The 111094-nt window shown below is 74.0% G+C and carries 115 protein-coding genes, 2 tRNA genes, 1 other RNA gene, 1 pseudogene and 2 riboswitches (2 of these 121 cut by a window edge); of the genes and pseudogenes, 48 read left to right on the top strand and 71 right to left on the bottom strand.

Translation table 11 applies throughout. The annotated features are described in order from the left end of the window. From QWY28_RS06635 to QWY28_RS24400, 3 genes and pseudogenes are all read left to right on the top strand, one after another. A protein-coding gene (locus QWY28_RS06635) for an MFS transporter (RefSeq protein WP_300951532.1) crosses the window boundary here: on the top strand, positions 1-504 show its end. It extends 765 nt beyond the left edge of the window; the window shows 504 of its 1269 coding nt (coding positions 766-1269); its start codon lies beyond the left edge, outside the window; it ends in the stop codon at positions 502-504. A gap of 42 nt (positions 505-546) precedes the next feature. Next, complete coding sequence (locus tag QWY28_RS06630) at positions 547-1161, top strand: cytochrome b/b6 domain-containing protein (RefSeq protein WP_300951531.1); 615 nt, start codon at positions 547-549, stop codon at positions 1159-1161. Positions 1162-1256: 95 nt separating this feature from the next. Continuing rightward, positions 1257-2336: pseudogene (locus tag QWY28_RS24400) on the top strand (alpha/beta hydrolase family protein); the annotation flags it as partial. Between the two features lie 16 nt (positions 2337-2352). Here the strand turns inward: QWY28_RS24400 and QWY28_RS06620 are convergent. From QWY28_RS06620 to QWY28_RS06600, 5 genes are all read right to left on the bottom strand, one after another. Then, on the bottom strand, positions 2353-3450 hold the full coding sequence (locus tag QWY28_RS06620; RefSeq protein WP_300951530.1) for a cobalamin biosynthesis protein: 1098 nt from the start codon (positions 3448-3450) through the stop codon (positions 2353-2355). A gap of 122 nt (positions 3451-3572) precedes the next feature. Next, positions 3573-6014, bottom strand: a complete 2442-nt coding sequence (cobBC, locus tag QWY28_RS06615; RefSeq protein ID WP_300951529.1) for a bifunctional hydrogenobyrinic acid a,c-diamide synthase/histidinol phosphate aminotransferase CobBC — start codon at positions 6012-6014, stop codon at positions 3573-3575. Beyond that, the gene (cobO, locus tag QWY28_RS06610) at positions 6008-6622 is read right to left on the bottom strand and encodes a cob(I)yrinic acid a,c-diamide adenosyltransferase (protein ID WP_300951528.1); all 615 of its coding nucleotides are present in this window, start codon (positions 6620-6622) and stop codon (positions 6008-6010) included. Before cobO ends, cobBC begins: the two co-directional genes overlap by 7 nt. Further along, a complete protein-coding gene (cobA, locus tag QWY28_RS06605) occupies positions 6622-7392 on the bottom strand; it encodes a uroporphyrinogen-III C-methyltransferase (RefSeq protein WP_300951527.1) in 771 nt (256 codons plus the stop codon). The genes cobO and cobA overlap by 1 nt, the downstream gene beginning before the upstream one ends. After that, positions 7392-9431, bottom strand: coding sequence for a VWA domain-containing protein (locus tag QWY28_RS06600; RefSeq protein ID WP_300952281.1), 2040 nt, complete (start codon positions 9429-9431; stop codon positions 7392-7394). Before QWY28_RS06600 ends, cobA begins: the two co-directional genes overlap by 1 nt. Before the next feature lie 277 nt (positions 9432-9708). Then, a riboswitch (cobalamin riboswitch) is annotated at positions 9709-9856 on the bottom strand. Positions 9857-9901: 45 nt separating this feature from the next. On the opposite strand from QWY28_RS06600, the gene cbiE reads away from it, so the two are divergent. From cbiE to QWY28_RS06580, 4 genes are all read left to right on the top strand, one after another. Then, positions 9902-11149, top strand: coding sequence for a precorrin-6y C5,15-methyltransferase (decarboxylating) subunit CbiE (cbiE, locus tag QWY28_RS06595; protein ID WP_300951526.1), 1248 nt, complete (start codon positions 9902-9904; stop codon positions 11147-11149). A gap of 168 nt (positions 11150-11317) precedes the next feature. Beyond that, positions 11318-12109, top strand: coding sequence for a TIGR04255 family protein (locus tag QWY28_RS06590; protein ID WP_300951525.1), 792 nt, complete (start codon positions 11318-11320; stop codon positions 12107-12109). Further along, a complete protein-coding gene (locus QWY28_RS06585) occupies positions 12106-12825 on the top strand; it encodes a hypothetical protein (RefSeq protein ID WP_300951524.1) in 720 nt (239 codons plus the stop codon). Before QWY28_RS06590 ends, QWY28_RS06585 begins: the two co-directional genes overlap by 4 nt. Further along, a complete protein-coding gene (locus QWY28_RS06580; RefSeq protein ID WP_300951523.1) occupies positions 12806-13486 on the top strand; it encodes a Fic family protein in 681 nt (226 codons plus the stop codon). The genes QWY28_RS06585 and QWY28_RS06580 overlap by 20 nt, the downstream gene beginning before the upstream one ends. 313 nt (positions 13487-13799) lie before the next feature. Here the strand turns inward: QWY28_RS06580 and QWY28_RS06575 are convergent, their stop codons facing one another. Further along, positions 13800-14420, bottom strand: coding sequence for a hypothetical protein (locus tag QWY28_RS06575; RefSeq protein ID WP_300951522.1), 621 nt, complete (start codon positions 14418-14420; stop codon positions 13800-13802). Here QWY28_RS06575 and QWY28_RS06570 point away from each other — a divergent pair. After that, entirely contained in the window at positions 14392-15396 is a 1005-nt protein-coding gene (locus QWY28_RS06570; protein WP_300951521.1) for a hypothetical protein, read from the top strand. The genes QWY28_RS06575 and QWY28_RS06570 overlap by 29 nt on opposite strands. A 173-nt stretch (positions 15397-15569) precedes the next feature. Here the strand turns inward: QWY28_RS06570 and QWY28_RS06565 are convergent, their stop codons facing one another. The 6 genes from QWY28_RS06565 to QWY28_RS06540 form a co-directional block, all read right to left on the bottom strand. Then, positions 15570-15764, bottom strand: a complete 195-nt coding sequence (locus tag QWY28_RS06565) for a hypothetical protein (RefSeq protein WP_300951520.1) — start codon at positions 15762-15764, stop codon at positions 15570-15572. A 142-nt stretch (positions 15765-15906) separates the two neighbouring features. Then, positions 15907-16551, bottom strand: coding sequence for a 5,6-dimethylbenzimidazole synthase (gene bluB, locus QWY28_RS06560; protein WP_300951519.1), 645 nt, complete (start codon positions 16549-16551; stop codon positions 15907-15909). A 3-nt stretch (positions 16552-16554) separates the two neighbouring features. Beyond that, on the bottom strand, positions 16555-17316 hold the full coding sequence (locus tag QWY28_RS06555) for a cobalt-precorrin-4/precorrin-4 C(11)-methyltransferase (RefSeq protein ID WP_300951518.1): 762 nt from the start codon (positions 17314-17316) through the stop codon (positions 16555-16557). Further along, the gene (locus QWY28_RS06550; protein ID WP_300951517.1) at positions 17313-18827 is read right to left on the bottom strand and encodes a precorrin-2 C(20)-methyltransferase; all 1515 of its coding nucleotides are present in this window, start codon (positions 18825-18827) and stop codon (positions 17313-17315) included. Before QWY28_RS06550 ends, QWY28_RS06555 begins: the two co-directional genes overlap by 4 nt. Then, complete coding sequence (locus tag QWY28_RS06545; protein WP_300951516.1) at positions 18824-19489, bottom strand: precorrin-8X methylmutase; 666 nt, start codon at positions 19487-19489, stop codon at positions 18824-18826. The genes QWY28_RS06550 and QWY28_RS06545 overlap by 4 nt, the downstream gene beginning before the upstream one ends. After that, a complete protein-coding gene (locus QWY28_RS06540; protein ID WP_300951515.1) occupies positions 19486-20364 on the bottom strand; it encodes a ferredoxin-like domain-containing protein in 879 nt (292 codons plus the stop codon). The genes QWY28_RS06545 and QWY28_RS06540 overlap by 4 nt, the downstream gene beginning before the upstream one ends. A 60-nt stretch (positions 20365-20424) precedes the next feature. Further along, positions 20425-20618: riboswitch (cobalamin riboswitch) on the bottom strand. Between the two features lie 190 nt (positions 20619-20808). Between QWY28_RS06540 and QWY28_RS06535 the strand changes: the two genes are divergently transcribed. The 4 genes from QWY28_RS06535 to QWY28_RS06520 are packed head-to-tail and all read left to right on the top strand — an operon-like array spanning position 20809 to position 24805. Continuing rightward, positions 20809-22287, top strand: a complete 1479-nt coding sequence (locus tag QWY28_RS06535) for a mannitol dehydrogenase family protein (RefSeq protein WP_300951514.1) — start codon at positions 20809-20811, stop codon at positions 22285-22287. Further along, positions 22271-23071, top strand: a complete 801-nt coding sequence (locus QWY28_RS06530) for an HAD family hydrolase (RefSeq protein ID WP_300951513.1) — start codon at positions 22271-22273, stop codon at positions 23069-23071. Before QWY28_RS06535 ends, QWY28_RS06530 begins: the two co-directional genes overlap by 17 nt. Beyond that, positions 23068-24129, top strand: coding sequence for a CDP-glycerol glycerophosphotransferase family protein (locus QWY28_RS06525; RefSeq protein ID WP_300951512.1), 1062 nt, complete (start codon positions 23068-23070; stop codon positions 24127-24129). The genes QWY28_RS06530 and QWY28_RS06525 overlap by 4 nt, the downstream gene beginning before the upstream one ends. A gap of 46 nt (positions 24130-24175) precedes the next feature. Beyond that, a complete protein-coding gene (locus QWY28_RS06520; protein ID WP_300951511.1) occupies positions 24176-24805 on the top strand; it encodes a helix-turn-helix transcriptional regulator in 630 nt (209 codons plus the stop codon). A gap of 21 nt (positions 24806-24826) precedes the next feature. On the opposite strand, the gene QWY28_RS06515 is transcribed toward QWY28_RS06520, so the two are convergent. From QWY28_RS06515 to QWY28_RS06505, 3 genes are read right to left on the bottom strand one after another with little or no spacing between them, the layout of a single operon-like run. Next, positions 24827-25342, bottom strand: coding sequence for a GNAT family N-acetyltransferase (locus QWY28_RS06515; protein WP_300951510.1), 516 nt, complete (start codon positions 25340-25342; stop codon positions 24827-24829). Further along, a complete protein-coding gene (locus QWY28_RS06510; RefSeq protein ID WP_300951509.1) occupies positions 25339-27411 on the bottom strand; it encodes a penicillin acylase family protein in 2073 nt (690 codons plus the stop codon). The genes QWY28_RS06515 and QWY28_RS06510 overlap by 4 nt, the downstream gene beginning before the upstream one ends. 28 nt (positions 27412-27439) lie before the next feature. Further along, entirely contained in the window at positions 27440-29476 is a 2037-nt protein-coding gene (locus QWY28_RS06505; RefSeq protein WP_300951508.1) for an ATP-binding protein, read from the bottom strand. Positions 29477-29612: 136 nt separating this feature from the next. On the opposite strand from QWY28_RS06505, the gene QWY28_RS06500 reads away from it, so the two are divergent. From QWY28_RS06500 to QWY28_RS06485, 4 genes are all read left to right on the top strand, one after another. Beyond that, positions 29613-31199 (top strand): phytoene desaturase family protein, encoded by a 1587-nt coding sequence (locus QWY28_RS06500; protein ID WP_300951507.1) that lies wholly within the window; start codon positions 29613-29615, stop codon positions 31197-31199. Positions 31200-31270: 71 nt separating this feature from the next. Continuing rightward, a tRNA-Lys gene (locus QWY28_RS06495) sits at positions 31271-31343 on the top strand. Positions 31344-31424: 81 nt separating this feature from the next. Beyond that, a complete protein-coding gene (locus QWY28_RS06490) occupies positions 31425-32357 on the top strand; it encodes an alpha/beta hydrolase (RefSeq protein ID WP_300951506.1) in 933 nt (310 codons plus the stop codon). Between the two features lie 42 nt (positions 32358-32399). Next, entirely contained in the window at positions 32400-32564 is a 165-nt protein-coding gene (locus QWY28_RS06485; RefSeq protein ID WP_300951505.1) for a hypothetical protein, read from the top strand. Between the two features lie 26 nt (positions 32565-32590). Here QWY28_RS06485 and QWY28_RS06480 read toward each other — a convergent pair whose 3' ends face one another. Next, complete coding sequence (locus tag QWY28_RS06480) at positions 32591-33934, bottom strand: serine/threonine-protein kinase (protein ID WP_300951504.1); 1344 nt, start codon at positions 33932-33934, stop codon at positions 32591-32593. A 204-nt stretch (positions 33935-34138) separates the two neighbouring features. Here QWY28_RS06480 and QWY28_RS06475 point away from each other — a divergent pair, with 204 nt between their 5' ends. Then, positions 34139-35089, top strand: a complete 951-nt coding sequence (locus QWY28_RS06475; RefSeq protein ID WP_300951503.1) for a TIGR03557 family F420-dependent LLM class oxidoreductase — start codon at positions 34139-34141, stop codon at positions 35087-35089. Positions 35090-35234: 145 nt separating this feature from the next. Here QWY28_RS06475 and QWY28_RS06470 read toward each other — a convergent pair whose 3' ends face one another. From QWY28_RS06470 to QWY28_RS06450, 5 genes are read right to left on the bottom strand one after another with little or no spacing between them, the layout of a single operon-like run. Further along, positions 35235-35852, bottom strand: coding sequence for a flavodoxin family protein (locus tag QWY28_RS06470; protein ID WP_300951502.1), 618 nt, complete (start codon positions 35850-35852; stop codon positions 35235-35237). Between the two features lie 26 nt (positions 35853-35878). After that, positions 35879-36775 (bottom strand): glycosyltransferase family 2 protein, encoded by an 897-nt coding sequence (locus tag QWY28_RS06465; protein WP_300951501.1) that lies wholly within the window; start codon positions 36773-36775, stop codon positions 35879-35881. Further along, positions 36772-37782: a glycosyltransferase gene (locus QWY28_RS06460; protein WP_300951500.1), complete on the bottom strand. Its 1011-nt coding sequence runs from the start codon at positions 37780-37782 to the stop codon at positions 36772-36774. The genes QWY28_RS06465 and QWY28_RS06460 overlap by 4 nt, the downstream gene beginning before the upstream one ends. Then, a complete protein-coding gene (locus tag QWY28_RS06455) occupies positions 37779-38846 on the bottom strand; it encodes a glycosyltransferase family 4 protein (RefSeq protein ID WP_300951499.1) in 1068 nt (355 codons plus the stop codon). Before QWY28_RS06455 ends, QWY28_RS06460 begins: the two co-directional genes overlap by 4 nt. Next, positions 38831-40051 (bottom strand): glycosyltransferase family protein, encoded by a 1221-nt coding sequence (locus QWY28_RS06450; RefSeq protein WP_300951498.1) that lies wholly within the window; start codon positions 40049-40051, stop codon positions 38831-38833. The genes QWY28_RS06455 and QWY28_RS06450 overlap by 16 nt, the downstream gene beginning before the upstream one ends. 166 nt (positions 40052-40217) lie before the next feature. Between QWY28_RS06450 and QWY28_RS06445 the strand changes: the two genes are divergently transcribed. After that, positions 40218-41396, top strand: coding sequence for a zinc-dependent alcohol dehydrogenase (locus QWY28_RS06445; RefSeq protein ID WP_300951497.1), 1179 nt, complete (start codon positions 40218-40220; stop codon positions 41394-41396). Continuing rightward, a complete protein-coding gene (locus QWY28_RS06440; RefSeq protein ID WP_300951496.1) occupies positions 41393-41833 on the top strand; it encodes an SRPBCC family protein in 441 nt (146 codons plus the stop codon). Before QWY28_RS06445 ends, QWY28_RS06440 begins: the two co-directional genes overlap by 4 nt. A gap of 48 nt (positions 41834-41881) precedes the next feature. Here the strand turns inward: QWY28_RS06440 and QWY28_RS06435 are convergent, their stop codons facing one another. Further along, positions 41882-42550 carry a response regulator transcription factor gene (locus tag QWY28_RS06435; RefSeq protein ID WP_300951495.1) on the bottom strand — a complete coding sequence of 223 codons (669 nt, stop codon included), beginning with the start codon at positions 42548-42550 and terminating at the stop codon, positions 41882-41884. A 113-nt stretch (positions 42551-42663) separates the two neighbouring features. On the opposite strand from QWY28_RS06435, the gene QWY28_RS06430 reads away from it, so the two are divergent. Together QWY28_RS06430 and QWY28_RS06425 are read left to right on the top strand one after the other, a co-directional pair. After that, positions 42664-42855: a hypothetical protein gene (locus tag QWY28_RS06430; protein ID WP_300951494.1), complete on the top strand. Its 192-nt coding sequence runs from the start codon at positions 42664-42666 to the stop codon at positions 42853-42855. Then, positions 42852-43493, top strand: coding sequence for a methyltransferase (locus QWY28_RS06425; protein WP_300951493.1), 642 nt, complete (start codon positions 42852-42854; stop codon positions 43491-43493). The genes QWY28_RS06430 and QWY28_RS06425 overlap by 4 nt, the downstream gene beginning before the upstream one ends. A 91-nt stretch (positions 43494-43584) precedes the next feature. Here QWY28_RS06425 and QWY28_RS06420 read toward each other — a convergent pair whose 3' ends face one another. From QWY28_RS06420 to QWY28_RS06410, 3 genes are read right to left on the bottom strand one after another with little or no spacing between them, the layout of a single operon-like run. After that, positions 43585-43854 (bottom strand): CDGSH iron-sulfur domain-containing protein, encoded by a 270-nt coding sequence (locus tag QWY28_RS06420; RefSeq protein ID WP_300951492.1) that lies wholly within the window; start codon positions 43852-43854, stop codon positions 43585-43587. Further along, entirely contained in the window at positions 43851-44816 is a 966-nt protein-coding gene (locus QWY28_RS06415; protein WP_300951491.1) for an iron-containing redox enzyme family protein, read from the bottom strand. The genes QWY28_RS06420 and QWY28_RS06415 overlap by 4 nt, the downstream gene beginning before the upstream one ends. After that, positions 44816-44965, bottom strand: coding sequence for a hypothetical protein (locus tag QWY28_RS06410; protein WP_300951490.1), 150 nt, complete (start codon positions 44963-44965; stop codon positions 44816-44818). The genes QWY28_RS06415 and QWY28_RS06410 overlap by 1 nt, the downstream gene beginning before the upstream one ends. A 157-nt stretch (positions 44966-45122) precedes the next feature. On the opposite strand from QWY28_RS06410, the gene QWY28_RS06405 reads away from it, so the two are divergent. After that, on the top strand, positions 45123-45467 hold the full coding sequence (locus tag QWY28_RS06405) for an STAS domain-containing protein (RefSeq protein WP_300951489.1): 345 nt from the start codon (positions 45123-45125) through the stop codon (positions 45465-45467). A 230-nt stretch (positions 45468-45697) separates the two neighbouring features. Here the strand turns inward: QWY28_RS06405 and QWY28_RS06400 are convergent, their stop codons facing one another. Continuing rightward, a complete protein-coding gene (locus tag QWY28_RS06400; RefSeq protein ID WP_300951488.1) occupies positions 45698-46195 on the bottom strand; it encodes a pyridoxamine 5'-phosphate oxidase family protein in 498 nt (165 codons plus the stop codon). Positions 46196-46366: 171 nt separating this feature from the next. On the opposite strand from QWY28_RS06400, the gene QWY28_RS06395 reads away from it, so the two are divergent. From QWY28_RS06395 to QWY28_RS06365, 7 genes are all read left to right on the top strand, one after another. After that, complete coding sequence (locus QWY28_RS06395; RefSeq protein ID WP_300951487.1) at positions 46367-47080, top strand: HAD family hydrolase; 714 nt, start codon at positions 46367-46369, stop codon at positions 47078-47080. 64 nt (positions 47081-47144) lie between these two features. Next, on the top strand, positions 47145-49394 hold the full coding sequence (locus QWY28_RS06390) for a SpoIIE family protein phosphatase (RefSeq protein ID WP_300951486.1): 2250 nt from the start codon (positions 47145-47147) through the stop codon (positions 49392-49394). Positions 49395-49446: 52 nt separating this feature from the next. After that, positions 49447-49755, top strand: a complete 309-nt coding sequence (locus QWY28_RS06385; protein WP_300951485.1) for an STAS domain-containing protein — start codon at positions 49447-49449, stop codon at positions 49753-49755. Next, positions 49752-50144: an ATP-binding protein gene (locus QWY28_RS06380; protein ID WP_300951484.1), complete on the top strand. Its 393-nt coding sequence runs from the start codon at positions 49752-49754 to the stop codon at positions 50142-50144. The genes QWY28_RS06385 and QWY28_RS06380 overlap by 4 nt, the downstream gene beginning before the upstream one ends. A 154-nt stretch (positions 50145-50298) precedes the next feature. Further along, positions 50299-51657: a hypothetical protein gene (locus tag QWY28_RS06375; RefSeq protein ID WP_300951483.1), complete on the top strand. Its 1359-nt coding sequence runs from the start codon at positions 50299-50301 to the stop codon at positions 51655-51657. 196 nt (positions 51658-51853) lie between these two features. Beyond that, on the top strand, positions 51854-53092 hold the full coding sequence (locus QWY28_RS06370) for a hypothetical protein (RefSeq protein ID WP_300951482.1): 1239 nt from the start codon (positions 51854-51856) through the stop codon (positions 53090-53092). Positions 53093-53107: 15 nt separating this feature from the next. Beyond that, positions 53108-53746 carry a class F sortase gene (locus tag QWY28_RS06365; protein ID WP_300951481.1) on the top strand — a complete coding sequence of 213 codons (639 nt, stop codon included), beginning with the start codon at positions 53108-53110 and terminating at the stop codon, positions 53744-53746. Between the two features lie 36 nt (positions 53747-53782). On the opposite strand, the gene QWY28_RS06360 is transcribed toward QWY28_RS06365, so the two are convergent. From QWY28_RS06360 to QWY28_RS06325, 8 genes are all read right to left on the bottom strand, one after another. Continuing rightward, the gene (locus QWY28_RS06360) at positions 53783-54913 is read right to left on the bottom strand and encodes an SGNH/GDSL hydrolase family protein (RefSeq protein WP_300951480.1); all 1131 of its coding nucleotides are present in this window, start codon (positions 54911-54913) and stop codon (positions 53783-53785) included. Between the two features lie 207 nt (positions 54914-55120). Then, positions 55121-57550, bottom strand: a complete 2430-nt coding sequence (locus QWY28_RS06355) for a penicillin acylase family protein (RefSeq protein WP_300951479.1) — start codon at positions 57548-57550, stop codon at positions 55121-55123. A gap of 60 nt (positions 57551-57610) precedes the next feature. Continuing rightward, on the bottom strand, positions 57611-57910 hold the full coding sequence (locus tag QWY28_RS06350; protein ID WP_300952280.1) for a GroES family chaperonin: 300 nt from the start codon (positions 57908-57910) through the stop codon (positions 57611-57613). Between the two features lie 32 nt (positions 57911-57942). Then, positions 57943-58194, bottom strand: a complete 252-nt coding sequence (locus tag QWY28_RS06345; protein WP_300951478.1) for a DUF3618 domain-containing protein — start codon at positions 58192-58194, stop codon at positions 57943-57945. Further along, a complete protein-coding gene (locus QWY28_RS06340) occupies positions 58191-59045 on the bottom strand; it encodes an energy-coupling factor ABC transporter ATP-binding protein (RefSeq protein WP_300951477.1) in 855 nt (284 codons plus the stop codon). The genes QWY28_RS06345 and QWY28_RS06340 overlap by 4 nt, the downstream gene beginning before the upstream one ends. After that, the gene (cbiQ, locus tag QWY28_RS06335) at positions 59042-59722 is read right to left on the bottom strand and encodes a cobalt ECF transporter T component CbiQ (protein WP_300951476.1); all 681 of its coding nucleotides are present in this window, start codon (positions 59720-59722) and stop codon (positions 59042-59044) included. The genes QWY28_RS06340 and cbiQ overlap by 4 nt, the downstream gene beginning before the upstream one ends. After that, on the bottom strand, positions 59723-60094 hold the full coding sequence (locus tag QWY28_RS06330; RefSeq protein ID WP_300951474.1) for a PDGLE domain-containing protein: 372 nt from the start codon (positions 60092-60094) through the stop codon (positions 59723-59725). Further along, positions 60091-60777: an energy-coupling factor ABC transporter permease gene (locus QWY28_RS06325; protein WP_300951473.1), complete on the bottom strand. Its 687-nt coding sequence runs from the start codon at positions 60775-60777 to the stop codon at positions 60091-60093. The genes QWY28_RS06330 and QWY28_RS06325 overlap by 4 nt, the downstream gene beginning before the upstream one ends. 105 nt (positions 60778-60882) lie before the next feature. Between QWY28_RS06325 and bcp the strand changes: the two genes are divergently transcribed. From bcp to QWY28_RS06305, 4 genes are all read left to right on the top strand, one after another. After that, entirely contained in the window at positions 60883-61359 is a 477-nt protein-coding gene (bcp, locus tag QWY28_RS06320) for a thioredoxin-dependent thiol peroxidase (RefSeq protein ID WP_300951472.1), read from the top strand. 36 nt (positions 61360-61395) lie between these two features. Continuing rightward, positions 61396-61469: transfer RNA gene (locus QWY28_RS06315), tRNA-Leu, on the top strand. A 20-nt stretch (positions 61470-61489) separates the two neighbouring features. Further along, positions 61490-62287, top strand: coding sequence for an SDR family NAD(P)-dependent oxidoreductase (locus QWY28_RS06310; RefSeq protein ID WP_300951471.1), 798 nt, complete (start codon positions 61490-61492; stop codon positions 62285-62287). A 64-nt stretch (positions 62288-62351) separates the two neighbouring features. After that, the gene (locus tag QWY28_RS06305; protein ID WP_300951469.1) at positions 62352-63227 is read left to right on the top strand and encodes a bile acid:sodium symporter family protein; all 876 of its coding nucleotides are present in this window, start codon (positions 62352-62354) and stop codon (positions 63225-63227) included. A 71-nt stretch (positions 63228-63298) separates the two neighbouring features. Here QWY28_RS06305 and rdgB read toward each other — a convergent pair whose 3' ends face one another. Genes rdgB through QWY28_RS06285 form a run of 4 tightly spaced genes read right to left on the bottom strand, consistent with a single transcriptional unit; the run spans position 63299 to position 66427 of the window. Beyond that, positions 63299-63907, bottom strand: a complete 609-nt coding sequence (gene rdgB, locus QWY28_RS06300) for an RdgB/HAM1 family non-canonical purine NTP pyrophosphatase (protein WP_300951468.1) — start codon at positions 63905-63907, stop codon at positions 63299-63301. Continuing rightward, the gene (gene rph, locus QWY28_RS06295; protein WP_300951467.1) at positions 63904-64629 is read right to left on the bottom strand and encodes a ribonuclease PH; all 726 of its coding nucleotides are present in this window, start codon (positions 64627-64629) and stop codon (positions 63904-63906) included. Before rph ends, rdgB begins: the two co-directional genes overlap by 4 nt. Before the next feature lie 53 nt (positions 64630-64682). After that, positions 64683-65495 carry an ABC transporter permease gene (locus tag QWY28_RS06290; protein WP_300951466.1) on the bottom strand — a complete coding sequence of 271 codons (813 nt, stop codon included), beginning with the start codon at positions 65493-65495 and terminating at the stop codon, positions 64683-64685. After that, positions 65492-66427 carry an ABC transporter ATP-binding protein gene (locus tag QWY28_RS06285; protein ID WP_300951465.1) on the bottom strand — a complete coding sequence of 312 codons (936 nt, stop codon included), beginning with the start codon at positions 66425-66427 and terminating at the stop codon, positions 65492-65494. The genes QWY28_RS06290 and QWY28_RS06285 overlap by 4 nt, the downstream gene beginning before the upstream one ends. Positions 66428-66557: 130 nt before the next feature. On the opposite strand from QWY28_RS06285, the gene QWY28_RS06280 reads away from it, so the two are divergent. Both QWY28_RS06280 and QWY28_RS06275 read left to right on the top strand, forming a co-directional pair. Then, the gene (locus QWY28_RS06280; RefSeq protein WP_300951464.1) at positions 66558-67724 is read left to right on the top strand and encodes a sensor histidine kinase; all 1167 of its coding nucleotides are present in this window, start codon (positions 66558-66560) and stop codon (positions 67722-67724) included. Continuing rightward, positions 67721-68410, top strand: coding sequence for a response regulator (locus QWY28_RS06275; protein WP_300951463.1), 690 nt, complete (start codon positions 67721-67723; stop codon positions 68408-68410). The genes QWY28_RS06280 and QWY28_RS06275 overlap by 4 nt, the downstream gene beginning before the upstream one ends. Before the next feature lie 24 nt (positions 68411-68434). On the opposite strand, the gene QWY28_RS06270 is transcribed toward QWY28_RS06275, so the two are convergent. After that, a complete protein-coding gene (locus tag QWY28_RS06270) occupies positions 68435-69208 on the bottom strand; it encodes an MBL fold metallo-hydrolase (RefSeq protein ID WP_300951461.1) in 774 nt (257 codons plus the stop codon). Between the two features lie 187 nt (positions 69209-69395). On the opposite strand from QWY28_RS06270, the gene QWY28_RS06265 reads away from it, so the two are divergent. After that, positions 69396-70421 carry an alkaline phosphatase family protein gene (locus QWY28_RS06265; RefSeq protein WP_300951460.1) on the top strand — a complete coding sequence of 342 codons (1026 nt, stop codon included), beginning with the start codon at positions 69396-69398 and terminating at the stop codon, positions 70419-70421. Between the two features lie 57 nt (positions 70422-70478). On the opposite strand, the gene QWY28_RS06260 is transcribed toward QWY28_RS06265, so the two are convergent. From QWY28_RS06260 to QWY28_RS06240, 5 genes are read right to left on the bottom strand one after another with little or no spacing between them, the layout of a single operon-like run. Further along, complete coding sequence (locus QWY28_RS06260) at positions 70479-71585, bottom strand: DUF3152 domain-containing protein (protein WP_300951459.1); 1107 nt, start codon at positions 71583-71585, stop codon at positions 70479-70481. Beyond that, entirely contained in the window at positions 71576-72523 is a 948-nt protein-coding gene (locus QWY28_RS06255) for a PLP-dependent cysteine synthase family protein (RefSeq protein ID WP_300951458.1), read from the bottom strand. Before QWY28_RS06255 ends, QWY28_RS06260 begins: the two co-directional genes overlap by 10 nt. A gap of 37 nt (positions 72524-72560) precedes the next feature. Continuing rightward, complete coding sequence (locus QWY28_RS06250; RefSeq protein ID WP_300951457.1) at positions 72561-73124, bottom strand: NYN domain-containing protein; 564 nt, start codon at positions 73122-73124, stop codon at positions 72561-72563. A 56-nt stretch (positions 73125-73180) separates the two neighbouring features. Then, on the bottom strand, positions 73181-73456 hold the full coding sequence (locus QWY28_RS06245) for a MoaD/ThiS family protein (RefSeq protein ID WP_300951456.1): 276 nt from the start codon (positions 73454-73456) through the stop codon (positions 73181-73183). A gap of 35 nt (positions 73457-73491) precedes the next feature. Next, a complete protein-coding gene (locus QWY28_RS06240; RefSeq protein WP_300951455.1) occupies positions 73492-73926 on the bottom strand; it encodes a M67 family metallopeptidase in 435 nt (144 codons plus the stop codon). A 93-nt stretch (positions 73927-74019) separates the two neighbouring features. Here QWY28_RS06240 and gdhA point away from each other — a divergent pair, with 93 nt between their 5' ends. Next, positions 74020-75357 carry an NADP-specific glutamate dehydrogenase gene (gdhA, locus tag QWY28_RS06235; protein WP_300952279.1) on the top strand — a complete coding sequence of 446 codons (1338 nt, stop codon included), beginning with the start codon at positions 74020-74022 and terminating at the stop codon, positions 75355-75357. 107 nt (positions 75358-75464) lie between these two features. Here the strand turns inward: gdhA and QWY28_RS06230 are convergent, their stop codons facing one another. The 4 genes from QWY28_RS06230 to clpS are packed head-to-tail and all read right to left on the bottom strand — an operon-like array spanning position 75465 to position 77170. Then, positions 75465-75932, bottom strand: a complete 468-nt coding sequence (locus QWY28_RS06230; RefSeq protein WP_300951454.1) for an NUDIX hydrolase — start codon at positions 75930-75932, stop codon at positions 75465-75467. 47 nt (positions 75933-75979) lie between these two features. Then, positions 75980-76255, bottom strand: a complete 276-nt coding sequence (locus tag QWY28_RS06225) for a hypothetical protein (protein ID WP_300951453.1) — start codon at positions 76253-76255, stop codon at positions 75980-75982. A gap of 20 nt (positions 76256-76275) precedes the next feature. Further along, complete coding sequence (locus tag QWY28_RS06220) at positions 76276-76866, bottom strand: DUF2017 domain-containing protein (RefSeq protein WP_300951452.1); 591 nt, start codon at positions 76864-76866, stop codon at positions 76276-76278. A 7-nt stretch (positions 76867-76873) separates the two neighbouring features. Next, positions 76874-77170, bottom strand: a complete 297-nt coding sequence (clpS, locus tag QWY28_RS06215; RefSeq protein ID WP_439117232.1) for an ATP-dependent Clp protease adapter ClpS — start codon at positions 77168-77170, stop codon at positions 76874-76876. Positions 77171-77176: 6 nt separating this feature from the next. On the opposite strand from clpS, the gene QWY28_RS06210 reads away from it, so the two are divergent. The 5 genes from QWY28_RS06210 (at position 77177) to QWY28_RS06190 (ending at position 81825) form a co-directional block, all read left to right on the top strand. Beyond that, positions 77177-78508, top strand: a complete 1332-nt coding sequence (locus QWY28_RS06210; RefSeq protein ID WP_300951451.1) for a nicotinate phosphoribosyltransferase — start codon at positions 77177-77179, stop codon at positions 78506-78508. Between the two features lie 35 nt (positions 78509-78543). Beyond that, positions 78544-79101: an isochorismatase family protein gene (locus QWY28_RS06205; protein ID WP_300951450.1), complete on the top strand. Its 558-nt coding sequence runs from the start codon at positions 78544-78546 to the stop codon at positions 79099-79101. Beyond that, complete coding sequence (locus QWY28_RS06200; protein ID WP_300951449.1) at positions 79094-79876, top strand: enoyl-CoA hydratase-related protein; 783 nt, start codon at positions 79094-79096, stop codon at positions 79874-79876. Before QWY28_RS06205 ends, QWY28_RS06200 begins: the two co-directional genes overlap by 8 nt. A gap of 177 nt (positions 79877-80053) precedes the next feature. Continuing rightward, on the top strand, positions 80054-80554 hold the full coding sequence (locus QWY28_RS06195) for an ArsR/SmtB family transcription factor (protein ID WP_300951448.1): 501 nt from the start codon (positions 80054-80056) through the stop codon (positions 80552-80554). Beyond that, positions 80551-81825, top strand: coding sequence for an MFS transporter (locus QWY28_RS06190; protein ID WP_300951447.1), 1275 nt, complete (start codon positions 80551-80553; stop codon positions 81823-81825). Before QWY28_RS06195 ends, QWY28_RS06190 begins: the two co-directional genes overlap by 4 nt. Here the strand turns inward: QWY28_RS06190 and QWY28_RS06185 are convergent. Together QWY28_RS06185 and QWY28_RS06180 are read right to left on the bottom strand one after the other, a co-directional pair. Further along, complete coding sequence (locus tag QWY28_RS06185) at positions 81818-83668, bottom strand: bifunctional metallophosphatase/5'-nucleotidase (protein WP_300951446.1); 1851 nt, start codon at positions 83666-83668, stop codon at positions 81818-81820. The two genes, QWY28_RS06190 and QWY28_RS06185, sit on opposite strands and share 8 nt — an antisense overlap. 109 nt (positions 83669-83777) lie before the next feature. Beyond that, a complete protein-coding gene (locus QWY28_RS06180; protein WP_300951445.1) occupies positions 83778-84305 on the bottom strand; it encodes a DUF1697 domain-containing protein in 528 nt (175 codons plus the stop codon). Positions 84306-84373: 68 nt separating this feature from the next. Between QWY28_RS06180 and QWY28_RS06175 the strand changes: the two genes are divergently transcribed. Together QWY28_RS06175 and QWY28_RS06170 are read left to right on the top strand one after the other, a co-directional pair. After that, positions 84374-84850, top strand: coding sequence for a MarR family winged helix-turn-helix transcriptional regulator (locus QWY28_RS06175; RefSeq protein ID WP_300951444.1), 477 nt, complete (start codon positions 84374-84376; stop codon positions 84848-84850). Further along, entirely contained in the window at positions 84847-86079 is a 1233-nt protein-coding gene (locus QWY28_RS06170) for an MFS transporter (protein ID WP_300951443.1), read from the top strand. The genes QWY28_RS06175 and QWY28_RS06170 overlap by 4 nt, the downstream gene beginning before the upstream one ends. A gap of 82 nt (positions 86080-86161) precedes the next feature. Here QWY28_RS06170 and QWY28_RS06165 read toward each other — a convergent pair whose 3' ends face one another. The 3 genes from QWY28_RS06165 to hppD all read right to left on the bottom strand — a co-directional run bounded on the left by QWY28_RS06165 (position 86162) and on the right by hppD (position 90928). Further along, a complete protein-coding gene (locus QWY28_RS06165) occupies positions 86162-88630 on the bottom strand; it encodes a beta strand repeat-containing protein (RefSeq protein ID WP_300951442.1) in 2469 nt (822 codons plus the stop codon). A gap of 75 nt (positions 88631-88705) precedes the next feature. After that, entirely contained in the window at positions 88706-89578 is an 873-nt protein-coding gene (locus QWY28_RS06160; protein ID WP_300951441.1) for a hypothetical protein, read from the bottom strand. 123 nt (positions 89579-89701) lie between these two features. Beyond that, positions 89702-90928: a 4-hydroxyphenylpyruvate dioxygenase gene (gene hppD, locus QWY28_RS06155; protein WP_300951440.1), complete on the bottom strand. Its 1227-nt coding sequence runs from the start codon at positions 90926-90928 to the stop codon at positions 89702-89704. A gap of 83 nt (positions 90929-91011) precedes the next feature. On the opposite strand from hppD, the gene QWY28_RS06150 reads away from it, so the two are divergent. Then, the gene (locus QWY28_RS06150; RefSeq protein WP_300951439.1) at positions 91012-91521 is read left to right on the top strand and encodes an Lrp/AsnC family transcriptional regulator; all 510 of its coding nucleotides are present in this window, start codon (positions 91012-91014) and stop codon (positions 91519-91521) included. A gap of 84 nt (positions 91522-91605) precedes the next feature. Here the strand turns inward: QWY28_RS06150 and QWY28_RS06145 are convergent, their stop codons facing one another. The 5 genes from QWY28_RS06145 to QWY28_RS06125 all read right to left on the bottom strand — a co-directional run bounded on the left by QWY28_RS06145 (position 91606) and on the right by QWY28_RS06125 (position 95964). Beyond that, positions 91606-92253, bottom strand: a complete 648-nt coding sequence (locus QWY28_RS06145) for an IclR family transcriptional regulator (protein ID WP_300951438.1) — start codon at positions 92251-92253, stop codon at positions 91606-91608. A gap of 280 nt (positions 92254-92533) precedes the next feature. Next, positions 92534-94222: a DEAD/DEAH box helicase gene (locus tag QWY28_RS06140; RefSeq protein WP_439117244.1), complete on the bottom strand. Its 1689-nt coding sequence runs from the start codon at positions 94220-94222 to the stop codon at positions 92534-92536. A 146-nt stretch (positions 94223-94368) separates the two neighbouring features. Continuing rightward, positions 94369-94638: a DUF3039 domain-containing protein gene (locus tag QWY28_RS06135; RefSeq protein ID WP_300951437.1), complete on the bottom strand. Its 270-nt coding sequence runs from the start codon at positions 94636-94638 to the stop codon at positions 94369-94371. 56 nt (positions 94639-94694) lie between these two features. Beyond that, a complete protein-coding gene (locus tag QWY28_RS06130; RefSeq protein ID WP_336622406.1) occupies positions 94695-95252 on the bottom strand; it encodes a YqgE/AlgH family protein in 558 nt (185 codons plus the stop codon). Positions 95253-95397: 145 nt separating this feature from the next. Then, positions 95398-95964 carry a hypothetical protein gene (locus tag QWY28_RS06125; protein ID WP_300951435.1) on the bottom strand — a complete coding sequence of 189 codons (567 nt, stop codon included), beginning with the start codon at positions 95962-95964 and terminating at the stop codon, positions 95398-95400. 131 nt (positions 95965-96095) lie between these two features. Between QWY28_RS06125 and QWY28_RS06120 the strand changes: the two genes are divergently transcribed. Continuing rightward, complete coding sequence (locus QWY28_RS06120; RefSeq protein WP_300951434.1) at positions 96096-96824, top strand: TetR/AcrR family transcriptional regulator; 729 nt, start codon at positions 96096-96098, stop codon at positions 96822-96824. Positions 96825-96872: 48 nt separating this feature from the next. Here the strand turns inward: QWY28_RS06120 and QWY28_RS06115 are convergent, their stop codons facing one another. From QWY28_RS06115 to QWY28_RS06095, 5 genes are all read right to left on the bottom strand, one after another. Continuing rightward, entirely contained in the window at positions 96873-97886 is a 1014-nt protein-coding gene (locus QWY28_RS06115) for a DUF3048 domain-containing protein (RefSeq protein WP_300951433.1), read from the bottom strand. A gap of 151 nt (positions 97887-98037) precedes the next feature. Next, on the bottom strand, positions 98038-98805 hold the full coding sequence (locus QWY28_RS06110; RefSeq protein ID WP_300951432.1) for an SDR family NAD(P)-dependent oxidoreductase: 768 nt from the start codon (positions 98803-98805) through the stop codon (positions 98038-98040). An 85-nt stretch (positions 98806-98890) separates the two neighbouring features. Continuing rightward, positions 98891-99325, bottom strand: coding sequence for an HIT family protein (locus tag QWY28_RS06105; protein WP_300951431.1), 435 nt, complete (start codon positions 99323-99325; stop codon positions 98891-98893). Then, on the bottom strand, positions 99325-100764 hold the full coding sequence (locus QWY28_RS06100) for a M15 family metallopeptidase (protein ID WP_300951430.1): 1440 nt from the start codon (positions 100762-100764) through the stop codon (positions 99325-99327). Before QWY28_RS06100 ends, QWY28_RS06105 begins: the two co-directional genes overlap by 1 nt. 30 nt (positions 100765-100794) lie before the next feature. Then, the gene (locus tag QWY28_RS06095; protein ID WP_300951429.1) at positions 100795-101922 is read right to left on the bottom strand and encodes a glycerophosphodiester phosphodiesterase; all 1128 of its coding nucleotides are present in this window, start codon (positions 101920-101922) and stop codon (positions 100795-100797) included. A 118-nt stretch (positions 101923-102040) separates the two neighbouring features. Between QWY28_RS06095 and QWY28_RS06090 the strand changes: the two genes are divergently transcribed. Both QWY28_RS06090 and QWY28_RS06085 read left to right on the top strand, forming a co-directional pair. Beyond that, positions 102041-103504, top strand: a complete 1464-nt coding sequence (locus QWY28_RS06090; protein ID WP_300951428.1) for a DUF1800 domain-containing protein — start codon at positions 102041-102043, stop codon at positions 103502-103504. Positions 103505-103512: 8 nt separating this feature from the next. Continuing rightward, positions 103513-104772 (top strand): DUF1501 domain-containing protein, encoded by a 1260-nt coding sequence (locus QWY28_RS06085; RefSeq protein WP_300951427.1) that lies wholly within the window; start codon positions 103513-103515, stop codon positions 104770-104772. A gap of 18 nt (positions 104773-104790) precedes the next feature. Here the strand turns inward: QWY28_RS06085 and QWY28_RS06080 are convergent, their stop codons facing one another. The 8 genes from QWY28_RS06080 to QWY28_RS06045 all read right to left on the bottom strand — a co-directional run. Further along, a complete protein-coding gene (locus QWY28_RS06080; RefSeq protein WP_300951426.1) occupies positions 104791-105516 on the bottom strand; it encodes a response regulator transcription factor in 726 nt (241 codons plus the stop codon). A 23-nt stretch (positions 105517-105539) separates the two neighbouring features. Continuing rightward, positions 105540-106310: a phosphate ABC transporter ATP-binding protein PstB gene (gene pstB, locus QWY28_RS06075; RefSeq protein WP_300952276.1), complete on the bottom strand. Its 771-nt coding sequence runs from the start codon at positions 106308-106310 to the stop codon at positions 105540-105542. Between the two features lie 131 nt (positions 106311-106441). Continuing rightward, the gene (pstA, locus tag QWY28_RS06070) at positions 106442-107353 is read right to left on the bottom strand and encodes a phosphate ABC transporter permease PstA (protein ID WP_300951425.1); all 912 of its coding nucleotides are present in this window, start codon (positions 107351-107353) and stop codon (positions 106442-106444) included. Further along, on the bottom strand, positions 107353-108282 hold the full coding sequence (gene pstC, locus QWY28_RS06065; RefSeq protein ID WP_300951424.1) for a phosphate ABC transporter permease subunit PstC: 930 nt from the start codon (positions 108280-108282) through the stop codon (positions 107353-107355). The genes pstA and pstC overlap by 1 nt, the downstream gene beginning before the upstream one ends. Positions 108283-108304: 22 nt before the next feature. Next, complete coding sequence (locus tag QWY28_RS06060) at positions 108305-109276, bottom strand: PstS family phosphate ABC transporter substrate-binding protein (RefSeq protein WP_300951423.1); 972 nt, start codon at positions 109274-109276, stop codon at positions 108305-108307. Positions 109277-109829: 553 nt separating this feature from the next. Further along, positions 109830-110200: a transfer-messenger RNA gene (ssrA, locus tag QWY28_RS06055) on the bottom strand. A 114-nt stretch (positions 110201-110314) separates the two neighbouring features. Continuing rightward, the gene (locus tag QWY28_RS06050; protein WP_300951422.1) at positions 110315-110827 is read right to left on the bottom strand and encodes a hypothetical protein; all 513 of its coding nucleotides are present in this window, start codon (positions 110825-110827) and stop codon (positions 110315-110317) included. Continuing rightward, positions 110824-111094, bottom strand: the 3' portion of a protein-coding gene (locus QWY28_RS06045; protein WP_336622405.1) for an amidohydrolase family protein. The gene runs 662 nt beyond the window's last position; 271 of the gene's 933 nt are visible here — the last part of the coding sequence; its start codon lies off the right edge, out of view; the stop codon is at positions 110824-110826. Before QWY28_RS06045 ends, QWY28_RS06050 begins: the two co-directional genes overlap by 4 nt.

The following is a 111094-nucleotide window of genomic DNA, read 5'->3' as shown; positions in this document are numbered from 1 at the left end:
GTCGCGATCATGACGATGACGCCGGTCCACATGCGCCACCACGACCACGGGCTCGGCGACGTCGGCATGGTGATCGGCCTGCACATCGCCGCGATGTACCTCCCCTCCCCGCTCACCGGCCTGCTCGTCGACCGCCTGGGCCGCGCGACGATGGCCGCGGCCTCGGGCGCGGTGCTGCTCGCGGCCGGCGTCACCGCCGCGCTCGCCCCGGGCGGCTCCCTGCCGCTGACCGTCCTCGCGCTCGTGCTCCTCGGCCTGGGCTGGAACATCGGCCTCATCTCCGGCACCGCCCTCGTCGTCGACGCCACGACCCCGGCCGAGCGCCCGCGCGTGCAGGGCAGCATCGACGTGCTGGTCGCGCTCGCCGGCGCGGCCGGCGGCGTGCTGTCGGGGCTGGTCGTGGACGCGGCCGGGTTCGCCTCGCTCTCCCTCGGCGGCGGGCTGCTCGCGCTCGCGCTGGTGCCGGTCCTCGCCTGGGCGCGGCCGCGGCCGGCCGCCGCCTGACCGCCGCCTCGTCCCCCACCGGGCGAGCACTACGGTGCCGCCATGCCCGCGCTGCGCAACGGTCCCCACGGCTACGGCGTCGTCACCCGGGTCCTGCACTGGGTCACCGTGGTGCTGCTGGCCGTGCAGGTGGTCGTCGGCTACACGATGGGCTCCGCCGCGGACCGGGCGGCCGACCGCGCCGAGCAGCGGCTCGACGCGTTCGAGGAGGCCGGCGAGGAGCGCGCGGAGCGGGCGGGCGAGGCCGCCGAGGAGCGGTTCGAGCGCGAGGTCGAGCGCCGCGAGGAGGCGATCGACGCCGCCGAGGACGGGCCGTCCCCGCTGCACGTCGGGCTCGGGCTGGGGCTGCTCGGACTGGGCCTCGGGCGGCTGGCGTGGCGGCGTACGACACCCCTGCCGCCGTGGTCGGACCGCCTCTCGCCGCGGGACCGCCGGCTGCAGGGGCTGCTGGAGAAGGCGCTGCTGGCCCTGCTGATCGTCGTGCCCGCGACCGGCCTGCTGCTGCTCGTCGCCGACGACGCGGTGGCGGTCCACGTCGCCGCGCACGTCGCGTTGTACGTCGTCGTGCTGGCCCACGTCGCGCTGGTGCTCCGCCGGGGCACGCTGCCGCGGATGGTCGGCGGGCGCGACCGGCCGCGGAGCGGCGAGTCCCGCTGAGTGGTCACGGCCGGACCGACCCCGGGTGACCGGCTCCTACGGTGCGCCGACCAGGCCGGCCCGCGTCGTGGCCGGCACGGACCCGAGGAGCTCCGATGCGTCGTTCGTCCACTCCCGCGGCCAGGCTGGCCGCCCTCCTGCTGGGGGTCGCTCCCCTCGCCGTCACCGGCCCGCTGGCCGGCCCTCCCGCCGCCGGCAGCCCGGCGGCGTCCGCCGTGGAGCCGGGTACCCCCGACCTCGAGCGCGGTGACCTGCTGACCCACCGGCCGCTGCGGACCGTGGCCGCGCTGCCCAGCGCCCGCTCGACCGAGCTGGTGACCTACGTGTCCAAGGGCGTCGACGGGCGCCGGATCGTGGTCTCCGGGACCGTCGCGCTGCCGACGACCACGCCGCCGAAGGGCGGGTGGCCGGTGGTCTCGTGGGCGCACGGCACCACGGGCACCGCCGACGTCTGCGCGCCGTCGGCGGACACCGCCGACGGCCCGGCGCACTCCTACGTCGGTCGGATGAACCAGACGCTCGACCGCTGGATCGCGGCCGGGTTCGTCGTCGTGCAGACCGACTACGAGGGGCTCGGCACCCCGGGCGACCACCCGTACATGCACGGCCCGAGCGCCCGCCGCACCGTCGAGGACGTCGTGCGCGCCGCCCGCGCCCTGGACCGCCGCGTCGGCCGCGACTACGTCGTGGCCGGGCACAGCCAGGGCGGGCAGGCCGCGCTCTTCGCCGCGGGGCCGACCAACGCCCGCACGGACATCCGCCTGCGCGGTGTCGTCTCGATCGCGCCCGGCGGCGTGGGGCTGAGCCAGACCGCGCCGTACGTCCAGTCCAACCAGCCCGGCGCCGACGCGGCGGTCCGGTTCCTGCCGCCGCTGCTGCTCGGTGCGGAGGCCGGCGACGAGGACATCGACGCCTCGGCGTGGCTGACCGAGACCGGGAACCGGTTGCTGTCCGTCGGTCGCTCGGCGTGCGTCGAGCAGGTCCAGGCGGCCGCCGAGGGCGTGCGGGCGGTCGACATCTTCCGCACCGACGTCGACATCTCCGCGCTCGGCCGCTACCTGCGTCGCCACGAGCTCCCCGGACCGCGCCTGAGCGTGCCCGCGATGGTGGCCCAGGGCACGGCGGACGCCGCCGTCGGCAAGCCGGGGATCGACCACCTGGTCGCCGGCCTGTGCGAGCAGGGCGCGGACGTCACCTACGCGGTCTACGAGGGCGCGGACCACCGCGGTGTCGTCGAGGCGTCGTACGACGACGCCGTGGCGTTCGCGCGGACGGTCCTGGCCGGCCGGGCGCCGACGACCACCTGCGGCTGAGCCCGGCCGCGGCCAGCACGGCCACCCACCCCGCCCGGCGGGCCAGCGCGGTCGCGCGCGGCACGTCGGCGGAGTGGACCGGCCGGCCCTCGCCCATCGTCGGCCGCGCCTCCACCCGGTCGCCGTAGCGGTTCGTGCCGCCGAGGGTGACCCCGAGCGACCCCGCGAACGACGCCTCGACCACCCCGGCGTTCGGGCTCGGGTGGGCCCGCGCGTCGCGGCGCCACGCCTCCCACGCGTCCCGTGCCCCGGCCGGCGCCGCGACCAGCACGCACAGCGCACCGAGGCGCGACCCCGGCAGCCCGAGCACGTCGTCGAGGCGGGCCGACGCCCACCCGAACCGCTCGTAGCGCTCGTTGCGGTGGCCGACCATCGCGTCGAGGGTGTTGGCGGCGCGGTGCGCGAGGAGGGCAGGTACGCCGCCGACGGCTCCCCACACGAGTGGGGCCGTGACCGCGTCGGAGGTGTTCTCGGCGACCGACTCCACGACCGCCCGCGCCACCTCGCCGGCGTCGAGGCCGGTCGGGTCACGACCGACCAGGTGGGTCAGCCGCTCGCGGGCCGCGGGCAGGTCGCCCGCGTCGAGCAGTGCGTGCACGGCCAGCGCCTCCCGCTCGAGCGTCCGCCCGCCCAGCACCGTCCACGTGGCCAGCGCGGTCGCGCCTGCGTGCAGCAGCGGCCGGCCGCGGGTGGCCCGCTCCACGGCGACACCGAGCCCCGCGGTCCCGCCGACCAGCAGGGCGGTGTAGACCACGCCGGGCGCCCGCGCGTCGGCGTGCAGCACGCGCTCGGAGCTGCTCGCCAGCCGCCCGAACCCGGCCACCGGGTGCCACCGGCGCGGGTCGCCCAGCACCCGGTCGACCGCGAAGCCGAGCAGCAGCCCCGCCGCCCGGGACCGGCGGAGGTCCGGGCGCCCGCGCGGGTCCGGGCGCCTGCGCGGGTCCGGGCGCCCGCTCGGGTCCGGGCGCGTCGACAATCGTTCAATTGCGCGGTTGTGACCGCTTCTCAGGGCGAAAATGCGTCGCAATCGTTCAATTGAACGATCGTGTGCGCCCCCGAGCCGCCCAGGAGCCCGACCCGACCCGCCCGCCGCCGACCTCACGACGGCACGAGCGCACACGCGTCGAGCGCACCGAGCAGCAGCGCGGTGGTCTCGGGCGGGCGCACGGCGATCCGGACCCACGAGCCGTCGAGGCCGGGGAACGTGTCCGCCCGCCGCACCGCGACCCCCTGCCCGCGCAACGCCTCCCGCGCCCCCGCCCCGAGCCGGGCGAGCACGAACGACGCCTGCGACTCGACGACCTCGACGCCCCGTTCGGCCAGCCCCGCGACCAGCACCGACCGCCAGGCAGCGATCCGGGCCGCGCGCCGGCCGGCCTCGGCGACGGCCACCGGCCCGGTGCAGGCGAGGGCCGCGTGGACGGCCGGGGTGGAGACCGACCAGGGCACCTGGCGCGCGGCCAGGCCGGCGATGCTGCGCTCGCTGCCGACGACGTACCCGACCCGGATCCCGGGCAGCGACCAGTGCTTGGTGAGGCTGCGGACGACGAGCAGCCCGCGCCGCCGGTCGCGCGCGAGCGACTCGCGCTCGCCCTCGACGGTGTCGATGAACGCCTCGTCGACGAGCACCACCCGCTTGGGGCGCCGCAGCCGCAGGATCTCCGCCGCGGGGTGCAGCACGCCTGTCGGGTTGGTGGGGTTGCCGAGGACGACGAGGTCGGCGTCCTCGGGGACCGCGGCGGGGTCGAGCCGGTAGCCGTCCTCGGCCCGGCACGGCACGACGGTCACCCGGTGCCCGGCCCGCTCGAGCGCGGCGTGCGGCTCGGTGAACTGCGGGTGCACGACGACGACGTGGCGCCACTGCTTCCACCGGGCGACCAGCTCGAAGGCCTCCGCGGCGCCGGCGGTCACCAGCACCTCGTCGGGCCGCCGGCGGTGCAGCTCGGCGATCGCCGCGCGGGCCGGCGTCGGGTCCGGGTAGTTCGTCGACGCCCGCACCCCCTCGGCCAGCGCCCGCTCCAGCCAGGCCGGCCGCGGCTCGGGGTGGACGTTGACGGCGAGGTCGAGCAGGCCGGGCCCGACCTCGCGGTCGCCGTGGTGGAGCAGCGGCTCCAGCAGCGGGTCGGGCGGGAGGTCCACGACGGACGCCACCGGTGCCGGCGGCTCGACGGCCGGCGGCGCGGGCACCGGCACCGCGGCGGCGGCCGCCTCGGCGAACCGCTGGGCGAGGTGCGGGTGGCCGGCCCAGTGCACGTGCAGGTACGACGCGTGCAGGGTCGGCGACGCGACGCCGATGAGCTCGCGGTCGACCTCCCAGGCCGGCGTCCACCCGCGGGCGGCGCGGGTCAGCGCGGTGCGGTGGAACTCGTGCCCACCCACCTCCTCCCCCGCCCGGGTCAGCAGGCTGTCGCCGACCGCGCGGGCGACCGGGTAGCGCAGCACCAGCCGCTCCGACATCGCCGCCGACGTCCCGATCACCCCCGCCATCGGCACGTCGTCGAGCGAGTCGAGCAGGTAGAGCATCCCGGCGCACTCCGCGACCGTCGGCAGTCCCGCAGCGACCGCCTCGCGCACCTGCGCGAGCAGCGCGGTGTTGCGGGCCAGCTCCCCGACGTGCACCTCGGGGAAGCCGCCGCCCAGCAGCAGCGCCTGCGTGCCGTCCGGCAGCGCGGGGTCGGTCAGCGGGTCGAACCGCACCACCCGGCACCCGGCGGCCGCGAGCAGCTCCTCGGTCTCGGCGTAGGCGAAGGTGAACGCCCGACCGCCCGCCACGGCCACCACCGGCCCACCCGGCACCGGGGTCACCTCGCGCGCCGGGTCCCACGGGGTCGCGTCGAGGTCGGGCGCGGACCGCGCGACGTCGAGCACCGCATCGAGGTCGACGTGCCGGGCGACGTGCTCCCCGAGCCGGGTGACCAGCGCGGCGGCCTCGTCGCGCTCGCCGGCCGGCACCAGGCCGAGGTGCCGCGACGGGGTCGCCAGCGACTCCTCCCGCGGCACGACCCCGAGCACGGGCAGGCGCAGCGAGCGGCGTACCTCCTCGACGTTGCGCGCCGACCCCGCCCGGTTGAGGACGACGCCGACCACCTCCACGGCCGGGTCGTACGCCGCCATGCCGGCCACCAGCGCACCGGTCGATCGCGACATCCGCGCGATGTCGACCACGAGCACGACCGGCGTGCGGGTGATCGCGGCGACGTGCGCCGTGGACGCGAACCCGTCGGTGCCGAGCCGACCGTCGTGGAGGCCCATCACGCCCTCGACGACCGCGACGTCGGCGCCCCGCGCGCCGTGCAGCAGCAGCGGGGCGATCCGCTCGACGCCGACCTGGTGGGGGTCGAGGTTGCGGCCGGGCCGGCCGGTGGCGACGGCGTGGTAGCCGGGGTCGATGTAGTCCGGGCCGACCTTGTGGCCGGACACCTCGAGCCCCCGCGCCCGCAGCGCGGCCATCAGCCCGGTGGCGATCGTGGTCTTGCCCTGGCCGGTCGACGGGGCGGCCACCACGAGGCGGGGCAGGTGGCCGGCGGGCCGGGTCACCACTCGATCCCCCGTTGGCCCTTCTGGCCGGCGTCCATCGGGTGCTTGACCTTGGTCATCTCGGTGACCAGGTCGGCGACCTCGAGCAGCTCGGGCGCGGCCCGTCGGCCGGTGACGACGACGTGCTGGCGGCCCGGCCGGTCGCGCAGGGTGGTGACGACGTCGTCGAGGTCGACCCAGCCCCAGGCGATCGGGTAGGTGAACTCGTCGAGGACGTAGAGGTCGTGCGCCTCCGCGGCCAGCCGCCGCTTGATCTCGGCCCACCCCTCGGCGGCGGCGCGGGCGTGGTCCTCGGCGTCGCCCTGCTTCTTGCTCCACGACCAGCCGGCGCCCATCTTGTGCCACTCGACGGGGCCGCCCTCGCCGGTCTCCCGGTGCAGCTCGCCGAGGCGCTCGAGGACGGTCTGCTCGCCGATGCGCCACTTGGCGGACTTCACGAACTGGAACACCCCGACCCGCCAGCCCTGGTTCCACCCGCGGATCGCGAGGCCGAAGGCGGCGGTGGACTTCCCCTTGCCGTCGCCGGTGTGGACCATCAGCAGCGGCCGGTTGCGGCGCTGGCGGGTGGTGAGCCCGTCGTCGGGCACGGTCAGCGGCTGTCCCTGGGGCATCAGCGGGTCTCCTCGAGCTGGGGCTGGTGGGTGGTCGCGAAGGCGGCGACCTCGCCGATGACGGTGACGGCGGGCGGGCCGATGCCGACCGCGGCGTCGGCGACGGTGGCGAGCGTCGCGGCGCGCACCTCCTGGTCGGGGTGGCCGCCGCGGGCGACGACCGCCGCCGGCGTACCTCCCGGCAGGCCGGAGGCGAGCAGCTCGCCGGCGATCGCGGCGAGGTTGGCGACGCCCATGAGCACGACGAGGGTGGTGCCGGATCGAGCGAGCGCTCCGTAGTCGAGCGTGCAGGTCGGGTGCCCCGGCGGCACGTGCCCGGAGATCACGCTGAACCCGTGCACCACGCCGCGGTGGGTGACCGGGATGCCGGCCAGCGCCGGGACGGCGACGGCCGAGCTGACCCCGGGCACGACGCGGGTGCCGACGCCGGCCTCGGAGCAGGCGAGCACCTCCTCCATGCCGCGGCCGAAGACGAACCCGTCGCCGCCCTTGAGCCGTACGACGCGTCGCCCGGCCCGCGCGTGGGTCACCAGCAGCTCGTTGATCCGCTCCTGCGGGGTGGTCCGCCCGCGCGGCAGCTTGGCCACGTCGAGCACCTCGGCGTCCGGGCGGGCCCAGGCCAGCGCCTCCTGCGGCGCGAGGTGGTCGACGAGCAGCACGTCGGCCTGCTCGACCGCGGCGCGGCCGGCGACGGTCATCAGCCCGGCGTCGCCGGGACCGCCTGCGACCAGGGTGACGGTTCCCGGCAACAGGGGGGCGAGCGTGCCCATCAGGCGACGCGGCCCGTGGACCGGCTCGTGGACCGGTTGCTGGCCCGGTTGCTGACGAGGTCGACGAGGCCGTCGGCGCTCACCTCGGCCATCGGCACGTGCTCCGCGCGCAGGTGGCCGGCCAGCACCTGCGCCAGCCCCATCCGCATCGGCCCCTGCTCGCAGTCGACGACCACGCTGGGCACGTGCTGCGCGGCGAGGTGGCCGGCGACCAGGCGCGACCGCTCCACGGCGTCCGCGCCGGAGGTGGCGCGGCCGTCGGTGACGAGCACGAGCAGCGGCCGCAGGTGCGGGTCGCGGAGGTGCTCGCGGCGCAGCACGCGGTCGGCCTCCAGCAGGCCCTCGGCGAGCGGGGTCCGGCCGCCGGCGGGCAGGTCGTCGAGCAGCGCGGCGGCGATCTCCACCGAGCCGGTCGGCGGCAGCAGCAGCTCGGCCCCGCGGCCGCGGAACCCGACCATCGCGACCTTGTCGCGGCGGCGGTAGGCGTCGGTCAGCAGCGACAGCACGGCCGTCTTCACCTGCTCCATCCGCCGCCGGGCCGCCATCGAGCCGGAGGCGTCGACGCAGAAGAGCAGGAGGTTCGCCTCGCGTCCCTCGCGGACCGCCGTGCGCAGGTCGGCGGGCGCTAACCGCACCCGGCCGCCCGCCGCCCCGGCGCCCTCGCGGGCCGACCGCTCGGCCGCCGCGCGCAGGGTCTCGACGAGGTGCAGCGACCCGCGGCCGGTGCTCGCCCCGACCCGGCGGCCGCTGGTGGCCCGGGCCCGGCTGCGCCGGCCGGGGGTGCCCGCGCCGACGCCGTCGACGGTGAGCAGGCGAGGGCGGTACGCCGCACCCGCGCGCGCCGTCGTCGGCTCGCCGGCGCCGCTGGGCGCGGGCGCCGGCTGGTCCTCGGTCTCGGGCTCGGCGTCCGCCTCGGCGGGCTCCGTCTGCTGGGGCTGCTCGGGCTGCTGCTCGGTCGGCTGCTCGCCCTCGGGCTCCCCGCCCTGGCCGTCCTCGGGGTCCTCGCCGCCCTCCGGGGGCGGCGGGGGCGGGTCGGGCTGGGGGTCCGGCTCGGGCTCCGGCGGGTCGGGCAGCTCCTCGTCGCCGAGCACCCGGTCGAGCAGGTCCTCGTCGAGGCCGGGCGCGTCGAACGGGTTGCGCCGCCGCCGGTGCGGCAGCGCCAGCAGCGCGGCGGCGCGGATGTCGGCGAGGGTGACCCGGTCGCGGCCGGCCCAGGCGGCGTGCGCCACGGCGGTCCGCGTGGTGACGATGTCGGCGCGCAGGCCGTCGACCTCGAACGCCGCGCACACCTCGGCGACCTTGAGCAGCGCGGCGTCGGTGACCACGACGGAGCCGACCCGCGAGCGGGCGTCGGCGATGCGGCCGGTCAGGTCGGCCTGCCGGGCGGCGTACTCCTCCGCGAAGGCCTCGGGGTCGGCGTCGAAGGCGAGCCGGCGACGCACCACCTCCGCGCGCAGCGCCGGCTCCCGCGGCGCCGCCACCTCGACGGTGAGGCCGAACCGGTCGAGCAGCTGGGGCCGGAGCTCGCCCTCCTCGGGGTTCATGGTGCCGATCAGCACGAAGCGCGCCGCGTGGTGCAGCGAGATGCCGTCGCGCTCGATGCTGACCGTGCCGGTGGCGGCGGCGTCGAGGAGCAGGTCGACGAGGTGGTCGTGGAGCAGGTTGACCTCGTCGACGTAGAGCACGCCGCGGTGCGCCCGGGCCAGCAGCCCCGGCTCGAGCTCGACCGCGCCGGAGGTCAGCGCCTTCTCCAGCTGGATCGAGCCGAGCAGGCGGTCCTCGGTGGCGCCGACCGGCAGCTCGACGAGCCGCACCGGCCGGGTCCGCCTCGGGTGGCCGGCCGCGAACGGGCCGTCCGGCGAGACCGCGCCGGCGTCCGCCGGGTCCACGGAGAACCGGTCGCCCTCGTGCACCTCGACCGCCGGCATCACGTCCGCGAGCCCGCGCACGGTCGTCGACTTCGCCGTGCCCTTCTCGCCCCGGACGAGCACCCCGCCGATCCCCGGGCTGATCGCCGTGAGCACCAGCGCCAGACCCATCGGGTCGAGGTCCACCGGCCGGGCATCCCGCCGGTCGAGCAGCGAGCCCTCGAGACCACCCCGCTGGTCGAGCAGCGAGCCCTGGCGAGCGTCGTCGAGACCATCCCGCTGGTCGAGCAGCGAGCCCTGGCGAGCGTCGTCGAGACCACCCCGCTGGTCGAGCAGCGAGCCCTGGCGAGCGTCGTCGAGACCCGGTGACGTACCCGCCACCTCGTAGCAGCCGACGACGGCAGAAAAGGGGTACTTCGTAGGCACGTGAGGCTCCCGCTCGCTTGGCCATGGTTGGCGACGCGAGGCCGGTCTTCGGACTTGCCGGGTCACTCCTCACGGAGTGCTCGGTTCACCGCAGCGGGCCTGTGCCGGACTCTCACCGGCTTCCCAGATTCTCCCCGTTGTCCGTCCCCACCGCGTGGCGATGGTTGGGCCGCAGGGGCACCTCACGTTGTGCGAGGACGATAGCGTCCGGCCCCGTGCCCGACCCGACTCCCCCGCCCGGCGTGGACAGCGAACCGGTGATCACCGTCGTCGGCGTCGGCGCGGACGGGCGCCTGGACGAGTACGCCGCCGGCCTGGTCCGCGACGCCGACGTCCTGCTCGGCGGCCGGCGCCACCTGACCGACCGGCCCGACGTACCGGGCCAGCAGCGGCTCCCCTGGCCCTCGCCCCTCGCCGACGGCCTGCCCGCCCTGCTCGACGACCTCCGCGGCCGGCGTGTCGTCGCCCTGGCCTCGGGCGACCCGATGGTGTCGGGCATCGGTACGACGCTCGTCCGCCTGCTCGGCGCTCCTGCTGTTCGTGTGCTTCCCGCGGTCTCTTCGGTCGCGCTCGCCCGCGCCCGGATGGGCTGGTCGGCCGAGGAGTCGGTCGTCGTCACCCTCGTCGGACGCCACGAGGCGCGCCTGCTCCGCGAGCTCGCCCCCGGCCGCCGGATCCTCCTGCTTACCTCCGGCCCGGATACCCCCGCCGTCGTGGGCGAGCTGCTCACGGAGGCCGGCCACCCCGACGCCACCGTCACCCTCCTCGCCGACCTCGGCGCGCCGACCGAGTCCCGCGACGTCCGCACCGCGTCCGCGTGGGCTGCCGTCCCCGCGACCGACGTCCCCGCCCTCCACGTGCTGGCGGTCGAGCTGCCCAGCACCCCCGGCCCGTGGCCCACGACCTCCTGGGCCGCCGGCGTGCCCGACGACGCGTTCGAGCACGACGGCCAGCTGACCAAGCGCGACCTCCGCGCCTCCGCCCTCGCCCGCCTCCAGCCGGCCCCGGGCCAGCACCTGTGGGACGTCGGCGCCGGCGCCGGCTCGGTCGGCATCGAGTGGATGCGCGCCCACCCCACCTGCCGTACGACGGCGGTCGAGTCCCACCCCGACCGCGCTGCCCGCATCGCCCGCAACGCCGCCCGCCTCGGCGTCCCCGACCTCGTCGTCGTCGAGGGCCGCGCCCCCGACGCCCTCGCGGAACTCCCCGCCCCGGACGCCATCTTCATCGGCGGCGGCGCCACCCGCCCCGGCGTCCTCGACGCCTGCCTCGCCGCCCTGGCCCCCGGCGGTCGCCTCGTCGTCCACGGCGTCACGCTCGAGACCGAGTCACTCCTCGCTGACGCCTACCGCACGTACGGCGGCGAGCTGACCCGCCTCTCGGTCGAGACCACCGCCCCCGTCGGCACCTTCACCGGGTGGACGCCCGCCCGCACTGTCACCCAGTGGTTGTGCCTGCGCTGACCGCGGCCAATCCGCCCACTATGACGCGCGTGTCGCGCACGCGATGCCCCGCGTAGCCCGGCCCCCGATCGAGCGTCCAGGACGGGATGTCCAGCAAGTTATGTCCTGTTGCACGAAACACTTCGCTTCGAGCCTTCAGTATGCCTACAGTATCTCCGTGGAGTCTGCATGCTGAACCTGCCCCCGGCCGACCACACCCCGCTTCGCCATCCGCCTCTGCCGCTCGTTGTGGCGCAAGCGCGGTTCGCCACGCAAGCAGGCAGTGAGCTCTCCAGCGAGGTAACTGCGCGCTTCCTGGCTTCGCTGGTGGAGGCCGGGTACGACTTCAGCCAGGTGACACCGGTTCAGACCAACGAGATCGTGTTCGGGCCCGGCGTTCCGCCGTCGGCGACGGTAAGCGCTAGCGGGTTTCAGTTCAGCCCTGAGGACAGGTCGTGGATGGTCACGCTAATGGCGGACTCGGTGTCGTTGGAGACGCCCTCGTTCCTAAGCTTCGATGCGCAGTTCGGCCCGCTCCTGAAGGCGGTCCTTTCCGCGGCCACTGTGGCGGTCTCGCCTATTTCGGTGACCCGAGTTGGTCTGCGATTCGTGAACCTGCTTCGAAGCCCGGACGGGTTGAACGAATGGGGCAGGTGGCTCCGGCCGACATTGGTCGCCCCGCACGTTGACGAGCTGCTTCGCTCAGGAGTGCTGAATCACAACCAGCAGCTCATCTTGGATGTCGCTCCACAGGTGCGTAGCGCCGTGCGTACAGGCCCTGCGACGCTCGAGAATCAGGACGCGTTCCTGCTCGACATCGACACGTTTGCCGAGCTCGCGACGTTGTGGACTAGCGACGCTGTGAGCGGGTGGTTCGAACAGCTCAATGAGAGCGGCGTGGCGCTGTTCCAGGCGCTCGTCTCTGCTGAGATGCTGGCGCATCTGAAGTACGGCGATGATGGAGAGGCAGGCGCGCAATGACCGAAGTTCTTGATCGCCCGACCACCGTCACCGGGCATGACGTCTGGCGCGACGACATCCAGGCGAAGTTCCCGACCGAGACGCCTGTCGTCCGGCCGGTAGGCAAAACCGAGTCCTTCGATCGCCTGCTGCACTCGGTGTTCACGCGCACCTCTGGCCGGGTTGTGGTCGTCACGAGCAACGACGGGGTTGTCATCCATGGCTCCGATGCCGCCGACCTCGTTCAGGCGATGTTCGGGCCGAACCAGGCCGAGAAAACGCATCCTGCGACAGCAGCTACTGAGGCATTGGCCGAGTGGCTGCAGACATCGCTGGATTCGGTCGTCGCGCTGGTCGGCATCTCTCCCTCTACGCGGGCACACTGGCGCAAAAACCCTGACGCGCCGATTCGGCCGTCAAAGTCTGGGCGGCTCTTGCGTCTACATAGTGCGGTCGGCCTCCTGGTCGGAGAACTTGGCCTCGAGCGCGCTCGCGCCAAGCTTATCGCCGACAACTGGCTTTCGACTCCGCTCGATGACCAGCGCCTGTCCGCGCTCGAGGCCACTGTGCGTGATGCGCTTCTGCCCGACGGCCTGCAACCGCCCGCCTACCTGCTCGGAGGTGGTTTGAACCCTAACGAGGTCCTTGCGCGCATGGCAGGGAGTGGCCTCGACGAGGCGCACCAGCGCCTGCTCGATACTCCCGAGCAGATGGACGATGCCGCCGAAGGCTCGTAGGGGCGGCGCTGGCGGACGGCGGCCCCGCAAGCCGTTCCCTTGGGACCCGCACCTGCCGGCGAATAAGAAGAACATCCAGACGAATTACGACCAACTGTTAGTGCAGGTGGTGAACTCGGGCTGCGCTGGCTTGAGGCCCACCGAGGTCAGCGTTCGTGATTGGCACGTCGCCTCGGTCCGAGGTGTATGGCTCGCCGAGAAAGAGATTGCCGGCGGGTTTCGCGGCGAAGGGCCTGCTGGAAGCGAGCTCTCCACCTACCTCAACGGCGTGAATGGCATTCCGGGCGCACCCCCAGCCATGGTGAGCGGCCGCGTGACTACGTTCTTCGCCGAACTCAACGTGCGACTCGACGGCCTTGATGCGCGACTCACGGCTGGGGAGACCGTCCCATCGCTCTACCCGGACATCGTGCGCACCGCGGCTTGGGCGCACGGGGAGTGGGTTCGCATCCACCCGTTCGCCGACCACAACGGTTCCACGGCCCGGTTGATGGCCATCACCATCGGGCTCCTGTACGGCGTCCACTTCAAGCTGCCGGGGAAGCCGCGCAGCGCGATGCCGAACCCGGGCCTGGTTCTCGACTACGACCAGGCTGCGGGCGACCAAATGTTGGGAAACGACCAGAACATGGTGGTCGTGCTGCACAAACTCGCCCAGTAGCCGAAAAGCCGAACATGGGTGCAGCGCACCGCCCGTCCAGATCAGACCATGCGTGTGGAAAGGACTTCTCCACTACGGGTTCTGCTGCGGACGGACCACTTGGCGGGCGCATCACTCCGCCGGTGCCGGCGTCACGCACCCCTCGCCGGGCCCCTATACACAACTAGACAACGCCCCTTCTTTGTAGATCGGTCACCGAGAGCTCGAGCCTGACCATGGTTAACCGGGTCCGGACTGCCGTGCGACTACAGCAGCAACCACGTCAACATGACCTCGCGGGAGACTGAGGTGGTGGCGCCAGCGGCCCGGCGAATCATGGCTTCTCTTCGGGGTCCAAGGTGCGTTCCTCGGCCTGCCGGAGAGCGTCGACCAAGGCGTCCGCAGTTTCCCCTGGGGGCCACAGTCCGACTGCGCGACGACCTCGTTCGAGCAGCCATAGGTCCTGCACGAACACGTCTCCGCTCAGCATGCGGAGCGGCTCCCACGCCAGGTACTGCGCGTGCCCAAGCGCGGTGATGGCGTCGATGACGTCGTCCTCAGACAGGTTGAGCGTGGCCGCGACGCTTGAGGCGTCGATGTCGGCTCGAGCGTCATATCGACGGGCAACCTCGACGAGAACCGGATAGTCCCGCCTCGTCCATCGGAAAGCGGAGCGGTCACGGTGCCGACCGTACGACCGCTGTTCACAGCGTTGGCCGCGAACTGGTGCACCGGACGTGTATTCCGCGCCAGTTAAATCCCCGGCTGGCGACGAGCACACTTTTCGCCCCCGTCGCGGGAACGATCCGCTCGAGTCCCGGCCACGGGGTTCGCCGACGTCGGGTTCTTCCGCCTCGTCGTTCAGCGCTCCGATCGACGCATACGAAACCAAGCGCTGATGGGGCAATTGAGGCACGATCGGTGTCATGGAGATCATGATCGGCGTCATCTTCATCGCGTTCCTCGTTTGGGTAGTAGCTCGCCACCGACGAGGTTCAGGCACCCCTCAGAACCCTTCGCGTTCGTTGGGCCAGCAATCTCAGCTCAGGGTGGACATCGACAGTTCCCTCCGGCGTGACTTCGGCCGGTCGCCTACTTCACCCGAACTGCGTCGAGTGAGCGGGCGGACGGCAGACCACGTTCCGCATCCGCCGGTGGGCGCCGGCGAAGCGGCGTGGTCCCCGCGTACTCAACAGCTGGAGGTGGCTGGTGAGTGGTATCGAGCTGATGAACTCCGCGCTCTATTCACCCGGCACTCGAAGGTGTCGGACTCCGGCGCTGAGCTCCGACTGCCGGCCACACTGGTTCCGGATGCAGCCAATCCGCATGATCCCAAGGCCGTGGCGGTCTTCGTCGATGGTCTGCACGTGGGGTACATGGAGCGTGCCGACGCTCAGAAGTACCACGACGCCATAGGGGCTCTCCCTGGCGGCGAACTGGTGGCGACGTCGCGTCAGTGGTTGCGTGCATCAGCCACCGACACCTGGGCGCGCGTGACGCTGTCCCTCCCGCTGCCTGAGCACCTGAAGTGCCCGAACCCTCTCGGCGCTGATTGCATCAGCATCCCGCCCGGGTCGACTGTCCAGGTCACCAGGGAAGTGGATCACATGGCGCACTTGGCTGGCTTGCTCGATCAGTACGGCAGCGACACGGTGGTCGCCGCGTCCCTTCGGGCCATGACTGAACAGCGACCCCGCTCTACCATCGACGTTGTGGCCGTCGATATCGACGGTCGGCAGGTCGGCGTCCTGTCGCCGACCCAGACCGCCAACTTTCTGCCGCTGGTCCGACGGGCCGAGGCCGAAGGAAGGCGGATCTCCTGCCGAGCCTCCTTGCGAGGGAACACGTTGAAAGCAGACGTCGCTCTTCATGCTTGTAAGGCGCACGAGCTCGACGAGTCGGAACTCCAGAGCCTGTTCGCGACGCACTAGAACTGGACCGCCGGCGTCCAGGACGTCACGGGTGCGCCCATTCCGCCGCCTATGCGTGCCGCCCAAACGCGCTAGCTGAACGAGCGCCGTCGCTCCCTTGCGATAGACGGGTGGTTCGCTGTGCGACGTTGCGGCCGGACCTTCACCAGCGGACCGATCCGACGGCCTCCTGGCTAGCCGCGGAACTCGTGCCGCAGCGCCACGAAGACCCCGAGGACGCCGCCGGCGGAGGCGCCGTAGAACAGGCCGTCGGCGAGGCCCTCGGCCAGGGTGCGGTCGCTGACCGCGGCGACGAGCAGGCCGACGAGCACGCCCGCGGCGACGCAGGTGCCGATGGCGACGAGGACGGCGGTGAAGAGCGAGCGCATGCCGGCCCTCTTCCCCGCAGCGGAGCGACTCACGCGCGAGGCCGGGAATGGAAGAACCGCCGGGGTCTCGGGTCCCCGGCGGTTCGATGACAAACCTAGCCCGGATCGGGCCGAGAAGGCTCAAGAACCCCGCAACATCTCCTCAAGATCCGCTGAGGGTGGCAGAGGGCGCCGAGCCGTAGGCCTCGTCGTGCACGACGAGCGGGCGGCGGGAGCGCCAGCCGAACCGCTCCAGGTCCGGTACCTCGGGCAGCTCGGCGACCTCGCCGACGCACAGCCACGCCACCGGGCGGACGTGCGCGGGGAAGCCGACGAGGTCGGCGAGGACCTTCTCGCGGTAGAAGCTGACCCAGCCGACGCCGAGGCCCTCGGCGGTGGCGGCGAGCCAGAGGTTCTGGATCGCCAGGCACACCGAGTACAGCCCGGTGTCGGCGATGGCGTGGCGGCCGAGGACGTGCTGGCCGGCGGTGGTCGGGTCGTGGCCGACGACCAGCCCGAGGCCGGACTCGACGATCCCCTCGACCTTGATCCGGGAGAACGTCGCCGCGCGCTCCGGGTCGTCGGCCAGCGAAGCCGCGAACACCTCGCGCTCGGAGGCGACGTGGTCGCGGAACGCCGCCAGCCGGTCCGGGTCGCGGACGGTCACGAACACCCACGGCTGGGACATGCCGACGCTCGGGGCGCGGTTGGCCGCCTCGAGGATGCGGCCGAGGGCGGCCGCCGGCGGCGGGCCGGTGAACTCCGCGCGGGTGTCGCGGCGGCGGTTGATGGCGTCGTACAGGTCCATGCCTCAGCGCCTCCGCTCGCGCTCGGCGCTGTAGAGGAACGACTCGCCGCCGTCGCGGGAGGCCGAGAGCGCGCGGCCGACGAGGATGACCGCGGCCTGGCGCAGGCCGGCCTCCTCGACCCGGTCGGCGATCGAGCCGACGGTGCCGCGGAGGACGAGCTCCTCGGGCTGCGAGGCGCGGTGCACGACGACCACCGGGCAGTCCGCGCCGAGGACCGGCGCGAGCTCGGCCATCAGCTCGCGGGTGCGGGTGACCGCCAGGTGCAGCACGAGCGTGGCGCCGGTGGCGGCGAAGTCGGTCAGCGACTCGCCCTCCCCCATCGGCGTCGACCGCGCGCGGGTGCGGGTCAGCACCACCGACTGGGCGACGTGGGGGACGGTCAGCTCGTGGCCCACGAGCGCGGTCGCGGCGGCGTACGCCGGCACGCCCGGCGTGACCGCCCACGCCACCGCGGCCGCGTCGAGCCGCCGGGTCTGCTCGTGCAGCGCGGAGTAGAGCGACGGGTCGCCGGAGGTGAGCCGGACGACCCGCTCCCCCGCCCGCGCGCTGGCGACGAGGTGGGCGGTGATCGCGTCGAGGTCGAGGTCCTGGGTGTCGACGAGCCGGGCGGCGGGGCCGCAGTGGGCGAGGACGTCGGGGTCGAGGTACGTGCCCGGGTAGAGCACCAGGTCGGCCTCGGCCAGGAGCCGGGCCGCCCGCAGCGTCAGCAGGTCGGCCGCGCCGGGGCCGGCGCCGACGAACTGGACGGGCACGGGCGCGGTCACCGCACGTACCTCGGCGTCCACACGCCCGCCGCCGACACCCGCGTCGAGGAGGCGCCCACGATCAGCAGGCACTTCATGTCGATCGTCGCGGGGTCGAGCTCGCCGAGCGTGGTGACGGTCAGCGACTCCTCGGCCCGCCCGACGTCGCGCCCCACGACGACCACCGTCTCCGGCGAACGGTGCTCGAGCAGCACGGCACGCGCCACGGCGACCTGGTCGGTCCGGCTCCGCGAGGCGGGGTTGTAGACGGCCAGCACGAGGTCGGCCTCGGCGATCGCGCGCAGCCGCCGCTCGACCACCTCCCACGGCTTGAGCCGGTCCGAGAGGCTCACCACCGCGAAGTCCGCGCCCACCGGCGCGCCCGCCCGCGCCGCGACGGCCTGCACGGCGCTGACGCCGGGCAGCACGCGCACCGGAACAGCGGCGTACGCCGGGTCCTCGGCCGCCTCGAAGACGGCCGCCGCCATCCCGAACACCCCCGCGTCGCCGCCGGAGACGACCGCGACCCGTTCGCCGCCGAGCGCCAGGTCGAGCGCCAGCCGGGCCCGGTCGACCTCGACGGTGTTGCCCGACGCGTGCCGGGTGAGGCCGGCGCGCTGGGGGACGCGGGCGACGTACGGCCCGTAGCCGACGACGTGGTCGACCTCCCCCAGCGCGGCGGACACCTCGGGCGTCAGCCACCCCTCCGGCCCCGGCCCGAGGCCCACGACGAGCAGCTCGGCGACCCCCGCAGTCGGGGCCGGAGCGGCCGCGGGAGCAGGAGCGGCGAGGTCCCGGGAGCGGCGGCCGTTGCGGCTGTCGCCGGTGACGACGATCAGCGAGAAGTACGGCACGGTCGCGGGGTCGACCTCGGTCACCGGGCGCCACTGCTCCTCGGGCATCGACGCGCGCTCGACGTACAGCGCGTGGTCGAGGCGGCCGGCCTCGGCGAGCGCGCGGCGGACGGCGGGGAAGGTGCGGCCGAGCTTCATGATCACCGCACCGTCGGTGTCGGCGAGGCGCCGGGCGAGCTCGGGCTCGGGCAGCGTGCCGGGCAGGACGGTGAGCACGTCGGTCTGGCGCACCAGCGGGCTCGCCACCGTCGCGGTCGCGGCCAGGAACGCCGGCACGCCCGGCACCACCTCGGCCTCGTAGCGGGCGGCGAGCCGGTCGTGCATGTACATGTAGGACCCGTAGAACAGCGGGTCCCCCTCGGCCAGCAGCACCACGTCGCGTCCGGCGTCCAGGTGCGCCGCCAGCCGCGCGGCCGAGGCCTCGTAGAAGTCCGCGAGCGCCCCGGCGTACCCACCCGGGTGGTCGGTGGTCCCGGTCGTCACCGGGTAGGTCAGCTCCTCCTCGACCACGCCCGCGGGGATCAGGTCGGCGGCGATGCGGCGGGCGTTGGACTGCTTGCCGGCGGCGGCGTGGTACGCCACCACGTCGGCGGTCTCGATGAGCCGCGCGGCCTTGCGGGTGATCAGCTCCGGGTCGCCCGGCCCGACGCCGACGCCGGCGAAGCGACCGGTCCTCACTCCTCCTCCTGTGCGATCGCGTTGAGCGCGGAGGAGGTCATCGCCGAGCCGCCGCGGCGGCCGCGGACGGTGACGTACGGGACGTCGATCCCGTGGTCGGCCGCGAGGTCGGCCAGCGCCTGCTTGGACTCCGCGGCGCCGATGAAGCCCACCGGGCAGCCGACGATCGCGGCCGGCCGCGGCGCGCCGTCGACGAGCATCTCGAGCAGGTGGAACAGCGCGGTCGGGGCGTTGCCGATCGCGACGACCGCGCCCTCGAGGTGCGGCTCCCACAGCGAGACCGCGGCCGCGGTGCGGGTGGTCCCCCACTCCGCGGCCAGGCCCGGCACGCGCGGGTCCTCGAGCAGGCACAGCACCTGGTTGTCGGCGGGCAGCCGGCTGCGGGTGACCCCGCGGACCACCATCGTGGCGTCGCACAGGATCGGCGCGCCGGCCTCGAGCGCCGCCCGCGCGGCCGGCACGAGGCGCGGGTCGACGACGAGGTCCTCGGCCAGGTCGACCTGGCCGCTGCCGTGGATCATCCGTACCGCGAGCCGCTCCGCACTCGGCGGCACCGCGGACAGGTCGGCCTCGCGGCGGATCGTCGCGAACGAGTCGCGGTAGATGTCGGCGCCGCGGTCGACGTACGCGTAGTGGCGGCGGGGGCGGGTCGGCGTGCTCAACGGGACTCCTCGCTGGTGGGGCTGGGGACGAGGACGCCACGCCACGGCGTGACGACGAGGACGGGGGCGGCGGCGGTCAGCCGCTCGACGGCGGACCGGTCGAGCCCGTCGTCGGGGACGGGCTCGTGGACGCCGCCGGGCACCACGCCGTACGGCAGCGCGGGTGCGGGCGGCGGGAGGTCGAGGTCGGGCGGGTGCGGCTCGACCAGCGGCTGTGCCAGGTGTTGGGCCAGGTGCTGGGCCAGCTCGGGGACGTGCCACGCGGCGTCCGGGCCGTCGCCGCGGACGTCGAGGAAGCGTCGCGCCAGGTCGGCGATCGCGCAGGGAGCGTCGGCGAGCGGGAGGACCGGGCCCCACGCGTCCCCGACGCGGAGCTGGCCGCGGTCGGCGTCGAGGGCGACGACGCCGAGGTCGACGGGCCGGTCGGCGAGGTCGCCGCGGTCGTCGAGGGCGAGGAGGAAGCGGCCGGGCAGGTCGGCCAGCCGTGGATCGGCCTGCAGCGCGGCGTCGAGCGCGGCGACCAGCGGCCGGACGTCCGCCCGCCCGCCGGCGAGACCCGACTGCGGCGAGGCCATCAGGTTGCGGGCCAGGTCGTGCGCGCGGCTGGGCAGCAGGCCGGTCGCCTCGACCGCGGCCAGTACGTCGCCGCGCAGGTGGTCCGTGCCCGGCTCGGCCGGCATCGCGCGCACCTGCAGGTTGGCGCGGCCGGTGACGCGCACCCGCCCGTCGCCGTACCGCTCGGCCACCGCGGCCAGCGCGGCCAGCGCGTCCGCGGGCAGCCGCCCGCCGGGCAGCCGCAGCCGCACCAGCAGGCCGTCGTCGGCGGGCCACGGGCGCAGGACGCCGGGGCAGCGGTCTCGTCGGTACCGGGACACCTGGTGCTCACCTAGCTCGGAGTCGGGGTCCGGAACGCGAGACCCACCACGACCCGACGACGGGTGTCGTCGAGGCCAGCAGGTCTTCGGACTCGGATCAACCGGGACCGGACGCCTTCCCAGGACCCGAGGGCCCCAGTGGCTGCCGTTGCCGGCGTGTCCGTCCCGTCCCCTCACCGCTGCGCGTCAGCTCCGGATTCACACCGGATTCCCTGACTCCACAAGGGAGTACGACTGGCTGCCCCGGACCCTAGCGCGACCGCCGGCCGACCCGCACCGCGGTCCGGCCCGCGCCCACGGACGAGCCCACGGACGAGCCCACGGAGGAGGTGGACGGACGGTGACGGCACGGCGATCGGCGGGTGGACGTCTGGGAAACGGTGTCGCGGGTACCGGCACGTACCGCACCCTCCGGTGCAGGTCCGACCCCCCGAGGAGGTGTGCGTGCTCCGACCCATCCCCGCCCGCCAGCCCGGCGGCGCCCCCACGACGGCGCTCCGTCTCGGTCTCGACACGCTCGGGACCCTGCCGCCGGACATCGCCCGACCGTCCTACGACGTCCGCTCGCTGCAGCCCGGCGTCGTCCACCTCGGCGTCGGCGGCTTCCACCGCGCCCACCAGGCGGTCTACCTCGACCGCCTCGCGGGCCTGGGCCACCGCGGGTGGGGCGTGCGCGGCATCGGCCTGCGCAGCAACAGCCACCGCGACGCGCTGGCCGCCCAGGACCACCTCTACACCGTCGTCGAGCTCGGCACCGGCGCTCCGCGGGCGCGGGTCGTCGGCGTGCTCACCGACTACCTCCCGGCCGGCGGGACCGCCGAGACCGACGCCGCGGTCGCCGCCCTGGCCGACCCGCGGACGCAGCTGGTCACCGTCACGGTGACCGCGCCGGCGTACGCCGTGGCGACCTCCGCCCCGGGCACGGCGCCCACCGCCTTCGAGCTGGTCGCCCAGGCCCTCCGGATCCGCCACCGGGCCGGCCTCGCGCCGTTCACCGTGCTGTCGTGCGACAACCTCCCCGACAACGGCCCGGCCGCCCGCCGCTGCGTCGTCGAGGCGGCCGCCGCCCTCGACCCGGCGCTGGCCCGCTGGGTCGAGCGCACCGGGGCCTTCCCGTCCTCCATGGCCGACCGGATCACCCCGCCGACCTCCTCGGAGCACCGCCGCCTGCTGCGCCAGGAGCTCGGCGTCCACGACCGGGCGCCGGTCGTCACCGAGCCGTTCAGCCAGTGGATCGTCGAGGACGCCTTCGTCGGCGAGGCGCCGCCGCTGGCCGACGCCGGGGTCGACGTCGTCTCCGACGTCCGGCCGTACGTCGCCGCGAAGATGCGCCTGCTGAACGCCGGCCACGTGGCCCTCGGCTTCCTCGGCGCCTCCACCCCGAACGCCACGACCGACGCCGCGATGGCCGACCCCGCGACCGGCTCGCTCGTCGAGCGGATGCTGGCCGAGGAGGTCAGCCCGCTGCTCCACCCGGTGCCGGGCCTGCACCTGCCGACGTACCTCGGCGAGGTGCTCGACCGCCTGCGGAACCCCGCGATCGCCGACCCGCTGAGCCGGCTGCGCCGCCGCGGCTCGGTGCGGATGCGCAACTACGTGCTGCCCTCGCTCGAGCGGGCCGTGCTCGCCGGCGCGCCGCACCTGCTGCTCACCGAGGTCGTCGCGTCCTGGGTCGACCACCTGCGCCGCGCGGCGGTCACCCTCGAGGAGGGGCGCGCCACCTCCGAGGAGCTGGCCGAGGAGCTCGCCGACCCGGCCCTGGCCCGGCTGCTGGGCCCGGCGTCGCGCGCCGCCCACGACGTGCGACCCTTCCTGGCGGTCGCCGACGGGTTCGAGCGACTCGCGGGGTGCCCGGGCTTCGTCCAGGCGCTGCAGCAGTCCGTGACCGACAGAGAGGTGGGTGCGCGTGCCGCAGCGTCCTGACCCGGAGCTCGACCGGGCCGACCACGAGGCCCCCGACCTGAGCGCCGTCCGGACGCTCCTGCTCGACGCCGACGGCAACCTGTTCGCCTCCGAGGAGCCGGCGTTCGCGGCGTCCACCGGCGTCACCAACGACCTCCTCGAGGAGCTCGGCTCCGACCAGCGGTGGGCCGCGGCCGACCTCCAGGCCGCCGCGCTCGGCCGGAACTTCCGCAGCCTCGCGCTCGACCTCGCCGCCGAGCTCGGCGCCCGGCTCGAGGACGACGACCTCGAGCGCTGGGTCGCCCGCGAGCAGGAGGTCGTGACCAGCCACCTCGCCGCCACCCTGCGGCCCGACCCGCTGGTGACGCGGGCGCTCGAGCGCCTCGGCCGCGACCGGGAGCTGGCCGTGGTCAGCTCCAGCGCGCTCGGCCGGCTCGCCGCCTGCTTCACCGCCGCCGAGCTCGATGACCTGCTGCCCGCCGCCGCGCGGTTCAGCGCCCAGGACTCGTTGCCGACCCCGACCAGCAAGCCCGACCCCGCGGTCTACCTCCACGCCCTCGAGCGACTCGGCCTCGACGCGCACGAGGCCCTGGCCGTCGAGGACGCCGTCTCCGGTGCCCGCTCCGCCGTCGCCGCCGGGATCCCGACCGTCGGCAACCTGGTCTTCGTGCCCGAGGCCGAGCGGGCCGAGCGGCGCGCGGCCCTGCTCGACGCCGGTGCGGTCGCCGTCGTCGAGGACTGGGACGACCTGGTCGAGCTGCTCGGGTCCCCCAGCCGGCCGGCGACCCAGGAGGTGCCCGCGTGAGGATCGTCTGGAACAGCTTCCACGGCCGCTTCTCCGACAACCCGCGCGCGCTCTGGGAGCGGCTCGCCGACCGCACCGACCTCGAGCACGTGTGGCTGGCCGACGGCGAGCACCTCGCGGCGTTCCCCGAGGGCGTGACGACCGTCGACATCGACTCCCCGGCCGCGACCGAGGCGCTGGAGTCGGCCGACCTGCTCATCGCCAACACCCACACCGAGGTGAAGTGGGCCAAGACCGACCGGACGACGTACGTCCAGACCTGGCACGGCACCCCGCTCAAGCGCATCCACCGCGACGTGCTCTGGGCGCCCGAGGGGCGGCTGGACCGCCTCGACCACGACGTCGCGAAGTGGGACCTCCTGCTCTCGCCGAACGCGGTCAGCACCCCGCGGCTGCGCGGGGCCTTCGGGTACGACGGCGAGGTGCTCGAGTCCGGCTACCCGCGCAACGACCTGCTCTCCCTCCCCGAGGCGCGCGAGGTCGGCGCCGCCGTCCGAGCCAGGCTCGGCGTCCCCGAGGACACACGGGTCGTGCTCTACACCCCGACCTGGCGCGACGACGAGGCGTTCGCGGAGGGGCGACCCGAGGTGCGGCTGCAGCTCGACGTCGAGCGGTTCGCCGCGACGCTGGGGCCCGACCACGTGCTGCTCGTCCGCGCCCACAACATGGTCACCGGCCGCTCGCGGATCGCGGACACCCCCGGTGTGCACGACGTGTCGTACCTCCCCGACGTCCGCGACCTCTACTGCGCCGCCGACGCGATGGTGACCGACTACTCCTCGACGATGTTCGACTTCGCCATCACCGGCCGGCCGATCGTGCACTACGCCTACGACCTCGAGCGGTTCCAGGACGCGGTGCGCGGGTTCTACTTCGACCTGCTGCCCGAGGCCCCCGGCCCGGTCGTGCGCACCGAGGACGAGCTGCTCGACGTCCTCGGCGACCTCGACCGCGTCGAGAAGGAGCACGCCGAGCGGTACGCCGCCTTCCGCGAGCGCTACACCTCGCTCGAGGACGGCCGCGCCACCGACCGCGTGCTGGCCCGCCTCGGACTCTGACCGATCGGTCGGGTGTGCGCCGGCCCCACCGGGGAACCGGCCCACCATGCCGCGCAAGGAGTCGAGCCCACCGCTCACCGTCGGCGTGATCAGCCCGTTCGAGCTCGTGCTCACCGGTCTCTCCAGCATGCTCCGGCGCCACCCCCTGGAGGTCACGGTGCTTGACGCGTCGGTCTCCGACGGCCACCTGGCCGGGCTGGACGTCGTGCTCTACGACACCGCCGGGCTCGACCCGGTCGACGGCACCGCCGGCAGCGACCTGGACCACCTGGTCCGCAGCAACGCCCGCGTCGTCGCGCTGGCCCGCCCGCAGGAGCCCGCTCTCACCACGGCCGCCTTCGAGCACGGCGTCGCCGGCGTCGTACCCATGGACGCCTCCGCCGCCGAGGTCATCGACGTCCTCGACCGGGTCGCCCGCGCCGCGCCCGGCGGCACCCCCTCGACCAGGCACGTCGACGCGAAGGTGCTGCTCCTCCCCCACGGCCTGACCGTGCGCGAGTTCGAGGTGCTGGCCCTCGTCGCCGCCGGCCTGTCGAACGCCGAGATCGCCGAGCGGCTCTACGTCAGCGTGAACACCGTCAAGACCTACGTCCGCGCGGCCTACCGCAAGATCGGCGTCGACCGACGCGCCCAGGCCGTCATCTGGTGCACCCACCACGGGATCTCCGCGAACTGACCCGGCCGCTGGCCGCCGGGCTCACCGACCGGCGGCCGCCCGGGTGAGGAACGCCAGCTGGGCCGGCTTGGTCGAGAGCTCGACGACCGGGCCGAGCTCGAAGCCCAGCCGCCGGACCAGCGCGACGGCCTTGTCGTTGCGGGCGTCGGGCTCGACGACGAGCCGTTGGACGGCCGGGTCGGCGAAGGCGCGGCCGAGCACGAAGTCCACGACCTCCGCGGTGAAGCCGTGCCGGACGGTGGTGGCGGGGGCCAGCATGAAGTGCAGGCCGAGGTCGCCCTCACGCACGTCGTACGTCGACCCGACCTCCTCCGCGGTCGGCTCGTAGTCCTGGAGGAGCGCGACCGGGGTGCCGGCGTCGTCGCGCACGAACCACACGTGGTGGGTCGGCTGCTCGTCGAGCCAGGTGTAGATCTCCCGCACCTGCTCCAGCGTGTGGTCCTGCATCATCCAGAACTGCGCCCGGTCCTCGACCACCCACCCGTGCAGCGTGGCGCTGTCGCGGGCGGGGTCGAACCGGTCGAGGTGGAAGGTCATCGGGTCTCCTCGGTCAGGCGGTCCCAGTCGGTGACGACCGGGGCGAGGCGGCCGGCGGCCCACAGCGGCAGCTGGTCGCGGTGGTGCGGGTCGGCGGGGTCGCCGGCGGCGCCGAGCGGCACGACCCAGCCGCTGGCCTGGCGGTCGGCGAGGTCCCAGACGTAGCGGGCGACCGAGCCGCGGTAGCACTCGTCGGTCCACCCGGGCACCGACCCGGTGCACCGCACGCAGTCGCCGTCGCCGTCGACGGGCAGGGCCGGCAGCGGCGGCGGCTCGAGGTCGCCGTCGGCCACCTCGAAGGCGTGGACCGGCGTGGCGACGTGCGTGGTGCCCCAGGTCGCGGGGTGGCCGGCCGCGTCGTCGAGCGCGGCGCACGCGATCGCCCGCAGGTCCAGCCCGAACGGCGTGCCGGCGGCCGCGAGGGTCTCCAGCGCGTGCCCCACCCGGCCGACCGGGTCCATCCAGGGCAGGAACACCAGGTCGTGGCGCGGGTCCGCGAACGGCGCCAGCACCGGCTCGGCCGCCAGGCGGCGTACGAGGGCGGAGCGCCAGGCGGCGAAGGCGGCCGCACCGGTCGAGGTGGCCAGCATCCGCCCGTCCCAGGCCAGGATCGCGTCGCGGACCGCCTCCCCCGCCGGCGACGGCCGCTGGTCCTCGACCAGCGCGTCGCGCAGCGCGAAGGCCGGCAGCAGCAGGGAGTCGTCGTGGATCGCCGCGAGGTCCTCGGCCGTCAGCCCGTCCCGCCCGTCGAGCAGCGCCTCGATCCGCTGGGCCCGGTGCGGCGCGGCGAAGGCGGTGCCGATCGGCTCGCTCTCGGGCCCGCGTCGCTCGTTGGCGGTGACCACCTGCCCCGAGGGGGGTACGTCGTGGCGCGGGAGCGCCTCGAGCCAGCCCGTCCACGCGGTGCCCGGGTCGGCGGCGTCGACGACCCCGCGCCGGTTGGCGTCCGGCCGTAGCGGGACCCGCCCGGCCAGCCGATAGCGCACCACGCCCGCGGTGTCGGCCACGACCACGTTGTTGACCGGCTCGACCCAGGCGTCCAGTGCCGCGTCCACGTCGTCGACGGTGCGGGCGCGCAGCAGGGGCAGCAGCGCGTCGAAGCCGAGGTCGCCCAGCACGTCGGAGGCGAACCGCACCGACAGCCCGGTCCCCTCCTCCACCGACCCCTCGAAGACGGGCCCGCGAGCGGTCACCACCACCTCGACCGGCTCGTCCGCGGCGCCGCGGACCGCGATGGTCTCCCGCCGGGCCGTCGCGGGCTCCCAGCCGTCCGGCCCGAGCGCCTCGACGCCGGCGGCCGTCCGCCGCAACCGCTCGTCGTACGCGTCCTGGTAGTCGGCCATGCCGTTGGTGATCGCCCACGCGACGCCGCCGGCGTGCGCGAAGTGCTGGACCCCGGGCACGCCCGGGAACGCGAAGCCGACGACGTCGAAGGCGTCGTCGGGGTCCTCGCAGGCCAGCCGCACCTGCTGGTAGACGCCCGGCGCCTCGATCACCCGGTGCGGGTCGCCGCCGATGAGCGGCAGCCCGGACGCGGTGCGCGCGCCGCCGACCGCCCAGGCGTTGGAGCCGGACGCCGAGGGACCCTCGTGGGACAGCAGCAGCGCGTCGTCGCCGAGGACCTCACGGGCGCGGTGGGCCCACAGCTTGCCGGGCAGGCTCGCGAAGAGCAGGTGCTGGGCCAGGAAGACCGCCAGCGGCGTCCACTCCTCCCACGGCCGCGGCTCGATGCCGAGCCGCTCCAGCTCGGGCACCCCGGTGGCGCGGGCGGCCAGGCCGTCGTTCACGCCCGCGACGTACGCCGCGACGAAGGCGCGCGCCTCGGCGGCGAGGCCGGCGTGGGCCCGGCGGGCGACGTCGGTGAGGCAGGTGCGCCGGGCGAGCCGGTCCCAGGGCAGCGCGGGTGCGCCCAGGACCTCCGCGGTCGTGCCGGTGGCGCGGCGCCGCAGGTGCTCCAGCTGCCAGGCCCGGTCCCGCGCGGTCACCTCGCCCTGCCCGTGCGCCAGGTCCGCGACGGACGCGGCCCGGACGTGCGGGACGCCCCACGCGTCGCGGTAGGTGCGGGCCATGGGGTCGGACCCTAGCGAGCCGGCGGGCTCAGGCGCCGACGGGCATCCGCACGCGGAACAGGGTGCCGCGGTCCACGACGGACTCGACCTCGATCACGCCGCCGTGCTTCTCGACGATCGCGCGGGTGATCGACAGCCCGAGGCCCGAGCCCGGGATCGCCCGCTCCTGGGCCAGCGAGCTGCGGAAGAACCGCGAGAACAGCTGCTGGATCTCGTGCGAGGGGATGCCCATGCCGGTGTCGCGCACGTCGAGCTGGATCTCCGGGCCGAGCGGCCCGGCAACGGCCACGGCGAGGTCGACGTCGACCGACCCGCCCTCGGGGGTGAACTTCACGGCGTTGCCGACGAGGTTGACGACCACGCGCTCGAGCATGTCCCGGTCGCCGACGAAGGGCACCGGATCGTCGGGCAGGTCGAGGGTCACCTCCAGGTCCCGGTGGGCCCAGGCCGGCGACACCACGTCGTACCCCTCCTGGACCACCTCGCGCAGGTCGAAGGCGCGCGAGCTGAGCGCGAGGCCGTCCTCGCTGAGCCGGGACAGCGTGAGCAGCTCGTCGATCAGGCCGAGCAGGCGGTCGCTGTTGTCCGAGACCCGCTGCAGGGCCTTGGCCTGCGTGGGCGAGAGCGAACCGTAGGACCCGTCGCCGAGCAGCTCGAGGTAGCCCAGGATGCTCGTGATCGGGGTGCGCAGCTCGTGGCTGACCGAGGAGACGAAGGCGTCCTTGGCCCGGTCGAGCTCGCGCAGCTGCTCGACGGCCTGCCGCTCGGTGTGCAGCGCGTCCTGCAGCCGGCCCTGGGCCTGCACGTGGTCGGTGACGTCCTCGGAGGTGGCGACGTAGCCGACGACCTGGCCCCGCTCGTCGGTCATCCGGCTCAGCGTCAGCGAGTGCACCCGCTCGCGGCCGTCCTTGCGCAGGAACCGCATCCGCGTCCCGGCGTGCTCGGGCTTGACGATCTCCTGGACGACCGAGCCGAAGTCGCGCGCGGTGCCGAGCTCGTCGGCCTTGTCCACGACCGAGCGCATCGTGTGCAGCACCCGCGAGGAGCGGCCCATCATCTCCTCGGCGGTGTAGCCGAGGAGACGCTCGGCGCCGGGGTTGAACAGGGTGACCCGGCCCTCGGCGTCGGAGCCGATGATCGCGATGCCGCGGGCGCCGTCGACGATGCTCTGCACCTTGTCGCGCTCGTTGCGGGCCTCGCGGGAGGTCACGATGTGCTGGCCCACCCGGATCATGAGCGGCACGACGATGAGCGCGCAGGTCGCGGCGTACGCCGCCAGGAGCACGCCCCGCGCGTCGGGCGAGAGGCCGAAGGCGTCCGGGACCGCGGCGAACGGGCCTCGGTCGTAGGTCGTCATCAGGATCGCGAAGAACACCGTCGCCGCCATCTGCGCGAGCGCCTCGAACGGCCGCAGCCGCAGCGCTCCCCAGGCGAGCAGCGGCACGGCCATGAACGCCATCGACGGCAGCTCGTCGGGGTAGAAGACCAGCGGGGTGATGACCACGATGGCCACCCACTGGGCCACCCGCTCGACCGGGCTCGCGATCGAGCCGTGCTGCGGCAGCCGCATGAAGAACGGCAGCAGCGTCAGCTGCGAGGCCGCGTGCGCCGTGCCGAGCGCGAGCGCGACCAGGCCCGGGTCGCCGAAGCCGGTGGCCCACGACGTCGCCGCGCCGGCGAGCGCGGCGACCAGGCCGGCGCTGCTGCACGCGAGGAAGTAGCGCCGCAGGTCCCCGTCGGTCCGCAGGGCCGGCCGGCCCTCGCGACCGCGGGTCAGCAGCGCCACGACGACGGCGGTCCCGACGGTGATGCCGAGGGCGTAGCCGACCGCGACGTCCCCGGGCCGTCCACCCAGCCAGATGGTGATGACCGCGACGAGGAGGACGACGGGCAGGAGGTACGGCGCACGCCGGCGCCCGAGCTCGAGCGCGAGGGCCGAGGCGACGCCGACCGGCCAGATGCCGATGACGAACCCCTCGTCGGGGGCTGCGTGCACGGCGAGGAACCCGCTGGCGACGAGCGCAGCGAGCAGTCCCCCGACCCGAACCGCCGGGTCCAGCCTCACGCCCCACCCCTCCCCGAGCGGATTTGTCAACCCAGGACAGATGAAACACCACCGAGCGCCCCACGGCACCTGCTCGGCCGAACCGTGATCCTCCCGTGTCCGCCGACGCCGCCGGTCATGGCCTAGGTTGGCCCGCGTGACCTCGGGAAACGTTGCTCCGGACCGTCCGCGGTACGACGTCGTCGTGGTCGGCGGCGGGCACAACGGGCTGGTCTCCGCGGCTTACCTGGCGCGGGCCGGCCTGTCGGTGCTCGTGCTCGAGCGCCTCGACCACACCGGCGGCGCGGCCGTCTCCGCCGCGGCCTTCCCCGGCCGGGACACCCGGCTCTCGCGGTACTCCTACCTCGTCTCGCTGATGCCCGAGGCGCTCATGGCCGACCTCGGGCTCGACGTCACCCTGGTGTCGCGGTCGACGGCGTCGTACACCCCGGTCGTCCGCGACGGCCGCGCCGGCGGGCTGCTCGTCGAGCGGCCCGAGGGCCCGGCGACCGCGGCGTCGTTCCGCGCCCTGACCGGCTCCGACGACGAGTACGCCGCCTGGCGCGAGTTCTACGCCGACGTGGCCGACCTCGCCCACGTCGTCGCCCCCACCCTGCTCGAGCCGCTGCCGACCGAGCGGGCCGTGCGCGACCGGGTCGACCCGGGCATCTGGCGCGACGTGGTGGCCCGCCCGCTCGGCGAGGCGATCGAGCGGCGCTTCCGCGACGACACCGTCCGCGGCGTGGTCGCGACCGACGGGCTGATCGGCACCTTCGCCGCCCTCGACGACCCCTCGCTCGTCCAGAACCGCTGCTTCCTCTACCACCTGGTCGGCAACGGCACCGGTGAGTGGCGCGTCCCCGTCGGCGGGATGGGCGCGGTCACCACCGCCCTGGCGCGCGCGGCCACCGCGGCCGGTGCCGAGCTGCGGACCGGCGCCGGGGTCAGCGCGATCCGCGCGCACGCCGGCGGCGCCGAGGTCGACTGGCACGACGGGCAGCGCCACCGCACCGTCGAGGCCGGGGCCGTGCTCGCCAACGTCGCCCCCTGGGTGCTGCGCATCCTGCTCGGCGAGCCCGAGGACACCGCGACCAAGCCGGTCGGGTCGCAGCTGAAGATCAACCTCCTGCTGGACCGCCTCCCCCGCCTGCGCTCGGGCGTCGACCCGGCCGTCGCGTTCGCCGGCACGCTGCACCTCGCCGAGGACTACACCCAGCTCGCCGCCGCCCACGCGGACGCCGCGGCCGGACGGGTGCCGGCCGTGCTGCCGGGCGAGGTCTACTGCCACTCGCTGACCGACCCCTCGATCCTCGGCGACGCCCCCACCGGGACGCACACGCTGACCTACTTCGGCCTGCACACACCGGCCACGCTCTTCGAGGCCGACCCGGCCGCCGCCAAGGCCGAGGCCGTGGCCCGAGCGATCGCCTCCCTCGACGAGCACCTCGTCGACCCGATCGAGTCCTGCGTGGCCCGTGACGCCGCGGGGCAGCCCTGCATCGAGGCGAAGATCCCCCAGGACGTCGAGCGCGACCTCGCCATGCCGGGCGGCCACATCTTCCACGGCGACCTCGACTGGCCGTGGGCCTCGAACCGGGCGCTGCTCGACACCCCGGCCCGCCAGTGGGGCGTGGCGACCGACGTCGACTCGGTGCTCCTGTGCGGCAGCGGGGCCCGCCGCGGCGGCGCCGTCTCGGGCATCGCGGGCCACAACGCGGCCCAGGCCGTCCTGGCGGCCCGCTGACCGGGCGGTCGAGGCCGTCGGCGATTTCTCCCGACGGCTCCCCGCTGGTAACGTAGTCGTCGCTTCACCGGGCGCCATTAGCTCAATTGGCAGAGCAGCTGACTCTTAATCAGCGGGTTCGGGGTTCGAGTCCCTGATGGCGTACAGATACCGGCTCCGACCAGCAGAGATGCAGGTCGGAGCCGGTCGTCGTTTCGGGCCGGTGGCGTCGGGCAACGGACCTCCATGACGGTGCAGTGGGAGGTCGACGGCCGCGCGCCGACCCCGTGGACGAGGCTCTACGTCCTCGGCATGCGCGCCCGCCGCGACAAGCAGGCGTTCGAGGGCGAGGAGCACACCCTCGCCCGGGCCCGCGAGGCCCAGCGGCAGGGCGACGCTCCCCCGACCCGCCTCACCAGGGCCGTACGTCGGGTGGCGACCGGCCGCCGCGACGCGATGACCGTGTGGACGGTCCGGCCGCGGCGGTCCGCCCCGCGGGCGCGGGTGCTGTACGTCCACGGCGGCGGCTACGTCCACCCGCTGACCGCCGACTACTGGCGGCTCGTCCGGTCCCTCGGAGGCCGGGTCGCCCGCGCGGAGGTCGTCGTGCCGGCGTACCCCCTCGCCCCGGACGCCACCGTCGACGACGTGCTCCCTCGCCTGCTCGACCTCGCGCGCGAGGCGGCCGCGGACGACCTCCCGCTGGTGCTGATGGGCGACTCCGCCGGCGGCGCGCTCGTCCTGGTGCTGGCCCGGTGCCTGCGCGACGAGGGCGGGCCGCAGGCCGACCGCGTCGTGGCGCTGAGCCCGTGGCTCGACCCGACCCTCGACGACGGGGCCGTCCGCGACCTCGAGCCGACCGACCCGATGCTCGCCGAGTCCGGCCTGCGCGCCGCCGCCCGCTGGTGGGCCGGTGACCGCCCACCCACCGACCCGCTCGTCGACCCGCTGGACGACGACCTCGACCGGCTGCCGCCGATCCACCTGCACATCGGCGACCGCGACATCCTGCGCCCGGCCGTGGACGGCCTCGCCGAGCGGCTGCGAGGACGCTCCACCGAGCTGCGGGTGCACGAGGTGCCGGCGATGTTCCACGTCTGGATGACCCGCGCGGTCCCCGAGGCCGCCCGCACCCGGCGGCAGCTCGCCCGCCTGGTCGGCGGCCTGTCCCATCCTTAGAGGTGAGTGAGCGCCGTCACAGATGCGGATACCGGTGGGGGCATGGGAGAGGGAGACGATCAGCAGCTCAGGAGACCACCGGAGGGGTGCGCCCACTGCGGCGCCCTGCTCGTGCCGCGGCTGACCGCGACGGCCCGGCCGGCCGGCGAGGACGGCCCGTTGTGCGCGGAGTCGCCGGTGCGGCTCGCCTGCCCGACCTGCACCTGAGGCGGCGCAGGATCGGCGGCGCAGGATCAGCGGCCCTTGCCCTTGCCGGGCTTGCCGCCCTTCTTGCCGCTGCCCTTCTTGCCGCCGCCCTTCTTGCCGCCGCCCTTGCCCTTGCTGCCGCCGCCCGGGTGGCCCTTGCCCTTCGTGTGTCCCCGTGCCTTGCCCTGCGGACCATGGTCACGGCCGCCCCGGTCCGCCGCGGGGCTGCGCCGACGGTCACCGGCCGTCGCCCGCGGCTGGCGGGGGGTCTGCGTGCGCTCGGCCACCGGGCTCGCGGAGGCCGACGGCGAGGCGCCCCGGTGGTGCGCGCCGGAGCTCCCGGCGCGCGAGAGCACGGACGCGGGCTGGATCCGGCTCGCGGCCGAGACCGCCGGCGCGTCCTCGCTCACCGCGGGGTCCGGGCCGAGCGTGCCGATGCCGGCGACCGCGCCGACCACGACGGCGGCGGCCACCCCCACCCACCGGGCGGTACGTCGCCGGGCGGGCCACAGCCGGACCGACCGGGTCCGCGGGCCGGCGCTGGCGGAGGTGACCGTGCGGGGCATGTCGGCCAGCGGCGTCACCACGGGACGACCGGCGGCGAGGTCGCGCAGCGCGGCCGCGGCGACGGCGGCCGTCGGCCGGTCGGCGGGGTCGGCGGCCGTCATCGCGGCGAGCAGGCGCGGCCAGCCGGTCGGCAGCGAGAGCGGGATGGTCGGCCCGTGGTGCAGCCGCGCGAAGGCCGACTCCGTCGAGGTGCCGGGGTAGGCCCGGACGCCGGTGAGCGCCTCGAGCAGCAGCAGCCCCAGGGCGTAGACGTCGACCGGCGGACCGACCCGCTCCCCACGCACCTGCTCGGGAGCGAGGTAGGCGATGGTGCCGACCGTGTGGCCGGTGCGGGTCACCCCGACGCCCTCGCCGATCAGCCGGGCGATGCCGAAGTCGGCGAGCTTCACACGGCCGCCCGGCGCGAGCAGGACGTTGCCCGGCTTCACGTCGCGGTGGACGATGTCCTGCGCGTGGGCGTGGGCGAGCGCATCAGCCAGCTGGGCGCCGAGGTCCGCCACGACCGCCGGCTCGAGCGGGGCCGCGGCCAGGAGACCCGCGACGGTGCCCCCGTCGACCAGCTCGAGCACGAAGTACGGCCGGCCCGCCGACGTACCCACGTCGAGGAGGGTGACCAGGCCGGGGTGGTCGAGGCGGGCCAGCAGTCGGGACTCCGAGGCGAACCGCAGCCGCGCGGTCTCCGCCTCCTCCAGCGCGCCGGGCGCCAGGAGCAGCTTGACCGCGACCTCGCGCTGGAGCACGCGGTCCCAGGCGCGGTGCACCTCGGCGGTGCCGCCGCGTCCGATGACCTCGCGCAGCTCGTAGCGCTCGTCGAGCAGGTCCATGCGGGCCTCCGGGCAGGGTGGGTCGCGGGTCGGGGCGTCTCTCCGCGGTGGCGCAGCGGGGGGACCGCGCTCGCCAACCGGTGCCCACGGCTCCGCGGGGGCAATCACCACCCTCCGGGATGGTCTCGTCCTCCTCGCGGGCGGCTGTGCGGGCGCTCGGCGGGGTACCTCCCCCGCGCCGCACACCGACCCGGGAGGAGCCCCATGCGCTTCGGATACTTCCTGTCCTGCGAGGAGTACACCCCGCAGCAGCTCGTCGAGCAGGCCGTCGCCGCCGAGGAGGCCGGCTTCGAGGCACTGTGGATCAGCGACCACTTCCACCCGTGGAACGACGAGCAGGGCGAGAGCGCCTTCGTCTGGTCGGTGATCGGCGCGCTGTCGCAGGCCTGCTCGCTGCCGGTGACCACCGCGGTGACCTGCCCGACCGTGCGCGTGCACCCCGCGATCGTCGCCCAGGCGGCCGCGACCGCCTCGGTGATGCTCGACGGCCGGTTCACCCTCGGCGTCGGCACCGGCGAGGCGCTCAACGAGCACGTCCTCGGCGGGCCCTGGCCCTCCCTCGACGTGCGCCTGGAGATGCTCGAGGAGGCCGTCGACCTCATGCGCGAGCTGTGGACCGGCGAGACCGTCACCCGGCAGGGCAAGCACTACCAGGTCGACACCGCGCGGCTGTACACGCTGCCCGAGCAGCCGGTCCCCGTCTACGTCTCCGCCTTCGGCCCCAAGGCGCTGCAGACCGCGATCGAGATCGGCGACGGGTTCGTCAGCACCGCCCCCGACGCCGACTCGATCCGGCAGTTCAAGGACGCCACCGGCGGCAAGCCGACCCAGGGCGGCGTCAAGGTCTCCTGGGCGCCCACCGAGGACGAGGGCGTCGACCACGCCCACCGGCTCTGGGCCAACGCCGGCCTCCCCGGCGAGCTCGCCCAGGTGCTCCCCTCCCCCAAGCACTTCGAGCAGGCCTCGCAGCTGGTCACCCGCGAGTCGACGGCCGAGAGCATCGTCGCCGGCCCCGGCGTCGCCCGCCACGTCGAGCAGCTCCAGCAGTACGTCGACGCCGGCTACGACGAGGTGTACGTCGCCAACATGGGGCCGCACTACCTCGACATGATCCGCGCCTACGGCGCCGAGGTGCTGCCCCAGCTGCGCGGCTGAGCCCGGCCCCGGGGGCTGCTTCGCGGCCTTTCCTGACGCTCCGCGGCCATCGCGATGGCCGCGGAGCGTCGACATCCCAGGTTCACTTGGGATGTCGACGCCTCGCGGCCTTCTCTGCGCCCAGCCGTCGAGCCGGCAGGCCCCCTTAGGCGGGGTACGGCGCCGCCTTGAGCAGCCGCGCGAGGTGGACCGAGTTCTTGGCGGCGGTGTCGATGGTGGCGGCCGTCTTCTCCGGCGTCTCGTCGTGGTCGGCGTAGTCGACGGCCTGCATGGCCTCGCCGACCCAGTAGGTGCTGCCGTTGGCCGCGACGGAGAACCCGGTGTCGTTGAGCGCCTGCAGGCACTCCGCGACGACGTGGTGGGCGCCGTCCTCGTTGCCGACGACGGCGACGGCGGCGACCTTGCCGAAGGTGAGCATCCGCCCCTCGTCGTCGGTCTCGCCGAGCTCGGCGTCGAGCCGCTCGAGCACCATCTTGCACACCGACGACGGCTGGCCGAGCCAGATCGGCGTGGCGATGACGAGCAGGTCGGCGTCGAGCATCTTCTGCCGGATCGCCGGCCACTCGTCGCCGTCGCCCTCGTCGGTGGTCACGCCGAAGCGCACGTCGTGGTCGACCACGCGCACGACCTCACCGGGGGCGCCGTACGCCGCCAGCCGGTCCAGCACCTGGCGGCCGATGAGCTCGGAGCTGGACTCCTGGTCGCCGGACTTGAGGGTGCACACGAGCACGAGCGAGCGGAGGTCGTCGAGGGTGTTGTCCATGCCCGGCCGGTACCCACCGTCCCCGGTCAGGCCCGCTCCCAGCCGTCGCCGGTCCGCCGCACCAGCCCCTGCTCCTCGAAGGCGACGAACCAGCCGCGCATCGGCCACTCGCCCCACCGTCGGTGGAAGAGCGCACCGTTGCGCAGGATGTCGTCGAGGTGGCGCACCGGCGGGCTCTCGACCGGGTGGTGCTGGTGGTAGGCGCGGGCGCCGCCGACCCAGCCGAGCCCCAGCCCCGCCGCGACCGCCGAGCGGCCGAAGTCGGTGTCCTCGCCGCCGTAGCCGGTGTAGTCCTCGCAGAACCCGCCGACCCGCGTCCAACCTTCCGCCGACACCGCGAACGACAGCGACCAGAACAGGTCGGGGTCGCCGCCGACCAACAGCTCGCCGCGGGCCGGCGCGGGCCGGGCGGGGTGGGGCGAGTCGAGATCGTCGAGCCGGTCGAGGTCGGCGCCGCCGCGCCCCGGCGGGAGGTAGGTCACCGGGCCCGACCACAGCACCCCCGGCTCCCGGTGCGCCGCGTCGGCGTACGCCGCCACGAGCTCGCGGCCGGGCAGGCAGTCGACGTCGAGGAACACCACGACGTCCGCGCCGGCCCCGATCACCGTGCGGGCGCCGAGGTTCCGCGCGGCCGCGAGCGGCAGCCGACCGTCGGGCGGGACCGCGACCGGCACGACCCGCGAGGATAGCCCGTCGAGCGTCCGCGCCGTGATCTCCGGGTCACCCATCGCGACGACCAGGTAGTCGTCGGGCAGCCGGTCGGACCGCGCGAGGGCACGGTGCTGGTGGCGCAGGTGCTCGTGGCGGCCGTGAGCCACGGTGACCACCCCGACCCGCACCGGCCGCGCGACCCCCGCGACCCCCTCGGCTTCCGCGACCGCGTCGGCCGCGGCTGCTCTCGACGACGCGCCGGACATGCTCATCCGGTTACCCCGTCGGCCACGCGGCGTACCTCAGCTGCCGCGCGGGCGGCCGCGCCCCCGTCGCACCAGTCGGCCCAGGCGGCGCCGTCCAGGTCCCGCGCCCGGTCGAGCAGCGCGGCCCAGCCGGTCGGGGGGAGCGACTCGAGCGCGAGGGCCGGCCACGCACCGGCGCCGAGGACCCGGGCGGTCGTCCGCTGCTCCTCGTGCGGGCGGTCCTGGGGGACGACGACGGCGGGGCGGCGCAGCGCGGCCACCTCGGCCAGCGCGTTCTGCCCGGCGTGGGTCACGACGACGTCGGCCTCGGCGATGGCGGCGCGCGGGTCGTCCACCCACGGCGCTGTCCCGCCGAGCACCGTCCACGACCAGTCCGGGGTCTGCTCGCGGGCGGCGTCGAGCAGGCGCGGGTCGAGCTCGTGCCCGCCGGAGCCGGCCAGGTAGGTCACCCGCAGGGGCCCCGGCGGTCGCGGCGCCGGCTCCGCGACGGCGTACCGCGCGAGTCCGCCGACGGCCGTGACCCGCTGCTCGAGCGAGGCGGGCCGCACCATCCCGGTCGCCCCCGCCGGCCAGAAGGCCAGCAGCGCGTCGGCCACGTCGGCACCGAGCAGGTGCGCGGCGTCGTCGCGGACCCCGGGGAGCACCGCGGAGACGACCGGCACGCCGTGCAGCCGCACCAGCAGGCAGACCTCGACCGAGACGTCCACGACGACCGCCCGGGGTGCGGCGTCCGCGATCCAGGCCGAGATCGCCGCGCCGCGGGCGCGCAGCCCGCCGTGGTGCAGCGGCACCCAGTGCAGGCGGCCGCCGGCATCGGCCCGGTCGCGGACGGGGTCGACGGGCCCGTCGTCGCGCGCCAGCTCCACCCACGGACCCGGCCAGCCGGCCGGGCGCGGCAGCGTCGAGAGGCCGGTGACCTCGGCGCCGCCGCGGGTCAGCTCGGCCGCGACCGACGTCGCGCGGTGCAGGTGGCCCCGGCCGACGTGGTGGACGTAGTAGCCGATCCGGGTCACGCGGCGAGGTCGCGGTCGAGCAGCCCGGCGTAGATGCGCTCGTACTCGTCGACCATCCGGGTCAGCGAGCACTCCTGCTCGGCGTGCCGGCGCACGGCTGCGCGGTCGCAGTCCCGCGCCTCGAGCACCGCACGGGCCAGGTCAGCGACGTCGCCCGGCCGGGCGAGCACGCCGGCCCCGGGGGTGACGACCTCGGGCAGCGCCCCGCGGGAGTACGACGCGACCGGGGTCCCGCAGGCCATCGCCTCGGCGGCGACCAGCCCGTACGGCTCGTCCCACGCCGGGGTGGTCACCGCCACCGACGCCTGGCCGAGGAGACGGGTCAGCGCGGCGTGGTCCAGGTGACCGGCGTACGTCGCCCCGTCGCCGAGCCGCGGAGCGATCTGCTCCTCGAAGTAGGCGCGGTCCGACAGCGGCCCGGCCACCACCAGCGGCACGCCGGCCAGCCGGCAGGCGTCGATCGCCTCGTGCGGGGCCTTCTCGGGCACGACCCGTCCGGTCCACACGGCGGGGCCGCCGCCGGGGCCCGGTCGCCAGCTCGAGACGTCGACGCCGTTGTGGACGGCCGTGGCCTCGACGACGTGGGACCAGGCCTGCGCGGTCGCCCGGCTCACCGCCACGAACGAGGAGGCGTCCGGCGCGAGCGCCATCGCCGACTCCAGCCACGGCAGGGGCGGCGTGTGCAGCGTGGTCACCAGCGGCACCGACAGCGAGCGGGCCATCGCCACCGGCAGGTGGTGGAGGCTGTTGTTGTGCACCACGTCGAAGCGGTGCTGGTCGCCCGCGGTGAGGGCGAGCATGAGCGAGAGGTAGGCGTGGTGCTCGGCCATCCAGTGCCGCGAGGGTGCGTTGACGTCGCCCATCGCCGCCTCGCTCGGCTCGAAGTCCGGCAGGTCGAGCAGCTCGACGGGCAGGCTCGGGTCCGACCCCGGGCCGGCGAAGAGGGCGACGTCGTGCCCGCGGTCGACCAGCTCCCGGGCCAGGGCGTGGGTCATTGCCTCGAGGCCGCCGGCGAAGGGCTCGGCGACCGGGAACCGGCTCGAGGCGATCAGGCAGATGCGCACCGACGCCCCGCCTTCTCGAGCGCGGCGGCGTACACGCGGTCGTGGGCGGCGGCCACCTCGGCCCGCTGCCGGCGGCGCTCGTCGATGCCGGCGCCGAGGCGCGGGCGCGTCGCGTGGGCGGTGCGCACCGCGTCGGCCAGGCTCGCGGCGTCGTACGTCTCCTCGGCGTGCACGTAGGACAGCACCGGGCCCTGGTCGGCGTAGTAGCCGCAGGTCGGCGCCACGACCGTCGTGCCGAGGTCCCGGCACGCCTCCAGCCAGCCGGAGTGGGTGCCGAAGCGGTAGGGCAGCACGGAGACGTCGAGCGAGGACAGGTAGGCCCACAGCTCGGCGTCGGTGAAGTAGTCGTGCACGCGCAGGTCGATGAGACCGTCGGACTCCAGCCGCCGCAGGTACGTCGCCAGGCGGTCGTCGCGGCGGGCGCCGTCGGGGTCCATCACGTCGTGGTGGGCGTCGACCTGGAGCACCGCGCCGGGCAGCGCGGCGACCGTCTCGACGAGCGCCGGCAGGATCGTCATCGGCGCCATGCCCGCCCGCAGGCTCTTGACGTGCAGCCCCACACGGAAGGCGTCGGTGCGGCGGCGGGCGCGGGCGTCCTGGGCCACCGCCATCGTGCGCAGGTCGACGACGTGCGGGTGCGGCACGACGGTCGCGGCGCGGCCCCAGCGGCGCTCGATATCCGCGGCGGCGCCGGCGGTGAGCGTCACGAGCTCGTCGGCGGCCGGGACCAGCACGTCGAGCTGGGCGTCGTGCAGCGAGCGGTCCTCGTGGTGCGGGTTGCGCAGGTCGTGCACGGTCTGCACGAGCGGGCGGCCCGTCTCGCGGAGCGCGCGGACCAGCTCGGTGAGCTGCGCGGGCGTGCGGGCGTCGAACCCGAAGTGCAGGTGCAGCAGGTCGAACTCGTGCTGCCGGACCCAGGCCGCGTCGAGCATGGCCGGCGGCCACCACACCTGGGACTCGGCGGGCTGCCCGGCAGGCCGCGGGTCGGCGAGCCGGCGGGGCCCGCCGCCGGCCTCGGGCGCGAGGTGGCGGACGTAGACGTGGCCAGACGGCACCGAGGCGACGGTCACGGGGCGGTCGGCGCTGCGGGGAGAGCTGGGAGGGGCGGGAAGGGCGACGGGGGCGACCCCGGCCGGAGCCGCGGCGTCGTGGTCGAGGAGCGTCACCGCCGCCCGGTTCCCGCGCGGGAGCGCGCGTGACCTCACCCTTAAGGACCAAAGCGCTTCTCCCCCACGCCTGCACGAGAGACCGCGTCCATGCGACGTCCGGGCCGCGGACGGCCCGTGTGCCGGACCCCGCCCTGGGTACCCGACCGATCACAGGGACCACGTACGCACGACCGGCCCACGGGCCGACGAGGAGGAGCACCGGATGAAGGCAGTGACCTGGCAGGGCACCAAGGACATGCAGGTCGTCGAGGTGCCGGACCCGACGATCGTCGACCCCACGGACGCGATCATCAAGGTCACCTCGACCGGGCTGTGCGGCTCCGACCTCCACCTCTACGAGCCGCTGTCGCCCTTCATGACCAAGGGCGACGTGGTCGGCCACGAGCCGATGGGCGTCGTGCAGGAGGTCGGCCCCGAGGTCAAGGACCTCAAGGTCGGCGACCGCGTCGTCGTGCCGTTCAACGTCAGCTGCGGCACCTGCTGGACGTGCTCGCAAGGCCTGCACAGCCAGTGCGAGACCACCCAGAACCGCGAGCACGGCACCGGCGCGAGCCTGCTGGGCTACAGCAAGCTCTACGGCCAGGTCCCCGGTGGGCAGGCGGAGTACCTCCGCGTGCAGTTCGCCGACACCCTGCCGATCAAGGTCCCCGAGGGCCCCTCGGACGACCGGTTCGTCTACCTCTCCGACGTGCTGCCGACGGCGTACCAGGCCGTGCGGTACGCCGAGCTCCCGCCCGACGGCGTGCTGCTCGTCATGGGCGCCGGCCCGATCGGCGACATGGCCGCCCGGATCGCGATGCACGAGGGCCACCGCGTGATCGTCGTCGACCGCGTGCCGGAGCGCCTCGAGCGCGTCCGCGCCCGTGGCGCGGAGACCATCGACCTCGACGCCGTCGACGACCTCGCCGAGGAGGTCCGCAGCCGCACGGGTGGCCGCGGCGCCGACTCGGTCATCGACGCGGTCGGGATGGAGGCGCACGGCAACCCCGCCGCCGAGAAGGCGATCAAGGCCGTCGGCCTGCTGCCCGACGCCATCGCCGAGCCGCTCATGCTCAACGCCGGCTTCGACCGCCTCGCCGCGCTGCACGCCTCGATCGACTGCGTCCGCCGCGGCGGCACGGTCTCGCTCTCGGGCGTGTACGGCGGCGCGACGGACCCGATGCCGATGTTCCAGATGTTCGACAAGCAGATCCAGCTGCGCATGGGCCAGGCCAACGTCCGCCGGTGGAGCGACGACATCCTGCCCCTGCTCACCGACGGCGACCCGTTGGGCACCGAGGACTTCGCGACCCACCACCTGCCGCTCGACGCGGCCCCCGAGGCGTACGCGAAGTTCCGCGCCAAGGAGGACGGCATGGTCAAGGTGGTGTTCCGCCCGTGAGCACCAACACCCGACGCATCCATGCCACGCCCGACCAGGTGTGGGAGGTGCTCTGCGACGGCTGGCTCTACCCGCTGTGGGTGGTCGGCGCCTCCCGCATGCGCGACGTCGACGAGCACTGGCCGGAGGTCGGCTCGAAGCTGCACCACTCGGTCGGGACCTGGCCGCTGCTCATCGACGACAACACCGAGGTCATCCGCGCCCAGCCGCCCTCGCTGCTCGAGCTCAAGGCACGCGGGTGGCCGGCCGGCACGGCCCGGGTCCGACTGCACCTCGAGGCGGCAGGCACCGAGACCCAGGTGACCATCGAGGAGGACGTCGAGGACGGACCGGGGCGCTTGATCCCCAAGCCGCTGCGCGACGCCCAGCTCGGCTGGCGCAACGTCGAGTCGCTGCGCCGCCTGGCGTACGTCGTCGAGGGCCGCGTCGCGCACTGACTCCCGCGGTGGCCGAGCCCACCGCTCCGCACCCGCCGTCGGCCGGGCTCAGTCCTCGCGCTGGGTCCGGCCGTCGACGTGCCGCACGCGGTCGGGCTGGAACCCGTGCTCGATGCCGAAGGCGACGGCCTGCGCCCGCCGGGACACGCCGATCTTGCGGTAGAGCGTGCGGATGTAGGTCTTGACCGTGTTGATGCCGATGTAGGCCCGCTGCCCGATCTCCTCGTTCGACAGGCCCTGCGTGATGAGCGCCAGGACCTCGGCCTCACGCTGGCTCAGTCCCAGCTCCTCGCCCGGCCACCGGCCGAACTGCCCGGCCTCGTCGGGCGAGGTCTCGTCGGGGGTGACGGTCTCGCCGTCCCGCACCCGCTCGAGCACGTCGACGAGCTGGTCGGCGCTGACCGCCTTGGAGAGGTACGCCGCCGCGCCGTTGTCGAGCGAGCGCTGCACGAGGTCCGGCTGCACGTTCCAGCTGAAGACCACGAACTTCGCGTCGGTGCCGTTCAGCAGCCCGTCGACGTCGATCTGGTCGCCCTGGACCTGGCCGAAGGAGTCGTACAGCACGACGTCGACGTCGCTGGCGACCGGCGTACGGCTGTCCAGCTCGACCACCTCGACGCGGTCCGCGAACGGTTGCAGGAGCGCAGCGACGCCCGCGACGACCAGCTCGTAGTCGTTCACGATCGCGATGCGCACCGGGCGCGGCTCCTCCGACATGGCGCCATCCCACCACATCCCGGTGCGGTCGGCGCCACGCTCGCGGCCCGCATGGCCGCGCGCGCATCGGGACACAGGGCGGGCATGCTGCTGCACCGAGACGGAGTGCCGTCATGAGCGCCGACAAGCCGATGGACAACCGACGCGCCCGCTACCTGATCGCCGCCGCCGTGCTGGTGCTCCTGATCGTGGTGGGCGGCACGTTCCTGCTGATCGGCGTGCTCCGTGGGGACGACACGAGCACCGGTCCCGGGACCCCGACCTCGGAGGTCGTCACGCTGAGCACCACGGGCGCGGGTCGGTGACGCAGGGCACCGGCGGCACGGCCGTCGGCGAGCAGATGGTCTTCGGGCCGCTGACGATCACCTTCGACGCGCGCGTCCTGCGGCCCCGGACCTGGACCGCGGCCCAGTCCACCTGGGCGGCCCAGCTCCTCGAGGACGCCCCCGCAGGCCCCGTCCTGGAGCTCTGCGCCGGTGCCGGCCAGATCGGCCTGCTCGCCGTCCACGACGGCGACCGCCGGCTCGTCTGCGTCGACGCGAACCCCGTCGCGTCCGCCTACACCCTCCAGAACGCCGCCGCCGCCGGCCTCGGCGACCGGGTCGAGGTCCGCAACGGCGACCTGGCCGCGATGGTCCCGGCCGACGAGCGGTACGCCCTCGTCCTCGCCGACCCGCCGTGGGTGCCCGCCGCCGACACCGGCCGGTTCCCCGAGGACCCCCTTCTCGCCATCGACGGCGGCGCCGACGGCACGACCGTCGCCGTGGCCTGCGTCGAGGTCGCGGCCGCGCACCTGCTCCCCGGCGCCACGCTGCTCCTCCAGCTGGGCAACGTCGAGCAGGTCGGCGCCATCGCCGGCTCGGTGGCCGCCGCCCACGGCATGACCCTCGACTCCACCCGGGTCTTCGAGGGTGGCGTCGTCGCCCGCTTCGTCCGCGCCTGACGCCCCCGCCCCGGCTCCGTCCTCCCTCGCCGCGCCCGCAGGAGGACCGAGCGCACGAGCAGCAGGACCGGGGCAGGCCGGGGGCGAGCGGCTACGGGCGCAGCTTCTTGGGCAGCAGCTTGTGCGTGCCGTCGCACCACGGCTTGGTGGCCGACTTGTTGCACCGGCACACGGCGCTGACCGGGCGGGTCGTGCGGTGTCGGTTGCCGTCGGCGTCCTCGATCACCGCGTCGCCGCGCAGCAGCATCGGCCCCTCGGGGCACATGACGATCGTGGGCCGTTCCTCCACGACCGGCTGCGCCGGGGTGGACGGGGTGGCCGGGGTGGCCGGGGTGGGCGGGTCGACGGGCCGGGCGGTCACGCCTCGACCCCCCAGCGGTCGAGGAGGTCGCGGGCCTGGCGGTCCTCGGTGTCCAGGCAGGCGAACGCCCCGAGGAACACGTCGTCGGCGAGGGCCGGCTCGAGCTCGACGAGCGGCACGCAGATGTCACGGACGGCGAGCTGCTCGTGGACGGCGTCGGCCTCGACGTGCTCCCGGTAGTAGTCGGCGATCTCGTCGGGGAACCCGAGGCGCTCGAGGCCCTGGGCCATCCGGCGCGACGGGATCGAGCTGGTCGCCTCGAAGGCGGCCAGGTGGCCCAGCGAGGCCGCGCGCAGGCGGCGGTGCAGGCCGAAGAACGACTGGACGTTGTTGGACTCCAGGACGGGCAGGGTCGCCTCGTCGACGTACGCGCCGTACTCCGAGCGCAGCCCGGCGGCCTCGAGACCGCGCTCGAAGAGGTGCTGGTGCAGACGCGCGGGGTTGCCGTCGCCGTACTCGTCGAACTGCAGCTCCATGAGGGCCGCCTTCGGCCCGGTGGGCAGCCGCGGCACGACCCAGGCGCTGGGGTCGGCCTCCTTGAGGTGGTAGACCGACTTCTGCCGCAGCAGCTCCAGCACCTGCGCCTCGGTGGCCTCGGTCTGGACGTAGCGCGCCATCGACGGGCCGTCGTGGTCGGCGACGTAGTCGAACAGGTCCTTGGCCAGGTCGTCGGTGCGCTCCGGCTGGTGCGCGGCGTACCGCTCGCGGACCTCGGCCTCGAGCGCCTCCTCGAGCCCGGCGCGGACGCGCAGGACGTCGGGGCTCCACTCCCAGCGGTCGTCGACGTCCTCGAACCCGCGGTAGTGCAGCTCGTAGGAGGCCCACAGCGCGATGGCTCGGTCCTCTGCGTCGTCCGCGACGTCCACGGAGGTCGCCGAGAGGGCGACGGCCGTCCCCGGCTCCTCGCGCAGAGCGGTGAAGAGCTGCTCGCTCAGCGTCCCGCGGGCCTTCGGCAGCAACATCAGTCCCGCCCCCCGTCGTCGTCGCGGTCCAGCGCGTGCCACACGCCCCGGCAGTCGCGGAAGCCCCGACCGACGGGGTCGGCCTGCGGGTCGTCCACCGGCGCGGGCGGCACCGTCCGCCGGTCCGGGCCCTCGATCAACAGCGTCATGCGGCTCCGGTGACCTGCGCCCCGCCGCCGGAAACGTGCTCACCGGCCGTCGCGCGGGCCACACGCGTCCCGCTCGTCACGGAGCCCGGGAGAAGTACCCGTAGGGGTGAGGCGACCGGTTTCAGCCGTGGTCCGGGGCACGGCTAGTGTCGAGGGCATGCTGGAACGGCCGTTCTCGTCCTCCTACGCCGACGGGGTGCTCACCCTCGGCGGGTCCGTCGACGAGTACGCCGTCGCCGCGCTGCGCAGCGCCGTCAAGGAGCACTCCGACGAGCACCGCCGGCCGCTGGCCGTCGAGCTCAGCGACGTTGACTTCCTGCCGAGCGTCGCGGTCGGCGTGCTCGCGACCGGCCTGCGCAACGCCGAGCAGAACGGCACCGAGCTGGCCCTGGTCGCCGCGCCCGGCACCATCGCGCACCGCGTGCTGGTCATCACCGGCATGCCCTTCCTCGAGGCCGTCCCGCAGCACGGCTCGAGCGGCAGCGCGCCCGGCGCCCTCTGAGGGTCCCTCACCCCGAGGGGTGGAAACCACATCGGCTGTGATTACCCCCGCACCGCCCGGGTACCTCCTGGGAGCCGGCGGTGCGACGCATGGGGCTTACGCAGACCCGGGCAGCTGCGAGACGACCTGCCGGCACATCCTTCCCGGACGCCACGGCGTCCGACGGCACGAGGCCCGGCGCTCACGAGCGCCGGGCCTCCTCGCGTCCCGGGCCTGCTCCCCCGGACCTCTCAGAGGTCGACCCGGCCGGTGTCGGCGTCGTAGGTGTCGCCGGTGAGCTTCGTCTTGGCGAAGCTGATCAGCGAGGCGACCTTCCCACCCGGGCTGTCCCAGTACTCCCCGTGCTCGACGGCGACGTGGATCAGCACCGCCTGCGGGTCCTCGGGACCGCCGGGGAGCCACGCCTCGGCGAAGGTGTTCCACAGCTCGCGCAGCTTGGCGTCGTCGTCGACGACGGTCGCGGTACCGCGCAGCGAGACCCAGGAGTCCCGCGAGGAGAAGGTCAGGCCCACCTGGGGTCGGGCACGGACGTCGTCGACGTGCTGGGTGTCACGGGCGGTGATGAACCACAGGTCCGCGGTCGGCTCGACCTCCTGGCGGGCCATCGGCACCGCCCGCAGCCGTCCCTCGGCGTCGAGCGTGGTCATCATCGCGATCGGCATGCCGTCCACCAGCTCGACGAGCTTGCGCTCCTGGGCGTGCGGGGTGTCGTGGTCGTCGGTGCTCACGCGGGTTCCCTCCCGGTCGGTGACGCCCGAGGTCCCGGGCGTACGCCGCGTCGCGGCGCTCCCCGCCGGTACCCACCCCCGCGACCGACCCCCGGGACCGGCGACCACCCCGCGACCACCCCGCGACCACCCCGCGACTGCCCCGCACCGCGAGTGGATACCGAGCGGGCGATGACCCCTGCCGCCACGACACCGCCCCGACCCGACACCGTCGTCCTCGACCTCGACGGGACCCTCGTCGACTCCGTCTACGTCCACGTCGGCTGCTGGCGCGCCGCGTTCCGCGACGTCGGGGTCGACGTCGCCTCCCACCGGCTGCATCGCGCCATCGGGATGGGCGGCGACCGGCTGGTCGCGGCGGTGACCAACGACGGCGTCGAGCGCTCGGTCGGCGACGACGTACGGGCCCGGCACGCCCACCACCTCGACGCCCGCTTCGGGGAGGTCGTGGTGCTCGAGGGCGCCGGCGACCTCCTGACGGCGCTGCGCGAGGCCGGTGTCGAGATCGTGCTGGCGAGCTCCGGCGAGCGGGAGCTGACCGATCGGCTGCTCGACCTGGTCCCGGGCACCGGCGCGATCCGGTCGACCCTGTCCGGCGACGAGGCCTCCTCCAGCAAGCCCGCGCCCGACCTGCTGTCGCTGAGCCTGGAGCGGGCCGGGGCGGACCGCGCGTTCGCCGTCGGCGACACCGTCTGGGACGCCGAGGCCGCCCGCGGCGCGGGCGTCCCGTTCGTGGGCGTGCTCACCGGCGGGGTCACCGAGGCCGAGCTCCGTGCGGCCGGCGCGGTCGCCGTGGTGGACGGCCCCCACGAGCTCGCGACCCGGCTGGACGAGGTCCTGTCCACCGTGGCGGACGCCGTCGCCGCCGGCGCCGAGGACGGGTGAGCCGGACGGGCCCTCGGACGGGTAAAGTGGGCCCCGACCTACTGCGACTGCCGATGGAGCCTGCGTGACCGAGACGGCGTCGCCGCACACTCCGGCGTACGGTCGCGTCGACCTCAACAACTGCGACCGCGAGCCGATCCACGTGCCGGGCGCGATCCAGCCGCACGGCGTGCTGCTCGCGGTCGACCCGGCGTCGACGACCGCCCTCATGGTCTCCGCCAACGTCGAGGACATGCTCGGCATCCCGGTGGAGGAGGCCGTCGGCCGCCCCCTGGCCGACTTCGTCGGCGACACCGCCGCGCAGGCGATCCGGGAGCACGCCGAGCTGGCCATCGTGCGCGAGCCGCTCACCCTCCTGCTCCCCGCCGACCGGGCGGGCAGCCTCTCCGGGCGCACCGTCGACGTCGCCGCGCACGTCTCCGGTGACCGCCTGGTGGTCGAGATCGAGTCCCTCGAGCGCACCCGCGCGCTGCCGATGTCGTACCGGTCGGCGCGCAGCGCCATGGGGCGCCTGGCCGCGGCGAGCACCGTGGACGAGCTGACCGCGCAGCTGGCGCGCGAGGTCAGCACGATCACCGGCTTCGACCGGGTGATGGTCTACCGCTTCGACCAGCACTGGAACGGCGAGGTCGTCGCCGAGGAGCGGCGCCCCGACCTCAACCCCTTCCTCGGGCTGCACTACCCGGCCACCGACATCCCGGCGCAGGCGCGTCGGCTCTACACCGTCAACTGGACCCGCCTGATCGCCGACATCGGCTACACGCCCGTCCCGCTGCACCCGGTGCTCGACCCGGGCACGGGGGCGCCCCTGGACCTGTCGCACTCGACGCTGCGCAGCGTCTCCCCCATCCACATCGAGTACCTCACCAACATGGGCGTCACCGCCTCGATGTCCATCTCCCTCATCGTCGACGACGAGCTGTGGGGCCTGGTGGCCTGCCACCACTACTCCGGCCCGCACCGGCCCAGCCAGGACGCGCGGGCGGCCGCGGAGTTCCTCGGCCAGGTCACCTCGCAGATGGTCGCCGAACGGGAGCGCTCCGACCAGCGGGAGGCCGCGCTGGTCGCGCAGTCGACGCTCGCGCAGATGACGGCCCGGCTCTCCGCCTCGAGCGCCGCGCCGCTCGACGGGCTCGTGGCCGACCCGGACCTGCTGCGGCTCATGGACGCCGGCGGCGTCGCCCTGTGCCACGACGAGCGGCTGCACACCGCAGGCCAGCTCCCCGACGACGACGTCGTACGTCGCATCGCCCAGCTGTTGCTCCGGCCGACCGGTGACGTCGTGGCGAGCGACCACCTCGCCGTGCTCGACCCCGCCCTCGCCGAGCACTCCGGCGTCGCGGCGGGCGCGCTGTGCATCGCGGCCGGGCCCGACAGCTGGCTGCTGTGGGTGCGCCCCGAGCTCGAGCAGGTGGTCGACTGGGGCGGCGACCCCACCAACAAGCTGCTCGCGGCCAAGGAGGGGCCGGAGGTGCGCCTCTCCCCCCGCAAGTCCTTCGAGAAGTGGCAGCAGGTCGTCCGCGGCCACAGCGCGCCCTGGGAGCCGTGGCAGGCCGACGCCGCCACCGCCCTGCAGACCCACGTCAACGGCCTGATGCTGCAGCGCTCCCGCGAGCAGATCGCGGTGGCGGAGTCGCTCCAGCGCTCGATCCTGCGCGAGCAGCTGCCCCAGGTGCCGGGCATCGACGTCGTCGCGCGCTACCTTCCCGCCTCGACCTTCCAGCTCGGCGGTGACTGGTGGGACGCCGTCGAGGTCGGTGGCGGCCGCGTCGCCTTCGTCGTCGGCGACGTCGCTGGGCACGGCGTCAGCGCGGTCGGGGCGATGACCCAGATCCGCACCGCGATGCGGGCCTACCTCTTCGCCGGCGACGACCCGGGCACGTGCCTGGACCGCCTCGACCAGCTGATGTCCTCGCTCATCGACGAGCGCGTGGCGACCGCCCTGGTGGCGGTCGTCGACCCCGACACGCGCCGGGTGGAGCTGGTGAGCGCCGGCCACCCCCTGCCGCTGCTGTTCGACGGCGTCACCGCACGCGACGTACCCGTCACCGCCCGCCCGCTGCTCGGGCTCGGCGAGGGCCACGCCCGCGCGGCGCAGGTGCTGGTGCCGGAGGGGTCGACGCTGCTGATGTTCAGCGACGGCCTGGTGGAGCGTCGCGAGGTCGACCTCCTGGCCGCCCTGGACCTGCTGCGCACCGCCGGCGGCGCGGGCCCTGCAGGCGGCCCCCTCGACCCCTGGGTGGACCGGCTCGTCGAGGCCGTCCCGGGCGAGAAGGACGACGACACCACCGTCCTGGCCATCCGGTTCGCCTAGCTCGCGGACGCCGATCACGACCTCGGGGCGACCGGGCGTTACGATGACCGGCGTGTTGGATCGACCCTTCAGTGCGGACTACGACGAGCAGAGCCGCACCGTGCGCGTGAGCGGCACGATCGACGAGCTCGCCGGCCCCCGGTTCCGCGACGTCCTGCAGAAGTACAGCCAGGACTTCGCCGAGTCCCTCGTGGTCGACCTCAGCGACGTCGACTTCATGCCGAGCCTCGCCGTCGGTGTGCTCGCCACCGCTCACAAGAACATGCGCAACGCCGGGGCCGAGCTCGACCTCGTCGCCGAGGACGGGACCGTCGCACAGCGGGTGCTCCACGTGTGCGCGATGCCGTACCGAACCGCATGAGCACCGGCGACGTCCGGTCCTACCGGCTTCCGTTCGAGCTGGCCGCCGCCACCGCGGCACGCCACCAGCTGCACGACTTCCTCACCCAGGCGGGCGTCCCGCCGCGGATCGTCAACGACGCCGCCCTGGTGATCAGCGAGCTGGTCACCAACGGCGTCGAGCACGGCCGCTCCGACGACGACGCCATCCACGTCTCGTGGTGGGTCGAGGACAGCATGCTGACCCTCTGCGTCCGCGACGACGGCAGCGAGGCCGAGCCGACGGTCACCCAGGTCGACATGTACGCCCCCCGCGGGCGCGGCCTGGCGCTGGTGGAGTCGATCTGCCAGAGCCTGCAGATCGACCGCTCCGAGGGCACGCAGATCACCGCCACGCTCAAGCTGGGCTGAGCCGGCGCCGAGGTCGGGCGCCGAAACCGGTGCCCAACCTCAAGGCACCTGCAAGTTCGGCTCAGGCTGAGCAAGGTTCGGTCAACTCGGCACGGAACGGGCCGATGGGCTGGGAGTCTTTACCCAACAGCTCCCGTCCCGGAAGAGACACCTCGTGCGCACTCGCCTCGCCTCCCTCCTCGCCACCGCGGTCGTGGCTTCCGCCCTCGTCGTGCTCGGCACGACGTCGACCGCGGGTGCCGCGGACACCGACGTGTGCGACAAGTTCGGCGCCGCTGACCACCTCAAGCCGCAGAACAGCACCGAGAAGCTGGTCGTCACCGTGAAGGCACCGGCGGGCAAGCTGATCTCCGGCTACTGCGTGAAGTCGGGCAGCACGAACCAGGGTCTGGGGCCCCGCTACTTCGACCTGACCCCGCCCGCCACGAGCGTCACCTTCAGCTACCCGACCGACGTGTCGGGCAAGGCGAAGGACATCTCGCACTACTCGATCAAGTACGTCGCCGCGACCCCGAAGCCGACCACCCCGGCGCCCACCACCCCGGCGCCCACCACCCCGGCGCCCACCACCCCGGCGCCCACCACCCCGGCGCCGACCACCCCCGAGCCGACGATCATCACTCCGTCCGCGACGGCGCCGACCACCACGCCGACCACCACCCCGACCACCACGCCGACCACCACGCCGACCACCACGCCGACCCAGCCGGAGCCGACCACTCCCGCTCCGACCACTCCCGCTCCGAGCACGTCGGCCGGGCCCGAGCCGACCGAGCCGGAGCCGACCGAGGTGCTGGAGCCGGCCGAGCCGGTCGTCCCCGTGTCGCCGCAGAACCCGCCCGCGACGGACGGCTACGGCAACTTCAACTGGAACTGGCGCTACACCGACCCGTCCTGCTACGCGCTGCTCGTGGCGTACCCCTCGAACATCCCCGAGGGCCAGAGCAACGACATCAACGTGCGGGTCTGGACCGACGTGGCCGGCGAGATCACCCTGAACTACCACAACAACGAGGGCACCTGGTCCGGCACCCGCGCCTTCGCCTACGCCCAGCACAAGAACTGGCCGGCAGGCGTGAAGGAGTACGCCGTCGTGTGGACCCAGGTCGCCGGCAGCAACTACCACTACGGCGAGAAGTTCCACCAGGAGCCCGCGAAGGCGCCGCTGACGTGCCGGATCAACGACGACGGCGACCCGGAGACCTACGACCTGCCGCAGGCGATCAGCGACATCGAGGGCTGGCGCACCAGCACCGTGAGCGTCCGCAAGGGCTCGACCGCGCCGGCCGACAGCGTGACCGTGGAGCACCCGGGTCTGGAGACCGTGACCCTGGAGCGCCTGCGGTCCGGCACCTGGAGCACCGTCAAGACGGTCGTCCCGGGCAGCCGCACCACGACGGTCACCTTCCCGAAGGAGACGCGACGCGGCCGCTTCCAGTACCGCCTGGTGCTGCCCGGTTCGGGAGCCACGACGGGCGCGACCACCGAGACGTTCACCGTCCGCGTCCGCTGAGACCTGCCACCGCGAGGTGGCACCCAGGCCGCGAGGGCCGGTTCCCCGGGGGGAGGACCGGCCCTCGTGCCGTGTCCGGCCACCGGTCCCCGCCCCGCCGTCCGTAACCCCCTCCCGGCCCCGCCGTTGTGCCTGTGGACCACTGCTGACATCGGGGCCGCGCCGGGAGCGCGCGGCGACAGGGAGCCAACACCTCGTGACCACTCGTCGTACCGCCGGACGGCTCGCCGCCGCCGCCACCGCCAGCTCGCTGGTGCTGCTGACCAGCACGCCCGCCGTCGCCGCGGAGAAGCCCGTCGCCCAGGCCAGCGCGACCGCGCTGCGCCTGACGATCGGCGGGACGCCCGCCGACTCGGGGACCTTCACCGCCACCAACGACGGCAAGCGCGAGCGCACCGAGGGCAGCGACAGCCCCGCCATCTCCGTGCTCGGCGGGCAGGACTTCATCCAGGCCGGCACGCTCGCCCAGAAGGCCCGCACCCAGATCGAGGACGGCCGGGGCGCGTCCGCCGCGTGCGCCGGCCTCGCCGGTGACGGCGCGGTGCTGGTCGAGGTCGACGAGGGCAGCTGCCTGCGCCCCGGTGACAACCTCGAGCTGAACGCCGGCAACCTCGACCTCTCGAACCTCCAGCTGGTCCGGTCCGAGTTCCTCGCCGGGCTCGACCAGCAGCTGCAGGACGCGCTGGCGCCGGTGCTCGACCCGCTGCTCGCCGGCCTGCAGACCGCGCTCGAGCAGGTGCTGACCGCGGCCGACGCGGCGGTCGTGCTCGACCTCGGCGCCATCCAGAGCTTCTGCGTCGCCCGCCCGGGCGATGTCACCGGCGGCGCCAACCTGGCCGGCGCGGGCGCCTCGCTCCGGCTGGGCGGGCAGGAGGTCGAGCTGCTGAACCTCCCCGCCGACCCCGCCCCCAACACCAAGCTCGTCACCGACCTCGGCGAGGTGGCCGACCTGCTGCTGCAGGCGCTGCGGACCCAGTTCACCGAGGCCATCGACGGCGCGCTCGGCCCGCTCGCGCAGGTGATCGACCAGGCCGAGGTGCTCACCGCAGCGCTCGGCACGATCGGCGAGCAGCTGGCTCCCCTGGAGGAGAACGTCCTCGACGTCACCCTCAACCGGCAGGAGCGCGGCCCGAACCAGATCGACGTCACCGCGCTCGACGTCCGGGTGCTCCCGGCCGCCGCGAGCTTCGGCGTCGAGCTGCTGAACGTGGAGATCGGCCACAGCAGCTGCGGGCCCAACGGTCGCGTGCAGCCCGACGAGCCGGAGGAGCCGAACACGCCGGCGCCGGAGCCGCAGCCCGAGGAGCCGCAGGTGCCGACGTCGGTGCCGGCCGGCTCGGGTGGGTCCGGGCTCGGCACGGGCGGCCTGCTCGCCCTGCTGCTGACGGCGCTCGGAGCCGGCGCGGTCGCCACGCGGCGTACGCTCCGCTCCTGACCGGACGGACCGGCCGTGGCCACCGAGGGACCCACCGAGGACTCCGCTGAGGACACGCCGCCGACGCGCGGCGAGCCGGGGCCGGTCCGGCGCCGGGTCGCGGCCCTCGCCCAGGGCGCCTGGGTGGCGGCACTCGTCCTCGCCCTCGGCCTGACGGTCGCCGGCGTCGTGCTGCCGGAGGGCGAGTCGGAGGCGAGGTCGTACGTCGCCCCCGACCCGGCCCAGCCGATCCGGCTGCGGATCCCCTCCCTCGACGTCACGGCGCCCGTCGTGCCGATCGGCATGCTCGCCGGGCGGGTGCTCCAGCCGCCCGCGGACTACACGAAGGTCGGCTGGTGGGACGTCAGCGCCAGGGCCGGCGCACGGCGCGGGCAGACCGTCGTCACCGGGCACACCGTCCACACCGGCGGCGGGGCGCTCAACCGGGTCACCGCGCTCGGCAGGGGCGAACGGGTGCTCGTGGTGAGCCGCGAGGGGACGGTGCGGTACCGCGTCTCGGCCGTGCGGGTGCTCAGCCGCGCAGAGCTCGCCGAGCAGGCCGAGGCCCTCTTCGGCCAGGACCACGGCCGCGGCCGGCTGGTGCTGGTCTCGTGCACCGACTGGAACGGCTCGACGTTCGAGAACAACGTCGTCGTCCTCGCCCGCCGGGTCTGACCCCGGCGGGCGAGCACCGACCGTCCGCCTCCTGCCTCAGCGCTGCGCGGCGAGCCAGCGGCGCCAGGCCGCGACGACCTCGGCCCGACGCTGCGGGGTCACCGGCCGGGTCGTCGCGCCGTCGGCCCGCATCGGGGCGACGCGCGCCGCAGCGGTGCGACCGCCGCTGAGCTGGCGGTAGACCTCCTGGGCCATCGCGCGCATCCCGCGGCCGAACGGGTGGAAGTTCGCCGCCCGCAGCGGGTTCAGGGTCTTGCCGTTGATCCACGCCTGGCTGCCGGCACACGCGTCGTGGCCGCGCGAGGCGGGGTAGAGGTCGACGTACGTCGCATCGGCGGCCTCCGCGGCCAGGCGCAGCGAGCGGTTGAGGTGGCGCTCGACCTTGTTGCCCCAGGCGTAGTCGCCCTTCGCGAAGCCGACTGCCTGGCACGAGCCCTGCTGCGGGAGCAGGCGCGGGTAGCCGACGACCACGACCGCGGCGTTCGGCGCCCGGCGCTCGACCGCGCGGATGACGCCGGCGACGTCGCCGCGGATCCGGTCGGCGTCGCGGAGCTTGGTGTCCACGCCCCGGGCGTTGGTGAAGTGGCGCTTGCACGGCGCGCCGTCGGGATCGAGCTCGGCGACCGCGCCGCACACCTCGATCATCGACCCGAACAGCTCGTGGTCGTTGCCGCCGATGCCGATGGTCACCAGGTCGGTGGCGTCGGTGAGCACGTCGACCTGCGGCGCCGGCGCCGGCCCCGGGATGATCGTCTCCTGGCGCCGGTCGACCAGGTCGGCGGTCTCCGCACCGGAGCAGGTGACGTCGGTGTACGACGCCGCCCCGAGGTGGCGGGCCAGGTAGGCCGGGTAGTTCGACGTCGACCGGATGCAGCCCAGCGGGTCCAGCCGGATCAGCGGCACGAGCGGGCCGGCGCTGTAGGAGTCGCCGAGTGCCACGTAGTCCAGCGGCTCCTCGCTGTCGACGTCGACGACGCGGTCGGCCACGCCATCAGCCTGGGCTGGGGCGGCCTGGGCCGGGGCGGTGGGCCCCGGTGCGGCCGTGGCCGGCCCGGTCGCGGCCACGGCGCCCGCGGCGGTGGCGGCGAGGGCGGTCGTCGCCGCGAGCGCGGCGCGCAGGCGACGTACGGGGCGCGGATGGGTGGTGGTGGGGCGTGCGGTGGTCATGGGTTCCCTCCCGAGGAACGCCCGGAGTCACGGCCGGGCACAGTGGACGCCGCCAACCTAGTGGTGCGCGTCACGCTGGTTACCGGCGGGTTCCACAGGCCGGGAGGGGAGCTTCGCGGCCTTTCCTGCCGCTTCGCGGCCATGCCGATGGCCGCGAAGCATCAAGATCCCAAGTTAACTTGGGATCCCGCGAGCTTCGCGGCCTTCCTAGCCGCCGACCACGACCCGCCGGCGGACCAGGTCGCGCCGGACCTCGGCGTCGGTCCAGGGGAAGCGCACCCACCTCTCCTGGGCGAACAGGCGGGTCTGGTCGGAGGACCACGGAGAGGTGGGGTCCTCGGACTGGCCGTAGGTGAGGATCGTGCGGGCGTCGAGCCGCCCGCCGGCGCGGTAGCTGATCGCCTGGATGTGCGAGGAGCCGTAGGTGATCGGCTTGTACTTCCCGGCGTTGTCCTCGACCCACCGGGAGGAGACGACGTTGGCGTTGCCGACGTCGTCGCCCTCGCCGCCGCCGAGGCCGATCGGCGGGGCGCCGCGGTCGCCGGCGACCTGCAGGGAGCCCCAGCGGGCGTCGAACGGCACGCCGGCCTCGCGGACGGCGGCGATCGCGTCGCTCATCGCCTGGACGACGCCCGGGTTGGCCTCGTTGAGGCCGCGCGGGGTGTTCAGCGGGTCGGCGGGGTCGAACGGCACGGTCCAGACGGTGTCGACGAGGTCCAGCGGCAGCGTGGGCAGCCGCTCGACGAACGCCTCGAAGAGGTGGACGCCGCGGGAGTCGCGGTCCGAGCGGCCGTCCCACCGCGCGAGCGCCGCGCACGCCTCGGTCTCCCCCGTCATCGCGCAGACCCGGTCCAAGGCGCCGTCGGCGCGCATCACCTCCGCGGCCATGACCCGGTTCTCGTGCTGGTGGCCGCGGAAGCTCGCGGGGGTCTCCTTGCGGCCCGAGGCGAGCCGGCGGGCGACGTAGTCGGCGACGACGCGCGTGCGCATGGTCCGCTCGCAGCGCTCGCAGCCCAGGATGCTCGGGAAGCCCTCGAGCGGCGAGGCGGGGTTGGGCAGCCAGTAGGAGTCGTTGGCGTTCATCACCCAGTCGCGGCGCACGACCGACGGCAGGTTGCGCGGGCCGAGGATGCCGGGCCGCTGCGCGTCGGGGTCGGCCCCCCAGGCGCAGTCGCCCTGCGCCCGCGTGCCGTCGAGCCCGGGCAGCCCGGCGACGGTGTCGAGCACCCGGCCGACGACGGTGAGGCAGCGCTGCTCCATCTCGTCGGTGACGTGCGGGACGACCGAGTGGTCGGCGTACAGCACGTCGCCCTTGCGGTCCGCGGCCGTGGTGTTGACCCACGGCATGCCGCCGCCGCGGTCCTGGCGGCGCAGCAGGTCGCGCACGTTGCGCGCCTTGCCCATGTCCAGGAACGTGTCGATCGTCCGCAGGTGCTCGGCGTTCGCGTCACGGATCGCCCACACGCTCAGCGCGCTCCACGGCATCAGCTGCGCGGGGTCGTCGATGACGTAGCCCTCGTCGGTGCGCCACACGTCCTCGGTGACCGTGCGGACCGTGCCTCCCTCGCGGACCCGCACCCGCACCTCGCGGCGCTGGAGCTCCTCCGGCCCGCTCTCGGTGAGGTACGTCGTGGGGCCGAGGAGGCGGTACTCGTAGGGCGTGAAGCGGTACGCCGTGGAGACGGTGTGGCTCCACGCGACGTCCTTGTTCCAGCCGATGTTGATCGCCGGCGAGCCGATCAGCGACGCGCCGGCGACGTCGTAGCGGCCGGGGATCGTCTGGTGCTGCTGGGTGAAGTGGTAGCGACCGCGCCACGGGAAGTGCGGGTTGCCCAGCAGCATCCCCCGGCCCGTGCTCGTCGCGCGCCCGCCGGCCGCGGTGGCGTTGGAGCCGAACGGCGCCCCGGGGTCGCGGCCGAGCCCCGTCAGGAGCGCGTCGCGGTCGACGTCGGCGGCCCGCAGCGGCAGCTGCGGCAGGCCGGGGTCGGTGAGGCTCGGCGGGGAGGCGTCGGCGATCTCCGGGACGAACACGCCGGTGGAGGCGAGCAGGTTGGCGAGGTACACGCCGTACCAGAGGTCGAGCGGGGTGACGTCGGGCTCCAGGTAGCCGGCGCCCCGGCAGGCGGGGTCGGTGACCCGGTTGCGCGGGGTCTCGCGCAGGTAGGTGTTGAGGCCGGCGACGTACCCCTTCACCATCGCGCGGGCCTGCTTGCCGGGGCCGGCGACGGGGTCGGCCAGCAGCTTCTCGACGACCCGGCGGGCGTGGAGGTCGGCGACGACCGTGTCGACCTGCAGGTTGGTGGCGTCGAGGGTGACCTGGTCGTGGTAGCGCGCCTTCGGGCCGAACCACAGCGAGCGCTCGCCGCGGCCGGTGACCAACGTGTCCGCCAGCGTGCACAGGGACGCCTCCGCGGCGGCGTACCCGCTGCCGAAGCCGAGCGAGCCGAAGCCGTCGGCGCTGATGTGCGGGATGCCGTGCTTCGTCCACTCGATGGTGGCCTGGTAGCGCGGTGCCTTCGCCGCCGGGGACGAGGCAGCCTCGGCGCCGGGCGCGGGGGCGCCGGCGGCGGTGGGCACGACGAGGGCGGCGGGGAGCAGGGCGGCCGCGGCGAGCGAGGAGACGAGGCGTCGGAGCACGCCCGCTCAACGGCGGGTGGTGACGCGGGTTACGTCGCCGGGCCGATCAGAGGTGGGTGCTCACAGGTAGAGGCCGGTGGCCTCGTCGGCCAGCCGCTCCGCGGCGACCGCGTGGACGTCGCGCTCGCGCATGACGACGTACAGCTCCCCGTGGACCTCGACCTCGGCCTTGTCCTGGGCCTCGAACAGCACCCGGTCCCCGACCTCGACGGCACGGGCGTGCGGGCCGACCGCGACCACCTTGGACCACGACAGGCGGGTGGCGCCCATGGCGGCGGTCGCCGGGATGACGATGCCGCCGGAGGAGCGTCGCTCGCCCGCGTCGCTGTCGACCTCGCACAGGATGCGGTCGTGCAGCATCTTGATCGGGGTCTTGTCGGGGGTCGCCACGGTCAGCCGGCGACCTTCCGGACCACCACGAGCAGCGCCACGGCCCCGACGACGGCGCCGACGGTCTTGAGGATGTTGTCGGTGCGCGGGTTGCCCGCGGCGTCGACGTAGTACGCCTTGATCGTCGCGACCTCGCGGCCGACGATCGTCTTGGGGCTGGAGCGGTACAGGAGCTGGTCGATGGTGGTCGCCAGGCGATCGCGGGTCTCCTCGATCTCGCGCTCGAGGGAGGAGGTGTCGTTGCCCTTGCTCACGTGAGGTCTCCTGGGTTCGTGTGCGTGCCGGGAGACGCTACCAATCCCCCGGCCGCGTCGGTGCGGGGCGGTGCCGCGCGGTCTGGTGCCACCCCGGTGCCCAATCCCGGCCGCACCGAGCGCGGGTCGAAGCCGAAGGGCAGCTCGAGGCGGTGGGCGCGCATCAGCGCGTCGTCGGTGAGCACGTCGTACGTCGACCCGTCGGCCACGACCGTGCCCCCGGACAGGACGACCGAGCGCGGGCAGAGCTCCAGGGCGTAGGGCAGGTCGTGCGTGACCATCAGCACCGTCACGTCCAGCGAGCGCAGGATGTCGGCCAGCTCGCGCCGCGAGGCCGGGTCGAGGTTCGAGGACGGCTCGTCGAGCACCAGCACCTCCGGCTCCATCGCCAGCACGGTGGCGACGGCGACGCGGCGCCGCTGGCCGAAGGAGAGGTGGTGCGGCGGGCGGTCGACGTGCTCGGCCATGCCGACCTGCTCCAGCGCCGCCATGACGCGGCGGTCGAGGTCGGCGCCGCGCACGCCGAGGTTGGCGGGGCCGAAGGCGACGTCCTGGCGGACCGTGCCCATGAACAGCTGGTCGTCGGGGTCCTGGAAGACGATGCCGACGCGCCGCCGCACCTCCTGCAGGTGCTGCTTCTCCACGGGCAGCCCGCTGACGGCGACGCTCCCGGCGCCGGCCGTGAGGATGCCGTTGAGGTGCAGCACCAGCGTGGTCTTGCCGGCGCCGTTGGGCCCGAGCAGCGCGACCCGCTCGCCGCGGTGGACGTGGAGGTCGACCCCGAACAGCGCCTGGTGGCCGTCGGGGTAGCCGTAGGCCAGCCCGCGGACGTCGAGGACCGGGGTGCTCACTGATCGGCCCCGGTCGGCAGGCTGCCGGTGTAGCCGCGGGAGAGCATCGCGAGGTGGACCCGCTCGCCGCGCTCGTAGCTGCGGATGAACAGGGCGCCGAGCGAGCGCGCCAGCGCCGGCCAGTGCCGTGGGGAGCGCGGGTCGCAGCCGCGCGAGCGCATCGCGGTGAGCATCCGGCCGAGGTCGGCGGTGACCACGTCGAGGTAGCGGAGCATGAAGGACATGATCTCGACCATCAGGCTCGGGACGTGAAGCCGGCGCAGCCCGCGCAGGACGTCGACCGGCTCGGTGGTCGCGGCCAGCGTCAGCGACGCCATCACGCCGAGGGTCGCCTTGACCGCGAGGCCCCACGCCGCGACCAGGCCGGGCTCGGAGACGCTGAGCCCGAGGACCTCGGTGCGCGGGCCGTGCGCGACGAACGGCACGAGCGCGGCGAACACCAGGAACGGGACCTCGACCACCATCCGCCGGACGATCCACAGCAGCGGCACCCGGGCGGTGAGGACGACGCCGACCACGACCGCGAGGTAGGCCGGGAACGCGACGTACCACTCGCGGGGGGTGGCGACGACGAGCAGGACGAAGCCGACGAGCGCGAGGATCTTCAGGTGCGCCGGCGCGCGGTGGACCGCGCTGTGGCCGTGGTGGTGCAGGCGGTGGCCGTGGGCGGCGCCCACTCAGGCCCGCTCGGGTTCGCGGGCGCGGGCGGTGTCGTCGTCCGGGGTGGGGGTGCGCCGGCGGAGCGCCAGCGCGAGGCCGCCGGCGAGCACGAGCACGACCAGGGTGCCCAGGACGCCGGCGATCCCGACGCTGAGCCGCTCGTCCTCGACGCCCTCGGTCGTGTAGTCGGCGAACGGGCTGTCGGCGGTCGGGCTGTCCTCGGCGGAGTCGAGGAAGCCGGTCTCCCCCGCGACGTGCTCGAGCCCGTCGGGGTGGGAGCTGGCGTAGTAGCTGGCCACGCCCGCCACCAGCAGGGCGACCACGAGGCCGACGACGACCAGGGCGCGGGTGCTGACCCGACGGCGCGGCGTCGTGGTGGGCGCGCTCATGCCGCGACCGTCCGGATCTCGAGCTCGCGGGCCTCGACCAGCGGGCGGGCGCCACGGACGAGGTCGGGCCGCACCGCGACGACCGCACCCACGACCAGGCCGGTCACGACGGCCTCGCCGATGCCGATGAGCACGTGCCAGCCGAGCATCGCGGTGAGCACCCTGCCGGCGTCGACCGGGGCGGTGCCGCCGATCGCGAAGAGCAGGCTGAAGACCGCGGCCGCCACCGGGACGGAGACGAACGCGGCGACGGCGGCGCTCGGGGCGACGGTGGCCACGCGGCGCGGGAGCACCGCCTGGAGCGCGCGGAACACGACGTACCCGACCAGCGCGGTGACCACGCCGATCAGGACGACGTTGGTGCCGAGCGCGGTGATGCCGCCGTCGGCCATGAACAGCGCCTGCACGACCAGCACGACCGAGACGCAGAGCAGCCCGGTCCAGGGCCCGACGAGGACCGCGGCGAGCGCGCCGCCCATGAGGTGGCCGCTCGTGCCGGCGCCGACCGGGAAGTTGATCATCTGCGCGGCGAAGACGAACGCCGCGACCAGCCCGGCCATCGGGGCGGTCCGGTCGTCGAGCTCGGTGCGCGCCTTGCGGAGCGCGACGCCGACCGCGGCCGCGGCGACGACGCCGGTGGCCACGGACGTCGGCGCGTCCAGGAACCCGTCGGGCACGTGCATGGAGCGGCTCCTCGGCTGTCGGCGACGGTCGGTACCGTCGGGCCCGGCGGTACGTCGTACCACCCAGCCTAGGTTGTTGCACATCGTTCGCAAGAAGGAGCCCTCGTGGCCGAGACGCCTCGCCTGTCCCCCGGCGACCCCGCACCGGACTTCACCCTGCCGGACGACGCCGGCGAGCAGGTCACGCTGAGCGAGCTGCGCGGGCGCAAGGTGATCGTCTACTTCTACCCCTCCGCGATGACGCCCGGCTGCACCAAGCAGGCCTGCGACTTCAGCGACTCCCTCGACTCGCTCCGGGCCCAGGGCTTCGAGGTCCTCGGGATCTCGCCGGACAAGCCGGAGAAGCTCGCGAAGTTCCGCGAGAAGGAGGGCCTGACCATCCGGCTCCTCTCCGACGCCGACAGGGTCGTCATGACCGCCTGGGGCGCCTTCGGCGAGAAGAAGCTCTACGGCAAGGTCGTCCAGGGCGTCATCCGCTCGACCGTCGTGGTCGGCGAGGACGGCACCGTCGAGGTCGCGCAGTACAACGTCAAGGCCACCGGCCACGTCGCCAAGCTGCGCAAGGACCTCGCCCTGGCCTGAGGCCGCCCGGCGCGGCGTCCCTAGACTCGGCGCCGCGCGCCCGTAGCCCAATTGGCAGAGGCACCAGGTTTAGGTCCTGGCCAGTGAGAGTTCGAGTCTCTCCGGGCGCACCGCGGGGTACCCGCCCGGCATGGACGAGACCAAGCAGGCAGGGCTGGCACTGGTGACCGGGGCGTCGACGGGCATCGGCCTGTCGATCGCCGGCGAGCTGGCGCGGCGCGGGCACGACCTCGTGATCACCGCGGAGGAGCCGGAGATCCACGTCGCGGCGGCCGACCTCAAGACCGAGCACGGGGTCGATGTCCGCGCGGTGCAGGTCGACCTGACCCGCCCCGAGGAGGTCGGGCACCTGTGGCAGGAGGCGTCGGCCACCGGTCGGCCGGTCGACGTCGTCGTCCTCAACGCGGGAGTCGGCGTGGGCGGCACCTTCGCCGAGACCGAGCTCGGCCGCCACCTCGGGCTGGTCGACCTCAACGTGCGCTCCACGGTCCACCTGGCCAAGCTCGCCGTCGACGACATGGTCCCGCGCGGGTCGGGCCGGATCCTGGTGACGGCGTCGATCGCCGCCGTCGCGCCGAGCCCGTTCCAGGCGACGTACGCCGCGTCCAAGGCGTTCGTGCACTCCTTCGCCGAGGGCATCCGCCACGAGCTGCAGGACACCGGCGTCACCGTCACCTCACTGATGCCGGGCCCGACCGACACGGAGTTCTTCCGCCGGGCCGACCTGCTCGACACCCCGCTGGGCCAGGGCCCCAAGGACGACCCGGACGACGTGGCGCGCGACGGCCTCGACGCACTGTTCGCGGGCAAGCCGCACGTGGTCGCAGGGTCGTTCAAGAACCGGGCGATGGCCGAGCTCGCCACCCACCTGCCCGACCGCCTCACGACGAAGGCCTTCGCCGCCCAGACGAGGAAGAAGGACGGCTGAGGGACTCGCCGCACCGGTCGGCGGTTCGACCCCGGAACGTGACGGCGCTCACTAGAGTCCGCGCATGGACTCCGCGCTGACCACCGTCGGGCTGCCGATCGCCCTGGCGATCATCATGTTCGGCCTGGGGCTGTCCCTGGTGCCCGACGACTTCCGGCGGGTGGCGCGGGAGCCGCGCGCCGTGGCGGTGGCCCTGGGCTGCCAGCTCGTGCTGCTGCCGCTGGTGTGCTTCGGGCTGGTCAAGCTGCTCGACCTCCCCGCGCTGGTCGCCGTCGGCATGATGCTGCTCGCCGCGAGCCCCGGCGGCACCAGCGCCAACCTGTTCAGCCACCTCTTCCGCGGCGACGTCGCGCTCAACGTCTCGCTCACCGCGATCAACTCGGTCGTCGCGATCATCTCGCTGCCGGTCATCACGAACCTGGCGATCGACCACTACGGGCTCGGCGACGAGGTGTCGCTGCAGTTCGGCAAGGTCGTCGAGGTCTTCGCGGTGGTCCTGGTGCCGGTGGTGCTCGGCATGCTGGTCCGCGCCCGCGCCGAGTCCTTCGCCCTGCGGATGGACCGGCCGGTGCGCACCGGCTCGGCGGTGATCCTGGCCGTGCTGGTGCTCGGCATCCTGGTCGACCAGCGCTCGAACGTCGGCGAGTACCTCGCCGACGTCGGCCTCGCCGCCGCGCTCTTCTGCGCGCTGTCCCTCGTCGTGGGCTACGTCGTGCCGCGGGCGGCCGGCGTCCGCGAGGGGCAGGCGATCGCCTCGTCGATGGAGATCGGCGTCCACAACGCCACGCTCGCGATCTTCGTGGCCGTCGAGGTCCTCGACAGCACCCCGATCTCCGTCCCGGCTGCCGTCTACTCGATCTTCATGTTCGTCTTCGCCGCCCTCTGGGGCCTCGTGCTCACCCGGCTCGTCGCGCGCGACCGGGTGGCGTCCGCGGCGTGAGGCGCAGGTGACGCGCCGTCCGGTCGGCACGCTGGACGACGCACCGGACGAGAGCAGGGGCGGGGCTCCGGTCAGCCGAGGGCGCGGGCGACGAGCGGGGCGATCTCCCGCAGCGCGCGGCCGCGGTGGGAGACGCGGTCCTTCTCCTCGGGGGTCAGCTCGGCCGAGGTGAGCCCGTCGGCGGCGTGCTCGTCGGCGACGAACAGCACGTCGTACCCGAAGCCGCCGCTCCCCCGCTGCTCGCGGACGACCCGCCCGTCCATGCGGCCGTGGACGACCAGGTCCGTGCCGTCGGGGTGGACGAAGGCGACCGCGCACGCGAAGTGGGCGGTACGCCGCTCGTCGGGGACGTCCTCGAGCTGCTCGAGCAGCAGGCGGTTGTTGCGCGCGTCGTCCTTGGGCTTGCCCGACCAGCGCGCGGACAGCACGCCCGGCATGCCGTTGAGCGCGTCGACGCACAGCCCGGAGTCGTCGGCCAGCGAGGGCAGACCGGTCGCGGCGGCACCGGCCCGGGCCTTGAGCAGCGCGTTGCCCTCGAAGGTCGGCTGGTCCTCGACCGGCTCGTCGTACGTCGCCACGTCGTCGAGCCCGACGACCTCGATGTCCGGCGCGTGGTCGCGCAGGATCCGCTCCATCTCGGCCAGCTTCTTCGCGTTCCGCGACGCCAGGAAGACCCTCACCGGGCGAGCGCCTCCTCCTGGAGCCGGGTCAGGTCGGCGCACCCCTTCTCGGCGAGCGCGAGGAGCGCGTCGAGCTCGGCCCGGTCGAAGGCCGCGCCCTCGGCGGTGCCCTGGATCTCGACGAACCTGCCGTCGCCGGTCATGACGACGTTCATGTCGGTCTCGGCGCGGACGTCCTCGACGTAGGGCAGGTCCAGGCGCGGCACGCCGTCGATGATGCCGACGCTCACCGCGGCGACCGAGCCGGTCAGCGGCTGCGCGGACGCGGCGAGCGCCCCGGAGGCCTTGAGGCTGGCGACGGCGTCGGCGAGCGCGACGTACGCGCCGGTGATCGCGGCGGTGCGCGTGCCGCCGTCGGCCTGGAGGACGTCGCAGTCCAGGACGATGGTGTTCTCGCCGAGCGCCCGGTAGTCGATGACGGCGCGCAGCGAGCGGCCGATGAGCCGGCTGATCTCGTGGGTGCGGCCACCGATGCGGCCCTTGACCGACTCACGGTCCGAGCGGGTGTTGGTGGCGGCGGGGAGCATGGCGTACTCCGCGGTGACCCAGCCGAGGCCCGAGCCCTTGCGCCAGCGCGGGACGCCCTCGGAGGCGGAGGCGGCGCAGAGCACGCGCGTCCCCCCGAACTCCACCAGCACCGACCCCGCGGCGTGGTCCAGCCAGCCGCGGGTGATCTTCACGGGGCGCAGCTCGTCGTCGGCCCGGCCGTCTTCGCGTGTCATGGGGACCACGCTAGAGGGCCGGGCCGACGTCGGTGAGCCGGGGCGGGCGGGCGCTACTTCACCTCGGCGCGCATCACGCGGATCCAGCCGAGCACGAACGGGATGACGATCCAGATCAGCGTCGTGGTGCCGAGCTGGGCGTACTCCTCGCCGGTGAGCGCGCTGGCGCCGAAGCTCTCGAACAGCGGCCCCTGCGCCGTGCCGAGGTCCAGCCAGGGCGCGAGGTCGCGCAGGCCCGAGACCAGGTTGAACACGATGCTCGAGGCGATCGGCAGCACGAAGAAGGTCACGATCGCGGCCGGGGTGTTGAGCAGGATCAGGCCGTAGGCCAGGCCCTGGAGGATGGTCAGCAGCTGCAGCGCGAGGAACAGCAGGAAGATGCGCGCCTCGAGCCCCTCGAAGCCACCGTCGGCACCACCGACGAGGGTGCACAGACCGGCCACGACGATCGCGGCCAGGAAGGCGGCGACGCCGAAGATCAGGGCCGCGACGGTCTTGGCGGCGATCACCCTGGTGCGCGACGGCTCGAGCGCGAAGGTCACCATCGCGGTGCGCTGCGTCCACTCGCTGGTGACGAGCAGGATGCCCAGCACCGGGAGCAGGAAGCCCTGCGGCGTGGCGGAGACGCCGATGAAGTTGCCGAACGTGCGATCCGGTGCGTCGGCGGCGAAGAAGAAGATCGTCATGATCGCCGCGGTGATGAGCACGATCGCGCCGAGCAGCCAGCGGCCCGCGCGGGTGTCGTAGATCTTGCGCAGCTCGACCCCGACCAGGCGGGTGAACGGCACCTTCGGGGTGCCGGAGACGTCGAGGGTCATCGAGGGGGTGCTCGGGGTGCTCGGGGTGCTCGGGGTGGTGGTGCTCATGCCTGGGCTCCTTCCTGGAGCTGGGTCGCGGCGGCGGGGTGGCCCTCGCGCTGGGTGCCGGCGGTCAGCTCGAGGAAGAGGTCCTCGAGCCCGCGGGCTCCGCTGCGCAGGTCGGTCAGCACGACGCCGGCCTCGAGCGCGGCGCGGCCGACCTGGACGGGCTCGGCGTCGACGCGCAGCCCGGAGCCGGCCGGCGTGACGGCGTACCCCTGGCCCTGGAGGGCGCGGGCCAGCGCGTCGTTGTCCAGCGAGGTGACCAGCGAGGCCGCCGGGCCCGACTGGGCGAGCAGCGACGCCTTGTCACCCTGGGCCACGATCGTGCCGCGGCCGATGAGGATCATCTCGTCGGCGACCAGCTCGACCTCGTTGAGCAGGTGGCTGGAGAGCAGCACGGTGCCGCCACGGTTGGCGTAGCCCTTGAGCAGGTCCCGCATCCAGCGGATGCCGGCGGGGTCCAGGCCGTTGGCCGGCTCGTCGAGGATCAGCACCGAGGGGTCGCCGAGCAGCGCGTGGGCGATGCCGAGGCGCTGCTTCATGCCGAGGGAGTAGTTGCGCATCCGCCGCTTGGCCTCGGCGTCGGTCAGCGACACCAGCGCGAGCATCTCGTCGACGCGCGACAGGGGCAGGCCCATCGTCTTCGCGCCGAGGGTGAGGATCTCGCGGCCGGTGCGGCCGGCGTGCTGGGCGCCGGCGTCGAGGAGCACGCCCACGTGGCGGCCCGGGTTGGGGATGTCGTGGTAGGCCAGCCCCCCGATGGTCACCGACCCCCTCGTCGCGGGGGTCAGTCCCACCATGATCCGCATGGTGGTCGTCTTCCCGGCGCCGTTGGGGCCGAGGAAGCCGGTCACGCGGCCTGGTTGGCAGGTGAAGCTCACGTCGTCGACGGCGGTGAAGCCGCCGTACGTCCTGGTCAGTCGGTCGACCTTGATCATGGGTCCACCCTGCCCGAACAGGTGAGGTCCGCGCATCGGACGCGCGGCGGTCCCGGCGTGACCAAAGTAGGGGTCCGGGCCGACCTCCGCAGACTGCGCGGCCACCCGCCGGGCGCCCTAGCCTGGGCCCGTGGACCGGCCGGCCCCCGTCGAGCAGCCGCCGCCGCTGACGCCCTGGGGGCGGACGTGGCGGCTGCTGGCGATGCTGGCGCTCAGCGCGGTCGTGTGGCTGCCGGTCTCCGGGGAGCAGCTGCGGGAGACGCCGTGGCTGTTCTGGCTGGACCTCGCGCTCGGCCTGTCGTGCTACGCGCTCGTCAGCCGGCGCCGCCGGTGGCCGCTGGCGGTCGCGCTGGTCACCAGCGCCGTCGCGGCCGTCTCGGGGATCGCCGCGGGGCCCGCGACCCTGGCGGCGGTCTCGGTCGCCACCCGGCGTCGCTGGCCGGAGCTGGCGGCGGTGTTCGTCGTCGGGCTCGCCGGAGCCCAGGTGTTCACGCTGACCCAGGACGACCGCGCCGAGGACCCGCTGTGGCTGCTGACGATCCTCAACGTCCTCGTGCTGGCGGCGTGCGTGGGGTGGGGCATGTACCTCGGGTCGCGCCGCGAGCTGCTGGCCACCCTGCGCGCCCGCGCCGAGCGCGCGGAGGCCGAGCAGGAGCTGCGGGTCGCCCGCGCGCGCACCACCGAGCGCGCCCGGATCGCGCGGGAGATGCACGACGTGCTCGCCCACCGGATCTCCCAGATCTCCCTGCACGCCGGCGCGCTCAGCTTCCGCGCGGACCTCTCCGCCGAGGAGATGCGGGCCAGTGCGGCCGTCATCCAGGACAAGGCGCACGAGGCGTTGACCGACCTGCGCGGGGTGCTCGGCGTGCTGCGCGACGAGGACACCGGCGAGGTCGTGCACGCCCCCCAGCCGACGTACGACGACGTCCCGCGCCTGGTCGCGGAGGCGACGGCAGCGGGGCTCAACGTGGAGTACGTCGACCGGGTCGACCGGTCGGAGGGGCCGGTGCCCGAGGTGGTCGGCCGCACCGTCTACCGGATCGTGCAGGAGGGGATCACCAACGCGCGCAAGCACGCCCCGGGCGCACTGCTCAGCGTCGAGCTGACCGGCTCCCCCGCCGACGGCGTCGACGTGCGCCTGTGCAACCCGCTCGGCTTCGGGGTCGCCGTCACCCCGGGGGCCGGCCTCGGACTGGTCGGGCTCTCCGAGCGCGCCGAGCTGCGCGGCGGGCGGCTGGAGCACCGCCTTGACGACGGCACGTTCGTGCTGCACGGATGGTTGCCGTGGGCGGCATGAGCACGGACGGCGTGCCGGCGCGGCCGCCGGTGCGCGTGCTGGTCGTCGACGACGACCCCATCGTCCGGTCGGCGCTGTCGCTGATGCTCGGCGGGCAGGCCGACCTGGAGGTCGTCGGCGAGGCCGGTGACGGACGGGAGGGCGTGCTGCTGGTCGACCGGCTGCGGCCCGACATCGTGCTGATGGACATCCGGATGCCGGTGCTCGACGGGCTCGAGGCGACCCGCCGGCTGCACCGGCTGCCCGACCCGCCGAGGGTGATCGTGCTGACGACGTTCGACGCCGACGAGCACGTGGTCGAGGCGCTGGCCGCGGGGGCCGACGGCTTCCTGCTCAAGGACACCCCGCCGGCGCGGATCGTGGAGGCGCTGCGCAAGGTGGCCGACGGGGAGCCGATGCTCTCCCCCTCGGTGACGCGCACGCTGATCGACCGCCTGCGCGCGCTCCACGCCGAGCCGGCCGACGACCGGGCCGTGCGTGCCCAGCGGCGGCTGGCGTTCCTCACCGACCGCGAGCGCGAGGTGGCCCTGGCGGTCGGCCGCGGGATGAGCAACGCCGAGATCGCCCGCGAGCTGCACCTGTCGGTGCCGACGGTCAAGGCGCACGTCTCGCGGCTGTTCGAGAAGCTCGCCGTCACCAACCGCGTGCAGATCGCCATGTGCGTGCACGACGCCGGTCTCGTCTGACCGGCCCGCCCCGGGGGCCGTCGGCTAGGAGCCGAGCTCGTAGACCGCGCCCGGACGCGCGAGCTCGACCGGACCGTCGTACGCCGCCGTCGCCTCCGCCAGCACGACGGCCGGGTCGTGCCACGGGGGCACGTGGGTGAGCACCAGCCGGCGGGCGCGGGCGCGCGTGGCGGTGCTGCCGCAGTCGGCACCGGTCAGGTGCAGCTCGGGCGGGTTGTCGCGGCCCTCCTCGAAGGAGGCCTCGGCGAGGAACAGGTCGGCGTCGGCCGCGACCCGGTCCAGCCCCGCGCACGGCCCGGTGTCGCCGCTGTAGGCGAGCACCGCGCCGTCGGCCTCGATCCGCAGGCCGAACGCCGGGACGGGGTGGGCGACGGGGACCGGGTCGATCGCGAAGGGACCGATGCGCACCGGGCCGTCCCACTCGCGGAAGTCGAACTCCTCGTGCATGCCGGGGTCCAGCGGGAGGTCGTAGGCACGCGCCATCCGGTCCGCGGTCCCCTCGGGCCCGTGGACGGGGATCCGCGGCTGGTGGCCGGAGGGGTGGTAGCGGCGCAGCACGTGGTAGCCGCAGAGGTCCAGGCAGTGGTCGGCGTGCAGGTGGCTGAGCAGGACCGCGTCGATGCTCAACGGGTCGGCGATCGCCTGGAGCGGACCGAGCGCGCCGCTGCCGAGGTCGACGACGACCCGCCAGGTGCGCGACCCGCTGCCGTCGTCGTGCTCGGCCTCGAGCAGGTAGCAGCTGGCCGGCGACGTGGGTCCGGGGTAGGACCCCGAGCAGCCGACGACGGTGAGCCTCATCCCGCGCCTCCCCCGAGCCGGCCGTCCGGGACGACCCGGGCGCCGGGGACGGCGGCGGGGCGGGACACGTGCGGCACGGACGCAACGGTAGGCGCAACGTCCCCCGAAGGCACGGACTCTTGAGCAGCGTCACGTCCGGCGCGGGCGTGCTCCCGCGCACACGGCGGCGCGGGGTTAGCGTGGTCGGGTGCGTCGTACCTCCTTCGTGGCAGCCGCCGTCGCCGGCCTCCTCTCGCTCTCCTGCGCCTCCGCGCCCGCCGGCCCCGAGCCCTCTCCGGACCGGGCGGCGACGGTCGGGCGGGCCGTCCCCGACGACCGGAGGGTGCTGGCGATCTCCGTCGACGGGCTCAACCCGGCCGCGCTGACGCGGCTGGGCAAGGACCGCACGCCGGTGCTCCACCGGCTGCTCGCCGAGGGCGCCGCCACCCGCAACTCGCGCACCGAGCGGGAGCTGACCCTCACCCTGCCCAACCACACCGGGATGGTGACCGGGCGGAGGGTCGACGCGGCGAAGGGCGGCCACGGCGTCACCTGGAACACGCACCGCCCCGACACCACCGTCCAGCGCGCCGCGGGCCACGGTGTCTCCTCCGTCTTCAGCGTGGTCCACGGCGCCGGCGGTGAGTCGGTGGTCTTCACCGGCAAGGAGAAGTTCACCCTCTTCGACCGCTCGTGGCCGGCCGGCGTGGACGCACTGACCTACGACGAGGACCCGCTCGCGCTCGTCCGCGCCGCCCGGCGCGACCTGCTGCACGAGGACCGGGCGCTCACGTTCGTCCACGTCGCCACCCCCGACGTCGCCGGCCACGAGCATGGCTTCATGTCGCCTGCCTACCTCGACGCCGTCGCCCGCACCGACCGCCTCATCGGCAAGCTCGTGCGCGCCGTCGAGGGCGACGAGGAGCTGCGGCGCGAGGTCGTCGTCGTGCTGACCGCCGACCACGGCGGCAAGGGCCGCGACCACTTCGACCCGACGCGGTACGCGAACCACCGGGTGCCGTTCCTCGCCTGGGGGCCGGGCATCGCGCCCGCGGACCTCTACGCGCTCAACCCCGACCGCTCGGAGCCCGGCCGCACGCGCACGTCGTACGCCGGCAGGCAGCCGGTCCGCAACGGCGACCTCGCCAACGTGGTCACCGGCCTGCTCGGGCTCGACCCGGTGCCGGGCAGCGAGTTCGGGCAGGACGACCCGCTCGACCTCACCGCCGACTGATACCGCCGACCGATACCGCCGACCGATACCGCCGACTGGTACTGCCGGCGGTCCGCGTCAGCGCAGCTCGCGCAGCGTGGGCCAGGGGTTGAACCGGCAGCCGCCGAGACCCTTGGACTGCTGCTGCATGACCGGCGCGGGCTGTCCGGGCCCGCCGCAGGAGGCGTGGCCGTGGCCGAGCCAGTGGCCGGTCTCGTGGTTGACGACCATGTGGCGGTAGTCGCGCAGCGCGCCGCGGGCGGCGTTCCACGCCGGCGACGCGTGCTTCCACCGCTCCTGGTTGATGACGACGTAGCGCCCCACGCGGCAGCTCCACATGGCGCTGCAGACCGGGCTGAACTCCGGCACCTCGCCGGCCGCGGCGAGCACGAGCGTGAACGACCCGCCGCGCCGCACCGGCACGAACCGCACACCCGCACCGCGCCAGCCGCGGGCGTCGGCGTAGGTCTCCTGCGCCTGCCGGCGGAACGTCGCCAGGCTGGTGGTGATGCGGCCGCGGGTCTGCACGGAGTAGGTGACGGTCCGCCGCACGTCGACCCGGTGCTCCACGCGCCGCGCGGGGGTCCGCAGGACGAGCGCGCGGTGGCCGGGGGCCTTCACCGTGGCGACCAGCCTCACGCGGCGGCCGACGTCGCCGGGCCGGGGGCGGTACGCCGGGCGGAGCTCGCCGGCGACGGGCTCGCCGCCCACCCGCCACTCCAGGCGCCACCGCGTCGGGCGGGGCCGCAGCTGGGGCGCACCCATCTCGAGGGTCCGGCCGTAGCGCGCCGCGCCGACGAGCCGCATCCGCCCGCGCACGTCGAAGACGGCCCGCTCGACGCGGGACGTCGCCTCGGAGACCGACGTGGCGCTCTCCCCCGCCGCGTCGGTGGCGGTGACCGCCACGGACATCCGGTGGTCGAGGTCGTCGAGCCCCAGCTCGTGGGTGCGTCCCGTGGCGCCCGCGACCGCCGTGCCGTCGCGGAGCCACTGGTAGGTCAGCGTCAGGCCGGAGGTGCCGCCGTCCCACAGCCCGGCGCCGGCGACGAGCCGCTCACCGAAGACCGGGTCGCCCTTGACCGCCGGTCGCTGCGTCGGCACCGGCTCCGCGGTCGCCGCCAGCGGCGTCGCGACCAGCAGCGCCGCACCGAGGAGCAGCGCGGCCAGCAGCCGGGTCAGGCCCACAGCTGGCCCTCGAGCCGGTCCTCCGCCTCGTCGACGGTGCCCTCGTAGGCGCCGGTGGAGAGGTACTTCCAGCCGCCGTCGCACACGACGAACGCGATGTCCGCGGACTCGCCGGCCTTGACGGCCTTCGCGGCCTGGCCGAGCGCGGCGTGCAGGATCGCCCCGGTCGAGACACCGGCGAAGATGCCCTCGAGCTCGAGCAGCTCCCGCACGCGGCGTACGGCGTCGCGCGGGCCGACCGAGAACCGCGAGTCGATCAGGTCGGCGTCGTACAGCTCCGGCACGAAGCCCTCGTCGAGGTTGCGCAGACCGTAGACCAGCTCGCCGTACCGCGGCTCGGCGGCCACGATGCGCACCTCCGGCTTGGCCTTGCGGAAGAAGCGGCTGACCCCCATCAGGGTGCCGGTGGTCCCGAGCCCCGCGACGAAGTGGGTGATCCCGGGCAGGTCGTCGAGCAGCTCGGGGCCGGTGCCCTCCTCGTGGGCGAGCGCGTTCGCGGCGTTGCCGTACTGGTAGAGCATCACCCAGTCGGGGTGCTCGTCGGCGACCCGCTTGGCGACGCGGACCGCCTCGTTGGAGCCGCCCGCGGCGGGGCTGGAGACGATCTCCGCGCCCCACATCCGCAGCAGCTGCCGGCGCTCCTCGGAGGTGTTCTCCGGCATCACGCAGACGATCCGGTAGCCCTTGAGCTTGGCGGCCATCGCCAGCGAGATGCCGGTGTTGCCGGAGGTCGGCTCGAGGATCGTGCAGCCGGGGCGCAGCGTCCCGTCCTTCTCGGCCTCCTCGATCATCCGCAGCGCGGGGCGGTCCTTGATCGAGCCGGTCGGGTTGCGGTCCTCGAGCTTGGCCCACAGCCGCACGTCGGGGCTCGGGCTCAGCCGCGGCAGCCCGACCAGCGGGGTGCCGCCCACCGAGGCGAGGAGGTTGTCGTAGCGCATGTCGTCGCAGTGCCCTTCGGGGTCTGACGGTCGGGTCTCAGCGCAGGAAGCGCTCGGGGTCGAACTCGTCGAGGGGGATGATCCGCACGCGCGGCAGCGGCACGTTGAACGCCCGCACGTCGTCCTCGAGGTCGTGGAGGCGGATGCCGAGGGCGTCGAACTGCGCGCTGGCGTACTCCCGCAGCGCGACCAGCCCGACCCGGCGCTTGTAGGCGCTCTCGTCGAGGAGCCGGGACAGGTGCTCGGCGAAGTCGGCGTCGTGGCTGACCAGCAGCACGTCGTCGGCGCGCTGCACCAGCGCGTCCAGCGTGCGCTGGATGCCGATGTCGACGACCTTCTCGTCGGCGCGGCCGGACAGCGGGACCGGCCGGTAGTCCAGCGCCAGCAGCGCCTGGACGAAGCTGCTGGGGAGCGTCCCGTTGGAGGCGTTGAGGAAGAACAGCCCGGTGACGGGCTGCCCCCACAGCTGCTCGGCGTACGCCGTCACCCGCTCCCAGCGGGGTCGCTCCTCGGGCAGCGGGCGCCGCCCGAGCAGGGAGTTGCCGAGCGTCGCGTCGATGTTCTCGCCGTCGACGAGGACGAACGTGCGGCGGTCGGTCATCGGGCGCTCAGCTCAACCATTCCCGCAAGGTACCGGGTCCGCTGGCGCGTCCCCGGTCAGCAGCCGCCCGCGACGGCGGGCAGCACGACGACCTGGTCGCCGTCGGAGAGCTGCGCCTCGAGGCCGCCGATGAAGCGGACGTCCTCGTCGTTGATGTAGACGTTGACGAATCGGCGCAGGTCGCCGTTGTCGATGAGGCGGTCCTTGATGCCGGGGTGGTTCGCCTCCAGGTCGTCGATCAGCGCGCTCAGGCTGGCGCCGTCACCGGTCACGGCCTTCTCGCCGTCGGTGTAGGTGCGCAGGATGGTCGGGATTCGGACCTCGATGGCCATGGTTCGTCGGACTCCTCGTCGGGGCGGGTGCGGGTCTAGCGGGCGGGCAGTGCGGGGACGACGGCGACCTCTTCCTCGGTCACCGCGCCGTCCACGATCCTGTAGGACCTGAACTCCACCGGGCCCTCGTTATTCCCGTGCTCGCGGGTGCTGACGAGCACGTAGTGGGCGCCGGGCTCGCTGGCCAGGCCGATGTCGGTGCGGCTGGGGTAGGCCTCGGTCGCGGTGTGGGAGTGGTAGATCACCACCGGCTCCTCGTCGCGGTCCCACATCTGCTTGTAGAGGTCGAGCAGCTCGGTGGAGTCGAACTCGTAGAACGTCGGGCTCCCGGCCGCGTTCACCATCTCCACGACCCGCTCGGGCCGGTCGCTGCCCTCGGGGCCGGCCACGATGCCGCAGGCCTCGTCGGGGTGGTCGCGCTTGGCGTGCCGGACGATGGCGTCGTACGTCGCCTGGTCGATGGTGAGCACCCGGCCAGCGTAGGCGGTGCGTCCCGCATCTCGGACACCGTGCCCGGTCCCCGGACCCGCCGCGGCGCTGCCTAGGCTCCTGCCATGGACACCCTGGACCCGCTCCTCCAGCCGCACTTCGAGACGGTGCTCGCCCGCAACCCCGGGGAGGACGAGTTCCACCAGGCGGTGCTCGAGGTGCTGGAGTCCCTCGGTCCGGTCGTGCGCAAGCACCAGCACTACGTCGACGAGGCCGTCATCGAGCGGCTCTGCGAGCCCGAGCGGCAGCTGATCTTCCGTGTCCCGTGGACCGACGACGCGGGCCGGGTGCAGATCAACCGCGCCTTTCGCGTGGAGTTCAACTCCGCGCTCGGCCCCTACAAGGGCGGGCTGCGGTTCCACCCCTCGGTCTACCTCGGGATCGTGAAGTTCCTCGGCTTCGAGCAGATCTTCAAGAACGCGCTGACCGGGATGCCGATCGGCGGCGGCAAGGGCGGGTCGGACTTCGACCCCAAGGGCCGCAGCGACGCCGAGGTCATGCGGTTCTGCCAGTCGCTGATGACCGAGCTCTACCGCCACCTCGGGGAGTACACCGACGTCCCCGCCGGCGACATCGGCGTCGGCGGCCGGGAGATCGGCTACCTGTTCGGGCAGTACAAGCGGATCACCAACCGCTACGAGTCCGGCGTCCTCACCGGCAAGGGCCTGGCCTACGGCGGCTCACAGGTCCGCACCGAGGCGACCGGGTTCGGCACGGTCTTCTTCACCGAGGAGATGCTCAAGACGACCGGCCGCTCGCTGTCGGGCCGCCGGGTCGTGGTCTCCGGCTCGGGCAACGTCGCGATCTACGCCGCACACAAGGCCATGGAGCTCGGCGCCCAGGTCGTCGCCTGCTCCGACTCCTCGGGCTACGTCCTCGACGAGGCCGGGCTCGACCTGGCCCTGCTCAAGCAGGTCAAGGAGGTCGACCGGGCCCGCCTGTCGGCGTACGCCGAGCAGCGCCCTGACGCGTCGTACGTCGCCGGCGGCCGGGTCTGGGACGTCCCGTGCGAGGTCGCACTCCCCTGCGCGACCCAGAACGAGCTCGACGCCGACGCCGCGCAGGCGCTCCTCTCCTCCGGCGTGCTCGCCGTCGCCGAGGGCGCCAACATGCCGTGCACGCCGGAGGCCACCCGCGTCTTCCGCGACGGGGGCGTGCTGTTCGCCCCGGGCAAGGCCGCCAACGCCGGCGGCGTGGCCACCAGCGCGCTGGAGATGCAGCAGAACGCCTCCCGCGACTCCTGGTCCTTCGCCCACACCGAGGAGCGGCTGCGCGCGATCATGGTCGGCGTGCACGAGCGGTGCGCCACGGCCGCCGACGAGTACGGCGCCCCGGGCAACTACGTCGCCGGCGCCAACATCTCCTCGTTCCTCCAGGTCGCCGACGCCATGCTGTCGCTCGGGGTCGTCTGAGGCGCACGCCCGGGAGGGGGTAGTCACGGACGAAAACGTCCTCCGGCTAGGTCGTCGAGGACGTTTTCGTCCGTGACTACCCCGACGACCACCCGTCCCACCGCGGGTCAGCGGAGGAACCGGGCGGCCACCTCGTCGGAGAGCCCGGCGTCGATCCGGGCGAGCATGGAGTCCTGCATCGGCGGCAGGTCGGCGACCGGCCACCAGCGGACGTCGGTGTTCTCGTCGTCGGCGGCGTACGGCTCCCCGGAGACCCACGAGCACGCGAACGTCATGTCCAGGTAGACGCCGCGGTCGCCGTTGGGGTGGGTGATCCGCGGGCTGACGCTGACGGCGGCGAGCCGGTCGACCGAGATCTCGACGCCGGCCTCCTCGAGCGCCTCGCGCCGGGCCGCGACGGCCGGCTCCTCGCCAGGGTCGACGATCCCGGTCACCGGCGCCCAGCGGCCGTTGTCGACCCGCTCGGTCAGCAGGATCTCGTCACCGCGGCGTACGACGGCGGTCACGCCCGGCAGCCACAGCTCGCGGGTGCCGACGAGCTCACGGAGCTCGACGACGAAGGGCGGGATCGGCACGCCGCCGATCCTCGCACCGCCCCCTCACCCGCGGACGAACGACGCGCTCAGCCGGGCGGGCCGGTCGGCGACGCCGCCGGTGCCGGCACGCCGGAGCCGGACGTCGGCGAGGTCGAGCCGGGTCCCCTCGAGCGCCTCGTCGTGGCGCTGCCCCCGCCGGTGGTGCCGCTCCAGGTGTCACCGTCGACCCGGAGGACGACCTCGACGGGCTGCTGGTCGACGAGCCGGACCTCGGGACCGACCGCCTCCGCCGGGTCCGTGGCGTACGTCGCCCGGCGGCCCGCCAGCGCGCCGGTGCCGAGGTCGGCGGTCGACGCCGGCACCAGGGGTCCCCGGACGGCCATCAGCGCCGCGCGCTCAGCGCGCCGACGATCGTCTCCTGGAGGTAGCCGACCCACTCGTAGATGTCGTGGGCCTGGGCGCGGGGGTCGTCGTCGGGGAGGGCGTACCAGTACTCCTCGTCGCCGTCCTCCACGCCGAGCCGGGTGGCCAGCGCGAGGCGGATGTCGGTGAACGAGCGCATCCAGGTCTCGGCGGTCGGCTCGTCGAGCTCGACGTCGATCATCAGCCCGTCCTCGGTGAGCTCGGCCGGCAGGCCGGCCTCCTCGAGCCCGTCGATGATCGTCGCGGCCGCGCGGGCCTTGCCGTCGCGCAACGTGCCCTCCGTGTAGCGGCGGAACTCCCCCGCCGCCTCCTCGTCGTCGCGGTAGGCCGTCGGGAACAGCCGCGCGAGGACCGGGTCGTCCGGCTCGGTCGTCGGCCCGGTGAAGTCCATCAGCGCCTCGAACGGGTCCTGGCTGTCGTTCGGGACGGCCGCCTCGTTGCGCAGCAGCTCGACGAGCTGGGAGGCCAGCGAGCGCAGCAGGTCGGCCTCGAAGCCGGTGAAGTTGGCGATGACCCGCCCGCTGCGGCGGTGGCGTGCGAACCCGCTCACCGGCCGCTCACTCCGCGCGGTCCATCGTCGCCCAGAGGCCGTACTCGTGCATCGCCTGCACGTCGCGCTCCATCTCCTCGCGGGTCCCCGAGCTGACGACGGACCTGCCGTCCTCGTGGACCTCCATCATCAGCTTCTCGGCCTTCTTCTTGTCGTAGCCGAAGTACTTCTGGAAGACGTAGGTGACGTAGGACATCAGGTTGACCGGGTCGTTCCAGACGATCGTGACCCACGGCTTGGCCAGGAAGGTGATCTCGTCGGGAGTGGTGGTCGGCTCGACGTCGACAGGACTGGCGGCGGACACCCGTCCATGGTGTCACAGCGAAGTGGGCACCCTTGTCACGTGACTCCCCCGACCGCGCCCTCCACCGCGTTGCTGACCGACCACTACGAGCTGACGATGCTCCAGGCCGCTCTCGCCGCGGGCACCGCCGAGCGTCGCTCGGTCTTCGAGCTGTTCCCCCGCCGCCTGCCCGAGGGGCGGCGGTACGGCGTGGTCGCCGGCGTCGGGCGCGCGCTCGACGCGATCGAGGCGTTCCGCTTCGACGAGACGGTCCTGTCGGTGCTCGAGGACGTGGTCGACGAGCCGACGCGGGAGTGGCTGGCGGCGTACCGCTTCTCCGGCGACGTGTGGGGCTACCCCGAGGGCGAGACGTACTTCCCCCACTCGCCGCTGCTGGTGGTCGAGTCGACGTTCGCCGAGGCGGTCCTGCTGGAGACGGTGCTGCTCTCGATCTACAACCACGACTCCGCGATCGCCTCCGCGGCCTCGCGGATGACGATGGTCTCCTGCGAGCGGCCCTGCCTGGAGATGGGCTCGCGGCGCACCCACGAGGAGGCGGCGGTCGCGGCGGCGCGGGCGGCGTACGTCGCGGGCTTCGCCGGCACCTCGAACCTCGCCGCCCGGCAGCGGTACGGCGTGCCCACGTCCGGCACGTCGGCGCACAGCTTCACGCTGCTGCACGACACCGAGGCGGACGCGTTCCGCGCGCAGGTCGCCTCGCTCGGCGAGGGGACGACGCTGCTGGTCGACACCTACGACATCGCCGAGGCGGTGCGGGTCGGCGTCGAGGTGGCCGGCCCGGGGCTCGGCGCGGTGCGGCTGGACTCCGGCGACCTGGGCTGGCTGGCGCAGCAGGTCCGCGACCAGCTCGACTCCCTCGGCGCGACGGGCACCCGGATCATCGTCACCAGCGACCTCGACGAGTACGCCATCGCCGCGCTCGCCGCCGCGCCGGTCGACGGCTACGGCGTCGGCACCCAGCTGGTGACCGGCTCGGGACACCCGACGAGCGGGTTCGTCTACAAGCTGGTCGCCCGCGAGGGCGAGGGCGGCGCAATGGTGCCGGTGGCGAAGAAGAGCGCGGACAAGGTCTCCTACGGCGGCCGGAAGTACGCCCTGCGCCGCCGCGGCCCAGCCGGGACCGCCGAGGCCGAGGTGGTCGGGACCGGGCGGGTACCCGAGAACGACGGCGACGACCGCGAGCTGCTGGTGCCGCTCGTCCGCGCTGGCGAGGTCGTGGGGCGCGAGCCGCTCGACGTCGCCCGCGAGCGGCACCTGCGCTCGCGCGCCGAGCTGCCCGTCGCCGCCCAGCAGATGTCGCGGGGCGAGCCGGTCATCCCGACCATCCGCCTCGACTGAGGAGCCGGGCGCAGGCGCTGCACTAGCCTCGCCCCATGGCTCGTGCGCTCGTCGTCGTCGACGTCCAGAACGACTTCTGCGAGGGCGGTTCGCTGCCCGTGACCGGCGGGGCGCAGGTCGCGCGCGACGTGACCGCCGTGCTGCGCGACCGGGCCCGCGACTGGTCCCACGTCGTCGCCACCAAGGACCACCACCGCGACCCGGGCGACCACTGGTCGAGCGACCCCGACTTCGTCCACTCCTGGCCGAGGCACTGCGAGATCGGCACCGCCGGCGAGGACTTCCACCCCGAGCTGGACCCGGCGCCGTTCGACGCCGTCTTCCGCAAGGGCGAGCACGCGGCGGCGTACTCCGGCTTCGAGGGGACCGCCGAGGACGGCTCGACCCTCACCGACTGGCTCCGGGCGCGCGACGTCACCGAGGTCGACGTCTGCGGGATCGCTACCGACCACTGCGTCCGGGCGACGGCGCTCGACGCGGCGGCGGCCGGCTTCACCACCCGGGTGCTGCTCGACCTGTGCGCCGGCGTCGCGCCGGCCACGACCGAGGCGGCGCTCGTCGAGCTGCGCGAGGCCGGTGTCGAGGTTGGCTGATGCGGACGGCGCCGCCCCGGAGGTGCACGTCGCGCTCGCCGACGGCGTGCTCCGGCTGACCATGGACCGCCCGCGGGCGCTCAACGCGCTGACCCCGGACATGCCGGCACTCATGGCCGCCGAGCTCGAGCGGGCGACCGCCCGCGACGACGTCCGGGTCGTGGTGCTGACCGGCACCGGCCGGGCCTTCAGCACCGGCGCCGACATCTCCGGCCGCTACACCATCGACGAGACCTCGATGGACACCGCGAACCGGTGGATCCGCGCCATCACCACCTGCGACAAGCCGGTCGTCGCCGCGGTCAACGGCGTCGCGGCCGGGGTCAGCTGCTCGGCCGCGCTCGCCTGCGACCTCGTCGTCGCCGCGGAGTCGGCGTCGTTCCTGCTGCCCTTCGCCAACGTCGGCCTCATGGTCGACGGCGGGGCGTCGGCGACCGTCGCGGCCGCGGTCGGGCGGGCCCGGGCGATGCGGATGGCGCTGCTCGCCGAACCGCTGCCGGCCCGTGCGGCGTACGACGCCGGGCTGGTCAGCCACCTCGTGCCGGACGACTCGTTCGACGCGGAGGTCGACGCGCTCGCCGCCCGCCTGGCCGCCGGCCCGCCGCTCGCGCTTGCAGCCAGCAAGAAGGCCGTCAACGCCGCCACCCTCACCCAGCTCGACCCCGCCCTCGAGCGCGAGAGGCTCGGCCAGTCGGTGCTGCTCCGCACCGCCGACGTCGTCGAGGGCGTCGTCGCCTTCGCCGAGCGCCGCCCGCCGGTCTTCCGCGGCGAGTGACCCGGCTGCGGCCGCGGCGCTTGTAACGCGACGTTCGCTGCTCTGTATGCACGTTGCAGCGTGCAGACAGAGCAGCGAACCTGTCGTTACATGCCCGGCAGGCCGCGACTCCCCAAGAACCCCTTGACGGTGGCGGCCGGCCTGCGCCACACTCCCCAACGACCATTGGGAGGTCTTGTGGACGAGCCGGTCCAGGCGCTCCGCGCAACCGCACACCCGCTGCGGCTGCAGATGTTGTCGCTGCTGACGGGGGCCGAGCTGAGCGCGGCGGAGGTCGCGCGCGAGCTCGGCATCAGCCACGCCAACGCGTCCTACCACCTGCGCGTGCTCGCCCGCGCCGGTGAGGTCGTCGAGGCGGGCGAGGAACGGGTGCGGGGCGGGACGGCCAAGCGCTACCGGCACCCGTGGCGCATCGGCCTCTCTGCCGACGAGCCCGCCGGGCGCGAGATGGAGGTGCGCGCGATGAGCCAGGAGCTGGTACGCCGCTGGGCGGCGCGCACGCCCGGGCGCAGCCAGCTCTGCGACGCCGAGCTGTGGGTGACCGACGAGGTGTGGGCCGAGGCGCTCGCGCTCGTCGAGCAGGCCGCCGCCCTGGTCCACGAGCACGCGCAGCCGCCCCGCACCGACGACACCCGCAAGGTCGGGCTGACCATCGCGGCGTTCGGGATGGAGTCGTGAGCGACCGGCCGCGGATGCTCGAGCCGCTCCGCGAGCGCGGCTTCCGCTTCTACTTCCTCAGCCGCTCGGTCAACCTCGTCGGCACGACGATGGCCGGCATCGCCCTGACCTTCGCGGTGCTCGAGGTCAGCGACTCCCCCACCGCGCTCGGCACCGTCCTGGCGGCGCACTCGATCCCGATGGCGGTCTTCCTGCTCGCCGGCGGCGTGATCGCCGACCGGTTCGGCCGCACGCTGGTCATCCAGACCTGCAACGTGCTGGCCGGGCTGACCCAGCTGGCGATCGCCGCCCTCGTCATCAGCGGCACCGCCGAGGTCTGGCACCTCGTGGCGCTGACCGCGGTCAACGGCACGGTCGCGTCCATCAGCATGCCGGCGCTCGCGGGCATCGTGCCGGCCCTCGTGCCGCGTGACCAGCTCCAGCCGGCCAACGTGCTGCTCTCGCTCATGCGCAGCTCGATGACCATCCTGGGCCCCTCCGTGGCGGGCGTCCTGGTCGTCGGCGTCGGGCCCGGCTGGGCGCTCGTCGTCGACGGAACCACCTACCTGGTCGCGGCCGCGCTCCTGCTGGGGGCGCGGATCCCGCCCCGGCAGCGGACCGGCGAGCAGGAGTCGATGGTCGCAGAGCTGCGCGAGGGCTGGCAGGTCTTCGTCGGCACCACGTGGCTGTGGGTGGTCGTCCTCGGCTTCATGGTCCTCAACGCGCTCGAGCAGGGCGCGTTCAACACCCTCGGCCCGGTCCTGGCCAAGGGCAGCGAGATCGGCGAGCACGGCTGGGGCCTCATCCTCTCCGCCGAGGCGGCCGGGTTCCTCGTGATGGGCCTCGTCCTCGCCCGGGTGCGGCTCCAGCGTCCGCTGCTGTGGGGGATGCTCGGCATGGGTCTCTACGGCCTGCCGATGATCGTCCTCGGGACCACGACCGAGACGGCCGTCGTCATGGTCGCCGCGTTCGTCGGCGGCATGGGCGTGGAGGTCTTCTCGCTCGGCTGGAACCTCGCCATGCAGGAGAACATCGCCGACGACATGCTCTCCCGCGCCTACTCGTACGACGCCCTCGGCTCGTTCGTCGCGATCCCGGTCGGGCAGCTGGCATTCGGTCCCCTCGCCCTGGCCTTCGGGCTCCAGCACACGATCCTGGTCGCCGGCTCGGTCTACCTGGTGGTGGTGGCCCTGGTGCTCACCTCACGTGCGGTGCGCACCTTGCCCCGGGCCACCACCTCCAGCGCCGCCAGCGACGCGACCGGGTCGACCGACCCGGAGCCGGTCAGCTGATCGTGACCGGCTTCCCGCCGGAGACCAGCTGCCAGTCGACCGAGGCGAACTCGGCCGGGTCGATGGTGCCGTGCTCGACCACCCAGTCGATGAGCAGCTGACGGATCTCGTTCTGCTGGTTGTAGATCACCGGTGCGGTCGAGACGTGCGGGAAGCCGCCGCCGCCGGACTGCCGGTAGTTGTTCACCGCGAGCGCGAACTGCTGGTCGTCGGTCACCGGCTTGCCGTCGTACGCCAGGTCGACGATGCGCGACCCGGCCGGCTTCGAGACGTCGATGCCGTAGGTCAGCGGCGCGTCCAGGCCGGCCACGGCGTCGTAGTTGTAGTCCGGCGTGCCGTTCGGCGCGGACGCGGTGACCGCGTTCGTGAGCTCGGCGACGGTGAACGGCCCCGTGCCGGTGACCTGCTTGAAGTACCGGGCGGAGAACTCCAGGTAGTCCTTCAGCTGCTTGCCCGTGATCCGGACGCCGAGCAGCGTGTTGTCGAAGACGTAGAGCCCGGCCACGTCGCGGATCGTGATCTCGCCCTCCGGGAAGCGGGCGGTCCGGCTGAACGGCGCGGCGATCGACAGGACCGGCAGTGCGGCGTCGGCACCGGACAGGCCGGCCTTGACCGCCTCGCCCTGGACGTGCTGGACGAAGTCGATGATGGGCACGTCCTCAACGACGCCACGGGCGCCGAGCAGCTCGACGGCGGAGGTGCCGACGACCGAGTTGACGTAGTCGACGACCGTGTCGTGCTGCGCGCGCACGGCCGCGGCGACCTTCGGGTCCTCCGCGACGGTGTTGGAGTTGAGCACCTGGGAGCCGGAGGAGACCAGCACCCACTTCTGCTTGCCGTTCCTGCCGTAGACCTCTTGGAGGGTGAAGTCCATGACGGCCACCCGCATGCCCCAGTAGAGCGGCTCGCACAGCACGACCTGGTGACCGGTCTTCTTGTTCCGCACGAACCGCTGCGCGATCTCCTTGTGCGCGTGGCCGACGAGGATTGCGTCGACGCCCGGCACCTCCTCGGCCACCAGAAAGGCGGCGTTCTCCGGGAACGGCAGCGCGTCGCCGTACGACGAGGAGGTGTCGGCGCCCGAGTGCGCCGCGACGACCACCAGGTCGCAGCCCTTGCGCTTCATCTCGGGGACGAACCTCTTCGCCTGCTCGACCAGGCCCGGGAACTCCATCCGGCCCTCGACGTTGGCCTTGTCCCAGATCGCGATGCCGGGGTTGGTCAGGCCGAGCACGCCGACCTTGACCGTGCGGCCCCGCCCGACCTTGTAGGTCTTGATGACGTACGGCTCGAAGACCGGCCGCTTGGTCGCCGGGTCGACCGCGTTGGCGGCGAGCAGCGGGAAGTCCACCTGCTCCTCGAAGGTGCGCAGCAGGTCGATGCCGTAGTTGAACTCGTGGTTGCCGAGGGCGGCCGCGTCGTAGCCGACGAGGTTCATCGCGCGCGCCATCGGGTGCACGACGTCGCCACCGATCGGCTCGACCCGGGCGTAGTAGTACGCCAGGGGCGTGCCCTGCAGGGTGTCGCCGGCGTCGAGGGTGAGCACCGGGCCCCGGGCCCGCAGCTCCTGGCGCGCGGCCTTGATCAGCGTGGCGACCTTCGCGACCCCGATGTCGTCCTTGGCGGCGTTGTCGAACTCCGCGTCCTTGAAGTAGTCCCAGTTGAAGACGTTGCCGTGGAGGTCGGTCGTGCCGAGCACGGAGACGGTGACGCGCTTGCCCTTGCGGCCGGCGGGCGCACCGGACCCACCGGCGGCGACGGCCGGGGCGGCGTACCCCGCGGCGGCGAGGGCGGCGGTGCCGGTGAGGACGGCACGGCGCGAGGGGACGGGCTGCTGGGTCATGGTGACTCCCGAGAAGGTCGAGCGGCTCCGGGGCGTCCGGGGCGCGGGCAGAGTTCTACCCGACGGCGCCGACACCCTCGACACCGAGCGGGTCACGATCCGGTGAACCTCAGGAGCACCACTTCTCGACGAGCGCGCGCACCACGGTGATGTTGCGGTTCGTCGCCACGCCGAGCTGCTTCTCGACCGCGGCGTTCGTCAGCCGTGCCTGGTGGTAGCCCTCGCGCAGCATCAGGTGCACCGCGCGCCCGCCGACCTTGGCGACCTCCTCCGCCGAGCTGCGCTCCTCGAGCAGGCGGACGACCGCCTCCGACGGCTCGTCCTTGAGGAACGAGACGTAGTGGCCCCCGTCGTGGCCGAAGGACTCCGCCTGCGCGGCCACGTCGCGCAGCTCGGCCGGCGTCAGCACGATGGTCGGCACCTCGAAGCCGGCGTACTCGCGGAAGGCCCCCTCGAGCGCGGCCTCGATCCGCGCGCGGGACCGCAGCGAGCAGTCGAACCGGACGTTCCCCGTGTTGATGTGCGTGCGCACGTCGGTCCACCCGAGGCCCTCGACCGCCGCGACGATCCGGTCCTTGGGGAACTTGCGGTGGGCGCCCAGGTTGATGGCACGCAGGAAGGCGATGTACGTCGGCACGCGCGCATCGTCGCGCAGTGCGCCGGATCACGTGGCGATGCATAGGTTGCCTATGTAATGTCGGGGGCGTGACCGACCCCGCCCGCACCGGGCCGCCCGCCACCGACCTCGAGCTCGCCAGCGACCTGGTCGTCCATGCCGCCCGGCTCGTGCGCGCCGTACGTCGCACGCTCGACCTGCCCGCCGGCGTACGGCTGCTCTCGATCCTCGACGAGCACGGCCCCCTCGGCGTGAGCCGGCTGGCCGTCCTCGACCGCTGCTCGCAGCCGACGATGTCGGCCGCCGTGGCCGCGGCGGCCGACCGCGGGTGGGTCGACAAGCAGCCCAACCCCGACGACGCGCGGAGCAGCGTCGTCACCCTCACCCGCGCCGGCCGTGCCGAGCTCGCCCGGATCCGCCGTACCAACGGCGAGACCGTCGCCGCCCGCCTCGCCGCGCTCCCCCAGCACTCGCGCCAGGACGTCGCCACCGCCGTCGCCGTGCTCCGCGACCTGCTCGACATTTCGCTCGAACCGCACGACCTCTCGGAAGGAGCTGCTCGTTGAGCACCTCACCCTCGATCCTCAAGCAGCCACGCGCGGTGTGGGCCGTCGCGTTCGCCTGCGTCATCGCGTTCATGGGCATCGGGCTGGTCGACCCGATCCTCAAGGAGATCGCCGCCCAGCTGGAGGCGACGCCCAGCCAGGTCTCGCTGCTGTTCACCAGCTACATGGCCGTCATGGGCGTCGCGATGCTCGTCACCGGCGTCGTCTCCAGCCGGATCGGGCCCAAGCGCACGTTGCTGACCGGGCTCGTCCTCATCATCGTCTTCGCCGGCCTGGCCGGCGCCTCGGGCAGCGTCGGCGCGGTCATCGGCTTCCGTGCCGGGTGGGGCCTGGGCAACGCGCTCTTCGTCGCCACCGCGCTCGCCACCATCGTCAGCTCCTCGCAGGGGTCGGTCGCGCAGGCGATCATCCTGTTCGAGGCGGCGCTGGGGCTGGGCATCGCCTCGGGCCCGCTCGTCGGCGGCCTGCTGGGCGAGCACTCCTGGCGCGGTCCGTTCTTCGGCGTCTCGGCGCTGATGACGGTCGCCGTGGTCGCCACCGCGGTCTTCCTGCCGTCCACCCCGCCGCAGGGACGGCGCACGTCGGTCCTCGACCCGCTCCGCGCGCTGCGCCACCCCGCGCTGCTGCTGATCGCGATCGTGGCGATCTGCTACAACCTCGGGTTCTTCACGCTCATGGCCGCCGGCCCGTTCGCGCTGCCGAGCTTCGACATCATGGCCGTGGGCTGGACGTTCTTCGGGTGGGGCCTCCTGCTCGCGTTCACCTCCGTCGTCGTCGCCCCGTGGCTGCAGCGGCTCTTCGGGACGCTGCCGACGCTGGTCGCCGTGCTCGCGCTGTTCGCCGCCGACCTCGCGGTGATGGCGCTGGGCGCCGAGCACGAGCCGGTCGTCGCGACCGGCATCGTGGTGGCCGGCGCGTTCCTCGGCGTCACCAACACGTTGGTGACCGAGGCCGTCATGGGCGCCGCTCCGGTCGACCGTCCGATCGCCTCGGCGGCGTACTCCTTCGTGCGCTTCACCGGCGGGGCCGTCGGCCCGTACGTCGCACTGAAGCTCGGCGAGCACGTCGACGTGCACGCGCCGTTCTGGTTCGGCGCCGCCGCCGTCGCGGTCGGCGTGGGCGTCGTCGCGGCCGGCGCGCCCACGATCCGCCGGGCGCTGGCCGGTCACGGCCCGGCCCCGCACAGCGCGGCCGAGGCCGAGGCGGAGCTGGTCGGCGACCTCGGCTGAGCGGCCGCCGCTCTCGCGGCAGGTCCGCGCACCGCGACGCGGCCCGGGCACGTGCTCCGTGCCCGGGCCGCGTCGTGTCGGCTCAGGCCCGCCGGCGCCGGCGACCGCCGGCCAGCAGGACCCAGGACGCCGACATCGCCAGCAGGAGGCCGCCGACGAGCAGCGCCGCTGCGCGCATGTCCGTCGCCGCCGGGACCTCTGCCGTCGTGCTGGGGCCACCCAGGCCCGCCTCGACCGCGAGCGGAGTGCTGTACGCCGCCCCCGGCCGGGCCAGGACGCCCGCCTCGGGGCCGCCCTGCTCACCGGTCGTGCCGGGCTGGCCGGGCTGGCCGGGCTGGCCGGCCGTGCCGATCGTGCCGGGCTGGCCGGCGTCCGAGCCGCCGTCGGTGCCGTTGGATCCACCGTCGGTGCCGTCGCCCTCACCGGGGGTGGCGGGACCACCGGGGCCACCCGGGCCACCCGGGCCGCTCGGACCACCGGGGCCGTTGCCGGTGCCGGGCGTGCCGCCGTCGGACCCGCCCTGGTCGTTGCCGTCGCCGATGATCACGACCTGGTTGCCGTCCGCCTCGAGCGGGGCGTCCACGTCGACCACGCCACCGTCCGTGCCGGTGCCGTCCGTGCCCCCGTCGGTGCCCCCGTCGGTGCCGGTCGAGCCACCCGAGGTGTTGCCGTCACCGATCACGATGACCTGGTTGCCGTCGGCGCCGATCGGGGCGTCCACGTCGACCACGCCACCGTCGGTGCCGGTGCCGTCCGTGCCCCCGTCGGTGCCGCCGTCGGTACCGGTCGAGCCACCCGAGGTGTTGCCGTCACCGATCACGATGACCTGGTTGCCGTCGGCGCCGATCGGGGCGTCCACGTCGACCACGCCACCGTCGGTGCTGTCCGTGCCGGTGCCGGTGCCGGCGTCGGTGCCGGTCGAGCCACCCGAGGTGTTGCCGTCGCCGATCACGATGACCTGGTTCCCGCCGAGGTCGACCGGGAGGTCGGCGTCGACGACCCCGCCGCCGGCGTTGCCGCCGGTGGAACCGTCGGTACCGGTCGAGCCGCCCGAGGTGTTGCCGTCGCCGATGATCACGACCTGGTTGCCCGCACCGTCCACGGGCGCCTCGAGGTCGACGATCGAGCCGTCCGTACCGCCAGCAGTGCCGCCGTCGGCGCCGGCGCCCGGACCGGTGGAACCACCCGTCGTGTTGCCGTCACCGATCACGATGACCTGGTTGCCGCCGAGGTCGACAGGGAGGTCGGCGTCGACGAGCCCGCCGGTCGCGTCGCCAGTCCCGGTGGTGTCCCCGTCGGTCGGCGGGGCGCCGGCGGCGCCGCCGGTGGTGTTCCCGTCACCGAGCACGATCACCTGGCCACCGGAGGCGTCGACCGGCACGAAGGCGTCGACCACCGACCCGTCGCCGAGCGGCCCGTCGGCCTGGGTCGCACCGTCACCGGCCGACCCGGCGGTGGTGTTCCCATCGCCCAGCACGACGACCTGGTTGCCCGAGCCGTCGACCGGCACGAATGCGTCGACGAGCGCGTCAGCCGGACCGGTGGTGCCGCCGGCCTCGGTCGCGCCGTCACCGGACGAGCCGCCGGTGGTGTTCCCATCGCCCAGCACGACGACCTGGTTGCCCGAGGCGTCGACCGGTGCGAACGCGTCGAGCACGTCGGCCCCGGTGCCATCGCCGTCGCCGGCCTCGGTCGCGCCGTCGCCGGCTGAGCCGCCGGTGGTGTTCCCGTCACCCAGCACGACCACCTGGTTGCCCGAGGCGTCGACCGGTGCGAACGCGTCGAGCACGTCGGCCCCGGTGCCATCGCCGTCGCCCGCCTCGGTCGCGCCGTCGCCGGCCGAGCCGCCGGTGGTGTTCCCATCGCCCAGCACGACCACCTGGTTGCCGGAGAGGTCCACCGGGGCCACGGCGTCGACCAGTGAGTCGCCGGGGGCGCCGGGGGCGCCGGGGGCCGAGTCGTTCCCCGTCGAGCCGCCCGAGGTGTTGCCGTCACCGATGACCGTGACCTGGTTGCCCGAGGCGTCGATCGGGGCGTCGACGTCGATGATGCCGGGCGAGGCCCCGCCGCTGTCGGGGGCCTCGGACGTCGAGCCGCCGGAGGTCGAACCCCCGTTGGTGTTGCCGTCGCCGACGACCGTGACCTGGTTGCCCGAGGCATCGATCGGTACGTCGACGTCGACGCCGTCGCCGCCGAGCGAGACGCTGGCGTCCTCACCGGGGGCGTCGCCCGAGCCGGAACCGCCGTTGGTGTTGTCGTCGCCGATCACCGTCACCTGGTTGCCGGAGAGGTCGACCGGCGCGGTGACGGTCAGGCCGTCGTCCTCCGGGGTGACCGTCACCTGGTCGTTCGGGCCGGAGGCGCTGCCGTTGGTGTTCCCCTCGCCGAGGAGGGTCACGTCGTTGCCGGCGAGGTCGAGCGGGAGCTCGATGCCCGGGCCGGTGGTTCCTTCGTCTGCCGAGGCCGGCGAGGCGCCGAGCGCGAAGCCGAGGAAGGTCATTCCTCCGGCGACCGCGAGCGCAGCCAGTCCACGGCGCACAGTCGTACGCATGGTGGGGGTCCCTTTCGTCTGACGTCGTCACGGCCGGGGGACCGCGACGTTCCTGCTGCGGAGCGCGCAGGGACGTCAGTCGGGGGTGCAGCCGGGGCGGCCGGGCGGCGTCGAGCCGGGGGCCGCGTCGGCCGGGCGCACGAGGCGCCAGGCGGTGAGCGCGAGCAGGGCCGCGCTCGTCAGGTGCGCCGCCACCGCAGGGGCCGCGCCGGTACCGGCGGAGGTCGCCGTCGCCGAGGAGTAGCCGTACGGCGCCTCGGCGGTCGCCGGGGTCGTGGCGGCGGTCTCGCCGGACGGCCGCAGGGTGCCGGCCTCGGCAGGGACGTCGGGCGCCGTCAGCGGCGCGGCGGTCACGACCACGGCAGTGGTACGCCGCACGTCGGCGCCGCGGTCGGGGCCGCGGTCCGCGCGCGGACCCTTGCCCCGGTCGCCCTGGGCGCCGGGCTCGTCGCCCGCGCCGTGCGGCGCGGGCTGGTTCGCGGGCGACGTCGGCGCGGGGGCGGGTCCGGAGGCCGAGGGCAGCTGGCCGACGACCGACGTGGCTCCCTCGGTGACCGAGCGGCCGGCGTCGGCGACCACCGTCGAGACGCCCTCGACGACGGCGCCGACCTGCTGGTCGACCGCGTCGGCGACGGGCACCACGATGGCGTCGTCGGCCGGCACGGGCGTCGTCCGGACGACCTCGCGGGCCACCTCGGTGACCTGCTCGGTGACCTGCTCGGCAACCCGCCGGACAGCCGGCTGCACGGTCTCGCGGACGACCTTCTCGGTCGTGTCGCCGACGGTGTCTGCCGGCGGCGGCGCGGGCTGCTCGGCGAGCCGCCCGGGGTCCGTGCCGGAGTCGGCGGAGGCCGACCCGGCTCCCAGCAGGAGCCACACCACGACGGCAGCGGCGAACCCGGCGACGTACAGGACGTATCGCCGGGCGCTGGCTGCGCGAGTGGACATGGGTCTCCCGTGGACGAGTGAAGCCGTCGACAGGCGGACACCCCTGCCGCCACCGGTCCCATGCCCCCGGCCGGAGCGCGGCATTCACCTGACCGGGCAGAACCACCCGGTCGGGTGAACCCGTCACAGGTTGCCGCGGGCCTCCTGCTCACGCTCGATCGCCTCGAACAGCGCCTTGAAGTTCCCCTTGCCGAAGCCCAGCGACCCGTGCCGCTCGATGAGCTCGTAGAAGACCGTCGGCCGGTCCCCCACCGGCTTGGTGAAGATCTGGAGGAGGTAGCCGTCCTCGTCCCGGTCGACCAGGATGCGGCGCGCCTTGAGCTCCTCGATCGGCACCCGCACCTGCCCGATCCGCGCCCGCAGCTCGGGGTCGTCGTAGTAGGAGTCGGGGGTGTCGAGGAACTCCACACCGTTGGCCCGCATGATGTCGACGGTCCGCAGGATGTCGTTGGTCGCGAGCGCGATGTGCTGGCAGCCGGCGCCGTCGTAGAACTCGAGGTACTCGTCGATCTGCGAGCGCTTCTTGGCGATCGCGGGCTCGTTGAGGGGGAACTTCACCCGGTGGTTGCCGCTCGCGACGACCTTCGACATCAGCGCGGAGTAGTCGGTGGCGATGTCGTCGCCGATGAACTCCGCCATGTTCGCGAAGCCCATCACCCGGTGGTAGAAGTCCACCCACTCGTCCATCCGGCCGAGCTCGACGTTGCCGACGCAGTGGTCGACGGCCTGGAACAGTCGCTTCGGGTGGCCCTCCGACCGCACGAGCGTCGAGGTGCGCGCGACGTACCCGGGCAGGTAGGGACCGGCGTACCGCGAGCGGTCGACGAGGGTGTGGCGGGTCTCCCCGTACGTCGCGATCGCGGCGGTCCGCACGGTGCCGTGCTCGTCGGACTCGTCGTGCGGCTCGACCAGCACGGTCGCACCCGAGGCCCGCGCGTGCTCGATGCAGGCGTCCACGTCGGGCACCTCCAGCGCGAGGTCGACGACCCCGTCGCCGTGCCGCCGGTGGTGGTCGAGCACGGGGCTGTCGGGCGTCACGCCACCGGTCAGCACGAAGCGGGCGCTGCCCGAGCGGAGCACGTAGGACTTCGTGTCCCGGCAGCCGGTCTCGGGGCCGCGGTAGGCCTCGAGGTCCATGCCGAACGCGAGCTGGTAGAACGCCGCGGCCTGGGTCGCGTTGCCGACGACGAAGCCGATCGCGTCCATCGCGGTGACGGGGAACGGGTCGCGGCTCGCGTCGTACTCGACCAGCCCGACGAGCTCGCGCAGCTGGTCGAGGGTGAGGTCGGCCTTGAGCTCGTCGGCGGTGAGGGCGCCGCCGGTGGTGGGGCTGTCCTGGGTGGTCGTCATGGCGCGCAGCGTGGCCCGGGTCCCGCAACTTGTGCAATGGTGACCCGGGGTGCTGGACAGGTTGACCAGTCGGAGGGGCAACGGTGGACGAGCTGGACGGCAGGTTGCTCGCCCTGCTGCGCGACGAGCCCCGGGTGGGCGTGCTCGAGGCGTCGCGGCGGCTCGGCGTCGCGCGCGGCACGGTGCAAGCGCGGCTCGACCGGCTGGTCGCGCGCGGCGTGGTGACCGGGTGGGGGCCCGAGCTCGACCCGGCGGCGCTGGGCTACCCAGTCACCGCGTTCCTGAGCCTGGAGATCCAGCAGGCGCCGTCCGGCGCCTCGACGGCCGGCGGCCACGACGCCGTCGCCGCGCACCTCGCCACGATCCCGGAAGTGCTCGAGGCGCACACCACGACCGGAGGCGGCGACCTGGTGGCCCGCGTGGTCGCCCGGTCCAACACCGACCTCCAGCGGGTCATCGACGCCGTGCTCGCCTCCGACGCCGTCGTCCGCTGCTCGACGACCATCGCGCTGGCCACCCAGGTGGCGTACCGGACGCTGCCGCTCGCGCTGGCGGCGGCCGGGCGGGCGGAAGGTTCATCGGCCGGCCGATGAACCTGGCGCTCGGACGCTGAAGCTTCATCGGCCAACCGGGAGATTTATCGGCCGGCCGATGAAACGTCGAGCCGGTCGCCCAGTTCAGTCCGCCCGCAGCCGCTCGGCCACCTCGCGGGCGGCGTCGACCACGCGGGGGCCGACCCGGCCGGCGTCGAGGTCGCCGAGGGTGACGATGCCGACGCTGGCCTCGAGCCCGTCGACGCCGAGCACCGGCGCGGCCAGCCCGCGAGCACCGGCCTGGAGCTCCCCCGAGGTGGCGCACCAGGGGGCCCGTTCGGGGTCGCGGTCGCGGCCGAGCAAGATCGCCCGGCCGGCCGCGCCCTGCCCGAGCGGGTGCCGCGAGCCGATCCGGTAGCCCACGTGGAAGTCCGTCCACGACGGCTCCACCACCGCGAGCGCCAGCGCCTCCTCCCCCTCGGCGACGGTCAGGTGCGCGGTGCAGCCGACCGCCTCGGCGAGCGAGCGCAGCACCGGCGCGGCGAGGTCGCGCAGCACCGGCTGGACGGCCGAGGCCAGGTGCAGGACGCCGAGCCCGACGTGGAGCCGGCCGCGGCCGTCGCGGCGCAGGAGGGCGTGCTGCTCGAGGGTGCTCACGAGGCGGTACGCCACGGTGCGCGGCACGTCCAGACGGGTGGCCGCCTCGGTCACCGTGAGCCCGTCCGGCGCGGCCGCGAGCAGCCCGAGCAGGCGCAGGCCCCGGTCGAGCGTCTGGGAGGTCTCCGCCGGCACGTTCCCACCCTAGGGACACCCGCCTCTCGTCGCAGACGAGTCGCGGGGACTGCGCAGTCCGGGGCGGTCCGTGGCGCAACAATCGTTCAATTGAACGATTGCGACACGATGCAAGCGCTTGCACACGTCACAACCGTTCAATTGCGCGATTGTGACAGCCCGGCCAGTGACCGGCCCCGGCGACCGCCCGGCCAGCGAACGAGCACCGGCGACCGCCCGGCCAGCGAGCGGCCCTGGCGACCGCCCGGCCAGCGACCGAGCACCGGCGACCGGAGAGGCCTCAGGACGACTTGCGCGTCGCCGCCCACTCGCGGATGCGGTCGATCCGGGCGTGCAGCTGCTCGGCGTTGGCGACGGCGGCGGCGGGCCCGCCGCACTCCTTGCGCAGCGCGGCGTGGGTGATGCCGTGCGCCTGGCCGGTGCGGTGGTGCCAGGCGGCGACGAGCCCGTTGAGCTCGCGGCGGAGCACCGCCAGCTGCTCGTGGGTGCTCAGCTGCGCCACCGAGTCCCCCGCGGCCTCCGCCGGGGTGGCGACCGCCTTCTGCTTGCGGGCCCGGTCGCTCTGCCGCTGGCGCAGCAGCTCGCGCATCTGGTCGGGCTCGAGCAGGCCGGGGATGCCGAGGAAGTCCATCTCCTCCTCGGAGCCGACGTGCACCTCGCCCGCGTGGCCCCACTCGCCGCCGTCGAAGAGGACCCGGTCGAAGCGGGCCTCGGACCCGAGCGCCTCGAACGACATCTCGAGCTCGGCCGAGGCGGCCTCGCTCTCGTTGGCGCGGGCGAGCAGCTCGTCCTCGGCGGCGAAGATGTCGCCCTCGTCGGTGACCTTGCGGCCCAGGACGTGGTCGCGCTCGACCTCCATCTCCGAGGCGAAGCCGAGGAGCGAGGGCACCGAGGGCAGGAACACCGACGCGGTCTCGCCGCGGGCCCGGGCGCGCACGAAGCGGCCGACGGCCTGGGCGAAGAACAGCGGCGTCGAGGTCGTGGTCGCGTAGACCCCGACGGCCAGCCGCGGGACGTCGACGCCCTCGGAGACCATCCGGACCGCGACCATCCACCGGTCCTCGCTGTCGGTGAACGCCGAGATCTTCTTCGAGGCCAGCTTCTCGTCGGACAGCACGACGGTCGGCGACTCGCCGCTGATCTGCTTGAGCAGCTTGGCGTAGGCGCGGGCGCTGTCCTGGTCGGTGGCGATGACCAGGCCGCCGGCGTCGGGGACGTGGCGACGTACCTCCGAGAGCCTCTTGTCGGCCGCGGCGAGCACCGACGGCATCCACGAGCCGGTGGGGTCGAGCGCGGTGCGCAGCGCCTGGTTGGTCAGGTCCTTGGTCAGCGGCTCGCCGAGCCGCGCGGACACCTCGTCGCCGGCGCGGGTGCGCCACTGCATGTCACCGGAGTAGGCCATGAACAGCACCGGCCGGACCACGTGGTCGGACAGGGCGTGGGCGTAGCCGTAGGTGTAGTCGGCCACCGAGCGCGGCACGCCGTCGGGCCCGGGCGCGTAGGTGACGAACGGGATCGGGTTGATGTCGGAGCGGAACGGCGTGCCGGTCAGCGCCAGCCGCCGGGCCGCGGGCTCGAACGCCTCGCGGACGCCCTCGCCCCACGACAGCGCGTCGCCGGCGTGGTGGACCTCGTCGAGGATGACCAGCGTCTTGAACCGCTCCGCGCGGATCCGCATGGCCAGCGGGTTGACCGCGACGCCGGCGTACGTCACCGCGACCCCGACGAAGTCACCGGACGTCTTGCCCTTGCCGGCGGAGTACGTCGGGTCGATGGGGATCCCCGCACGGGCGGCGGCCTCGGCCCACTGGAGCTTGAGGTGCTCGGTCGGCGCGACCACGATGATCCGGTCGACGATGCGCCGGCCAAGCAGCTCGGCGGCCACCGAGAGCGCGAAGGTCGTCTTGCCCGCGCCGGGGGTCGCCACCGCGAGGAAGTCGCGGGGCTGCTCGGCGAAGTACTTGCTCATCGCCGCCTGCTGCCACGCGCGCAGCGAGGGCGCCGTGCCCCAGGCCGCCCGCTCCGGCCAGGCCGGGCTGAGCGCGGGCGTCAGCGTGGGGTCGTCGGTCGCGGTGCTGCTGGTCTGGCGGGCGGTCGGGCGGTCCTGCCGTCCGCTCACTCGTCGTCCGAGTCGTCGCGCATGCTCTCCCAGGCTTCCTTGCACTCGGGACAGACCGGGAACTTCTCCGGCGCGCGGCTCGGCACCCAGACCTTGCCGCACAGGGCGACGACGGGGGTGCCCATCACCATCGCCTCGGTGAGCTTGTCCTTCTCGACGTAGTGCGAGAACCGCTCGTGGTCACCGTCGTCGGTGGGGACGGTGTGACGGTCCTCGCGGACCCTCTCGTCGACGGCGGTGCCGGTCCCGAATCCGATCTGGCTCACGGTGCCAGCCTACGTCAGGTCACCCCCATCGCGGTCAGTCGTGGGCGACCTCGCGCTCAGTTCAGGTCGGGGTCGACCGGTCGCGTGGCGTGCCAGGCCAGCTCGCCCGGCTGGCGGCGCATGACGTCGCGCCACAGGTCGGTCGGGTCGAGCCGGAAGACGTCGCCGGCCTCGCCGGGCACGACGTACCAGCTGCCCTCGTCGACCTCGGCCTCGAGCTGGCCCGCGCCCCACCCGGCGTACCCGGCGAAGATGCGCAGCCCCTGCAGCGTGCCCTCGACGAGCTCCACGGGGGTGTCGAGGTCCAGCAGGCCGAGGCGCCCCTCGACGGGGCGGAAGCCGACCGGCGCGTCGTCGGCGTCGCTCAGCATCGCCACCGCCAGCGCCCCCTCGGCGCCCACGGGACCGCCCTGGAAGAGGACCTCCGGCTCGGCGACGACCTCGGCCCACCCGCCGAGGACCTCCGAGACGGCGACCGGCGAGGGCCGGTTGAGCACCACGCCGAGCGCGCCGCCGTCGTCGACGTCGAGGAGGAGGACGACCGAGTCCGCGAAGTTCGGATCGAGCAGGGCCGGTGCGGCCACCAGCAACATCCCCGCCCGCAGCTCGCTCACGAGGCCACTATGGCGCACGTGCGGGCACGCGGCGGGACGCATGACGGCCCCGGCCCGACGCGAGGGAGGGTGCGGCGTGGACCGCGGGGAGGGTGCGTCGGGGCCGGGGCCGTCAGACCAGGGCGCCTGGCCGGTGCGGGACCGGTCAGGCGGCGAGGGCTGCGCGGAGGCGGCCGAGGCGCTGGCGCAGGGCCGGCCGGAGACCGGCGTGCCGCGCCTCGCTCGAGGACCGGGCTGCGGCGATCGCGGCGCCGAGGGTCCGCGCGCGCTGCTCGATGCGGGCGCCGGTGGCCGCCGCGAGGGCGGCACCGCGGGTGTCGTGGACGCTCGCGCGACCGGCCATGACGGCGAGCAGGATGTGCTCCTTGCGGGTCGCCTTGGCGATGGCCTGGGCCATCGCGTCGTCGACCGGGTGCTCGCGGTAGTGGTCGAGGATGGCCCGGGTGCCCGGCATCTCCTCGGCCATCGAGCGCCACGCCGTGATGACGGCGCCCTCGAGGTCCAGGGGCTGGTGCATCAGCTCGCGCTCGATGCGGCCGGCCAGGCGGGTGTGCCAGCGCAGGGACAGGGCCCCATAGAGCGACAGCTCGTCGCCGAAGGTCTCGCGGACGCCGGTCAGGTCCATCGGCAGGACGCCGTCGCGGCGGTGGTCGGCGGCTCGGATGACGGAGCGCAGGATCTCTCCGCGGTTGTGAAAGGAAGTCCAGGTCATGGTCAGCTCCTCCTCGGGGCACTCACATACCGTGAGTACGTACCCAGAGTACGGAGCCATACTCACGGTATGCAACGCAGTGGCGGGTGATCCGCGACACCCGTACCGACGGTCGGTCCTAAACTGCCGGGATGCCACCGAAGCCGAGCGTCTCCAAGCTGGTGCCGAAGGTCCCGGGCGTGCCCGGGGTCTCGGGCGCCAGCCGCCGCCAGCAGTACTCCGCCTCCACCAAGCGGGCGCTGGTCGACGTGGCCGAGGAGCTCTTCACCGACCTGGGGTACGCCGCGGCGTCGCTCGACACGATCGTCGCCGGCGCGCGGGTGACCAAGGGCGCGCTCTACCACCACTTCAGCGGCAAGCAGGCGCTCTTCGAGGCGGTCTTCGAGCGGGTCGAGTCCGACGCCTCGCGCGCGATCCAGAAGGCGCTGCGCGGCAAGAAGGACCCCTGGGAGAAGGCGCTGGCCGGCCTGCAGGCGTTCCTCGCGGTCGTGCAGGAGCCGCGCTACCGCCGCATCGTTATCCAGGAGGGCCCGTCGGTCCTCGGCTACGAGCGCTTCCGCGAGCAGGAGGAGCGCTCGACCTTCGCCAACGTCCTCGACATCGTCCGCGCCGTGCTCAACGCCGGCACGTGGGAGCTCGAGGAGGACATGCTGCAGACCTTCGCGCGGATCTTCTTCGGCGCGATGTCCTCGGCCGGTGAGTCCGTGTCGAGCTCCGAGGACCCGATCGCGGCGGCCGAGCGGGTCGAGACCGCGATCGCCTTCATCCTCCAGGGGTTCCAGGCGCTCGCCGACGCCGACGTACCCCTCCCCGGCGGCACCGCGGTCGGTGCCGGCGGCGACGCCGCGGAGACCAGCTGAGGGAGGGCCGGAGACGACTCGCGGGCCGGCCGGGTCGGGCCGGGTGGGTCAGCGGCTGACGGTGACGGTGCCTGCCTCGCGCGGGACCAGCTCGATCCAGGTGCGCCCGGCGGGCACCTTCAGCTCGCCCTGCTTCGTGGACAGCTCGATGGGTGCGTCGAGGCTCTTCTTCGACCACGTGCCGCGGACCACCCGGCCGTCGTGGAAGAGCATCGCCTCGCCGGTGCCCTCGAGCTTGGTCTCGGGGACCGGGTTGCCGGCCGGGTCGCGGTAGCCGGCGTCGCCGACCTCCACGCGGAGCACCAGGACGGAGTCGGCCGGGAACTCGTCGCCCTCGGCGGCGTAGGTCCCCTCGTTGACGTAGCCGCCGTCACGGAAGGCCCAGGTGGTGGTGTGGCTGCCGCCGAAGCTCGCGGCCAGCCGGCTGGCCGGCTTGCCCTTCGGCAGGTCGGCCGCCTCCCCCCAGGCGAGGTAGTCGGCCGGGCGGTCGCCGCCCTTCGTCAGGGTGGCGGTCGCGGTCATGTCGGTGAACAGGTTGTACGGCGCGCTGCGGCCGCTCGCGCGGTAGAAGCCCTTCGCACCCTCGCCGAAGAACTCGATCCCCGCGCCGTTGATGCGCTTGATCGTGATCGGCGCGGCGCCGCTGGTGACCATCGCGGCGTCGACGGGGCTGACGATGCCGATGTCGCTGGCGCGCATCGAGCGGACCGGGCCGGCGTCGCTGGGGATCTTGGAGTAGAAGAACGCCGCGAGCCGGGTCATGCCGCCCTCGACGAGCTCCTCGACGACGAGGTCGGCGGAGCCGAGGCCGACCTGCGGGGCGCTGGAGGAGGTGTTGTCCATCTTCAGCACCAGCACGGGGTGGTCCTGAGTGGCGGAGTCGTCGCCCTTGACCGGCAGGCCGGTCAGCGGCCAGGTCGAGGCGAGGGTGGAGCCGGCGCTGGTGGCCTGCGGGTCGGCGCCGCCCTCCCCCTCCGAGCCGTCGTCCCCGCCGCAGGCGGAGAGGACGAGGGCGGTCGCGGCGAGGCTGGTGACGAGGGCGCGGGTCCGGGTGCGGCGCACGGCGGGCTCCAATGCAGGTGTGGATTGACTAGTGGATCGGTCGACTAAGGCCGACGAGTCCAGTGTGCGATGCGTCGGCGCGGCGAGCGCGGAGGCGCGCCAGGGTGGGGAGGGCCGTCACACGCGGGAGGCCCTCCCCGCCGGTGGCCGGTCAGCCGAGCTTGGCGCCGCCGTCGACGTACAGCGTCTGGCCGGTGATGTAGGAGGCCTCGTCGCTGGCGAGGAACGCGACCGCGGCCGCGATGTCCTCGGGGAACCCGACCCGGCGGACCGGGTTGGCCTCGGCGTTGAGCTTGCGGAACTCCTCGACGTCCATCTTCAGCCGTGCGGCGGTGGCGTCGGTCATCTCGGTGGCGATGAAGCCGGGCGCGATCGCGTTCGCGTTGATGCCGAACGGGCCGAGCTCGATGCCGAGGGTGCGGGTGAAGCCCTGCACGCCCATCTTCGCCGCCGAGTAGTTGGCCTGGCCGCGGTTGCCCAGCGCGGAGACGCTCGAGAGGTTCACGATCTTGCCGTACTTCTGCTCCACGAAGTGCTTCTGGGCGGCCTTGGTCATGAGGAAGGCGCCCTTGAGGTGCACGCCCATGACCAGGTCCCAGTCCTGCTCGGTCATCTTGAACAGCAGGTTGTCGCGCGTGATGCCGGCGTTGTTCACCAGGATGTGGATGCCACCGAGCTCGGTGACGACCCGCTCGACCGCGGCGTCGACGGACTCGCCGTTGCTGACGTCGGCACCGATGCCCACCGCCTTCGCGCCGTCGACCAGCGGGAGCCTCCCGGCCGCCTCCGCGGCGGCGGACTCGTCGAGGTCGATGATCGCGACCGACGCGCCCTCCTCGGCGAAGCGGGTGGCGGTGCCGAACCCGATCCCGCGGGCGGCTCCGGTGACGACGGCGACGCGCCCGTCGAATCGACCCATGTCTGCACTCCTGTTGCTCGGTGGCTGGTGTCCGCTGGTGTCCGTGGTGGACGAGGCCACACGCTACGACAGGGTCACGGGGCGGTCACGACAGGGCCGCACGCAGCCTGGCGGCGTACGCCGTCCGCTCGGCCGGGTCCTCGTAGCGGTGCCGCGGCCAGAAGAACCCGCGCAGGCCGTCGCCCTTCGTGCGCGGCACGACGTGCAGGTGCAGGTGCGGCACGGACTGGCTCACCACGTTGTTCATGGCCACGAAGGACCCCTGCGCCCCGAGCGCGTCGACCACGGCGGTGGCGAGCCGCTGGGCGTGCGCCAGGAACGGGTCGCGCAGCGGGCCGGGCAGGTCCGGCAGCGTGACGACGTGCGTGCGCGGGACGAGCAGCACGTGCCCCTTGAAGACCGGCCGCTGGTCGAGGAACGCGACGAAGTCCTCGTCCTCCAGCACCCGGTCGGCCTCGGCGTCCCCCGCGACGATCGCGCAGAAGACGCACGCGCCGCCGGCACCCGCAGCGGCGGGCATCAGTGGCAGACCACGGTGCCGCAGGCGCGGGCGACCGGACCGGGCAGGGCCCGCCCACTGGCGGTCCGCGCGTCGAAGTGGTGGGCGTCGAAGGTCCCGTAGGTCCAGCGCAGGCCGTGGGCGGCCATCAGCCGCACGACCGCGTGGTCGCGTGAGCGCCAGGCGACGCGGGGGTGGCTGCGGCCGACCCACCAGCTGTTGGGCGTCCAGCCGTGCGAGGCGCGGTAGGGGTTCTCCCACGGGTTGACGTCCAGGGAGCGGCCATAGGAGTGCGGCGAGCGGACCCCGGGCCGGCCCACGACCCAGCGGCAGTTGAACGCGGAGGTGTTCCCCGCCGCCATCGAGCGGTAGTCGTCGGCGCCCTGGAGGCGGCCCGACCACCCGAACCGGTCGACGCGGTACATCGAGCGGATCGGGAACCGCCGCTCGTGCATGGCGGCGAGCGCCCCGCCGATCCGGCCGGCGGCGGACGCGGCGGCGACGACCTCGCCGCGGTACCGGTAGCCGTCGTAGCCGAAGTAGTTGACCCGGACCAGGCGGAGCCCGGCGCGCCCGACCGGGCAGCCGGGGTGCCAGCTGCGGCCGACCATCGAGCGCCACACGCCGTCGGGGATGCGAGTGACCTGCAGCTGCGGGCCGACGCCGGTCGCCCGCGGCTGCGGCGGCAGCGGCACCCGGGGCCGGGGCGCACCCGCCGGGAGCACGACGCGCTCGCCCGGGGGAACGTTGTCCACGCGGTGCACGGGGCTGGTCCCCCGCTCGGTCCAGGCGTTCCCGCGCGCCACCGCGCGCCAGGCGGTGTCGACGCGCGGGCGCACCACGACCTCCGTCCGCCCGTCGCGGCGCGTGATGACCTCCCGGTGCAGCCGCCAGGGTCCGCCGCGCACCTTCCGCTGCAGCGCGACCTTCCCCGGGACGGGCTCGCCGGCGCCGGTGCGCCACACGACCCGCAGCCGCACCTGCTCGCCGTCGGCCACGCGCTCCGGGCCCTCGACGCGCACGCGGCTGGTCCGCTTGAGCAGCGGCGCCTGGTACGCCGGCGAGCCCGAGGCGGCGTACGTCGCGTCGCCGGCGAAGCTCGCCCGGAACACGTTGTCCGGCCTGCTCCGAGCCAGCACCGCCTCCACCACGACGCTGCCGGCCTCGTCGGTGACCGGTGTGGCCAGCGTGGTCCAGGTGCCGCCGACGTACCGCTCGAGCAGCACGGGGACCCCGGCGACCGGCGCACCGTCGGCGCTGGTGGTCAGCGTGGCGACCACGTCGGTCGGCCGGTCGGCGTACCGCGCGGGCGCGGTGATCGTCAGCGTCGTGGGCAGCGGGTCGGCCGCGGCGGCGGGACCGGCGGGTCCCACCACCGCGAGACCGGCCACGGCGGCGACCAGCGTCGTGACGAGCATCGAGAGGACGGTCGAGAGGGGGGTCAGCCAGCGCCCGAGCATGCAGCGATCATGCCGCGCGCCGCCGACGGATCAGGAGAGCCACTCCTCGCGCGCGTCGACCGCGGAGTCGGGGTGGTCGGCGAAGACGCCGTCGACACCGGCCTCGAAGAGCGCGAGCAGCTCGGCCCGCACGTCGCCCTTCGCGGTCGGGCTGGTGCCGCGGCGGAAGTCGGTGGCCATGAACTGGTTCTCGTCGCGGACCGTGAACACCACGACCCGCAGGCCGGCGCGGTGCGCGTCGGCGACCAGCGTGCTCGGGCCGGTGAGCGCCCCGGCGGCGTCCCGCGGGAGGACGAGGTCCTTGTTGGGGCCCAGCCAGTCGGCGTACCGCGCGACCTGCCGCAGGCCCGCCGGCGTCACCATCTGGCGGTACGTCGTGCCGGAGGCGGCCAGGTCGTAGGGGCCGCCGGCGGCGTCGACGAGCTGCTCGATGGGCGCGTCGACCATCCGGTCGAGCTCGCGCAGGTTGCCGGTCTCGAAGGACTGCAGCAGCACCTTCGCGCGGCGGCCGTCGAGGTCGTGCTTGCGCAGCAGCCGCACCAGCGGCTCCTCCAGCGACAGCCCGATGGAGTCGAAGTACGTCGGGTGCTTGGTCTCCGGCGCGACACCGATGGTCCTGCCGGTCTCCTTCTCCAGCCGCGCCACCAGCTCGAGGACCTCGGCGAAGGTCGGCACCTCGAACCGCCCGTCGTAGCGGGTGTTGTCCGGCCGGACCTGCGGCAGCCGCTCCTTCGCGCGCAGCGTCTTGAGCTCGGCGAGGGTGAAGTCCTCGGTGAACCAGCCGGTGACAGCGCGGCCGTCGATCGTCTTCGTGGTGCGCCGGTCCGCGAACTCGGGGTGGTCGGCGACGTCGGTGGTCCCGGAGATCTCGTTCTCGTGGCGCGCCACCAGGACGCCGTCCTTGGTCGACACCAGGTCGGGCTCGATGTAGTCGGCGCCGAGCTGCACGGCGAGGCGGTACGCCGCGAGCGTGTGCTCGGGCCGGTAGCCCGACGCGCCGCGGTGGCCCACGACGATCGGCTCGGCCTGCTTGCCGGGCGAGGGATTGCCGGGCCGGGCCTCGGCCGGCGCGACGAGCGCGGGGGCGACGAGGGCGGGGACGAGGACGGGCAGGACGGCGGAGGAGAGCAGCGCGAGGACGCGGGTCCGAGAGGTCATGACCCGACCCGACCGGTCGCCGGTGGCCGAACGGTCACGGTTCGGTGAAGTCACCACGAACGGCGGCGGTCGGGCCGCACACTTCCCGCGGGGGATTTCCGTCCGGGAGGGAAATCGAGTGTCCGAGCATGCACGCCGCGCCGCGGCGTACGCGCCGCTGCCCGTGCTGGAGCCGGCGGCGCACCACCTGGTCTCGCGGTTCAGCCACGGCGTGACGCCCGCGCTGACCACCGCGGTCCGCCGCAAGGGCCACCTGGCGTGGTTCGAGGAGCAGCTGCGTCCGGCGCGGGTCGCCGACCCCGCGGGCGACGCGCTCGCCGCCTGGTGGCCCGACCTGTCGCTGACGCCGCTGGAGCTGTGGACCCGGCAGGTCAAGGGCGTGCGTGGCGGCTGGGACGTCATGCGCGACTACGGCTCGTGGCTGCTGGCGCGGCGGCACACCAGCACCCGCCAGGTGCTGGAGGTGGTGACCGGGTTCTGGGAGAACCACCTGCACGTGCCGGTCACCTCCGACGGCCACTTCACCTGGCGGGCGCGGTACGGCGCGCTGGTGCGGCAGCACGCGCTGGGTCGGTTCGACCGGATGCTCGTCGCGGCGGTCACCCACCCGGCGATGCTGCTGCACCTCGACGCCGCCCGGTCCACCGCCGAGGCGCCGAACGAGAACCTCGGCCGCGAGCTGCTCGAGCTGTTCACGGTCGGCGTCGGGCGCTACACCGAGGACGACGTCAAGGACTCCGCGCGGATCCTCACCGGCTGGCACGTGGACACCAACGACACCTGGCAGGCGATGTACGTCCCCGAGCACCACAGCACCGGGCCGGTCCGCGTGGGCACGTTCCGCGACCCGAACCCCTCCCGCGACGGCCGGGCGCTCACCCGCCGCTACCTCACCCACCTCGCGCACCACCCCGACACCGCCGCGCACCTCGCGCGGAAGCTGGCCGTGACGTTCGTCAGCGACGACCCGCCGGCCGCGCTCGTCCGGCTGCTCGCCCGGACCTACCTCGAGCACGACACCGCGATCGTGCCGGTGCTCCGCGCCCTGGTCCGCTCCCCCGCCTTCCGAGCGGCCGCCGGTGCGAAGCTGCGCGACCCCTCCGAGGACGTCGTCGCGACCTACCGCGCGCTCGGCGTCCGGTTGCTCCCGCCCGTCAGCAGCCAGTCCGCGACCGCCGCGATGCTCGGCTCGACCGGCGCGCTCGGCCTCACGACCGGCACCTGGCCGCGCCCGGACGGCGCGCCCACGACGAACGCCGCCTGGTCCTCCCCGCTGCGGGTGCTGGCCTCGGTCGACCTGCACTGGTCGATGGCGCACCAGAGCTGGCCGAGCAAGGAGCTCGTGCACCGCGCCACCGCGGACTACCTGCCGCCGCTGCCGGTCACGCTGCAGGAGCTCGTCGACCACGTCAGCCGGATCGTGCTGGGCAAGCCGGCGCCGGCGTACCTCGTCGAGGCGTGCGCGCTCGCGACCGGCTACCCCGCCGGCGAGGTGGTCACCGCCGAGCACGCGCTCGTGAAGCATCACGTGCCCAAGGTGCTGGCCACCCTCCTCGACTCCCCCGACCACTACTCCCGGTGAGGCCCGCGATGACGACCCCCACCCCCGCCCCCTGCTGCGAGGAGTACGCCGCCGCGCGGCTCGGCCGGCGCTCCTTCCTCGGCGGCGCGGCGCTCGTGGGTGCCGCGACGACCACGTTCGGCTCGACGGTCCTCTCCTCGGCGCCCGCGGCGGCCGCCGAGCCGGGTGCCGCGCCCTGGGCGCTGGTCGTCGTGTCGCTGCGGGGCGCGGCCGACGGCCTGTCGCTCGTCGTCCCGCACGGCGACCCGGCCTACTACCAGGCCCGGCCGCGGATCGGCGTCCCCGCCGAGCGGCTGCTCGAGGCCGACGCGATGTTCGGGCTGCACCCGGCCCTCGAGCCGCTGGTGCCGCTGTGGTCCTCGGGCCGGATGGCCGCGGTCCACGCCGCCGGCCTGCCCGCGCCCAACCGCTCGCACTTCTCGGCGATGGAGGAGGTCGAGGAGGCCGCGCCCGGGTCGCGCACCCGCTCGGGCTGGCTCAACCGCCTGCTCGGCACCGACGCCGACACCTCGCCGCTGCAGGGCCTGAGCATCGGCACCCGCCCCACCGCGATGGTCGGCGACCAGCCGACGATGGCGATGTCGTCGAACGTCGGCAGCATCAAGGTCGCCGGCGCAGCGACGCCGACCGCCACCGACAGGCGGATCGCCTCGCTGGAGCGGATGTGGGGCGGGCGCACCACCGGCCTCGGCCCGGGCATGCGGTCGGCGCTCGACGCGGTGGCCCGCTTCGCGCCGGTGCGCGAGTCGGCCGACCCGGCCAAGGCCTACCCCTCGACCGACCTCGGCCGGGCGCTGGCCACGGTCGCCCGCACCGTCCGCGCCGACGTCGGTTCCTCGGTGTTCACCGTCGACCACGGCGACTGGGACATGCACACCGACATCGGCTCCTCGACCGGCGGCTGGCTGTTCAACAACGCCCGCTCGCTGGCCCAGGCGGTCGCGGCGTTCTTCGCCGACCTCGGCCCGCTGGCCGACCGGGTCACGCTGGTGACGGTCAGCGAGTTCGGCCGCCGGACGGTCGAGAACGCCGAGAAGGGCCTCGACCACGGCTGGGGCAACGTCGTGCTGCTCGCGGGCGCCGGGGTCAAGGGCGGTTACCACGGCCGCTGGCCCGGGCTGACCGTCTCCGGCGACGCCGACCTGGAGGTCACCACCGACTACCGCTCGGTGCTCGCCGAGGTCGTGACGCGGCGTACCGGCTCCTCGACGGCGGCCGTCTTCCCCGGCTTCGCCCCCGAGCGGGTCGGGGTGATGGCGGGCGCCTGAGCCGGTCGGGCGGTCGGGTCAGTCCAGCGTGAGCGCGTAGCCGCGTCCCCGCAGCCGCCGGATCCGGGCCACGCCCTCGAGTCGGTGGCGCAGCCGGGCGACGTGCACCGCGATGGTGTTGTCGCTCGGCCCCACTCCCTCGCTCCCCCACAGCGACGCGCGCAGCTCGTCGTTGCCAACGACGCCGGGCGCGCGCCGCAGGAGCGCGTGCAGCAGCTCGAACTCCTTGCCCGGCAGGTCGGGCGCGCGGGTGCCGTGGACGACCACCGCGTAGGTGTCGGGGTCGACCTCCAGCGGGCCGTAGGACACCCGCCCGCCGCCGGTCGTCCCGTCGGCGAGGCCCGGGGCGAAACGCGCCAGCACCTCGCACAGGCTCGCGGCCGTGTAGGGCCGGGTGACCGCGGCGCCCGCGCCCGCCACGAGCAGCGGGCCGGCGTCGGGGCCGTCGAGCACGTCGAGGGCAGCGACGACGAGCGCGGCGGAGTGCGCGCGCACCGTCGCCACCAGCTCGGCGGCGTCCAGCGGTCCGGGGACCGACGGCGCCACGACCACGACGTGCGGGTCGAGCCGGCCGAGCAGGACGAGCGCGTCGGCCGTCGTGCCGGTCACGGTCGCCTCGACGCCGAGCTCGGCCAGCTCGCAGACGAGCCGGTCGTCGCCTCTCGTGTCGACGACCAGCAGCCGCGCCCCCCTCGCGCCGCCCGGTCGTCCGGTCCGGGGCCGCGGCCCCAGGTCTGCAGTCATCGGAGTGTCCCGGGGGGTGTGGATCAGCCGAAGCGACCGGAGATGTAGTCCTCGGTCCGCTTGTCGTGGGGGTTGGAGAAGATGTTCCGGGTCTGGTCGAACTCGACGAGCAGGCCGGTGCGGTTGCCGGTGGTCTCGTCGGGCCGCGCGGTGAAGAAGGCGGTGCGGTCGGAGACGCGGGCCGCCTGCTGCATGTTGTGGGTGACGATGATGATCGTGTAGTCGCTACGCAGCTCGAGCATGAGGTCCTCGACGCGCGAGGTCGCGATCGGGTCGAGCGCGGAGCACGGCTCGTCCATGAGGATGACGTCGGGCCGGGTCGCGATGGTCCGCGCGATGCACAGGCGCTGCTGCTGGCCGCCGGAGAGGCCGTACGCCGACTGCTTGAGCTTGTCCTTGACCTCGTCCCACAGCGCCGCGCCGCGCAGGGCCTGCTCGACCAGCTCGTCCATGTCGTCGACCTTCATGCCGGTGACCCGGGGGCCGTAGGCGATGTTGTCGTAGATCGACTTGGGGAACGGGTTCGGCTTCTGGAAGACCATGCCGATGTGGGTGCGGACCGCGATCGGGTCGACGTTCTTCGCGTAGATGTTCTGGCCGTGGTAGTTGACCTCGCCCTCGACGCGCGCGCCGGTCACCAGGTCGTTCATCCGGTTCAGGCAGCGCAGCACCGTCGACTTGCCGCAGCCCGACGGGCCGATCAGCGCGGTGATCTCGTTCTTGCCGAAGGTCAGGTTGACGTCGTGCACGGCGTGGAAGTCGCCGTAGTAGACGTTGAGCTTGTAGGCCTCCATGACCGGGTCCGGCGGGACGTCGGCCAGCTGGCGGTCGGCCTCGCCGTGGACGGCCGCGAAGCCGCTCGGGTCGGCGGCGGAGGGGGCACCAGCGGTGGCGGTGGCGGGCTTGATGGACATGGGGTGACTCCTCACCAGCTGCGCTGGAACTTGTTGCGGATGAAGATGGCCAGGGCGTTGAGGCCCAGGATCATCACGAGCAGGACGACGATCGCCGCGGAGGCGGCGGTCTGGAAGTCCTCCTGGGACTGGCTCGTCAGCGAGAAGATCTGCATCGGCAGCGCGGTGATCTCGCTGAGCAGGCCCTCGGGGTCGAACCGGACGCCGGTGGCCAGGCCGACGATGATGAGCGGAGCGGCCTCGCCGATGGCCCGGGACAGGCCCAGGATCGTGCCGGTGGCGATGCCCGGCACCGCTGAGGGCAGGGTCTGGCGCCAGGTCGTCTGCCACACGGTCGCGCCGAGGGCGAGCGAGCCCTGCCGGATCTCCTGCGGCACCGCCCGGACTGCCTCGCGGGTGGTGATGATGATGACCGGGAGGATCAGCAGCGCCAGCGCGATGGCGCCGCCGAGCACGATGCCGGTGCGCTGGAAGCCCATGAACGCCATGACCGCGACGGCCAGCAGGCCGTAGACGATGGCGGGGACCGCGGCGAGGTTCTGCAGGTTCAGCTCGATGAACCGGTTCCACCAGCGGTTGCCGTCGGAGAACTCCTCGAGGTACAGCGCGGCGGCGATGCCGAGCGGGACCGCGAAGAGCGCCGTGAAGAGCATCAGCCACAGGGAGCCGAGGATCCCGGCGCGGAAGCCGGTCGACTCGGGCCGCACCCGCGAGCTGTAGTCGGTGATCAGCGCGCCGTCGAAGCGCGGCGCACCGGTGATGGCGGTGTCGAGGATCAGGACCACCAGGACCATGACCCCGAAGAACAGCGAGAACCACAGGGCGCCCAGGAAAGCGAGGGAGCCGACGCTGCGGTCCCGGCTCTTGCCGGTGGCGACCGAGCTGGTGGTGACCTCGCGGGCGGTGGTGGCGGCGACGCTCATCAGTAGACCTGCCTGAACCGGCGGACGAGGGCGATGCTGATCATGTTGATCACGAAGGTGATCACGAACAGCAGCATCCCGACCGCGAAGAGGGTGTTGTACGACGTGGAGCCGACGGGGTTCTCACCGCCGGCGGTGGTGGCCATGAAGCCGGTCATGGTCTGCATGCCCTCGCGGGGGTCCCACGAGAGGTTCTTCTGCGCGCCGGCGGCGAGCGCGACGATCATCGTCTCGCCCACGGCCCGGGACATGCCGAGCACGACCGCGGCGGCGACGCCCGAGAGCGCGGCGGGCAGGACGACGCGGAGCGTGGTCTGCATCCGGTTGGCGCCCATCGCGAGCGAGCCCTGGCGCAGCGCCTGCGGCACCGCGGACAGGGCGTCCTCGGAGAGCGAGGCCACCGTCGGCACGATCATCACGCCGAGCACGAGGCCGGCGGCGAGCGAGTTGGTGAACCCGACCTCGAGGTTCAGCAGGTCCTGCAGCAGCGTCGGCGTGACGAAGGTCAGCGCGAAGAAGCCGTAGACCACCGACGGCACGCCGGCGAGCAGCTCGACGGTCGGCTTGAGGAACTTCCGGGCCCGCCGGGAGGCGTACTCCGACAGGTACATCGCGGCGCCGAGGCCGAGCGGCACCGCGACGAGCAGGGCGATGACCGTGGTCATCGCGGTGCCCGCCACGAGCGGCAGGACGGCGTACGTGCCCTCGGTCGCGAAGAAGTCCCCGAACGGGACCTCGGCGAAGAAGTCGAGGACGGGCTTGATGAGCGCGGCGATGATCCCGAAGGTCACGAGGACCGACAGGAGGGCCGCGCAGAAGAGGACCGCCTTGATGACGGACTCGACGGGCCGCCGCTGGCGGCCGAGGCTGGGGACGCCGGGCAGGCCCGTCCCGGAGGACGGGCCTGCGCCGGTGCTGATGCTGCTCATGCGAGCGGGACCTTCGTTCCGATCAGGAGGCGGAGATGCCCTCGAGACCCGACTGGGTCTCGCTGTAGAGCTCGTCGCTCAGCGGGATGAACTGGCCGATCTCGGCGATCTCGGCGAGGTTCTCGATGTAGAAGTCGACGTAGGCCTTGGTGGCCTCGTTGTCGTTGTACTTCGCGTTGTTGACGTAGATGAACAGCGGGCGGGCGAGCGGGGTGTACTCGCCGGCCTGGGCGGTCTCGGCCGAGGGCTCGACGCAGCCGTTGCCGTCGTCGATCGAGAGCGCCTTCAGCGAGTCGGCGTTCTCCTCGAAGTAGGTGTAGCCGAAGTAGCCGGTGCCGCCCTCGGTGCCCGCGACGCCCTGGACCAGGACGTTGTCGTCCTCGGAGGCCTCGTAGTCGGTGCGGGTCGTCTCGGACTCGGCGCCGATCACGTCGTTGGCCATGTAGTCGAAGGTGCCGGAGTCGGAGCCGGGACCGAAGAGGCTGATCTCCTGGTCGGGGAAGCTCGGGTCGACCTGGTTCCAGTTGGTGACCTTGCCCTCGGAGTCGGGGCCCCACAGCGTGACGATCTGCTCGGTGGTCAGGCAGTCGACCTCGAGGTCGGGGTGGACGACCATCGTCAGCGCGTCGGTGGCGACCTGGAGCTCGGTGTACTCGATGCCGTTCTCCTCGCACAGCGCGATCTCGTCCTCCTCGATCGGGCGGGAGGCGTCGGAGATGTCGGTCTCGCCGGCGCAGAACTTCTCGAAGCCGCCACCGGTGCCGGACTCGCCGACGGTGACCTTGACGTCGGGGTTCTCCTCGGACAGCAGCTCGGAGGCCGCGTCGCTCATCGGGAAGACCGTGGACGAGCCGTCGACGGCGACGGAGCCGCTCACGTCGCTCGAGCTGCCACCCTCGTCGCTGCCGGCGTCGGACCCGCCACAGGCGGAGAGGGCGAGGGCGAGGACGGCGACGCCGGGGACGATCCCACGGCGGAAGGAAGTGCGCTTCACGCGTTTGCTCCTGAAGTCTCGGGTGATGACGCCGAGGACGCTAAGGAGACCGGGTGACGCCGAAGGCTGACGATCCTGAACAGAACGTGAACAACCGTGAAGCAGTTCCTCAAGGAGGCGGACCGCCGACGCGGCTCATCCCTCCGGCAGCTCGGACCGCCGACGCTCGCGGCCGGTGCGGGCGTCGAGCGCGACGACGCCCTCGGTGCCGCTGACCGCCCACAGGGTCGGGCCGTCCGGCGACACAGCACGCTGCGCGCCGGCTCGGTGGGCCCTCCCACGGGTCGGGGCGTCGTCTCGCCCGCCACCGGCCACAGCAGGACGCCGGCGTCGTCCTTCTGCGTCATCGCGAGGACCCGGCCGTCGGGTGAGCCGCTCCAGCCGCGGGTCGACAGCCGTCGCGGCGGTCGCCCGCTGCGTCCCGTGGCCGGACCCTGGACGTCGTCCGGGGCGCTCGCGTCCGATCCGCGGCGGTTCGTCACCGCCCCGGACGACCAGAGCCGCCCCGACGGGTGTCGGAGCGGCTCTGGCGAAGAGGGCTGGCCATGGTCAGTGGTGGAGCTGGCGGGAATCGAACCCGCGTCCTCGAGCGTCGAACCAGGTCTTCTCCGGGTGCAGTCCGTGATGTCGCTTTTCTCGGCCCCGGGGCTCGCACGGACACGTCCCCGACAGGCTCAGTCACGGAATAGTCCCGCTCACCCTCCGTGACCCGGAGTGAGCAGCAAGTCTCCTAGATGACGCCAGGTTCCGGGACGGAGACGGATGCCCGGTCTGACGCTTCGATCACCGCTCAGGCGGCGAGAGCGAAGGAACTGCGCTTAGCGTTGGCAGTTATAGGTTTCCAGCGAGCGTTTACGAGATGACGCTGGCTCCTCGACCCGCTTCCCCTGGGACTAACGTCCCAAGTCGAAACCGATCAGCCCCTCTTGAGTTGTGCTGCACGGCGCGAGCCGCGTCGGGCAGTCTACGGGGTCCAACCGAGGAGCCGCACCGGCTATTCCGCAGGCGGCCCCGGCACTGGCTTCGGCGCCGGTCAGGTCAGCCCAGCCGTACGCCGTGCGCCTGGGCGGAGGCGACGAACTGGCCGGCGTACCCCGCCTCGCGGAAGTCCTTGAGCGAGTTCGCCGAGATCCGGTTGATGTGCTCGCGGCTCACGTTGCAGGACACCTCGCCCATCGGGCCGTGCAGGCGCAGGGCGGCGACCGCGAACGGACCGACGCCCTGGCGGCGTACCCACACCTGCGCGCACGGCACCACCCACGCCGGCGCGGTCGCGCCGTCCGGGGTGAAGGCCACGGTGCCGTCGGCGAGGGCCAGGGTGCCGAAGGTCGACCCGAGCGTGCCGCCCATCCGGCCGATCACGCCCGGGCCGAGGACCTGGACGTTCCACGTGCTCGGCACCGGCGCGAACCCGCCGCCCGGGGCCGGCGCCACGACGGGCGGCGCGGGCGCCGGGCGCGACCGGGTCAGGACGAGGACGAGCAGGCCCGCGAGCAGCAGCCCGAAGAGCACCGCCGGCACCGCGAGGAGAAGCAGGACGGTGACCGTCATGCGCGGGCCGGACCGAGCAGCCGCAGGCCGTTGTGCCAGCACACGTCGCGCAGCCAGTCCTCACCGAGGTCGAGGGCGGCCAGCCCGTCGAGCTGGTGGCGGTAGGGGTACGGGATGGTCGGGAAGTCGCTGCCCAGGAGCACCTTGGGCTGCAGGTCCCGCAGCCGCGCGACGAGGTCGGCCGGGTACGTCGCCGGGAAGAAGTCGGTGAAGACCATCGTCGTGTCCAGGTGCACGTTCTCGTGCGCCTCGGCCAGCTCGAGGAAC

The sequence above is a fragment of the Nocardioides oceani genome (genome assembly GCF_030412965.1).
Classification (GTDB): Bacteria; Actinomycetota; Actinomycetes; order Propionibacteriales; family Nocardioidaceae; genus Nocardioides; species Nocardioides oceani.
This window is presented reverse-complemented; position numbering and strand designations above follow the sequence as displayed.

Excerpts from the sequence above, each read along its gene's own strand:
- QWY28_RS06565 (WP_300951520.1), bottom strand. The coding sequence starts at position 15,764 with ATGCGCTCGCTCTTCACCGCCGTCCTCGTCGCCATCGGCACCTGCGTC.
- QWY28_RS06590 (WP_300951525.1), top strand. The coding sequence starts at position 11,318 with ATGCTGAACCTGCCCCCGGCCGACCACACCCCGCTTCGCCATCCGCCT.
- QWY28_RS06110 (WP_300951432.1), bottom strand. The coding sequence starts at position 98,805 with ATGGGTCGATTCGACGGGCGCGTCGCCGTCGTCACCGGAGCCGCCCGC.
- QWY28_RS06580 (WP_300951523.1), top strand. The coding sequence starts at position 12,806 with ATGCCGCCGAAGGCTCGTAGGGGCGGCGCTGGCGGACGGCGGCCCCGC.
- QWY28_RS06165 (WP_300951442.1), bottom strand. The coding sequence starts at position 88,630 with ATGCGTACGACTGTGCGCCGTGGACTGGCTGCGCTCGCGGTCGCCGGA.
- QWY28_RS06270 (WP_300951461.1), bottom strand. The coding sequence starts at position 69,208 with ATGAGGCTCACCGTCGTCGGCTGCTCGGGGTCCTACCCCGGACCCACG.
- QWY28_RS06205 (WP_300951450.1), top strand. The coding sequence starts at position 78,544 with ATGGCTCGTGCGCTCGTCGTCGTCGACGTCCAGAACGACTTCTGCGAG.
- QWY28_RS06160 (WP_300951441.1), bottom strand. The coding sequence starts at position 89,578 with ATGTCCACTCGCGCAGCCAGCGCCCGGCGATACGTCCTGTACGTCGCC.
- QWY28_RS06275 (WP_300951463.1), top strand. The coding sequence starts at position 67,721 with ATGAGCACGGACGGCGTGCCGGCGCGGCCGCCGGTGCGCGTGCTGGTC.
- QWY28_RS06630 (WP_300951531.1), top strand. The coding sequence starts at position 547 with ATGCCCGCGCTGCGCAACGGTCCCCACGGCTACGGCGTCGTCACCCGG.
- bluB (WP_300951519.1), bottom strand. The coding sequence starts at position 16,551 with ATGGACCTGTACGACGCCATCAACCGCCGCCGCGACACCCGCGCGGAG.
- QWY28_RS06210 (WP_300951451.1), top strand. The coding sequence starts at position 77,177 with ATGGTGTCACAGCGAAGTGGGCACCCTTGTCACGTGACTCCCCCGACC.
- QWY28_RS06105 (WP_300951431.1), bottom strand. The coding sequence starts at position 99,325 with ATGCCCGCCGCTGCGGGTGCCGGCGGCGCGTGCGTCTTCTGCGCGATC.
- QWY28_RS06125 (WP_300951435.1), bottom strand. The coding sequence starts at position 95,964 with ATGACCTGGACTTCCTTTCACAACCGCGGAGAGATCCTGCGCTCCGTC.
- QWY28_RS06430 (WP_300951494.1), top strand. The coding sequence starts at position 42,664 with ATGAGCGCCGACAAGCCGATGGACAACCGACGCGCCCGCTACCTGATC.
- QWY28_RS06465 (WP_300951501.1), bottom strand. The coding sequence starts at position 36,775 with ATGAGCATGTCCGGCGCGTCGTCGAGAGCAGCCGCGGCCGACGCGGTC.
- QWY28_RS06245 (WP_300951456.1), bottom strand. The coding sequence starts at position 73,456 with ATGGCCATCGAGGTCCGAATCCCGACCATCCTGCGCACCTACACCGAC.
- QWY28_RS06480 (WP_300951504.1), bottom strand. The coding sequence starts at position 33,934 with ATGGACCTGCTCGACGAGCGCTACGAGCTGCGCGAGGTCATCGGACGC.
- QWY28_RS06310 (WP_300951471.1), top strand. The coding sequence starts at position 61,490 with ATGGACGAGACCAAGCAGGCAGGGCTGGCACTGGTGACCGGGGCGTCG.
- QWY28_RS06475 (WP_300951503.1), top strand. The coding sequence starts at position 34,139 with ATGCGCTTCGGATACTTCCTGTCCTGCGAGGAGTACACCCCGCAGCAG.
- QWY28_RS06360 (WP_300951480.1), bottom strand. The coding sequence starts at position 54,913 with ATGACCACCGCACGCCCCACCACCACCCATCCGCGCCCCGTACGTCGC.
- QWY28_RS06140 (WP_439117244.1), bottom strand. The coding sequence starts at position 94,222 with ATGAGCAAGTACTTCGCCGAGCAGCCCCGCGACTTCCTCGCGGTGGCG.
- pstA (WP_300951425.1), bottom strand. The coding sequence starts at position 107,353 with ATGAGCGTCGCCGCCACCACCGCCCGCGAGGTCACCACCAGCTCGGTC.
- QWY28_RS06350 (WP_300952280.1), bottom strand. The coding sequence starts at position 57,910 with ATGCTGCACGACCGCATCCTGTGCGAGGTCGACAGCGACGCGGGCGAG.
- QWY28_RS06250 (WP_300951457.1), bottom strand. The coding sequence starts at position 73,124 with ATGACCGACCGCCGCACGTTCGTCCTCGTCGACGGCGAGAACATCGAC.
- QWY28_RS06120 (WP_300951434.1), top strand. The coding sequence starts at position 96,096 with ATGCCACCGAAGCCGAGCGTCTCCAAGCTGGTGCCGAAGGTCCCGGGC.
- QWY28_RS06570 (WP_300951521.1), top strand. The coding sequence starts at position 14,392 with ATGGAGATCATGATCGGCGTCATCTTCATCGCGTTCCTCGTTTGGGTA.
- QWY28_RS06470 (WP_300951502.1), bottom strand. The coding sequence starts at position 35,852 with ATGGACAACACCCTCGACGACCTCCGCTCGCTCGTGCTCGTGTGCACC.
- rph (WP_300951467.1), bottom strand. The coding sequence starts at position 64,629 with ATGACACGCGAAGACGGCCGGGCCGACGACGAGCTGCGCCCCGTGAAG.
- QWY28_RS06415 (WP_300951491.1), bottom strand. The coding sequence starts at position 44,816 with ATGTTGCTGCCGAAGGCCCGCGGGACGCTGAGCGAGCAGCTCTTCACC.
- QWY28_RS06290 (WP_300951466.1), bottom strand. The coding sequence starts at position 65,495 with ATGAGCACCACCACCCCGAGCACCCCGAGCACCCCGAGCACCCCCTCG.
- QWY28_RS06490 (WP_300951506.1), top strand. The coding sequence starts at position 31,425 with ATGACGGTGCAGTGGGAGGTCGACGGCCGCGCGCCGACCCCGTGGACG.
- QWY28_RS06485 (WP_300951505.1), top strand. The coding sequence starts at position 32,400 with ATGGGAGAGGGAGACGATCAGCAGCTCAGGAGACCACCGGAGGGGTGC.
- QWY28_RS06330 (WP_300951474.1), bottom strand. The coding sequence starts at position 60,094 with ATGAGCGCGCCCACCACGACGCCGCGCCGTCGGGTCAGCACCCGCGCC.
- QWY28_RS06395 (WP_300951487.1), top strand. The coding sequence starts at position 46,367 with ATGACCCCTGCCGCCACGACACCGCCCCGACCCGACACCGTCGTCCTC.
- QWY28_RS06185 (WP_300951446.1), bottom strand. The coding sequence starts at position 83,668 with ATGACCCAGCAGCCCGTCCCCTCGCGCCGTGCCGTCCTCACCGGCACC.
- pstC (WP_300951424.1), bottom strand. The coding sequence starts at position 108,282 with ATGAGCAGCATCAGCACCGGCGCAGGCCCGTCCTCCGGGACGGGCCTG.
- QWY28_RS06435 (WP_300951495.1), bottom strand. The coding sequence starts at position 42,550 with ATGTCGGAGGAGCCGCGCCCGGTGCGCATCGCGATCGTGAACGACTAC.
- QWY28_RS06510 (WP_300951509.1), bottom strand. The coding sequence starts at position 27,411 with ATGGCCCGCACCTACCGCGACGCGTGGGGCGTCCCGCACGTCCGGGCC.
- QWY28_RS06325 (WP_300951473.1), bottom strand. The coding sequence starts at position 60,777 with ATGCACGTGCCCGACGGGTTCCTGGACGCGCCGACGTCCGTGGCCACC.
- QWY28_RS06085 (WP_300951427.1), top strand. The coding sequence starts at position 103,513 with ATGACGACCCCCACCCCCGCCCCCTGCTGCGAGGAGTACGCCGCCGCG.
- QWY28_RS06585 (WP_300951524.1), top strand. The coding sequence starts at position 12,106 with ATGACCGAAGTTCTTGATCGCCCGACCACCGTCACCGGGCATGACGTC.
- cobO (WP_300951528.1), bottom strand. The coding sequence starts at position 6,622 with ATGCCCCAGGGACAGCCGCTGACCGTGCCCGACGACGGGCTCACCACC.
- QWY28_RS06445 (WP_300951497.1), top strand. The coding sequence starts at position 40,218 with ATGAAGGCAGTGACCTGGCAGGGCACCAAGGACATGCAGGTCGTCGAG.
- cobA (WP_300951527.1), bottom strand. The coding sequence starts at position 7,392 with ATGGGCACGCTCGCCCCCCTGTTGCCGGGAACCGTCACCCTGGTCGCA.
- QWY28_RS06405 (WP_300951489.1), top strand. The coding sequence starts at position 45,123 with ATGCTGGAACGGCCGTTCTCGTCCTCCTACGCCGACGGGGTGCTCACC.
- QWY28_RS06100 (WP_300951430.1), bottom strand. The coding sequence starts at position 100,764 with ATGCTCGGGCGCTGGCTGACCCCCCTCTCGACCGTCCTCTCGATGCTC.
- QWY28_RS06600 (WP_300952281.1), bottom strand. The coding sequence starts at position 9,431 with ATGGGTCTGGCGCTGGTGCTCACGGCGATCAGCCCGGGGATCGGCGGG.
- hppD (WP_300951440.1), bottom strand. The coding sequence starts at position 90,928 with ATGACGACCACCCAGGACAGCCCCACCACCGGCGGCGCCCTCACCGCC.
- QWY28_RS06520 (WP_300951511.1), top strand. The coding sequence starts at position 24,176 with ATGCCGCGCAAGGAGTCGAGCCCACCGCTCACCGTCGGCGTGATCAGC.
- QWY28_RS06380 (WP_300951484.1), top strand. The coding sequence starts at position 49,752 with ATGAGCACCGGCGACGTCCGGTCCTACCGGCTTCCGTTCGAGCTGGCC.
- QWY28_RS06515 (WP_300951510.1), bottom strand. The coding sequence starts at position 25,342 with ATGACCTTCCACCTCGACCGGTTCGACCCCGCCCGCGACAGCGCCACG.
- QWY28_RS06575 (WP_300951522.1), bottom strand. The coding sequence starts at position 14,420 with ATGAAGATGACGCCGATCATGATCTCCATGACACCGATCGTGCCTCAA.
- QWY28_RS06410 (WP_300951490.1), bottom strand. The coding sequence starts at position 44,965 with ATGACGCTGTTGATCGAGGGCCCGGACCGGCGGACGGTGCCGCCCGCG.
- QWY28_RS06305 (WP_300951469.1), top strand. The coding sequence starts at position 62,352 with ATGGACTCCGCGCTGACCACCGTCGGGCTGCCGATCGCCCTGGCGATC.
- QWY28_RS06285 (WP_300951465.1), bottom strand. The coding sequence starts at position 66,427 with ATGATCAAGGTCGACCGACTGACCAGGACGTACGGCGGCTTCACCGCC.
- QWY28_RS06050 (WP_300951422.1), bottom strand. The coding sequence starts at position 110,827 with ATGACGGTCACCGTCCTGCTTCTCCTCGCGGTGCCGGCGGTGCTCTTC.
- QWY28_RS06095 (WP_300951429.1), bottom strand. The coding sequence starts at position 101,922 with ATGACCTCTCGGACCCGCGTCCTCGCGCTGCTCTCCTCCGCCGTCCTG.
- QWY28_RS06255 (WP_300951458.1), bottom strand. The coding sequence starts at position 72,523 with ATGCGCTACGACAACCTCCTCGCCTCGGTGGGCGGCACCCCGCTGGTC.
- pstB (WP_300952276.1), bottom strand. The coding sequence starts at position 106,310 with ATGGAGGCCTACAAGCTCAACGTCTACTACGGCGACTTCCACGCCGTG.
- QWY28_RS06080 (WP_300951426.1), bottom strand. The coding sequence starts at position 105,516 with ATGACTGCAGACCTGGGGCCGCGGCCCCGGACCGGACGACCGGGCGGC.